Annotated in this window: 103 protein-coding genes and 1 tRNA gene (1 of these 104 running past the window's edge); 23 read left to right on the forward strand and 81 right to left on the reverse strand. The window is 68.8% G+C overall.

Translation table 11 applies throughout. The features are described 5' to 3' along the window. A protein-coding gene (locus tag O9Y01_RS01265) for an NAD(+) synthase (protein WP_269629669.1) crosses the window boundary here: on the reverse strand, window positions 1–453 show its 5' end (the start). The gene continues 1,581 nt to the left of window position 1, outside the view; only the first 453 of its 2,034 coding nucleotides appear in the window; its start codon is at window positions 451–453; its stop codon lies beyond the left edge, outside the window. A gap of 85 nt (window positions 454–538) precedes the next feature. On the opposite strand from O9Y01_RS01265, the gene O9Y01_RS01270 reads away from it, so the two are divergent. Beyond that, the gene (locus O9Y01_RS01270) at window positions 539–1,714 is read left to right on the forward strand and encodes a GNAT family N-acetyltransferase (protein ID WP_269629670.1); all 1,176 of its coding nucleotides are present in this window, start codon (window positions 539–541) and stop codon (window positions 1,712–1,714) included. Window positions 1,715–1,825: 111 nt separating this feature from the next. Here O9Y01_RS01270 and ppa read toward each other — a convergent pair whose 3' ends face one another. Further along, entirely contained in the window at window positions 1,826–2,365 is a 540-nt protein-coding gene (ppa, locus tag O9Y01_RS01275; protein WP_269629671.1) for an inorganic diphosphatase, read from the reverse strand. Window positions 2,366–2,635: 270 nt separating this feature from the next. Between ppa and O9Y01_RS01280 the strand changes: the two genes are divergently transcribed. Both O9Y01_RS01280 and O9Y01_RS01285 read left to right on the forward strand, forming a co-directional pair. Continuing rightward, window positions 2,636–4,855: a sodium-translocating pyrophosphatase gene (locus tag O9Y01_RS01280; protein WP_269629672.1), complete on the forward strand. Its 2,220-nt coding sequence runs from the start codon at window positions 2,636–2,638 to the stop codon at window positions 4,853–4,855. A 162-nt stretch (window positions 4,856–5,017) separates the two neighbouring features. Further along, the gene (locus tag O9Y01_RS01285; protein WP_269629673.1) at window positions 5,018–5,869 is read left to right on the forward strand and encodes a J domain-containing protein; all 852 of its coding nucleotides are present in this window, start codon (window positions 5,018–5,020) and stop codon (window positions 5,867–5,869) included. A 139-nt stretch (window positions 5,870–6,008) separates the two neighbouring features. Here O9Y01_RS01285 and O9Y01_RS01290 read toward each other — a convergent pair whose 3' ends face one another. From O9Y01_RS01290 to O9Y01_RS01330, 9 genes are all read right to left on the reverse strand, one after another. Next, the gene (locus tag O9Y01_RS01290) at window positions 6,009–7,607 is read right to left on the reverse strand and encodes a cytochrome D1 domain-containing protein (protein ID WP_442952692.1); all 1,599 of its coding nucleotides are present in this window, start codon (window positions 7,605–7,607) and stop codon (window positions 6,009–6,011) included. Next, a complete protein-coding gene (nirJ, locus tag O9Y01_RS01295; protein WP_269629674.1) occupies window positions 7,604–8,851 on the reverse strand; it encodes a heme d1 biosynthesis radical SAM protein NirJ in 1,248 nt (415 codons plus the stop codon). The genes O9Y01_RS01290 and nirJ overlap by 4 nt, the downstream gene beginning before the upstream one ends. Before the next feature lie 2 nt (window positions 8,852–8,853). Further along, window positions 8,854–9,378: a siroheme decarboxylase subunit beta gene (ahbB, locus tag O9Y01_RS01300; RefSeq protein WP_269629675.1), complete on the reverse strand. Its 525-nt coding sequence runs from the start codon at window positions 9,376–9,378 to the stop codon at window positions 8,854–8,856. After that, window positions 9,375–9,881 carry an AsnC family transcriptional regulator gene (locus tag O9Y01_RS01305; protein WP_269629676.1) on the reverse strand — a complete coding sequence of 169 codons (507 nt, stop codon included), beginning with the start codon at window positions 9,879–9,881 and terminating at the stop codon, window positions 9,375–9,377. Before O9Y01_RS01305 ends, ahbB (O9Y01_RS01300) begins: the two co-directional genes overlap by 4 nt. Beyond that, window positions 9,874–10,929, reverse strand: a complete 1,056-nt coding sequence (gene ahbB, locus O9Y01_RS01310; RefSeq protein WP_269629677.1) for a siroheme decarboxylase subunit beta — start codon at window positions 10,927–10,929, stop codon at window positions 9,874–9,876. Before ahbB (O9Y01_RS01310) ends, O9Y01_RS01305 begins: the two co-directional genes overlap by 8 nt. Beyond that, window positions 10,926–12,134, reverse strand: a complete 1,209-nt coding sequence (locus tag O9Y01_RS01315) for a cytochrome D1 domain-containing protein (RefSeq protein ID WP_442952693.1) — start codon at window positions 12,132–12,134, stop codon at window positions 10,926–10,928. The genes ahbB (O9Y01_RS01310) and O9Y01_RS01315 overlap by 4 nt, the downstream gene beginning before the upstream one ends. Continuing rightward, window positions 12,131–12,487 (reverse strand): c-type cytochrome, encoded by a 357-nt coding sequence (locus O9Y01_RS01320; protein ID WP_269629678.1) that lies wholly within the window; start codon window positions 12,485–12,487, stop codon window positions 12,131–12,133. The genes O9Y01_RS01315 and O9Y01_RS01320 overlap by 4 nt, the downstream gene beginning before the upstream one ends. Window positions 12,488–12,493: 6 nt before the next feature. After that, window positions 12,494–12,799 (reverse strand): c-type cytochrome, encoded by a 306-nt coding sequence (locus O9Y01_RS01325; RefSeq protein WP_269629679.1) that lies wholly within the window; start codon window positions 12,797–12,799, stop codon window positions 12,494–12,496. A 78-nt stretch (window positions 12,800–12,877) separates the two neighbouring features. Next, the gene (locus O9Y01_RS01330) at window positions 12,878–14,611 is read right to left on the reverse strand and encodes a nitrite reductase (RefSeq protein WP_269629680.1); all 1,734 of its coding nucleotides are present in this window, start codon (window positions 14,609–14,611) and stop codon (window positions 12,878–12,880) included. 216 nt (window positions 14,612–14,827) lie between these two features. Here O9Y01_RS01330 and cobA point away from each other — a divergent pair, with 216 nt between their 5' ends. After that, window positions 14,828–15,661 (forward strand): uroporphyrinogen-III C-methyltransferase, encoded by an 834-nt coding sequence (gene cobA, locus O9Y01_RS01335; RefSeq protein ID WP_269629681.1) that lies wholly within the window; start codon window positions 14,828–14,830, stop codon window positions 15,659–15,661. Here cobA and O9Y01_RS01340 read toward each other — a convergent pair. From O9Y01_RS01340 to O9Y01_RS01465, 26 genes are all read right to left on the reverse strand, one after another. Continuing rightward, entirely contained in the window at window positions 15,646–16,341 is a 696-nt protein-coding gene (locus O9Y01_RS01340; RefSeq protein ID WP_269629682.1) for a Crp/Fnr family transcriptional regulator, read from the reverse strand. The two genes, cobA and O9Y01_RS01340, sit on opposite strands and share 16 nt — an antisense overlap. Window positions 16,342–16,510: 169 nt before the next feature. After that, entirely contained in the window at window positions 16,511–18,361 is a 1,851-nt protein-coding gene (locus O9Y01_RS01345; protein WP_269629683.1) for a nitric oxide reductase activation protein NorD, read from the reverse strand. After that, complete coding sequence (locus O9Y01_RS01350) at window positions 18,361–19,434, reverse strand: 4Fe-4S binding protein (protein WP_269629684.1); 1,074 nt, start codon at window positions 19,432–19,434, stop codon at window positions 18,361–18,363. Before O9Y01_RS01350 ends, O9Y01_RS01345 begins: the two co-directional genes overlap by 1 nt. 1 nt (window position 19,435) lies before the next feature. Then, complete coding sequence (locus O9Y01_RS01355) at window positions 19,436–20,248, reverse strand: CbbQ/NirQ/NorQ/GpvN family protein (protein WP_269629685.1); 813 nt, start codon at window positions 20,246–20,248, stop codon at window positions 19,436–19,438. A 25-nt stretch (window positions 20,249–20,273) separates the two neighbouring features. Next, window positions 20,274–21,725 carry a cbb3-type cytochrome c oxidase subunit I gene (locus tag O9Y01_RS01360; RefSeq protein ID WP_269629686.1) on the reverse strand — a complete coding sequence of 484 codons (1,452 nt, stop codon included), beginning with the start codon at window positions 21,723–21,725 and terminating at the stop codon, window positions 20,274–20,276. A 15-nt stretch (window positions 21,726–21,740) separates the two neighbouring features. After that, window positions 21,741–22,172: a c-type cytochrome gene (locus O9Y01_RS01365; protein WP_183104760.1), complete on the reverse strand. Its 432-nt coding sequence runs from the start codon at window positions 22,170–22,172 to the stop codon at window positions 21,741–21,743. A 168-nt stretch (window positions 22,173–22,340) separates the two neighbouring features. Beyond that, window positions 22,341–22,745, reverse strand: coding sequence for a 50S ribosome-binding protein YggL (locus O9Y01_RS01370; RefSeq protein WP_269629687.1), 405 nt, complete (start codon window positions 22,743–22,745; stop codon window positions 22,341–22,343). A 35-nt stretch (window positions 22,746–22,780) separates the two neighbouring features. After that, window positions 22,781–23,905 carry a DUF5694 domain-containing protein gene (locus O9Y01_RS01375; RefSeq protein ID WP_269629689.1) on the reverse strand — a complete coding sequence of 375 codons (1,125 nt, stop codon included), beginning with the start codon at window positions 23,903–23,905 and terminating at the stop codon, window positions 22,781–22,783. 298 nt (window positions 23,906–24,203) lie between these two features. Beyond that, the gene (locus O9Y01_RS01380) at window positions 24,204–24,383 is read right to left on the reverse strand and encodes a hypothetical protein (RefSeq protein WP_269629690.1); all 180 of its coding nucleotides are present in this window, start codon (window positions 24,381–24,383) and stop codon (window positions 24,204–24,206) included. Between the two features lie 111 nt (window positions 24,384–24,494). Further along, window positions 24,495–24,571, reverse strand: a tRNA-Pro gene (locus O9Y01_RS01385). 29 nt (window positions 24,572–24,600) lie between these two features. Then, window positions 24,601–25,077 (reverse strand): MerR family transcriptional regulator, encoded by a 477-nt coding sequence (locus tag O9Y01_RS01390; protein WP_269629691.1) that lies wholly within the window; start codon window positions 25,075–25,077, stop codon window positions 24,601–24,603. A 34-nt stretch (window positions 25,078–25,111) separates the two neighbouring features. Beyond that, window positions 25,112–25,480, reverse strand: coding sequence for an integration host factor subunit alpha (locus O9Y01_RS01395; protein WP_269629692.1), 369 nt, complete (start codon window positions 25,478–25,480; stop codon window positions 25,112–25,114). Between the two features lie 14 nt (window positions 25,481–25,494). Next, entirely contained in the window at window positions 25,495–27,930 is a 2,436-nt protein-coding gene (gene pheT, locus O9Y01_RS01400; RefSeq protein WP_269629693.1) for a phenylalanine--tRNA ligase subunit beta, read from the reverse strand. A gap of 62 nt (window positions 27,931–27,992) precedes the next feature. Beyond that, entirely contained in the window at window positions 27,993–29,036 is a 1,044-nt protein-coding gene (pheS, locus tag O9Y01_RS01405; RefSeq protein ID WP_269629694.1) for a phenylalanine--tRNA ligase subunit alpha, read from the reverse strand. A gap of 131 nt (window positions 29,037–29,167) precedes the next feature. Further along, window positions 29,168–29,524: a 50S ribosomal protein L20 gene (gene rplT / locus O9Y01_RS01410; RefSeq protein WP_058934277.1), complete on the reverse strand. Its 357-nt coding sequence runs from the start codon at window positions 29,522–29,524 to the stop codon at window positions 29,168–29,170. 24 nt (window positions 29,525–29,548) lie between these two features. Next, window positions 29,549–29,752, reverse strand: coding sequence for a 50S ribosomal protein L35 (rpmI, locus tag O9Y01_RS01415; RefSeq protein WP_183104755.1), 204 nt, complete (start codon window positions 29,750–29,752; stop codon window positions 29,549–29,551). Between the two features lie 313 nt (window positions 29,753–30,065). Then, entirely contained in the window at window positions 30,066–30,611 is a 546-nt protein-coding gene (infC, locus tag O9Y01_RS01420) for a translation initiation factor IF-3 (RefSeq protein ID WP_269630523.1), read from the reverse strand. Window positions 30,612–30,682: 71 nt separating this feature from the next. Beyond that, window positions 30,683–32,590 (reverse strand): threonine--tRNA ligase, encoded by a 1,908-nt coding sequence (thrS, locus tag O9Y01_RS01425; protein ID WP_269629696.1) that lies wholly within the window; start codon window positions 32,588–32,590, stop codon window positions 30,683–30,685. A 269-nt stretch (window positions 32,591–32,859) separates the two neighbouring features. Beyond that, the gene (locus O9Y01_RS01430; RefSeq protein WP_269629697.1) at window positions 32,860–33,417 is read right to left on the reverse strand and encodes a glycine zipper 2TM domain-containing protein; all 558 of its coding nucleotides are present in this window, start codon (window positions 33,415–33,417) and stop codon (window positions 32,860–32,862) included. 94 nt (window positions 33,418–33,511) lie between these two features. Further along, the gene (locus O9Y01_RS01435; protein WP_269629698.1) at window positions 33,512–34,597 is read right to left on the reverse strand and encodes a patatin-like phospholipase family protein; all 1,086 of its coding nucleotides are present in this window, start codon (window positions 34,595–34,597) and stop codon (window positions 33,512–33,514) included. A gap of 37 nt (window positions 34,598–34,634) precedes the next feature. After that, the gene (locus O9Y01_RS01440; protein ID WP_269629699.1) at window positions 34,635–36,833 is read right to left on the reverse strand and encodes a TonB-dependent receptor plug domain-containing protein; all 2,199 of its coding nucleotides are present in this window, start codon (window positions 36,831–36,833) and stop codon (window positions 34,635–34,637) included. Between the two features lie 148 nt (window positions 36,834–36,981). After that, window positions 36,982–39,312, reverse strand: coding sequence for a Tex family protein (locus O9Y01_RS01445; RefSeq protein ID WP_269629700.1), 2,331 nt, complete (start codon window positions 39,310–39,312; stop codon window positions 36,982–36,984). A gap of 84 nt (window positions 39,313–39,396) precedes the next feature. Continuing rightward, a complete protein-coding gene (locus O9Y01_RS01450) occupies window positions 39,397–40,677 on the reverse strand; it encodes an NAD(P)/FAD-dependent oxidoreductase (protein WP_269629701.1) in 1,281 nt (426 codons plus the stop codon). Between the two features lie 68 nt (window positions 40,678–40,745). Further along, window positions 40,746–41,642, reverse strand: a complete 897-nt coding sequence (locus tag O9Y01_RS01455) for an SDR family oxidoreductase (protein ID WP_269629702.1) — start codon at window positions 41,640–41,642, stop codon at window positions 40,746–40,748. A gap of 4 nt (window positions 41,643–41,646) precedes the next feature. After that, entirely contained in the window at window positions 41,647–42,123 is a 477-nt protein-coding gene (locus O9Y01_RS01460) for a GNAT family N-acetyltransferase (RefSeq protein WP_269629703.1), read from the reverse strand. Beyond that, window positions 42,123–43,139: an NADP-dependent oxidoreductase gene (locus tag O9Y01_RS01465; RefSeq protein WP_269629704.1), complete on the reverse strand. Its 1,017-nt coding sequence runs from the start codon at window positions 43,137–43,139 to the stop codon at window positions 42,123–42,125. The genes O9Y01_RS01460 and O9Y01_RS01465 overlap by 1 nt, the downstream gene beginning before the upstream one ends. 242 nt (window positions 43,140–43,381) lie before the next feature. On the opposite strand from O9Y01_RS01465, the gene O9Y01_RS01470 reads away from it, so the two are divergent. The 3 genes from O9Y01_RS01470 (at window position 43,382) to O9Y01_RS01480 (ending at window position 47,861) form a co-directional block, all read left to right on the forward strand. Further along, window positions 43,382–44,977, forward strand: a complete 1,596-nt coding sequence (locus O9Y01_RS01470; RefSeq protein ID WP_269629705.1) for a methyl-accepting chemotaxis protein — start codon at window positions 43,382–43,384, stop codon at window positions 44,975–44,977. 290 nt (window positions 44,978–45,267) lie between these two features. After that, window positions 45,268–46,839, forward strand: a complete 1,572-nt coding sequence (locus O9Y01_RS01475) for a methyl-accepting chemotaxis protein (protein ID WP_269629706.1) — start codon at window positions 45,268–45,270, stop codon at window positions 46,837–46,839. A gap of 164 nt (window positions 46,840–47,003) precedes the next feature. After that, window positions 47,004–47,861 carry a substrate-binding periplasmic protein gene (locus tag O9Y01_RS01480; protein ID WP_269629707.1) on the forward strand — a complete coding sequence of 286 codons (858 nt, stop codon included), beginning with the start codon at window positions 47,004–47,006 and terminating at the stop codon, window positions 47,859–47,861. 42 nt (window positions 47,862–47,903) lie between these two features. Here O9Y01_RS01480 and O9Y01_RS01485 read toward each other — a convergent pair whose 3' ends face one another. From O9Y01_RS01485 to O9Y01_RS01545, 13 genes are all read right to left on the reverse strand, one after another. Continuing rightward, window positions 47,904–48,365 (reverse strand): PaaI family thioesterase, encoded by a 462-nt coding sequence (locus tag O9Y01_RS01485; protein WP_269629708.1) that lies wholly within the window; start codon window positions 48,363–48,365, stop codon window positions 47,904–47,906. Window positions 48,366–48,382: 17 nt separating this feature from the next. Further along, window positions 48,383–49,174, reverse strand: coding sequence for an SDR family oxidoreductase (locus O9Y01_RS01490; RefSeq protein ID WP_269629709.1), 792 nt, complete (start codon window positions 49,172–49,174; stop codon window positions 48,383–48,385). A 28-nt stretch (window positions 49,175–49,202) separates the two neighbouring features. Further along, complete coding sequence (locus O9Y01_RS01495) at window positions 49,203–51,023, reverse strand: acyl-CoA dehydrogenase (protein WP_442952694.1); 1,821 nt, start codon at window positions 51,021–51,023, stop codon at window positions 49,203–49,205. Window positions 51,024–51,054: 31 nt separating this feature from the next. After that, entirely contained in the window at window positions 51,055–51,471 is a 417-nt protein-coding gene (locus O9Y01_RS01500; protein ID WP_269629710.1) for a PaaI family thioesterase, read from the reverse strand. A gap of 84 nt (window positions 51,472–51,555) precedes the next feature. Continuing rightward, window positions 51,556–52,731: an acetyl-CoA C-acyltransferase gene (locus O9Y01_RS01505; RefSeq protein ID WP_269629711.1), complete on the reverse strand. Its 1,176-nt coding sequence runs from the start codon at window positions 52,729–52,731 to the stop codon at window positions 51,556–51,558. A gap of 16 nt (window positions 52,732–52,747) precedes the next feature. Further along, window positions 52,748–54,856, reverse strand: a complete 2,109-nt coding sequence (locus O9Y01_RS01510) for a 3-hydroxyacyl-CoA dehydrogenase NAD-binding domain-containing protein (protein ID WP_269629712.1) — start codon at window positions 54,854–54,856, stop codon at window positions 52,748–52,750. A 213-nt stretch (window positions 54,857–55,069) separates the two neighbouring features. After that, window positions 55,070–55,408, reverse strand: a complete 339-nt coding sequence (locus tag O9Y01_RS01515) for a hypothetical protein (protein WP_269629714.1) — start codon at window positions 55,406–55,408, stop codon at window positions 55,070–55,072. Window positions 55,409–55,628: 220 nt separating this feature from the next. Further along, window positions 55,629–56,348 (reverse strand): ABC transporter ATP-binding protein, encoded by a 720-nt coding sequence (locus O9Y01_RS01520; RefSeq protein WP_269629715.1) that lies wholly within the window; start codon window positions 56,346–56,348, stop codon window positions 55,629–55,631. Then, the gene (locus O9Y01_RS01525; RefSeq protein WP_442952695.1) at window positions 56,345–57,202 is read right to left on the reverse strand and encodes an ABC transporter ATP-binding protein; all 858 of its coding nucleotides are present in this window, start codon (window positions 57,200–57,202) and stop codon (window positions 56,345–56,347) included. Before O9Y01_RS01525 ends, O9Y01_RS01520 begins: the two co-directional genes overlap by 4 nt. Next, window positions 57,145–58,461 carry a branched-chain amino acid ABC transporter permease gene (locus O9Y01_RS01530; RefSeq protein ID WP_269629717.1) on the reverse strand — a complete coding sequence of 439 codons (1,317 nt, stop codon included), beginning with the start codon at window positions 58,459–58,461 and terminating at the stop codon, window positions 57,145–57,147. The genes O9Y01_RS01525 and O9Y01_RS01530 overlap by 58 nt, the downstream gene beginning before the upstream one ends. A 12-nt stretch (window positions 58,462–58,473) precedes the next feature. Then, window positions 58,474–59,490 (reverse strand): branched-chain amino acid ABC transporter permease, encoded by a 1,017-nt coding sequence (locus tag O9Y01_RS01535; protein WP_269629718.1) that lies wholly within the window; start codon window positions 59,488–59,490, stop codon window positions 58,474–58,476. Window positions 59,491–59,692: 202 nt separating this feature from the next. Then, a complete protein-coding gene (locus O9Y01_RS01540; RefSeq protein ID WP_269629719.1) occupies window positions 59,693–60,937 on the reverse strand; it encodes a branched-chain amino acid ABC transporter substrate-binding protein in 1,245 nt (414 codons plus the stop codon). Between the two features lie 111 nt (window positions 60,938–61,048). After that, the gene (locus O9Y01_RS01545; RefSeq protein ID WP_269629720.1) at window positions 61,049–62,707 is read right to left on the reverse strand and encodes a 3-(methylthio)propionyl-CoA ligase; all 1,659 of its coding nucleotides are present in this window, start codon (window positions 62,705–62,707) and stop codon (window positions 61,049–61,051) included. 185 nt (window positions 62,708–62,892) lie between these two features. Here O9Y01_RS01545 and O9Y01_RS01550 point away from each other — a divergent pair, with 185 nt between their 5' ends. The 6 genes from O9Y01_RS01550 (at window position 62,893) to O9Y01_RS01575 (ending at window position 67,358) form a co-directional block, all read left to right on the forward strand. Continuing rightward, on the forward strand, window positions 62,893–64,383 hold the full coding sequence (locus tag O9Y01_RS01550; protein ID WP_269629721.1) for a protein adenylyltransferase SelO: 1,491 nt from the start codon (window positions 62,893–62,895) through the stop codon (window positions 64,381–64,383). Then, entirely contained in the window at window positions 64,380–64,787 is a 408-nt protein-coding gene (gene msrB / locus O9Y01_RS01555; RefSeq protein ID WP_269629722.1) for a peptide-methionine (R)-S-oxide reductase MsrB, read from the forward strand. The genes O9Y01_RS01550 and msrB overlap by 4 nt, the downstream gene beginning before the upstream one ends. 23 nt (window positions 64,788–64,810) lie before the next feature. Continuing rightward, window positions 64,811–65,470, forward strand: coding sequence for a septation protein A (locus tag O9Y01_RS01560; protein ID WP_269629723.1), 660 nt, complete (start codon window positions 64,811–64,813; stop codon window positions 65,468–65,470). Beyond that, on the forward strand, window positions 65,467–65,757 hold the full coding sequence (locus tag O9Y01_RS01565; protein ID WP_269629724.1) for a BolA family protein: 291 nt from the start codon (window positions 65,467–65,469) through the stop codon (window positions 65,755–65,757). Before O9Y01_RS01560 ends, O9Y01_RS01565 begins: the two co-directional genes overlap by 4 nt. Before the next feature lie 138 nt (window positions 65,758–65,895). Further along, window positions 65,896–66,696 (forward strand): peptidylprolyl isomerase, encoded by an 801-nt coding sequence (locus O9Y01_RS01570; RefSeq protein ID WP_269629725.1) that lies wholly within the window; start codon window positions 65,896–65,898, stop codon window positions 66,694–66,696. A gap of 128 nt (window positions 66,697–66,824) precedes the next feature. After that, complete coding sequence (locus O9Y01_RS01575) at window positions 66,825–67,358, forward strand: hypothetical protein (protein WP_269629726.1); 534 nt, start codon at window positions 66,825–66,827, stop codon at window positions 67,356–67,358. Between the two features lie 13 nt (window positions 67,359–67,371). On the opposite strand, the gene O9Y01_RS01580 is transcribed toward O9Y01_RS01575, so the two are convergent. Beyond that, entirely contained in the window at window positions 67,372–68,040 is a 669-nt protein-coding gene (locus O9Y01_RS01580; RefSeq protein ID WP_269629727.1) for an ABC transporter ATP-binding protein, read from the reverse strand. Between the two features lie 28 nt (window positions 68,041–68,068). Between O9Y01_RS01580 and O9Y01_RS01585 the strand changes: the two genes are divergently transcribed. Beyond that, window positions 68,069–68,683, forward strand: coding sequence for an arylesterase (locus O9Y01_RS01585; RefSeq protein ID WP_269629728.1), 615 nt, complete (start codon window positions 68,069–68,071; stop codon window positions 68,681–68,683). Between the two features lie 21 nt (window positions 68,684–68,704). On the opposite strand, the gene O9Y01_RS01590 is transcribed toward O9Y01_RS01585, so the two are convergent. Then, window positions 68,705–70,750: a DUF6600 domain-containing protein gene (locus tag O9Y01_RS01590; protein WP_269629729.1), complete on the reverse strand. Its 2,046-nt coding sequence runs from the start codon at window positions 70,748–70,750 to the stop codon at window positions 68,705–68,707. 102 nt (window positions 70,751–70,852) lie between these two features. Continuing rightward, window positions 70,853–71,389 carry a peptide deformylase gene (gene def, locus O9Y01_RS01595; protein WP_269629730.1) on the reverse strand — a complete coding sequence of 179 codons (537 nt, stop codon included), beginning with the start codon at window positions 71,387–71,389 and terminating at the stop codon, window positions 70,853–70,855. A 52-nt stretch (window positions 71,390–71,441) separates the two neighbouring features. Between def and O9Y01_RS01600 the strand changes: the two genes are divergently transcribed. After that, entirely contained in the window at window positions 71,442–72,401 is a 960-nt protein-coding gene (locus tag O9Y01_RS01600) for an MBL fold metallo-hydrolase (RefSeq protein ID WP_269629731.1), read from the forward strand. 6 nt (window positions 72,402–72,407) lie between these two features. Here the strand turns inward: O9Y01_RS01600 and ntrC are convergent, their stop codons facing one another. The 10 genes from ntrC to O9Y01_RS01650 form a co-directional block, all read right to left on the reverse strand. Next, window positions 72,408–73,880, reverse strand: coding sequence for a nitrogen regulation protein NR(I) (gene ntrC, locus O9Y01_RS01605; RefSeq protein WP_269629732.1), 1,473 nt, complete (start codon window positions 73,878–73,880; stop codon window positions 72,408–72,410). Window positions 73,881–73,910: 30 nt separating this feature from the next. Further along, a complete protein-coding gene (gene glnL / locus O9Y01_RS01610) occupies window positions 73,911–75,002 on the reverse strand; it encodes a nitrogen regulation protein NR(II) (RefSeq protein ID WP_269629733.1) in 1,092 nt (363 codons plus the stop codon). Between the two features lie 26 nt (window positions 75,003–75,028). Further along, a complete protein-coding gene (locus O9Y01_RS01615) occupies window positions 75,029–75,574 on the reverse strand; it encodes a hypothetical protein (protein WP_269629734.1) in 546 nt (181 codons plus the stop codon). Window positions 75,575–75,736: 162 nt separating this feature from the next. Next, the gene (gene glnA / locus O9Y01_RS01620) at window positions 75,737–77,152 is read right to left on the reverse strand and encodes a type I glutamate--ammonia ligase (protein WP_269629735.1); all 1,416 of its coding nucleotides are present in this window, start codon (window positions 77,150–77,152) and stop codon (window positions 75,737–75,739) included. A gap of 276 nt (window positions 77,153–77,428) precedes the next feature. Next, window positions 77,429–78,223, reverse strand: coding sequence for a competence/damage-inducible protein A (locus O9Y01_RS01625; protein WP_269629737.1), 795 nt, complete (start codon window positions 78,221–78,223; stop codon window positions 77,429–77,431). 13 nt (window positions 78,224–78,236) lie between these two features. Further along, the gene (locus tag O9Y01_RS01630; protein ID WP_269629738.1) at window positions 78,237–79,139 is read right to left on the reverse strand and encodes an EI24 domain-containing protein; all 903 of its coding nucleotides are present in this window, start codon (window positions 79,137–79,139) and stop codon (window positions 78,237–78,239) included. A 103-nt stretch (window positions 79,140–79,242) separates the two neighbouring features. After that, window positions 79,243–80,226 carry a sterol desaturase family protein gene (locus O9Y01_RS01635; protein ID WP_269629739.1) on the reverse strand — a complete coding sequence of 328 codons (984 nt, stop codon included), beginning with the start codon at window positions 80,224–80,226 and terminating at the stop codon, window positions 79,243–79,245. 38 nt (window positions 80,227–80,264) lie between these two features. Beyond that, on the reverse strand, window positions 80,265–81,071 hold the full coding sequence (locus tag O9Y01_RS01640) for a polysaccharide deacetylase family protein (RefSeq protein ID WP_269629740.1): 807 nt from the start codon (window positions 81,069–81,071) through the stop codon (window positions 80,265–80,267). Further along, the gene (locus O9Y01_RS01645; protein WP_269629741.1) at window positions 81,071–82,066 is read right to left on the reverse strand and encodes a YncE family protein; all 996 of its coding nucleotides are present in this window, start codon (window positions 82,064–82,066) and stop codon (window positions 81,071–81,073) included. Before O9Y01_RS01645 ends, O9Y01_RS01640 begins: the two co-directional genes overlap by 1 nt. A 138-nt stretch (window positions 82,067–82,204) precedes the next feature. Further along, on the reverse strand, window positions 82,205–83,017 hold the full coding sequence (locus O9Y01_RS01650) for a TIGR00266 family protein (protein WP_269629742.1): 813 nt from the start codon (window positions 83,015–83,017) through the stop codon (window positions 82,205–82,207). Window positions 83,018–83,104: 87 nt separating this feature from the next. Between O9Y01_RS01650 and O9Y01_RS01655 the strand changes: the two genes are divergently transcribed. Further along, window positions 83,105–83,911, forward strand: a complete 807-nt coding sequence (locus tag O9Y01_RS01655) for an IclR family transcriptional regulator domain-containing protein (protein ID WP_269629743.1) — start codon at window positions 83,105–83,107, stop codon at window positions 83,909–83,911. 331 nt (window positions 83,912–84,242) lie between these two features. Here O9Y01_RS01655 and phbB read toward each other — a convergent pair whose 3' ends face one another. The 3 genes from phbB to phaC all read right to left on the reverse strand — a co-directional run bounded on the left by phbB (window position 84,243) and on the right by phaC (window position 88,158). After that, window positions 84,243–84,986 (reverse strand): acetoacetyl-CoA reductase, encoded by a 744-nt coding sequence (gene phbB, locus O9Y01_RS01660; protein ID WP_269629744.1) that lies wholly within the window; start codon window positions 84,984–84,986, stop codon window positions 84,243–84,245. Between the two features lie 180 nt (window positions 84,987–85,166). Further along, on the reverse strand, window positions 85,167–86,348 hold the full coding sequence (locus O9Y01_RS01665; protein WP_269629745.1) for an acetyl-CoA C-acetyltransferase: 1,182 nt from the start codon (window positions 86,346–86,348) through the stop codon (window positions 85,167–85,169). A gap of 64 nt (window positions 86,349–86,412) precedes the next feature. After that, window positions 86,413–88,158 (reverse strand): class I poly(R)-hydroxyalkanoic acid synthase, encoded by a 1,746-nt coding sequence (gene phaC / locus O9Y01_RS01670; protein ID WP_442952696.1) that lies wholly within the window; start codon window positions 88,156–88,158, stop codon window positions 86,413–86,415. A 239-nt stretch (window positions 88,159–88,397) separates the two neighbouring features. Here phaC and O9Y01_RS01675 point away from each other — a divergent pair, with 239 nt between their 5' ends. Next, window positions 88,398–88,712, forward strand: coding sequence for a hypothetical protein (locus O9Y01_RS01675; RefSeq protein ID WP_269629746.1), 315 nt, complete (start codon window positions 88,398–88,400; stop codon window positions 88,710–88,712). On the opposite strand, the gene pgeF is transcribed toward O9Y01_RS01675, so the two are convergent. Beyond that, on the reverse strand, window positions 88,644–89,429 hold the full coding sequence (gene pgeF / locus O9Y01_RS01680; RefSeq protein ID WP_269629747.1) for a peptidoglycan editing factor PgeF: 786 nt from the start codon (window positions 89,427–89,429) through the stop codon (window positions 88,644–88,646). The two genes, O9Y01_RS01675 and pgeF, sit on opposite strands and share 69 nt — an antisense overlap. Then, entirely contained in the window at window positions 89,426–90,064 is a 639-nt protein-coding gene (gene maiA / locus O9Y01_RS01685; protein ID WP_269629748.1) for a maleylacetoacetate isomerase, read from the reverse strand. Before maiA ends, pgeF begins: the two co-directional genes overlap by 4 nt. 93 nt (window positions 90,065–90,157) lie before the next feature. Here maiA and O9Y01_RS01690 point away from each other — a divergent pair, with 93 nt between their 5' ends. Next, the gene (locus tag O9Y01_RS01690; protein WP_269629749.1) at window positions 90,158–90,706 is read left to right on the forward strand and encodes an NUDIX hydrolase; all 549 of its coding nucleotides are present in this window, start codon (window positions 90,158–90,160) and stop codon (window positions 90,704–90,706) included. 27 nt (window positions 90,707–90,733) lie between these two features. Here the strand turns inward: O9Y01_RS01690 and O9Y01_RS01695 are convergent, their stop codons facing one another. Next, on the reverse strand, window positions 90,734–92,647 hold the full coding sequence (locus O9Y01_RS01695) for a bifunctional diguanylate cyclase/phosphodiesterase (RefSeq protein WP_269629750.1): 1,914 nt from the start codon (window positions 92,645–92,647) through the stop codon (window positions 90,734–90,736). Window positions 92,648–92,684: 37 nt separating this feature from the next. After that, window positions 92,685–93,299, reverse strand: coding sequence for a transglutaminase-like cysteine peptidase (locus O9Y01_RS01700; protein ID WP_269629751.1), 615 nt, complete (start codon window positions 93,297–93,299; stop codon window positions 92,685–92,687). A 330-nt stretch (window positions 93,300–93,629) separates the two neighbouring features. On the opposite strand from O9Y01_RS01700, the gene O9Y01_RS01705 reads away from it, so the two are divergent. Further along, window positions 93,630–94,493 (forward strand): HDOD domain-containing protein, encoded by an 864-nt coding sequence (locus tag O9Y01_RS01705; protein ID WP_269629752.1) that lies wholly within the window; start codon window positions 93,630–93,632, stop codon window positions 94,491–94,493. A gap of 916 nt (window positions 94,494–95,409) precedes the next feature. On the opposite strand, the gene O9Y01_RS01710 is transcribed toward O9Y01_RS01705, so the two are convergent. Both O9Y01_RS01710 and O9Y01_RS01715 read right to left on the reverse strand, forming a co-directional pair. After that, the gene (locus O9Y01_RS01710; protein ID WP_269629753.1) at window positions 95,410–96,456 is read right to left on the reverse strand and encodes a M35 family metallo-endopeptidase; all 1,047 of its coding nucleotides are present in this window, start codon (window positions 96,454–96,456) and stop codon (window positions 95,410–95,412) included. 226 nt (window positions 96,457–96,682) lie between these two features. Then, window positions 96,683–97,855 carry a rhodanese-like domain-containing protein gene (locus O9Y01_RS01715; RefSeq protein ID WP_269629754.1) on the reverse strand — a complete coding sequence of 391 codons (1,173 nt, stop codon included), beginning with the start codon at window positions 97,853–97,855 and terminating at the stop codon, window positions 96,683–96,685. A gap of 189 nt (window positions 97,856–98,044) precedes the next feature. Between O9Y01_RS01715 and sorT the strand changes: the two genes are divergently transcribed. The 4 genes from sorT (at window position 98,045) to O9Y01_RS01735 (ending at window position 101,140) form a co-directional block, all read left to right on the forward strand. Beyond that, window positions 98,045–99,259: a SorT family sulfite dehydrogenase catalytic subunit gene (sorT, locus tag O9Y01_RS01720; protein WP_269629755.1), complete on the forward strand. Its 1,215-nt coding sequence runs from the start codon at window positions 98,045–98,047 to the stop codon at window positions 99,257–99,259. Further along, complete coding sequence (sorU, locus tag O9Y01_RS01725; RefSeq protein ID WP_269629756.1) at window positions 99,259–99,627, forward strand: SorU family sulfite dehydrogenase c-type cytochrome subunit; 369 nt, start codon at window positions 99,259–99,261, stop codon at window positions 99,625–99,627. The genes sorT and sorU overlap by 1 nt, the downstream gene beginning before the upstream one ends. 124 nt (window positions 99,628–99,751) lie before the next feature. Beyond that, window positions 99,752–100,504, forward strand: coding sequence for a hypothetical protein (locus O9Y01_RS01730; RefSeq protein WP_269629757.1), 753 nt, complete (start codon window positions 99,752–99,754; stop codon window positions 100,502–100,504). 51 nt (window positions 100,505–100,555) lie between these two features. Then, window positions 100,556–101,140: a hypothetical protein gene (locus tag O9Y01_RS01735; RefSeq protein ID WP_269629758.1), complete on the forward strand. Its 585-nt coding sequence runs from the start codon at window positions 100,556–100,558 to the stop codon at window positions 101,138–101,140. Between the two features lie 33 nt (window positions 101,141–101,173). Here O9Y01_RS01735 and O9Y01_RS01740 read toward each other — a convergent pair whose 3' ends face one another. From O9Y01_RS01740 to aceE, 9 genes are all read right to left on the reverse strand, one after another. Further along, window positions 101,174–101,890: a LiaF transmembrane domain-containing protein gene (locus O9Y01_RS01740; protein ID WP_269629759.1), complete on the reverse strand. Its 717-nt coding sequence runs from the start codon at window positions 101,888–101,890 to the stop codon at window positions 101,174–101,176. After that, entirely contained in the window at window positions 101,887–102,276 is a 390-nt protein-coding gene (locus O9Y01_RS01745) for a LiaF transmembrane domain-containing protein (protein ID WP_269629760.1), read from the reverse strand. The genes O9Y01_RS01740 and O9Y01_RS01745 overlap by 4 nt, the downstream gene beginning before the upstream one ends. 189 nt (window positions 102,277–102,465) lie before the next feature. After that, complete coding sequence (locus O9Y01_RS01750) at window positions 102,466–103,431, reverse strand: J domain-containing protein (RefSeq protein WP_269629761.1); 966 nt, start codon at window positions 103,429–103,431, stop codon at window positions 102,466–102,468. Window positions 103,432–103,436: 5 nt separating this feature from the next. Further along, window positions 103,437–103,793, reverse strand: a complete 357-nt coding sequence (locus tag O9Y01_RS01755; protein WP_269629762.1) for a hypothetical protein — start codon at window positions 103,791–103,793, stop codon at window positions 103,437–103,439. Then, window positions 103,790–104,698: a J domain-containing protein gene (locus O9Y01_RS01760; protein ID WP_269629763.1), complete on the reverse strand. Its 909-nt coding sequence runs from the start codon at window positions 104,696–104,698 to the stop codon at window positions 103,790–103,792. Before O9Y01_RS01760 ends, O9Y01_RS01755 begins: the two co-directional genes overlap by 4 nt. 212 nt (window positions 104,699–104,910) lie before the next feature. After that, the gene (locus O9Y01_RS01765) at window positions 104,911–105,690 is read right to left on the reverse strand and encodes a hypothetical protein (protein ID WP_269629764.1); all 780 of its coding nucleotides are present in this window, start codon (window positions 105,688–105,690) and stop codon (window positions 104,911–104,913) included. A gap of 152 nt (window positions 105,691–105,842) precedes the next feature. After that, entirely contained in the window at window positions 105,843–107,657 is a 1,815-nt protein-coding gene (gene lpdA / locus O9Y01_RS01770) for a dihydrolipoyl dehydrogenase (protein WP_269629765.1), read from the reverse strand. Between the two features lie 80 nt (window positions 107,658–107,737). After that, window positions 107,738–109,408 carry a dihydrolipoyllysine-residue acetyltransferase gene (gene aceF, locus O9Y01_RS01775; protein WP_269629767.1) on the reverse strand — a complete coding sequence of 557 codons (1,671 nt, stop codon included), beginning with the start codon at window positions 109,406–109,408 and terminating at the stop codon, window positions 107,738–107,740. A 41-nt stretch (window positions 109,409–109,449) separates the two neighbouring features. Continuing rightward, entirely contained in the window at window positions 109,450–112,161 is a 2,712-nt protein-coding gene (gene aceE / locus O9Y01_RS01780) for a pyruvate dehydrogenase (acetyl-transferring), homodimeric type (RefSeq protein WP_269629768.1), read from the reverse strand. Window positions 112,162–112,395: the final 234 nt, after the last annotated feature.

The following is a 112,395-nucleotide window of genomic DNA, read 5'->3' on the forward strand; positions in this document are numbered from 1 at the left end:
GCCCAGCAGCTCGATCTCACGGCTCAGCAGCTCGTCGGCCGCATTGAACTGGCGGGCCTCGTAGAACTCGGCATAGTTGGGCAGATAGGTCTTGGGCCACACCGCCAGCAGGCGGCCCCGGTGCAGGGCCACCGCGCAATTGAAGAGCCGGTGCTCCAGGCGCAGCGGCAGGCCGACGATGGCGATGGGCGTCAGCGCCAGCGAGTGCTGCAGCAGCTCGGCCAGGGCCTCCTCGCAGGCGTCCAGCAGGGCGCGCTGATGGAAGAGGTCGTCGCAGCTGTAGGCCGAGAGACCCAGCTCCGGGAAGGCCACCACGGCCGCGCCGGCCTCGTGGGCCTGCTGCATCAGCGCTGCCGTCTGCAGGGCATTGAAGGACGGGTCGGCGATACGGCACTGCGGCACGCCCACGGCAATGCGTGCCAGCTGATGGTTGTAGAGGTTGTGGAATTCCATGGCCTGCATCCTGCCATCATTTGCACGGGGTCCAAATCCCTCCGCAATGGCTGGCTGCGCCCCTCGCCCTAAGATCCCGCCCACGATGAGCCCTCGACCGCCCCTGGAGGTCCGGATCGACGACGATCCCGGCCAGCTGCCCGCCCCCGCCTGGAATGCCCTGCTGGCCGCCAGCCCGCAGCCCACGCCCTTCATGCGCCTGGAGTACCTGCAGGCCCTGCACGATTCGCAATCGGCCGTCGAGCACAGCGGCTGGACGCCCCAGTTCTTCAGCGTCTGGGAGGGCCCCGTGCTCGTGGCCGCCTGCCCGGCCTACCTCAAGACGCATTCCTACGGCGAGTACGTGTTCGACTGGGCCTGGGCCGATGCCTACGCGCGGCACGGCCTGGCCTACTACCCCAAGCTGCTGGTGGCCGTGCCCTTCACGCCCGTGCCCGGCAGCCGGCTGCTGGCACGCGACGAGGCCGCACGCCGCGTCCTGATCGAGGCCCTGCGTGCGCATGCCGAAGCCTTGAAGCTCTCCTCCGTCCATGTGCTGTTTCCGACGGCCGCGGAGCAGCAGGCGCTGGTCGACGCCGGCTGGCTGGGCCGCAGCGGCGTGCAGTTCCACTGGGAGGCCGGGGCGGCTCCACCGGCGAGCTTCGAGGCCTTCCTCGCCAGCCTGCAGCGGGACAAGCGCAAGAAGATCCAGCAGGAGCAGCGCCGCGTGCGCGAGGCGGGCGTGCGCTACCGGGCGCTGCTGGGCAAGGAGATCCGCGAGCAGGACTGGGACTTCTTCCACCGCTGCTACCGCCAGACCTACACCGAGCACCGCAGCACGCCCTACCTCAGCCGCGACTTCTTCCGCCGCATGGGGGCCGCCATGGCGCGGCACTGGCTGCTCTTCATCGCCGAGCTGGACGGCGAGCCCGTCGCCAGCTCCCTGATCGCCCTGGACCCCGAGCAGGGCGTGGCCTACGGCCGCTACTGGGGCAGCCTGGTCGACATCTCCTGTCTGCATTTCGACGCCTGCTACTACCAGCCCCTGGCTTGGTGCATGGCCCAGGGTTATCGGCGCTTCGAGGGCGGCGCCCAGGGCGAGCACAAGCTGGCGCGCGGCCTGATGCCGGTCGGCACGCAGTCGGCCCACTGGCTGGCCCATCCGGACTTCCGCGAGGCGGTGGCCGATTACCTGGACCGTGAAGGACCGGCCATCGCGAGCTATGCCGAGGACCTGCGGGCCCACCAGCCCTTCAAGCACGCGCCTGCAGGCGAAGCCTAGATGCATGAAAAACGCCGCCGGGGCCTGGGCCATCGGCGGCGTCATCCGGGGGCGTCTTCCGGAGGGGGGGAGCCGACCGGGGGTCAGCTCTTGCCCTGCTCGGTTCCCGGCTTACTTCTGCTGGGCCTTGGCGTAGTTTTCCATGCCGGTCACGATCTCGGCCTTGGCGGACTCGGGGCCTTCCCAGCCCTGCACCTTGACCCACTTGCCGGCTTCCAGGTCCTTGTAGTGCTCGAAGAAGTGCTGGATGGCCTTCAGGCGCATCGGGTTGATGTCCTCGGGCTTGTTCCAGTGGTCGTAGATCGGCAGGATCTTGCTGGTGGGCACGGCCAGCAGCTTGGCGTCACCACCCGCTTCGTCGTCCATCTTCAGGACGCCGATGGGGCGGCAGGTCACCACCACGCCCGGGGTCAGGGCGAAGGGGGTGATCACCAGCACGTCCACGGGGTCGCCGTCATCCGACAGCGTCTGGGGGATGTAGCCGTAGTTGCACGGGTAGTGCATGGCCGTGGTCATGAAGCGGTCCACGAACAGGGCACCGCTTTCCTTGTCGACCTCGTACTTGATCGGGTCGGCGTTCATCGGGATCTCGATGATCACGTTGAATTGCTCAGGCGCCTTGGGGCCGGGGGTCACGTTGTGCAGGCTCATGGTCTTATGGGTAGTCAACGAAAGGGGTCCGCGCTCGCGTCACGGGGAAACCCGGATTCTAGCGGCGCCCCTGATCTCAGCCTGACACAGGCCCCTGCCTGCCCCTGTTTGAGCGTCAAGGGAATTCTGGCAACCACTGGTAAACGATCAATCTTTCGGCACTTCCGCTCGCATAGCATGGCCCGACGGACCTGTTGAACGGCGTGCAGGACTGACGTTGAGAAGCAGGCGTCTTTTTCAAACGGCAGAGACAACGAAGGAGACATGTACATGTCGACGAGTGTGGCGCTGTATTTCGCGCTGGCCTGCGGCCTGGCCGCGGTTCTGTATGGTTTCATTCAACGCAGCTGGATCCTGAGTCAGGACGCCGGCAATGCCCGGATGCAGGAGATCGCTGCGGCGATCCAGCAAGGTGCGGCGGCCTATCTGGGGCGGCAGTACCGCACCATTGCCATCGTCGGGGTCGTGCTGGCCATCGCGATCGCGGTGGTGCCGGGCCTGGGGCTGCAGACGGCCGTGGGCTTCGTGATCGGGGCCGTGCTGTCGGGCATCTGCGGCTTCATCGGCATGAACATCTCGGTGCGTGCCAATGTGCGCACCGCGCAGGCCGCCACCAAGGGCATGGGCCCGGCGCTCAACGTGGCCTTCAAGGGCGGCGCCATCACCGGCATGCTGGTCGTGGGCCTGGGCCTGATCGGCGTGGGCGGTTTCTACTACGCCATCACCGGCGGAACGGGCGCCACCAGCGAGGCTCTGAAGCCCATGCTGGGCCTGGCCTTCGGTTCCTCGCTGATCTCCATCTTCGCCCGCCTGGGTGGTGGCATCTTCACCAAGGGCGCTGACGTCGGCGCCGACCTGGTGGGCAAGGTCGAGGCCGGCATCCCCGAAGACGACCCGCGCAACCCCGCCGTGATCGCCGACAACGTCGGTGACAACGTCGGCGACTGCGCCGGCATGGCCGCCGACCTCTTCGAGACCTATGCCGTGACCCTGATCGCGGCGATGGCCCTGGGCGCGCTGATGGTGGGCGGCTCCGCCACCCATGCCGGCGTGGTCTACCCGCTGGCGCTGGGCGGCGTGTCCATCATCGCCTCCATCATCGGCTGCGGCTTCGTCAAGGCCAGCGAGGGCATGAAGAACGTGATGCCGGCGCTGTACAAGGGCCTGATCGTGGCCGGCGTGCTGAGCCTCATCGCCTTCTACTTTGTCACGACGGCCATGTTCCCCGGCGAGATCGAGCTGGCCGGCGGCCTCAAGGCCAACGCCATGTCCCTGTTCGGCGCCTGCGCCGTGGGCCTGGTGCTGACCGCCGCGATGGTCTGGATCACCGAGTACTACACCGGCACGCAGTACGCCCCGGTGCAGCACGTCGCGCAGGCCTCCACCACCGGCCATGGCACCAACATCATCGCCGGGCTGGGCGTCTCGATGAAGTCCACGGGCTGGCCCGTGATCTTCGTGTGTGCAGCCATCTACACCGCCTTCCACCTGGCCGGGCTGTACGGCATCGCGGTGGCGGCCACCTCCATGCTGTCCATGGCCGGCATCATCGTGGCCCTGGACGCCTACGGCCCCATCACCGACAACGCCGGCGGCATCGCCGAGATGAGCGACCTGCCTGACAGCGTGCGCGACATCACCGACCCGCTGGACGCCGTGGGCAACACCACCAAGGCGGTGACCAAGGGCTATGCCATCGGCTCCGCCGGCCTGGCCGCCCTGGTGCTGTTCGCCGACTACACCCACGCACTCGAAGCCCGGGGCATGCACCTGAGCTTCGATCTCTCCGACCACAAAGTCATCGTGGGCCTGTTCATCGGCGGCCTGATCCCCTACCTCTTCGGTGCGATGGCCATGGAGGCCGTCGGTCGCGCCGCGGGCTCAGTGGTGGTCGAGGTGCGCCGGCAGTTCAAGGAGATCCCCGGCATCATGGAAGGCACGGCCAAGCCGGACTACAGCGCGGCCGTGGACATGCTGACCTCGGCGGCCATCAAGGAGATGATCATCCCCTCGCTGCTGCCGGTGATCGCCCCCATCGTGGTGGGCATGACGCTGGGCCCGGCCGCCCTGGGCGGCGTGCTGATGGGCACCATCGTGACCGGCCTCTTCGTGGGCATCTCCATGTGCACCGGCGGTGGCGCCTGGGACAACGCCAAGAAGCTGATCGAGGAAGGCTTCACTGACGACAAGGGCGTCGTGCACCGCAAGGGCTCCGAGGCGCACAAGGCCGCCGTCACCGGCGACACCGTGGGCGATCCCTACAAGGACACCGCCGGCCCGGCCGTGAACCCCTTGATCAAGATCATCAACATCGTGGCCCTGCTGATCGTGCCCATCCTGCCCATGACGCAGGGCACGGCCAAGCCGGTGGAGGCCAGCCCGGCGCCCGTCAGCGCCCCGGCCCCGGCGGCCTCCGAGCCGGCAGGCGCTGCCTCGATGCCCGCCCTGGCGGCCCCCGCGGTGGATGGCGCTTCCGCCGCCAAGCCCTAGCCTCGGAAGACCTGAGCCGCCCGGCGGCTCAGGAATACCCGAATCTGGGCAAAAGAGCTCGCATCCGCGGGCTCTTTTTCATTGGCGGCCGCCAGCGGCAGGCCACAATAGTGCCCAGTATGTTTGCGAGCCGTGAGACCTGACGCCTTCCCTGGATTTGCCATGCGCCGCCCTGTCCTCACTCGCCACGAATTCGAACGCCGCCGCCAGCAGATGGCGGACCTGCAGCGCTATGTCGCCGAGCAGGAGCAGAGCTTCCACCTGCTGCACACCGCGCTTCAGGCCTTCGTGGACCGCTACACCGCCCTGCTGGGCCCGCTCTACCTGGAACTGGACGCGCTGGAATCCCAGCTGCACGCCGCCAGCGTGTACCTGGCCGAGGCCCTGCGCCGCAACGGCCTGGAAGCGCCTCTGCCCACCCCGCCCCGCGCCACCGCCCTGCCCCAGGTCCCGCGCCTGCCGGAGTCGGCGCCGCTGCCGCAGCAGCCCGAGGGTGGCGGCGTGGTCGAGATCGAACCGCCTTCGCTGAAGCAGCTGTACCGCCGTGCCGCCATGCGCCTGCACCCGGACCTGGCGCCCAGCGAGGCCCAGCGCCGCCAGCGCGAGCAGGCCATGATGGACGCCAACAGGGCTTATGCCGAGGGCAACCGCTTCCTGCTGGAACGCCTGCTGCTGGAGGCCGGCGAGGACCCCTTGAAGGTCACCGGCAGCAACGGCGACGCCGTGCTGGAATGGCTGCGCCGCAGCGAGCTGGCCGTGCAGGGCCGCCTGCGCGTGGTGCAGGCCCACCTGATCTCGCTGCAGGCCCATCCCATGCACCAGCTGATGCAGGCCATCGAGGGCGCCGAGGGCCGCGGCCTGGCCCCCTTCGAGATCATGCAGAGCCGCCTGCGCGCCCAGATCAGCCAGCGCCGCCAGGAGCTCTACATCGGCCAGCGCCTGCAGCCGGAGTCCGAGCTGGCGGTGGCCTTCCTCACCCAGCGCGTGGAGCGCCTGGGCGCTGCGGCCTGCTGAGCACGTCCGCGACCCTTCACAAGAATCCCAGGACGCGCCAGGACGGCGCTGGCGGCACGATCGCTGCCGTGCTGCTCGCCACCACCCTCGCCTCGTTCCAGCGCGCCGCATGACCTGCCTGGCGCTCCGGGCGTCGCCGTCAGTGCGAGGTCCCCTCCTCCCGGCTGATCTTGTTCCAGACGTTGTACTTGCCCACCGGCTTGCTCATGGGCAGGCGCTTGAGTTCCTTGAAGGTCCGGGCGTCATACACGATCAGCGCGCCGTCCATCTCCCACAGGCTGGCCAGCACATAGCGGCCGTCCTTGGTGAACTCGACGTGGGCCAGCGTCTTGCCCGGCTCGCGCACCTGGGCGACGACCTCCAGGCGCTGCTTGTCGATGATGCTCAGCGTGTCCTTGGCCGTGGGGCTCATCATGGAGTCGGTCCAGGCGTAGGGGCTCTGGGCATGGCTGCGCATGAAGAAGCCAGGACCAGGGGTGACGATCTCCCTGACCAGCTGCCAGCTCTTGAGGTCAACCACGCTGATGCGGCCGTCCTTGAGGTTGGGGCTGGCCAGCAGGCGCCGGCCTTCGCGGGTGAAGCTGATGCCCGAACCCAGGTGCGGCAGGCCCGGGATGGGCAGCTCGGCGATCTTCTTGCGCACGTCCAGGTTGACCACCTGCCCCAGGCTGCCGCCGCCCTCGCGGGGCCGGGCCGAGCCCAGCACATGGGCGTAGCTGTCGTCGAAGAAGAAGTCGTCCAGCGGCTCCTCCAGCAGGGTGCGGCGGATGTTCTGGTAGCCCGGCGTGGGCAGGGCCTCGCCCATCTTGTAGTCGTGCACATAGCCCTCGTGGATGGGCTCGGCCTTGGGGTCGTAGCTGATCTCCCAGAGCTCGGGCAGGTCCTTGAGGGCCACGACGAAGCTCCTGCGCGGCGTGGCGTCGTACACCGCCGAGACCCGCGAGCTCTGCGCCCCGTCGCGGCTCTGGGCCGGGTAGCTGCGCACCAGCTGCAGGTCTGCGTCGAAGAGCACGGCCGTGCGCGGCAGGTAGTTGGCCGCCATCACCCAGCGCCCATCGGCGCTGACGGCCACATTGCGCATGTTCAGCCCGGCGCGCACCTCGGCGACCAGCTTCAGGTTCCAGAGGTCGTACTTGCTGATCCAGCCGTCACGCGAGCCGAAGAAGACGTAGCGGCCGTCCGGCGTGAATTTGGGCCCGCCATGCAAGGCGAAGCGGGTGGCGAAGCGGTGCAGGACCTCGAAGCGGTCGCCGTCCACCAGGCTCACGTGGTGATCCCCGCCCTCCACCACCACGAAGAGGTTCATGGGGTCGGCCTTCCACTGGGGCTTTGAGGGCCAGCGGGCGCTGTCGGGCTCGAAGCTGCGGGAGGCCTGGATGTCGGCATCGCTCCAGCGCGGCACGGGCAGCTGGGGCGCGTAGACGAAGGCCTGCAGCGCCTGGATCTCGGTCTCGCTGAGCTGGGCGCCGAAGGCCGGCATCTGCGTGGCCGCACGCCCGCTGCGGATCACCGCCAGGGCCTCGGGCTTGCGCAGGCGCTCCAGGCTTTCGGGCAGCAGGGCCGGGCCCATGCCGCCGGTGCGCTCGGCGCCGTGGCAGCTGGCGCAGTGCTGCTGGTACAACGCCGCGCCGGACAGGGGCTTGGGGGCCTCGTCTGCCGCGCGGGCGTAGTCCAGGCCCACCATCACGAGGCCCAGGGCCAGCAGCAGCTTGCAGAAGGACTTGAAGGATTCGTTCATGCCGACAGCACCTCGATGACGCGGCGCTTGCCGCTGAAGGGCGTGAGCGCCACCCGCGCCAACCGGCTCGCGGCCTCGGGCGAAAGGCCGATCTCGTTGTCGTCCAGGTAGCAGCCTGGATCCTCGGCCCAGTAGTCACCGGTCAGCTGGTGGGCACGGACCCGCGTGTTGCCGCCGCACAGCGCGAAGTGCTGGCACTCGGCGCAGCGGCCCTTGACGGGGCGCGGATGCATCTTGAGGCCGTCCATCAGCGGGTCGCTGCGGTCGCTCCAGATGGCAGAGAACGGACGCTCCCGCACATTGCCGAGCTGGTGGTGCCCCCACATGGTGTCGGGGTGGACCTCGCCCTGGCTGTCGATATTGGCCACGCCCACGCCCGACGCATTGCCGCCCCAGGCCACCAGGCGCGCCCGGAGCGGGGCCTGCCACTGGGGCCAGCGCCGGCCCACCCAGGCGAGCAGGTAGGCGGCATCGGCGTCGTTGTTGCCGGTGACGTAGTCGCGGCTGCTGCCGGCCTCGGCATCAGCCCAGGCGGTCTCGAAGAGCAGGTCCAGGGCCTGGCGCGTGGCTTCGAAGTGGGCGTCGCGGCCGCGATGGATGTTGCCGCGGCCGGCGTAGTTGAGGTGCGAGAAGTAGAACTTGTCCACGCCCTCGTCCTTCATCAGCTGCAGCAGGAAGGGAAAGTCCTGGCCGTTGAGGTCGGTGAAGGTGTAGCGCAGGCCGGTCTTCACGCCGCGCTCGTGCAGCAGGCGGATACCGGCCATGGACTCGTCATAGGCCCCGACCTTGCGGCGGAAGCGGTCGTGGGTGTCACGGCTGCCGTCGATGCTGACGCCCACGTAGTCGAAGTGCTGGGCCGCGATGCGGTCCGCCATCGCGGCGTCGATCATCGTGCCGTTGCTGGAGAGCGCCGTGTAGAAGCCCATCCCCTGCGCGCGGCTGGCGATCTCGAAGAGCTGCGGGTGCAGCAGGGGCTCGCCGCCAGAGAGGATCAGCACCGGCACGCCATAGGCGCGCAGGTCGTCCATCACAGCGCAGATCTCCTCATGGCTCAGCTCACCGGGATAGTGGTGATCGGCCGAGAGCGCGTAGCAGTGCTTGCAGGTGAGGTTGCAGCGGCGGGTCAGGTTCCAGATCACGACAGGGCGCGTCTCGCCGCCCGACTGCGCACGGCGCGGGCTCGGGTACACGCCTTCGCGCTCGGCGGTGGCGATCTCGCGCAGGTATTGGCTGATGCGAAGCATGTTCAGTCCTCCAGGGCTGCCGGACGCGCTGACAGGCGCAGGCCGGTCTTCTTCAGGATGGCGCTGCTGTAGAGGATGTCGTTGGCGCGGCAGGCGTCGCCCAGCAGCTGGCGGATCTGCTGCGCCTGCGCCTCCACCTCCTCGCGGCTGCGGCCGTGCAGCATGGCGAAGAGGTTGTAGGGCCACTGCGGCAGGTGGCGCGGGCGGCGGTAGCAATGGCTGACGCAGGCCAGGCTGCCGATGCGCTCGCCGATCTCGTCGACCAGGGCGTCGTCCACGTCCCACACCGTCATGCCATTGGCCAGGTAGCCCAGGCGGTAGTGGTTGGGCACGGCACCGATGCGGCGGATCAGGCCGCGGTCCTGCATGTCCTGCATCAGGTGCAGGACCTCGGTCTCGCTGATGCCCAGCAGCGCGCCGAGGGCCTCGTAGGGCTTGGCCACCAGGGGCATGCCTTGCTGGGTGGCGGCAATGAGGTGGCGCTCCAGCGCGCTGAGCGGCGCGGAGGCCTGCAATGCGGCGCTCATGGGCGAGCCTCCATCGTGGCGCGGGCCGGCAGGTGCAGGCCCACGAAATACTCGCGCTCCTTGGGGAAGGCCCAGACCTTGAGGCCGGTCTCGGCCTCGATGGCCTGGACCACGCGCGTGATGTCCGATTCCTGCTCGGTGGCCAGCACGAACCACATGTTCAGCAGATGCTCGCGGCGGTAGTTGTGGGCGACCTCGGGATGCGCGTTCACCAGGGCCGTGACGGCCTCGTAGCGTTCCAGGGGCACCTGCAGCGCGGCCAGCACGAAGCGGCCGCCGGCGCGCTCGATCTGGAACAGCGGGCCGAAGCGGGTCAGCGTGCCCTCCCCCAGCAGGCGGTGCAGGCGCTCCAGCAGCTCGGCCTCGCTGCAGCCCAGCTCCTCGGCAACGGCGGCAAAGGGCCGGGGCACCAGGGGCAGCGCGCCCTGCAGGCGGTTGATCAACGCCGCATCGAGGGCGTCGAGGCGCGCCAGGCTGCGGCGCGCGGCGGAAGGCTCATGCATGGGCACACTCCTGGGCCGACGGGCTGGCGGCCGGGGCCGGCAGCGCATCAACGAAATAGCCCGAGCCGCACTGCTTGAAGCGCCGGCGGCTGAACAGCTGGGCCTGGGGAAAGGCATGTAGGCCGGCGGCCTCGCGGGCGACGTCCAGCGCCGCGCGCACGGCGTCGCGCTCGCGGCCATGGATCATGCAGAAAAGATTGAAGGGCCAGCCCTGACCGCGCTCGCGGCGGTAGCACAAGGTGACGCCGGGCTGCTGCGCGAGCACGCGTGCGTGGGCGTCGACCTCGTCGTCCGGCACGTCGAAGACGCACATCGCATTGCTGGCGATGCCCAGCTCATGGTGGCGCACGATGACGCCCAGGCGCCGCAGCACGCCCTCGTCCAGCCAGGCCTGGAGCGTCGAAAGCACCTGGGCCTCGGTCCAGCCCAGGGCCGCCGCCCAGGCAGCGAAGGGCCGGGGCTGCAGAGGCAGTCCCTGCTCCAGCAAGGCCGCCAGCGGCCGCTGCGCCGGTGTGATCGCCCGCACGCGCGCGGGCTGGGCCGCACCCGCCGGCACGGGCGCCGGGCCGCGGGCGCGCAGGTCGAAGCCCAGGTTGATGCGATACGGCCGCACCATGGGCAGGCGCAGGGCCTGCAGGCCGCAGCGCTGCTCCAGCGCCCGCAGACGCTGCTCGATCCAGTCCCGCGAGGGCCCGGTGATCACGAACCACAGCGAGTACGCATGCTCGCGCTCGTAGTTGTGGTTGACGCCTGGCACCGCGTTGACCAGGGCCGCCACCGCCTCCAGGCGTTCCGGCGGCACGGCCAGCGCGCACAACAGCCCCGCACCGCCCGAGCCCGGCGCGAACACGCCGCCCAGGCGCGAGACCGAGCCCTGGCTCAGCGCCTGAGCCAGCTGCTCGATCACCACCGCTTCGCTGCAGCCGTAGCGCCGCCCCATGGCCTCGAAGGGCTGGGCCACCAGCGGCAGGCGCTGCTGCCAGTCGTTGAGCAGGGCTTCACGCAGCGGCGCGGGGCCGGCGCTGGGGTCGAAGGTCCGTGCGTTCACAGGCCCACCTTGCCGGCCCTGCTGGTGAAGAAGATGCCGCTGGGCGAGGTCGAGTCCAGCGTGGCCAGCGTGGCGAAGCTGGCGGTGTCGATCACCGAGACGCGATTCGCGTCACGCGAGGAGATCCACACGGCCTCGCCGCGCGGCGTGAACTCCATGTGCAGGACGGCCTTGCCGGGGCTCAGGGTCTGCACGATCTGGCGGGTCTGGGTGTCGATGACCTGCACGCGGTCGTAGTCGGGCACGGCGAAGTTGACCCAGACCTGGCGACCGTCCGGCCTGGCCATCACGAAGACAGGCTGGCCCTGCACCGGGATGCGGGCGACCTCGCGCCAGGTCTCGGTGTCCACCACCAGCACTTCGTGCCGGCCGATGGCGGGCAGGTAGGCGTGGCGGCCGGCCACGGCCCAGCCGCGCAGGTGCGGCATCTTGAAGACGGGCAGCGGCTCCTGGCCACGGCCGTAGCCCCCCAGGATGCGCTCGACACGCGGCTCGGCGGCCCAGAGATCGATCTTGGCCAGGCCGTCCTCGCCGAAGAGGCCGGCGATGTAGTGGCGGCCATCGGGCGTCACCAGCGCGTCATAGGGCTGGCGGCCGATGTTGCGGAACTTCTGCAGCTTCGGAACCCGGGGGTCGGCCAGATCGGCGACCCAGATCTCGTCGGCATCGAACAGCGCGTAGATGAAGCGCTGGCCGGGCAGGTCCGCCAGGCCCACCACGCGCGAGAACTTCCCTGGCGCGTATTCGGCGGGGATGTCGGCCAGGGGCTGCAGGGTCTGGGCGTCAAAGACCTTGATGCCGCCGGGCTGGTAGTTCTGGGCCACGACCAGGCGGCCATCCTGCGAGATCGCTCCGCCGATCGAGTTGCCGGCCTGCTGCACGCGGGCCACGATGCGGCGCTCGCCCAGGTTCACCTTGCTGAGGGCGCCGTCGCGGCCAAAGACATAGGCATGCAGGCCGTCCCGCGCATAGACGATGGAGGCATGGGACAGGTCGCCCAGCCCCTCGATGCGGCCCAGCACGCTGCGGCTGCTGGTGTTGACCACCTGCAGGCGGCCGTCGGCACGCTCGACCACGAGGCCGAGGTCGCCGGTGCCCATCCAGCGCTCGGCTGGGGGCGCAGAAGCGCAGGCGCCCAGCAGGCCCAGCATCAACGCGGACGCGGCCAGCCACAGGGCCCGCAGGCCCACGCGATTCTTGTTCATGGTTGTCTCCTCGGCACCGCCTCCACAGGCGTCAGGCCACTCGGCGGCGGGCTCAGCAGCTGCAGCGCCAGCCAGTCGGCTTCGTCGCTGCTCAGCATGCTCTTCCAGGGCGGCATGGGCGTGCCGGGCCGGCCGTGGAAGATGGTGGCGCTGAGGCTCTGCCAGGGCTTGCCCTGCAGCGCATCGGCCGTGAGGGCCGGCCCCAGGCCACCGGTGAGCCGCATGCCGTGGCAGGACCCGCAGTCCTGCCTGAGCATGCGCAGCAGCTCGGCCTGGCGCTCGGGCGCCGGCGCGGCCGAGCCGGAGACCGGCCAGGCCAGGGCCAGCAGGAGCAGGCAGACCGCGCTGCGCATGGGCGCTCAGCTCTTCAGGATCTGCTCGACGGCGGCCTTGAGGTCGCCATCGCTGATCTTGTCCGGGCCGACCGGCGCCATCGGGATCGGGCCGAAGGTGCCGGAGCCGCCCTTGCGGACCTTCTCCATCAGCTTGGCCGTGACGTCCTGGCCCCTGTACTTGGCCGCGATGTCCTTGAAGGCCGGGCCCACCACCTTCTTGTCCTTGCTGTGGCAGGCCATGCAGCCGGCCTTGTTCATGGCCTCATCCACGTCGGCATGCGCCGAGAGGGCGGCGAGGCCCAGGCTCAGGGTGATCAACAAAGGTTTCATGTGTGCTCCTTGCTTGCTGTCTTGGAGACCGCCCCGGCCCTCGGTCGAGGGCTGGGGTCAGGTCTTGCCAGCGCTCGATCAATAGACGTCGTGCTGGGTGTTGTAGACGTTGAAGTGGCCCGTCGGCGTGATCAGGCGCGGGTCCTTGATCACGGCCTTGAGCTTCAGCGTCTTGTCGTCCACGACCACCAGGGCGGACTGCTTGTCCTTGGCGGACCAGACGGCGAACCACACCTCGTCACCGGCCTTGTTGAACTCGGGCTGCACGACGCGCTGGGCGCCGCCGTCCGTGATGCCGGCCCATTCGGCGATGGGCAGCACGGTGTAGCCCTTGTCCAGGTTCTTGATGTCGAACACGGCGACCGACTGCGAGAGCTTGGGATCCGGGTTCAGCGGCGTGTCGACGTACAAGTGCTGGCTCTTGGGGTGGCTCTTCAGGAACAGCGAACCGCCGCCCTGCCCCTTGAGCACGGCCACCTGCTTGAAGGCGTACTGCTTGTGGCCCTTGGGATCGGTGGCGATCAGCGAGATGCTGTCACCGCCCAGGTGGCCGGTGGACCACACGGGGCCGAACTTCGGATGGATGAAGTTGGCGCCACGACCCGGGTGCGGGATCTTGTCCACGTCGATCAGCGCGGCCAGCTTGCCTTCCTTGGCGTCCACCGCGGCAATCTTGTTGCTCTGGTTGGCCGCGACCATGAAGTAGCGCTTGCTGGAGTCCCAGCCGCCGTCATGCAGGAAGCGGGCGGTGCCGATCTCGGTGGTCTTCAGGGCGTTGAGGTCGGAGTAGTCGACCATCAGCGTCTTGCCGGTCTCCTTGACGTTCACCACGAACTCGGGCTTGAAGTGCGAGGCCACGATGGAGGCCACGCGTGGCTCGGGGTGGTACTCCTGCTTGTCCACCGTCATGCCGCGGGTGGCGACGATCTTCAGCGGCTCCAGCGTGTCGCCCTTCATGATCACGAACTGCGGCGGCCAGTAGCTGCCGGCGATGGCGAGCTTGTCCTCGTAGCCCTTGTACTTGGAGGTGTCGACCGAGCGGGCTTCCAGGCCCACGCGGATCTCGGCCACGTTGTCGGGCTTCTCCATCCACAGGTCGATCATGTTGACCTTGGCATCGCGGCCGATCACGAAGAGGTAGCGGCCCGAGGCGGAGGTGCGCGAGATGTGCACCGCATAGCCGGTCTTGACGATGTTGATGATCTGCTTGGTGTCGCCATCGATCAGCGCGACCTCGCCGGTGTCACGCAGCGTGGTCGAGAAGATGTTGTCGATGTTGTAGCTGTTCATCTTCTTGGTCGGCCGCTTGGAGGGGTCGATCAAGAGCTTCCAGGTGGCCTTCATCTGCTCCATCCCGAACTCGGGCGGGGTGGGAGGGTCCTGCTGGATGTAGCGGGCCATCAGATCGACTTCCTTGTCGTTCATCTCGCCCGAGGTCAGCCAGTTGGGCATGCCGGCGGCCGAGCCATAGGCGATGAAGACCTTGAGGTAGTCCGTGCCCTTGGCCAGCGTGATGTCCGGCGTCAGCGGCTTGCCGGTGGCGCCCTTGCGCAGCACGCCGTGGCAGCCAGCGCAGCGTTCGAAATAGATCTTGCGACCCAGGTCGAACTCCGCCTGCGTCATGGGTGGCGCCTTGGGATTGCTGCTCTGGTACATGGGCTCGCTGGCCAGGGGCGATGAGCCGGCCTGGTAGTTCACCTCCGCGGGGGTCACGCTCTTCTTGGCATCCTGGGCCTGAGCGTGCAGGCTGGCCAGCAGGGCCAGGGCGGCCACGCTGATCACGGCGAACCGGGGACTTTGCGGTGTCTTCATCACTCCACTCCGACAGGGACGGGGCCCGGCAAACCAATGCAATGGGCGGCGCCCCAGAGGCAGCACGTCGTCCAGACTCTGCTGGGCTCGGCAGGGGCTGCTTGTGCCTGGTCCGAGCGAAGCCATCGTCCCGCCGCCAGCTCCCGGCGTCCTTGAACTGGTTCAAGGACGCCACAAGAGCCCCTTTCCACAATGGGCTCATCCAAGGAGAGCCCCATGAGCCGACTCGACGAGCCGCTGTATTTCTCGACCCACACCAGCGCCAGCGCAGCCCAGCCCGCGCCGGTCACGCTGGTTGGCGCAGGCCCTGGCGACCCCGACCTGCTGACGGTCAAGGCCGCACGCGCCCTCGGCCAGGCCACGCTGGTGCTCTACGACCACCTGGTGTCCAAGGACGTGCTCAAGCTGATCCGCGACGATGCGGACTTGATCTATGTCGGCAAGGAATCCGGCCATCACACGCTCACGCAGGAAGGCATCATCGAGCTGATGATCCGCCTGGCCCGCAGCGGCCGCGCGGTGCTGAGGCTCAAGGGCGGCGACCCCTACATCTTCGGCCGCGGCGGCGAGGAGGCGCAGGCCCTGGCCGCCGCCGGCATTCCCTTCGAGACGATCCCCGGCATCAGCGCTGCGCAGGCCGCGGGCGCGCTGGCGGGCATCCCGCTGACGCACCGGGACCACGCCTGCTCGCTGGTCTTCGCCACGGGCCATCTGCGCGAGGCGGTCGACGGCGAGCCGCGCTCGGTGGACCTGGACTGGGACATGCTCGCCCGGCCGCGCCAGACGGTGGTGATCTACATGGGCCTGGGCAGCCTGGCCATCATCAGCGAGCAGCTGATCGGCCACGGCCTGTCGCCGGACACGCCGGCCGCGCTGGTGGAGAAGGCCAGCACCCCGCAGCAGCGCTGCCTGCGCGGCAGCCTTCAGACCCTGCCCATGCTGGCCAAGCTGCACGGCGTGAAGCCACCGGCCCTGCTGATCATCGGCGAGGTCGCCGCGCTGCACGAGCAGCTGTTTCCGGCCATGAAGGCCACTCACTGCAAGGGGTAGGAAGCCAGGCCGCGGGTGTTGAGGATGCGGATGTCGCGGCGGTCGATCTGGATCAGGCCCTCCGCCTCCAGCTCATGCAGCACGCGCGAGAAGTACTCCGGCGTCAGAGACAGCCGCGACGCGATCGTGGCCTTGCTGACGGGCAGCGAGACGGTCAGCGTGTCACCGTCCTCGTAATCCTCCTCCTGCTCGCTGAGCAGGAAGCCGATCACGCGCTGGATGCCGCTGTGCAGGCAGTAGGACTCCACGTCGCGGATCAGGCCGTGCAGACGGCGCGACACGCCGGCCAGCATGCGCAGCGCGAAGCGCGGGTCGCGCGCGATCTCCTCCATCATCGTGGCCTTGCTGATGGACAGCAGCAGGCACTCCGACAGCGTCTGCGCATTCACGATATGCGGCCGGTCGGTGAACATGAGGGCCTCGCCAAAGCTGTTGCCCGGCCCCACCAGCTCGATCACCTTCTCAGCCCCGCTGGGCGAAATCGCATAGAGCTTGACCTGCCCCGTCACCACCACGTGGAAGGCTTCGCAGGCCTGCCCCACGCGGAACACGGTCTCGCCCCGGCCCATGCGGTGCAGCTGGCAGCCTTGCTCGGCCAGGGCCTGCAGCTCGGCGGGCTGCATGTCGCCGAACAGCGGCAGGACGGACAGGTAGCGGGGGAGATCGAAGGTGGCTGGCATGGGGGCTCCCGGGAATGGCTGGCGACCTTTGCAGGCCTGACGAGCGCGATTCTGTGGAGCCCGCCGAGCGCGGATTTGAGTTGGATCAAGCGTGCCCGGCACCTAGTTCTTCCGAACGATGGTGCCCCTGTGGCGCCCTAGTTCCTCGGTCGTACTGTGTTTGTGTGGCTCAGGCGGCCAGGCGTGCATAAAGGCGCGGGAGGCTGCTGACGAGCTCCTGCGGCCGCCGCAGGTGCACAAAGCCCTGCTGGCCGAACAGATAGGGCAGGTACTCGGCCGGCCCCTCGTCGATGCTGATGCACACGGGGCTCAGGCCCGCCTGGCGTGCTGCCAGCACCGCCTGGCGCGTGTCCTCCAGGCCCCAGCGCCCTTCGTAGTGATCCAGGTCATTGGGCTTGCCATCGGTCAGCAGCAGCAGCAGGCGCTGGCGCTCCGGCCGCTCGGCCAGCCGCTCGGTGGCATGGCGAAGGGCCGCGCCCATGCGGGTGTAGAAGCCCGGCTTGATCGCACCCACGCGGTGGCGGGACATCGCCCCCCAGCGCTCGTCAAAGCCCTTGAGCTGCTGGATGCGCACCTGCTGGCGCTTGACCGAGGAGAAGCCCAGCATCTCGAAGGGATCGCCCAGGCCAGCCAGGGCCTCGCCGAAGACGTAGAGCGCGTCGCGGATGACGTCGATCACCCGCATCTCGCCCTGCACGCAGGCGTCGGTGGACAGGCTCAGGTCCGCCATCAGCAGGCAGGCCAGGCTGCGGTCCTGGCGCTGCGTCTGCTGGAAGACGGGCGGCGACTCCGCCGAGCGGCGTCCACCGGTCAGCCGGGTCTCGCTGGCATGGCGCACCCAGGCGTCCAGGTCCAGCTCGTCGCCCTGGGGCAGGCCCTTCTGCCAGCGCGGCGCGGCGCGCAGCACCTCCAGGCGGCGGCGCATGCGGTGACCCAGCAGACGCAGGGCCGGTGGCGGCTGCCAGGGGTCAGGTCTTGCCGCGACGAAGCGCTGCAGGCCGCAGTAGTCCTCGCGCAGCTGCTGGGCCTTCCAGTCCCACTCGGGCAGGCGCTCAGGCAGGCCCACGGGGGCATCGTCCGCGGCGGCACTGGGCAGGTCCAGGTCGAAGCGCACCCGCGAGGCCAGGGTCTCGCCGCCCTCGGCCACGTCCAGCTGGCGCATGTCATTGGCCACGGCAGCGCCGTCGCTGTCGGGGTCGTCATCGCCGGCCCGGTTGACCTTGACGAACTCGGACCAGGACAGCACTGACTCCGCGCGGAACATCAGGATCAGGCCCTGCTTGCTGCTGCTGTCCTCGTTGCGGCGGGCGCTGCGGCGCTGGCGGTCCTGGGCGGTCTTGCTGCCGGCGGTGGGCGCGGCCCCTTCCTTGCGGGCGGCCATGGGCGCCATCGCGGGCGCCGGCTGCAGCCACAGCCACACGGCGGCCAGGGCCTCGGGCTGCAGCGAATGTGCAGCGGCGGGCAGGCCATCCAGCCGGCCTCGGGCCTGCAGGGCCTGGCGCAGCAGGCGCTCCGGGCCGGCGTCCGCGCCCATGGTGTCCGGGTCGGGCCGCTGGCGCAGGTGGGCGTCCAGCAGGCGTTCATGAAGCTGAGACAGGCCGGGGAAGCGCTCCAGCGCCCGAGCCGTGGCCCGAACATTGGCAGCGAGCCAGCCGCCCTGCCCTGCTCCGTCGGCGTCCCAGCACGAGGACAAGGCCGCCAGCCAGAGGTAGAGACCCCGGTTCAGGGCCGGATCGGGAAACACGTCGAGCCGTGCCGGGAGCGCCAGCACCTCGGGGCCCAGCTGGGCCTGGGCCGCGCGCTGCTCGCTGCCGGCCAGGCGCTGCAGCCAGCCGCGCGGACCACCGTGGCGCAGGGCCTGTGCCTCGGCCAGGCGCAGGGCATGCGAGCCACCGCCGGCGCGGAACAGCAGGCCCAGGGCGCGCTGCACCTGGGCCAGCTCCACCGCGGCCTGCGGGTGCCCCTGCTCGGCGGCGCGGGTGACCCAGCGGTGCCAGGTCTTGCCAACCCACTCTTCCATCAGGCGGCCTCCCGGTCCGGGCGGCTGTCGTTCGTGGCGGGTCCGTCGTTCTCGCGCGGCGTCGTCAACGGGTGGGTCTGCGACTGCTGCAGGGCTTCCAGCTTCTTCTGGCGCAGGGTCTCACGCACAGCCTCGATGCCGACCTGCCACTCCAGCAGCGGCGCCTTCTCGCGCCGGCCCTGCGAGCTTTCGCAGGCGTCCAGGCACTGCCCGCACTGCACGCAGGAGAACATCATGCGCTTGATGTTGCGCGGGTTCAGGCGCATGGGGCAGGCGGTGTCGCAGGCCGAGCCGGCAAGGCCGGGGGCGATGTCGCAGGACTTGCAGTCGCGGGCCTGCTCGCGCTTGAAGGCCACCACCATGCCCTTGGGGTTGGCCATCCACATGAGGCTCTGGAACAGGCCCACGGCGCAGCCGAAGCGGCAGAACAGATGGCGGGCGAAGGCGAACTCGGCGCTGAACACCAGGGTGCCGATGCCGATGAAGCGGGCCTGGTTGGGCGTCAATGTGCCGTTCCACAGGCCGCTCCACAGCTCTCTGGGCGGCAGCAGATAGCTGGCCAGCGTGATGGCCCAGACGAAGCCCATCAGCACGCAGGCCAGGCCGAACACCGGCCACCAGCGGCTGTCCGGGCTGCGGCCGGCTCGCTTCACGGGCAGACGGTCCCACAGCGAGAGCTTGCCAATGGCGCGGTGCAGCAGCTCGTTGAGCAGCTCCACGATGGAGAAGTGCGGGCACAGCCAGCCGCAGTAGAGCCGGCCGTAGCGCCAGGCCACGAAGAGAAAGCTGCCGACGACCAGCGCGATGGGCAGCAGGGCCTTCAGCAGCAGGTTCAGCGCGGCATCGGCACCGCTGGCCCGGCCGTGCTGGACAGCGTCCAGCCCCAGGTGCCAGGGCTGGCCAAAGAGCCACAGCTGCGTCTCGTGCAGGTCGAAGCGCAGCAGGTCCAGCAGCGGCGCCGAGATAAAAAGGAGGAAGAAGCCCAGCTGCAGGCTGCGGCGCAGGCGCTGCGAAGGCGCCGAACGGCCGCTGCCGCCGGCGGGCTTCAGCAGGACAGAAGGAGGGCGGTCCATGTCAGAGTACCGCGCCCACCACCTCGGCCAGGGCGGCGGCCGTGTCGGCCTCATCGGTCAGCGCATCCACGATGGCGGTCTGCACGGCCAGGCGCAGCGGCAGGCCGGCCACGGCCAGGCGGGCTGCGGCCACCAGCAGCCGGGTGCTGACGGTCTCTTCGAGGTCGTGCTCACCCAGGCGGCGCAGCGCACAGGCCAGGCGCACCAGCTGCTGGGACAGCCGTTCGTCGCAGGCCGATTCGGTCTGCACGATGCGCTGTTCCACCTCAGGCGCCGGATAGCCCATCTGCAGCGCGACGAAGCGTTGCCGCGTGCTGGGCTTCAGGCTCTTGAGCAGGTTCTGGTAGCCGGGGTTGTAGGAGATCACCAGCATGAAGCCGGGCGCCGCGGCGATCTGCTCGCCGGTGCGCTCGATGGGCAGCATGCGGCGGTCGTCCGCCAGCGGGTGCAGCACCACCGTGGTGTCTCGGCGCGCCTCCACCACCTCGTCGAGGTAGCAGACGGCGCCCTGGCGGACGGCCCGCGTCAGCGGCCCGTCGCTCCAGACGGTGGCGCCGTCCTGGATCAGGAAACGGCCCACCAGGTCGGCTGCCGTGAGGTCGTCATGGCAGCTGACCGTGATGAGGGGGCGGCCCAGGCGGGCCGCCATGTGCTCGACAAAGCGCGTCTTGCCGCAGCCCGTCGGCCCCTTGATCAGCAGGGGCAGGCGCTGGGCATGCGCGTGAGCGAAGACCCGGCATTCCTCTCCCTGCTCCGCATAGAAAGGCAGTTCGCCTTGCCCCAGCTGGGCGGCGGGTACCTGGAGTCTGTCCACCGGGTTCTCCTCGTTCACAGGTCCATCACAGATCACGCACGCGCTGGGCGGGCTGGCCGCGCAGCAGGCCGCCGCCGCGGGAGTCGGCATCCGCCTGCGTCACCGGCTCGCCGCCGATGAAGAAGCTCGACAGATAGGTCAACAGCCCCAGCAGGAAGCCCACGCCGCCGGCCAGACGCACCCAGTAGAAGAAGCGCAGCTGGTCCTGGGTGGCCATGAAGCCCATGGCGCCTTCGGTGGGCATGCGCTGCAGCCAGACCTGCAGGATGCCGGCGCCGGTCAGGGCCAGCACCATCACGCCCATCCCGATGGTCATGATCCAGAAGCTCCACATCTCCACGTTCTGCGCACGCTGGCTGTTGGCGATGCGGCCGCGCAGGATGGGCATGGCATAGCTGATCAGCGTGATCACCACCAGCACATAGGCACCGTAGAAGGCCAGGTGGCCGTGGGCCGCGGTGACCTGGGTGCCGTGGGTGTAGTAGTTGACCGGCGACAGCGTGTGGATGAAGCCCCAGAGGCCCGCGCCCAGGAAGCCCATCACCGAAGTGCCCACCGCCCACAGCACGGCGGCCTGGTTCGGATGTTCACGGCGGCGACGCTGCACCATGTTGAAGGCGAAGACCGTCATCATGAAGAAGGGGATGGGTTCCAGCGCCGAGAAGATGCTGCCGATCCAGGTCCAGTAGCCGGGCAGGCCGATGAAGTAGAAGTGGTGGCCGGTGCCCAGGATGCCCGTCATCAGCGCGAAGGCGATGATCACGTACAGCCACTTGTCGATCACCTCGCGGTCCACGCCGGTGGTCTTGATCAGCACATAGGCCAGCAGCGAACCCAGGATCAGCTCCCAGACGCCTTCCACCCAGAGGTGGACCACGAACCACCAGTACATCTTGTCCCGCACCAGGTTGTGCGGATTGACGAAGCTGAACAGGAACATCAGCGCCAGGCCCCACAAGCCCATCAGCAGGACCAGGGAGATGGCCGTCTTGCGGCCCTTCAGCACGGTCATGCTGATGTTGTAGAGGAAGCCCAGGGCCACGACCACGATGCCCAGCTTGGTCGGCAGCGGCTGCTCCAGGAACTCGCGCCCCATGGTCTGCAGCAGGTCATTGCCGGTCAGCTCGGCCAGCTTGGCATACGGCACGGCCAGGTAGCCCACGATGGTGAGCGCGCCGGCCACGAGGAAGATCCAGAACAGCGCCAGCGCCAGCTTGGGGCTGTGCAGCTCGGTCTCGGACTCCTCCGGCACCATGTAGTAGGCCGCCCCCATGAAGCCGAACAGCAGCCACACGATCAGCAGGTTGGTGTGCACCATCCGTGCCTGGTTGAAAGGGATGTAGGGGAACAGGAAGTCCCCGACGAGGTACTGCAGGCCCAGCCCCAGGCCGAAGAGGATCTGGCCGGTGAAGAGGGCCAGGGCGGCGATGAAGTAGTACTTCGCCACCGCCTGGGATTTGTACTTGAGGGTGATCATGATGGGTGCGCCTCCTCAGCCTTCGATATTGGGGGGCCACTGCTCGGTATTGATCTCGCCGGTCCACTTGAGGAACTCGACCAGGTCATTGAGCTGCTGCTCGTCCAGGTTGAACTGGGGCATCTGGCGGCGGCCTTCGGCGTGGGTGGGCTGGGCCTTCATCCAGGCCTTGATGAACTCGCCGCCACGGCGCTTGTAGACGTTGCCCAGCTCAGGCGCGAAATAGGCGCCCTCGCCCAGGAGCGTGTGGCAACCGATGCAGTTGCGCGTCTCCCAGATCTTCTTTCCCGCCACCACCGCAGGCGTGATGGCCTGGGCATTGGAGCGCTGCGGGATGCGCTGCTCCGTATGAAACACGATGGCTGCAAACAGGAGGGCGAAAAATACAGAACCGCCCCAGAACATGTTTCGTGCCATCTGCTTGGTGAAACCGCTGCCCTGACTCATGGGGCCTCCTTGCGTGGATCAAACAGATGGGCGCAAGACTAGGCGCCAGGAGGGCAAGAATCCTTGAACCGGTTCAAGAACCTGCCAATTCCGAAAGATATAGGAAAGATATAACTATTGACAAACAAAAAAGCCGCCCGGAGGCGGCTTCTCACAAGCTTGGCAGGTTCAGGCGTCCTGCATCTGCAGCTCTTCTTCGCGGGGATACCAGGCATCCACCCAGCGGCTCACCCGCACCTGCGCCACGGCCGGATAGGCCTTGAGCCAGGCCGCGGCGGCGTCGCGCTGGGCTTCGCTGACCGAGCCGCGGCCCAGGGTGCCGACGAAGCCGTCGGTCTCGGCCAGGGGCAGCCAGCCACCCAGGCCACCGATCTGCAGGCCCTGGGCCGCCAGGGCGGGATAGACGGCGTCGCAGAAGGCATCGAGGGCGGCATCGTCCAGGGCGGACTTGAATTTCAGCTCCACCCAGAAACCCAGCTCCTGGAATTCTCCGACGCGCAGCTTCTTGCGCTGGCGACGGTTCAGGCGGGACAGGCGGCGCTTGGACAGCGAGGGGACGGTGGTTTGAGTCATGGGCGGCATTCTACGGATGCGGGGTCAGGCCTTGCTCAATCCTTCAGCACCGACATCGGGTCCACCAGCGTCACGTCATGCATCTGCTGAAGATAGGCCTCGTAATAGCCCTTGTGGGAAGCGCCGACGATGCTGAGCATCCGCATGCCCCGGTGCTGGCCCAGGACCTCGCGCATATTGGCCACCATGCGGAGGTTGCGGGTCTCCCAGTAGCCCAGGTATTCACGCCCGTAGGCCTTGGGCGAGGGCTCCACCAGGGTCGCCCCGAAGTCGGAAGCGTAGACCAGCGCCGGCGCCTCGGGTGCGTTGTAGGCCCTGTACAGCCTCAGCAAGCCCCCTGGCTCCTTCAGACCGGCCTGCAAGGCCTTGTCCTGCGCCATCCGGGTCCGGGTGGCCTCGTTGTCCCAGGCCTTCTGGATGGCCTCTCCTTGTGCCTTTCTTTCGGCGGGGTCGGCGGGGTCCGGCGTATCGGCGCTGTGGTCGTCGACGGCGTACAGGCGCTCCAGGCCCAGCTCGGCGGCCAGGGTCGCGGCGATCCAGGTGATTTCGCTGGGGGGCCCCGCCCATCGCTCCAGCTGGCTCAAGGTTTCAGCGTTCATGCCGTCACCGGCCCGGCGCTCCGCTGAAGGCAGGCGCAGCCACTGAACCCATGCCGATGCGGGCTCGCCCGCGGCCATGAGCAGGGCCGCCAGGCGCCGACGCTGCGCTGGCGTCGGCGCTGCAGGCCAGGCCGCCAGCTGCCGCTCCACTTCCACGTTGGCGGCTGGCACATCAAGCCCGGTGGCGCTGGCGGCCGGCGCCACGTCGAAGCAGTAGGTCGCCACGGTGTCGGCATAGCGGCCGGGCTGGCGCCGCAGGCTGTCGCACTGCAGACCGGACAGGCGCTCGATGGCGATGCCGGTCGGCCGCCACTGCGCCAGCCTTTTCATCAGGGGCGAAAGCATGCCCTGCTGGATCACGCCCTTCATGCCTGACAGATGCGGCGTGCCCAGCACCAGCACCTCGTTGGCCGCACCCGCGGGCGGGCCCTTGTGCAGGCTGGGTTTGAAAGCTGGCTCATAGGGCATGCCGGGCGATGGCTGCGCCTGGGCAAACTGCGAAGCGATCACCCACGACAAGGCGGCCAGCGCGGGCAGGAGTCGGGATTTCTGGGGCGTCACGGCAGGACCTCTCGATGTGCTCTGGACAACGCCCGGGAGCCCCGCCAGCAGCAGGCCCCGAGCGGGCGGTGCAGCGGTCCGGCCTGCTGGCAAGCCGCATCGACAGCGGGGCAGCCGGCATCGGAGGGAGAAGGATCAGCCGCCCTGCCCTCGCTGCAGTGCCGCCATGGCGTCCGAATGACCTGGATGACGCGAAGCGGCTTGAGACGAGCTGCCGCAGGTGGTGACTCAGCCGTCGCCGCAGTGGCATGAGCGAAACAGGCACCCAGAGCATCAAGAGGCTCCCGGGGAAACGGGGTCAGGTCTTGCCTCCCCGCCAAGAAGGCGGCCCACCGCCCTTGGCACGCATTGCTGCGCCGGCCAGGCGCTCGGCTAACAGCTCGGCCAGACGTTCTGCCAGACGTTCTGCCAGACGTTCTGCCAGACGTTCTGCCAGACGTTCTGCCAGACGTTCGGCCAAAAAACTCGGCCGGTCCATGGCACTTGATGCCACTCCCAAGGACAGGCGCGAGGGCAAGGGCAAGCAGACCAGCGGCGCGCAGATAGCAAAAAGCCCGGTACCTTTCGGTACCGGGCTCGTGCTTATCTTTGGTCGGGGTGGCGGGATTCGAACTCGCGACCCCTTGCACCCCATGCAAGTGCGCTACCAGGCTGCGCTACACCCCGACGAAGAAGAAAGATTATAGAACGATTTTTTAGAGTTGTGCAAGTAGTGTGGAGCGAATTGCCAATAATTCTTCTCGCACCTGCTCCAGGCTCAGTTTTTCCACGCTGACGCTCAGGCGGGCGGACTCATGCTTGTCGGCAGCCATGGCCATGGCCTGCACGTGCGAGGCCTCGAGGGCATGCAGTTCCTGGGCCAGGGCCTCGGCGGCCACGGCTTCATCATGGAAGCTGGCGGCCGTCTCCGGACGCGCCAGGCCATCCGCCAGCTGGTTGCGGGCGCCGCTGATGGTGAAGCCCTGGTCATAGAGCAGATCGCGGATGCGGCGGATCAGCAGCACCTCGTGGTGCTGGTAATAGCGCCGGTTGCCGCGCCGCTTCATGGGCTTGAGCTGCGTGAACTCCTGCTCCCAGTAGCGCAGCACATAAGGCTTCACGCCGCACAGTTCGCTCACCTCACCAATGGTGAAGTAGCGTTTGGCGGGAATGGCGGGAAGCGCTTTGTCCATTGAAATCAAGGGCTTCAGGTGGGGAGGTCAGACTCTACTCGAAGTCCTCGTCGCCGGGAACATCCCCCTGCACCACCCCCTTGAGTTTGTGGCTCGCGTGGAAGGTCACGACATTGCGAGCCTTGATGGGGATGGACTCGCCGGTGCGCGGGTTGCGCCCGGGGCGCGGTGCCTTGCGGCGGATGTTGAAGTTGCCGAAGCCCGAGAGCTTCACCTCGCGCCCCTGCACCAAGCTGCCATGGATGATGTCGAAGAAGGCCTCGACCATGTCCTTGGACTCGCGCTTGTTGAGGCCCAGCTTGTCGAACAGCAGTTCGGCCAGCTCGGCCTTGGTCAGCGTGGGCGTCTCCAGGCTGGGCAGCAGCAGCGGGCCGCCCGCTGGCTTCATCTCGTCCGTGCTCATGCGAAAGCTCCTCCTCAGGCGCGCAGACGCGCGCCCAGCTTTTCACCCAGGGCCGACAGCACCGTGGCCACGGCCTGCTCGATGCGTTCGTCCGTCAGCGTGGCTTCTTCGTCCAGCAGCTCCAGCCGGATGGCCATGCTGCGTTCGCCTTCCTTCAGCTCGCCACTGGGCTGGGCAGGCTTGAAGATATCGAACAGACGCGCCGAGCGTACCAGGGCATCCCCGGCCGTGCCGATGGTTTGCATCAAGGATTCGTGTGTGACGGTATCCGAGACGATCACCGCGATGTCGCGCAGCACCGCCTGCTGGCGCGGCACGCCCTGCCCCACCGGCAAGCTGCGGGCCAGCACGGCGTCCAGCTCCAGCTCGAAGAGCACCGGCGCGCCCGCGCCCTGGGGCAATTCGTAGGCCTGGCGCCACTTGGGATGCAGCTCGCCGATCACGCCGATGGGCTGGCCATCCAGCTCCACACGGGCGCTGCGGCCCGGGTGCAGGGCCGGGTGCCCAGCCGCCACGAAGCGCAACTGGCGAGGGGCGAACAGGGCTTCCAGATCGCCCTTGACGTCGAAGAAGTCCACGGCGCGATCGCGCTGGCTCCATTGCTGCTGGTCCGCCGGGCCGAAGGCCAGGCCACCCAGGCGCATGGGCTGGGCGATGCCGGCCACGCTGGCGGCACCGGTCTGCACCGAGGCGTCGCGCAGGAAGACGCGGCCGATCTCGAACACGCGCACGCGGCTGGCCTTGCGGGCCAGGTTGTGGCGCAGCACATTGAGCAGGCTGCCCATCAGGCTGGTGCGCATCACCGAGAGCTGGCTGGTGATGGGGTTGAGCAGGCGGATGGGGTTCTCCTCACCGGCCAGCTCACGCTCCCAGCGCTCCTCCACGAAGCTGAAGTTGATGGTCTCGAAGTAGTCGCGCGCGGCCACGGCATGGCGCAAGGCATGCACGCCGCGGCGCGATTCCGAGCGCGTCTTGGCCACCACGGGCGCCAGCGGCGGCGTGGCCGGCAGCTTGCCGTAGCCCAGCACGCGGATGACTTCCTCGATCAGGTCTTCCTCGATGCTGATGTCGAAGCGCCAGCTGGGCGGCGTCACCGTCAGGGTGCCTTCACCTTCGCTGAAAGGCAGGCCCAGGCGGCGGAACACGCCCGCACATTCGTCCTGCGTCACGGGCATGCCGATCACCTTGGCGGCACGGGCCACGCGCAGGGTCACGGGCTTCGGCGCGGGCATGTTGACGCGCTGGTCCACCAGCGGGCCGGCCTCGCCGCCGCAGATCTCCAGCACCAGCTGGGTGATGCGCTCGATGTGCTCGGCAATGCTCTCAGGGTCCACGCCGCGCTCGAAGCGGTGGCCGGCGTCCGTGCTGAAGTTGTAGCGGCGGCCGCGGCCCATGACGGCCTCGGGCCACCAGAAGGCGGCCTCGATGTAGACGTTGCGGGTGTCGTCGGAGACGGCGGTGTGGTCACCGCCCATGATGCCGGCCAGGGACTCGACCTGGCTGGCGTCGGCGATCACGCCCACCTTCTCGTCCAGCTCGACGGTGTTGCCGTTCAGCAGCTTCAGCTGCTCACCCGCCTTGGCCCAGCGCACGATGAGCTCGCGGTCGATCTTGTCGAGGTCGAAGATGTGCGAGGGGCGGCCCAGCTCGAACATCACGTAGTTGGAGATGTCAACCAGGGCCGAGACGGAGCGCTGGCCGCAGCGGGCCAGGCGCTGGACCATCCAGGCCGGCGTCTGGGCCTTGTGGTTGACGTTGCGCACCACGCGGCCGGCGAAGCGGCCGCAGAGATCCGGCGCTTCCACGCGCACGGGCACGGTCTGGTCGACCACCGGCTTCACCGGCGTGATGGCCGGCAGGGTCAGCGGTGCGCCGGTCAGCGCAGCCACCTCGCGGGCCACGCCCAGCACCGAGAGGCCGTGGCCGAGATTGGGCGTGAGCTTCAGCGTGAAGAGGGTGTCGTCCAGGTTCAGGAACTCGCGGATGTTCTGGCCCACGGGCGCATCCAGCGGCAGCTCCAGCAGGCCGCCGTGGTCCTCGCTGAGCTTGAGCTCGCGGGCGGAGCACAGCATGCCGAAGCTCTCGACGCCGCGCAGCTTGCCCACCTTGATCAGGAAGGGCTTGCCGTCCTCACCCGGGGGCAGCTCGGCGCCCACGGTGGCCAGGGGCACCTTGATGCCGGCGCGCGCATTGGGCGCGCCGCAGACGATCTGCAGCGGCTCGCCGTTGTTGAAGGCCGGGCCGGCATTGACCTTGCAGACGCGCAACTTGTCAGCGTTAGGGTGCTGCTCGGCCTCCAGGATCTCGGCGACCACGATCCCGCTGAAGGGCGGCGCGGCCGGGCTCAGCTCTTCGACTTCCATGCCGGACATGGTCAGCAGCGAAGCCAGCTCTTGGGTGTTCAGGGGCGGATTGCAGAAGGCCCGCAGCCAGGACTCAGGGAATTGCATGGGATTCTCGTCAGCGTGTTCGGTGGTGTTCTTGCGATGCTCGCGATCAGGGCAAGCGGGGCTTACTTGAACTGGCTCAGGAAGCGCAGGTCGCCCTCGAAGAACAGGCGCAGGTCATTGACGCCGTAGCGCAGCATGGCCAGGCGGTCGATGCCGGAGCCGAAGGCGAAGCCGATGTAGCGTTCCGGGTCCAGGCCCATGTTGCGGATCACCTGCGGATGCACCTGGCCGGCGCCGGAGACCTCCAGCCAGCGGCCCTTGAGCGGGCCGGTCTCGAACATGATGTCGATCTCGGCGCTGGGCTCGGTGAAGGGGAAGTAGCTGGGACGGAAGCGCAGCTGCAGCGCATCCGTCTCGAAGAAGGCGGTGATGAAGTTCAGGTAGACCGACTTCAGATCCTTGAAGCTGATGTTCTCGCCGACCCACAGGCCTTCGACCTGGTGGAACATGGGCGAGTGCGTGGCGTCGCTGTCCACGCGGTAGGTGCGGCCCGGGGCGATCACGCGGATTTCCGGCATGGTGTCCTGGCCGGCATAGCGCTTGGCATGGGCCTGCGCGTAGCGGATCTGCATGGGGCTGGTGTGCGGGCGCAGGTTGAACCAGCGGCCGCCCTCGTCCTTCATGTCCACGTAGAAGGTGTCCTGCATGGAGCGCGCAGGATGGTTCTCGGGATTGTTCAGCGAGGAGAAGCTGAACCAGTCGGTCTCGATCTCGGGGCCGTCGGCCACGTCGAAGCCCATGGAGCCGAAGATGGCCTCGATGCGCTCCATCGCACGCGTGATGGGATGCAGGCCACCGGTGCCGCGCTGGCGGCCGGGCAGGCTGACGTCCAGGGCTTCGGCCTTGAGCTGCTTCTCGAGCTCGGCGTCGGCGAGCGCCTGGCGGCGGGCGTTCAGCGCCGCCTCGATGCCCTGCTTGAGCTGGTTGATCTCGGCGCCGCGGGTCTTCTTCTCCTCGACCGGCAGCGCGGCCAGGCCCTTCATCAGCTCGGTCACCTGGCCGGACTTGCCCAGGAATCGCGCCTTGGCGTTCTCCAGGTCGGCAGGGGTGGAGGCCTGGGCAAATTCAGCCTGGGCGCTTTGCAGCAATTGGGCGAGATCGTTCATCGCAGCGGCGGACTCGTAAGCAGGAAAGCAATAAGAAAAGGCCGAACACCAGGGTGTCGGCCTTCAAGGGGTGCGCACCCCGGCCTTGCAGCCGGGGCCGCCCTGATGCGGCTTGCACCGCATCGGGACATTTAGGCGAGAGCGGCCTTCACCTTGGCGAAGATGCTGGCAAAGCCAGCCGGATCGTTGACGGCCAGATCAGCCAGGACCTTGCGGTCGATGTCGATCTGGGCCTTCTTCAGGCCAGCCACGAACTTGCTGTAGCTCAGACCCAGGCCACGGCTTGCTGCGTTGATACGAGCAATCCACAGCTGGCGGAACACGCGCTTCTTGGCACGGCGGTCACGGTAGGCGTACTGGCCTGCCTTCATCACCGCCTGCTTGGCGATGCGGAAGACATTCTTACGACGACCACGGAAGCCCTTGGCCAGAGCCAGGACCTTCTTGTGACGAGCACGTGCGGTAACACCACGTTTGACGCGAGGCATGTTGTATCTCCTTAAATCGTGGGATTACAGACCGGCATAGGGCAGCATCGCAGCGATGTGACCCATGTTGGTTTCATGCACGTTCACGGCACCGCGGAGCTGGCGCTTGTTCTTCGTGGTCTTCTTGGTCAGGATGTGGCGCTTGTAGGCCTGACCGCGCTTGACGGTACCACCCGGACGGACGCGGAAACGCTTCTTCGCGCCGCTCTTGGTCTTCATTTTGGGCATGACTGCTCCTTTTAAATGCGTCCCCTGGGGCGGTTGCGGGACTCGCAACACTTGCCAGCCTCAGGGAGACTAATAAGCCCGCCGACGACCAGATCGACGGGCCTGAACCAGTTGTCGGCAAAGCACCGACCACGATGTCGCCCAGAGGGCGACCAAAACCTTCGACAGCGCAGCCTTTCGGGCCGTCCGCCGGGCCGCCCCCAAGGACGGCCTCTTGCAATCAAAACCGGGCCAGCGCCCGGTTTTGATTGCACCCCCGAATTTTCAAACTTCAGGGGGTGGGCCCGCGTACCCGCGGGCCCGGGGGCAAACATCAGCGCTTCTTCGGAGCAAGCACCATGATCATCTGCCGCCCTTCCAGCTTGGGCATGTGCTCGACGACCGCCACATCCGCCAGCTCGTCACGGATGCGCTCCAGCAGCCGCATGCCGATGTCCTGGTGGGTGATTTCGCGACCGCGATAGCGCAGCGTCACCTTGCCCTTGTCACCATCCTCAGCGATGAAGCGGCGCAGATTGCGCATCTTGATCTGGTAGTCGCCTTCGTCCGTGCCCGGGCGGAACTTGACTTCCTTGACCTCGATGACCTTCTGCTTGGCCTTGGCCTCGGCCGCGCGCTTCTGCTCCAGATACTTGAACTTGCCGTAGTCCATCAGCCGGCAGACCGGCGGATTGGCAGTGGCGGAGATCTCGACGAGATCCACATCCATGTCGCCCGCCATACGCAGGGCTTCCTGGATGCTCACGACACCGATGGGTTCGTTCTCCGGGCCGTTCAGACGGACCTCGGGAGCAAGGATTTCGCGGTTCAGCCGATGCTTACGCTCGGGAATCGCACGACGGTCAGCAAAAGTAGCGATGGTGCCACCCTTTCAATGAGCCCAAGGCATGGGGCCCGGCAATAAGCAAAAGCGCGCCCAACTCCAACCACTCAGGCCTTGTTGGTGATGTCCGCCGCCAGCCTCTCACTGAAGCTGGCCAGCGACATCACACCCAGATCCTGGTTGCCACGGGCGCGCACCGCAACGGCTCCGTTTGCCTTCTCCTTGTCACCGACGACAAGGATGTACGGAACCTTCTGCAAGGAATGCTCGCGGATTTTATACGTGATCTTTTCGTTGCGCAAATCTGCGGCCACCCTAAGCCCTTGTTTTTGCAGCGATTTCACGATATCAGCCACGTAATCGGCCTGGGCGTCCGTGATATTGGCCACCACGACCTGGGTCGGGGCCAGCCAGACGGGCAGCGCGCCGGCGTGCTGCTCGATGAGAATGCCGATGAATCGCTCCAGGCTGCCCACGATGGCCCGGTGCAGCATGATGGGGCGCTGGCGGCTGCCGTCCTCGGCCACGAACTCGGCGTCCAGGCGCTCGGGCATGTTGGGATCGACCTGGATGGTGCCGCACTGCCACTGGCGGCCCAGGGCGTCCTTGAGCGTGTACTCGATCTTGGGGCCGTAGAAGGCGCCCTCGCCAGGCAGGTACTCGAACTCGCAGCCCGAGGCGCGCAGGCCCTCGGCCAGGGCGGCCTCGGCCTTGTCCCAGCTCTCTTCCGTGCCGATGCGCTGCTCGGGGCGCGTGGACAGCTTGTAGAGGATTTCCGTGAAGCCGAAGTCCTTGTAGACCTTCTGCAGCAGGGTCGTGAAGGCCGTGACCTCGGCCTGGATCATGTCTTCCGTGCAGAAGATGTGGCCGTCATCCTGCGTGAAGCCGCGCACGCGCATGATGCCGTGCAGGCCGCCCGTGGGCTCGTTGCGGTGGCACTGGCCAAACTCGCCAAAGCGCAGCGGCAGGTCGCGGTAGCTCTTGATGCCCTGCTTGAAGATCAGGATGTGGCCGGGGCAGTTCATCGGCTTGAGCGCGTAGTCGCGCTTCTCCGATTCCGTCGTGAACATGTTCTCGCGGTACTTGTCCCAGTGGCCGGTCTTCTCCCACAGCGACTTGTCGATGATCTGCGGGCCCTTGACCTCCAGGTAGCCGTTCTCGCGGTAGACGCGGCGCATGTACTGCTCCACCTCCTGCCAGACCGTCCAGCCCTTGGGATGCCAGAAGACCACGCCAGGAGCGTGCTCGTCGATGTGGAAGAGGTCCAGGTCCTTGCCCAGGCGGCGGTGGTCGCGCTTCTCGGCTTCCTCCAGCAGGGTGAGGTACTTCTGCAGGTCGTCCTTGGAGGCCCAGGCCGTTCCGTAGATGCGCTGCAGCTGCTCGTTGCGGTGGTCGCCGCGCCAGTAGGCACCTGCCACCTTCATCAGCTTGAAGTGCTTGAGCTTGCCCGTGGAGGGCACGTGCGGGCCGCGGCAGAGGTCGGTGAACGCGCCCTCGGCGTAGAGGGACACGTCCTCGCCCTGCGGGATCGATTCGATGATCTCGGCCTTGTAGGCCTCGCCGATGCTCTTGAAGTAGGACACCGCCTCGTCGCGCGGCAGCACCGAGCGCGTGACCTTCTCGTCCTTCTTCGCCAGCTCGTTCATCTTGGACTCGATGGCCGCCAGATCCTCGGGCGTGAAGGGACGCTTGTAGCTGAAGTCGTAGTAGAAGCCGTTCTCGATGACCGGGCCGATGGTGACCTGCGCCTCGGGGAAGAGCTCCTTGACCGCGTAGGCCAGCAGGTGGGCCGTGGAATGGCGGATGACCTCCAGGCCATCGGCGTCCTTGTCGGTGACGATGGCCAGCTGGGCGTCGGCCTCGATCAGGTGACTGGTGTCGACCAGCTTGCCATCGACCTTGCCGGCCAGCGCGGCCTTGGCCAGGCCGGCGCCGATGGAAGCGGCCACCTCGGCCACAGTGACGGCCTGCGGGAATTCGCGCTTGGAACCGTCAGGCAGTTGGATGGAAATCATGGGGTGCTCCGAATCGCAAGGGCCTCGCCGTTCGTGCGCCATGGCAGCTGGAACGAAGCCCGGAAATGAAAAAGCGCGGCCTGGTGCCGCGCTTTGTTCGGGAGGCATCACCGGATCAGGGTGACGGGGGTGATGCCCAAAGACGAGACGTGCCGCGGCCGACTATGCTCCGGTGGAGGTCGTAGTTCGCGGTGTCATAACCATCTCGCCTTTCTCAGCCCTTGTTGGTCAAAGAGGCCCCGATTGTAGCCACAACGCCTGGCAGAGGCTCAATAGCGCTGCAGCCGGCCGTCGACGATGCGCACGCGGTCACCGCTGCACAGGCCGTCCAGGCGCTCGAAATCGAAGGCCTGCTCGCCTCCGCGTTCCAGGCGCACCCAGACTCGGTAGCGCGAGCCGCCGCCCCGGTTGCCGTCACGCTCGATCTCATTGCCGATCACGGCCCCCACGACCGCGCCGATGGCCGTGCCCACGCCGCGGTCGCGGCGGTCGCTCATCTCATGACCGATGACGCCGCCGATGACACCCCCCGCCACGGCACCCGCACCGGAGCTGCCGCGATCGCCGCCACGGCCGTAGGCCTCGATGCGCCCCACGGTCCCGTACAGCACCCGGTCGCTGCCGTAGCGGCTGGGCGGCGGGGTGTAGCGGCGGTCGTCGTAACGGCGGCCCTCGTAGCGTCCGGCGTCGTAGCCGCGGTTGTCGCCGTAGACCTGCCCATCGTCCCAGTCGCGACGGCGCTCATGGGCGCAGCCGGCGAGCGTCAGCACGGACATAGCCGACAGCGCCAGCGAGAGTGACCAGGAACGGGCCTTGGAGGACAGCATGGGCGTACCCATCGTGAAGTCAGGACAGCCCTCCAACGCATGAGACCCGCCTTTGGTTGATCGGCGCGGAAGGCTCATGCGCTTTGTTACACGCTCACAGCGGCAGCGCCTGGATCGTGTCCTGCCGGCAGGCCTCGGCGAATGCGTCCCGCAGGCGCTGGCTTTCGTCGATGGCGCGGCGCCACGCGGCAGCGCGAGCGGCCACATCGTCCCCATAGCGCTGGAAATCGGCCCGGTCGGGCAATTTGCTGTTGGGCAGGGTGCGCACCCAGTCGGGGTGCGGGGCCAGCAGCACCACGTTGTCCAGGAAGGCGGTGGGGCGGTGGCGGTGCTTGAGTGCCTTGTCCAGCCAGCCCGGCACCACCTCGCGCTGGAAGTGCGGGTACAGCACAACGCCCTCCCCCACCATCGCGGCGTAGTTGAGGTGCAGGTGGTAGTCGGTGATGCCGCCGTCCCAGTAGGCGCCAGCCGGCGCCCCGGCGATGTCGTGCACCGCCTGCAGCCAGAAGGGGATCGAGCAGCTGGCCAGCAGCGCCGCCTGCAGATTGCGGGCGTTCAGGCCGACCTGGCGGCTGCGGTAGTCGCGCAGGTCCATGGGCAGGGGCGAGCGCAGGTCCGAGAACACCACACGCTCCAGCCAGCGGCCCATGGCTCGGCGCGACAGCGCATTGGCTGCAAAGGCCGCGGCATAGCCCACCGGCGTGCGCCAGCGGTGCTCGCGCGCGAGCAGGCCCTGCCCGCGCGAGGTGAAGAGATGCAGACGCCAGCGGGGGTGGCTCAGCACCTGAGCCTCCCGGCCGCCGAAGACCTCGTGCAGCTTCTGCCCGAATCCCCGCGAGACCACCGCCGCCGTGGGGGACTTGCCCGGCGCGCTTTCGTACTGCTGGTGGATGTATTCCTCGGCCAGGCGCTGGAACTCCGGCACGGCCTCCGCGGGCCGGTGCGCCAGGCAGGCCGTCGCCATGCGCCAGGCGCCGATGGAGGCGCCCAGCAGGTGCACCTCCTGGCGGCTGGCGGCCAGCCAGTCGCCGAAGATGTACTGGTCCAGCGGGTTGAGGATCAGCCCCTTGGGACCGCCCGCCGCCGCCGGGATGACCTGGACATCCTCCGGCCGCAGCCCCTGCTGCGCCAAACGGGCGCGGGCCCGAGGGCCCGCGAAGATCTGCAATGCTTTCGTCATGGTCGCGATTAGAACCGCTGACGAAAACCCGAGCGGATCAGAGCTTCATTTCGAGACCGACGTTGAAGTTGGTCCGGCCCTGCCGATCGCTGCGGCTGCCGTAGCCGCTGCTGAGCGTCGTGCTGTTCCAACTGTCGACCGGCACGAAGTTGTTGGCCGCAATGCGCAGCGAGGTCGTGCGGTTGAAGGCCCACTGCGCGAACACGTCCAGCGAGCGGCTGCGGGACTGCTCCACGCCCTGGCTGGCCGTCTGCCGCGTGGCGTAGCCGGGCGTGTAGGCCAGGCTGGCACCGGTGGTCAGCGGCAGGCTGCTGAAGCGGTAGTCGAAGCCCAGGTTGGCGGACCAGGGCTGCTGGCCTTCCAGGCGGTTGTTGGGCCCTTCGACGGCCTCGACCTTGGAGCGGTAGATGTTCAGCGCACTGCGCAGGTTCAGCGGCAGCTTGGCGTCGAACAGGGCCGGCAGCAGCTCGCCGGCACGACCCTTGAGCTCCAGCTCCAGGCCGCTGCTCTGGGCCTTGGAGATGTTCACGGGCTGCGAGATCCAGCGCGGCACACCGGCCCAGCTGACGGACTGCAGCGAGACGACGTTGCGGATCAGGTCCTTCACCTCGCGGTGGAAGACACCGATGCTCAGCATGCCGCCGCCGGTGAAGTACTTCTCGTAGGCCAGGTCCAGGCCGGTGGCCAGCTCAGGCTTGAGCAGCGGGTTGCCCAGGCGGTCCGGCGAGAGCTCGGTGTTGGGCTTGCTGACGTCCGGGAACAGCCCGCTGATGCCCGGGCGGGCCAGCATGGCGTTGAGCTCGGGCGCCTTGTAGCTGCGGGTCAGGCTGGCGCGGATGAGGTCGCGCCCCTTGGGGTCCAGCTTGTAGTTGAGATGCCAGAGGGGCGTCAGCACCGAGCTGCTGTTGCGGATGGTCTCGGCCAGGCCGCGACTCTCGGTGACGATGCGCTCGTTGCGCAGCCCCAGGTAGGTGGACCACTGCGGCGACAGCTCCCATTCGTCCTGGATGAACAGGGCCTGGCGCTGGATGCGGGCGCCGAAGGGCTGGCCGTCGAAGTCGGGCAGCTGCGGGTGGCCCAGCTCGACGACGGTGCGCTCCTCGTCACGGCGGCGCCATTCCAGGTCCCAGCCCAGGGTCAGGCTGTGGGCATCGCCGATCAGCTGGCCGAACTTGCCGGCCTGCGTCACGCTGCGGTCCTCGTTGGAGCCGGTGGTGAGGCGGCGCTCGGCGTTGTCGCGGTAGGTCTGGCTGCGGAAGGTGCCGCCGGAGTCCCCGCCACCCAGCTTGAGCTCCAGCTTCTGCGTGTCATTGAAACGGCGCGACCACTGCGAGTTCAGGCGGATGTTGTGCCAGGTGCCCTTGTTCAGCGCGTCGTCGTCCAGCACCGCATTGGCCGTGGCCGATTCAGTGATGAAGGTCTGGCGGTTGTTCCAGAACCCCTTCTGGATGAAGGCCTGCAGGCTGGCGTTCTCCTCATCGGAGATCTTCCAGTTGATGCGCGGCGCGGTGTTGAAGCCATGGCCCCAGAAGGCCTGCTCGTTGTCCTGCAGCGAGTCCGAGCTGAGGCCGTCGGCACCGGGCATGTGGCGCGCATTGCGGGCATCGTTCTGGCCGCGCCACTCGAAGAGCGACACCGGCAGCGAATACGCAAAGCCGCCCTGGCGCGAGCCATACGTGAAGTTGGCGCCCGGCGTGGGGCGCACGGCGCTGTAGCCGAAGCCCACGCGCAGGTCCTTTTGCGTGACCTTGGGGGCTTCCTTCAGGATGATGTTGATGGCGCCGGCCACGGCCTGCGCGCTCTGGTCGGCGGTGGGGCCCTTGGTGACCTCGATGCGCTCCACCTGGGCCGGATTCAGCTGGGTGAAGTCGAAGCCCGGGGGCGCGGGATCGCCATTGATCAGGATGAGCGTGTAGCCCGCACCCAGGCCGCGCATGCGGGGACCGCCGCCCTGCATGTCCACGCCGGGCAGGCGCTTGAGGACGTCGGCGAGGTTGTTGTCCCCGTACTTGTCCATCTCCTCGCGGCCGTAGATCTGCTTGGCCACAGGCGCGCGGCGACGCAGCTCGGTGTCACTTTGCGGGCGGGCGGTGATCTCGACCCGCTCCAGCTTGTTGCCCTGCTGGGGGCGACCCTGGGGATCGGCTCCCTGGGGCATCTCCTGGGCCAGCGCGGGCAGGGTCGCCAGGGAGACAAGGGCAAGCGCCGCAGCGGCGGCAATGGGGTGAAGGCGCACGGAAACTCCTGAACTTCGTCCTGTTCTTCGGACTGGGGCGCACGATAGCGGCAGCGGCGCGCGCTGTCAGCACCGCTGCGACCAGCGGCGGTTTCAGCGTCGCCACTGGTCAGTGCCTGCGCCGAACTGCAGGATCCGGCGCCTGGCGTCAGCGCTTGCCCTGCAGCTTGGCGAAGGCGGCCGCCATGGCGTTGCCGGCCGGTGCGGCGGGCGTGGCTGCGCGGCCGGGGCGCTCGTTGCGCGCGGCGGGGCGGAAGCTGTTGTCCGCCTTGGCTGCGCCGCGTGGCGCCGCGGCGTCCAGCTTCATCGTCAGGGAGATGCGCTTGCGGGCCAGGTCGACCTCCAGCACCTTGACCTTGACGATGTCGCCCGTCTTGACCACCTCGCGGGCGTCGTTGACGAACTTGTTGGACAGCTGGCTCACGTGCACCAGGCCGTCCTGGTGCACGCCCAGGTCCACGAAGGCGCCGAACTGCGCCACGTTGGAGACCGTGCCCTCGAGGATCATGCCCTCGGCCAGGTCCTTGATGTCCTCGACGCCCTCGTTGAAGCGGGCCACCTTGAAGTCGGGGCGCGGATCGCGTCCCGGCTTCTCCAGCTCGGCCAGGATGTCCTTGACCGTGATGGCGCCGAAGCGCTCGTCGGCAAAGGCCTCGGGCTTCAGGCTGCGGATCACGTCGGCCTTGCCCATGACTTCCGTGATGGGGCGACCGACCTGGCCCAGGATGCGCTGCACCACCGGGTAGGTCTCGGGGTGGACGCCGGAGAGGTCCAGCGGGTTTTCGCCATCGCGGATGCGCAGGAAGCCCGCGGCCTGCTCGAAGGTCTTGGGCCCGAGGCCCGTGACGTCCAGCAGCTGCTGACGGTTGCGGAAGGCCCCGTTGGCGTCACGCCAGCGCACGATGGAACCCGCCACCGTGGCCGACAGGCCCGACACGCGCGACAGCAGCGGCGCCGAGGCCGTGTTGAGGTCCACGCCCACGGAGTTCACGCAGTCCTCGACGACCGCGTCCAGCGTGCGCGCCAGCTCGCTCTGGTTGACGTCGTGCTGGTACTGGCCCACGCCGATGCTCTTGGGGTCGATCTTCACCAGCTCGGCCAGCGGATCCTGCAGGCGGCGGGCAATGGACACCGCGCCGCGCAGGCTCACGTCCAGCTCCGGCAATTCCTTGGAGGCGAACTCGGAGGCCGAGTAGACCGAGGCGCCGGCCTCGCTCACCACGACCTTCTCGATGTGGGTGCCGGGGGCCAGCTGCTGGATGCGCTTGATGAGGTCGGCGGCCAGCTTGTCGGTCTCGCGCGAGGCCGTGCCGTTGCCGATGGCGATCAGGTTCACACCGTGCGTCGCGCACAGGCGGCCCAGGGTGTGGATGGAGCCTTCCCAGTCCTTGCGCGGCTCGTGCGGGTAGACGGTGGAGGTGTCCAGCACGCGGCCGGTGTCACTCACCACGGCCACCTTCACGCCGGTGCGGATGCCCGGGTCCAGGCCCATCACCACGCGCTTGCCGGCCGGCGCGGCCAGCAGGAGGTCGCGCAGGTTCTCGGCGAAGACCTTGATGGCCACGCGCTCGGCCTCCTCGCGCAGGCGGGAGAAGAGGTCGCGCTCCAGGCTCATGGAGAGCTTGACCTTCCAGGTCCAGGCCACGGTCTTGCGGATCAGCTCGTCAGACGCACGTTTGCCATGGCTCCAGCCCAGGTGGCGGGCGATGCGGCCCTCGGCCAGCGAGGGCTGGCCCGGCAGGATCTCTTCGTCGAGCACCAGCTTGGCATCGAGGAACTCCTGCGTGCGACCGCGGAACACGGCCAGCGCGCGGTGCGAGGGCACGGTCTTGATGGGCTCGGCGTAGTCGAAGTAGTCGCGGAACTTGGCGACGTCGGCGTTGTTCTCGTCCTTGCCGTCCATCAGCTTCGACTTGAACAGGCCCTCCTCCCACAGCCACTCGCGCAGCTTGCCGATCAGCACGGCGTCCTCGGCCCAGCGCTCGGAGAGCAGGTCCCGCACGCCGTCCAGCACCGCGTAGGCGTCGGCAAAGCCGGCGTCGGGGTTGAGGAAGGCCTGCGCCTCGGCCTGCGGGTCCAGGGAGGGATCGGCGAAGAGCTTGTCGGCCAGAGGCTCGAGGCCGGCCTCGCGGGCGATCATGCCCTTGGTGCGGCGCTTCTGCTTGTAGGGCAGGTAGAGGTCTTCCAGCTCCTGCTTGGTCGGGGCGGCCTCGATGGCAGCGCGCAGCTCTGGGCTGAGCTTGCCCTGCTCCTCGATGCTCTTGAGCACCGCGGCGCGGCGGTCCGCCAGCTCGCGCAGATAGCCCAGGCGGGACTCCAGCTCGCGCAGCTGGGTGTCGTCCAGCCCGTCGGTGACTTCCTTGCGGTAGCGGGCGATGAAGGGCACGGTGGCCCCGCCATCAAGCAGCTCCACGGCCGCGTTGACCTGGGCCGGGCGCACATTCAGCTCGGCGGCAATCTGAAGCAGGATCTTGTCCAAGACGTCTGGAGAGGGAAATGCTGAAAGCGCGCGAGTGTGCCACAGGCCCCGCGCGGGCGCGTTTCCGCTGGTTTCAGTGCCGCGTCAGGCCTGGCGCTTCGCGTAGGCTGCCGCGCCCTCGCCCGCCACCCAGCCGCTGGCCATGCTGGCCGTCAGCAGGTAGCCGCCGGTGGGCGCCTCCCAGTCCAGCATTTCGCCTGCGCAGAAGATGCCGGGGCGCTGGCGCAGCATCAGGTGCTCGTCCAGGCATTCCAGGCGCACGCCGCCGGCCGTGCTGATGGCCTCGGCCACGGGGCGCGCAGCGGCCAGGCGCAGCGGCAGGCGCTTGAGGGTGCGGGCCAGGCGCTCGGCGTCCTGGACCTCGGCCTTGTCCAGCACCTCGTACAGCAGCGCCGCCTTGAGACCCTCGATGCCCAGGCGGCTCTTGAGGTGCGTGGAAAGCGAGCGCGGGCCGCGCGGCCGGCGCACCTCGGCCAGCACCTGGGCCTCGTCATGGTTGGGCAGCAGGTCCAGGTGCAGCAGGGCCTCGCCGAACTCGGCGATCTCGTCGCGCAGCAGGGCCGAAGCCGCGTAGACCAGGGAGCCCTCGATGCCGCGGGCCGTGACCACGAATTCACCCTGGCGCTCGAAGCGGCGGCCGCTGCGGCCCTCGAAGACGAGCCGCACCGGCTTGACCGGCTGACCCGCCCAGCGCTCGACGAAGAAGGCGGACCAGCCCGCCTCGGCCACACCCTCGCGGCGCGGGCCCAGGTCGAAGCCGCAGTTGGCGGCGCGCAGCGGGGCGATCTCGGCCCCCGCCTCGGCCAGCGGGCCCTGCCAGGCCCCGTTGGAGCCCAGCTGCGGCCAGGACGCGCCGCCCAGAGCCAGCACCAGCGCCGCGGGCGCTGGCACGGTGTGCTCGCCCTCGGGCGCGGCAAAGCGCAGCGCGCCGTCCGCCGCCCAGCCCAGCCAGCGATGGCGCATGTGGAAGCGCACGCCTGCGGCGCGCAGGCGCTGCAGCCAGGCGCGCAGCAGGGGCGCGGCCTTCATGTCGGTCGGGAAGACGCGGCCCGAGCTGCCCACGAAGGTCTCGATGCCCAGGCCCGCGGCCCACTGGCGCAGGCCCGGTCCGTCGAGGCGGTCCAGCCAGGGCCGCAGGGCCTGCGCGCGCTCGGCGAAGCGCTGCTCGAAGGCCTCGCGCCCCTCGGAGTGCGTGAGGTTGAGCCCGCCCTTGCCGGCCAGCAGGAACTTGCGGCCCACGGAGGGCATGGCGTCGTAGAGGTCGACACGCAGGCCCGCCGCGGCCAGGCGCTCGGCCGCCATCAGGCCCGCGGGACCTCCGCCGATGACCAGGGCTTGTGCAGGGAGGGAGGCGTTGGACGACATGGCAGGACTTCAGCGGGCGGGGCCGGCAGTGTGCCAGAAGTGGCCAGGCACCCCACTCCCGCCCTGCTTCAGGCCTTGCGCAGGGCCGCCACCAGCTGCTCGCGCAGCGCCGGCTTGTCCGCGAAGGGGTCGGTGGGATTGCGCTGCTGCAGCACGTCTTCCAGGCGCGTCTGCACCCCGCCCAGCACCTGCGGGTGGCTGAAGACGTAGAAGCGGCTCTCGTCCATGGCCTGGAAGACCAGGGCCGCCACGTCGGCCGCGGTGATCTTGCCGGCGTTCACCGCCTTGTCGGTCATGGCCTGGGAGACCAGCTGGCTCTTGCTGGGCTTGTCCATGGGATGGTCCGGCGTGCGGTTGCGGTGGCTCTGGGAGATGCCGGTGGGCACGAAGTAGGGGCACAGCACCGAGCAGCGGATCTGGTCGGTGACGAGGGTCAGGTCTTGATAGAGCGTCTCGCTGAGGCTCACCACCGCGTGCTTGCTGACGTTGTAGACACCCATGTTCGGCGGGTTGAGCATGCCAGCCATGGAGGCGGTGTTGACGATGTGGCCTTCCCACGATGGGTCGGCCTCGGCCGCGGCCAGCATCATGGGCGTGAACAGGCGCACGCCATGCACGACGCCCATCAGGTTGACGCCCAGCACCCATTCCCAGTCGGAGAGGCTGTTCTCCCAGATCAGCCCGCCCGAGCCCACGCCGGCGTTGTTGAAGACGAAGTGCGGGGCGCCAAAGCGCGCCTTCACGGCTTCGGCCAGGGCCTCCATCTGGTCCGCCTTGGCCACGTCCACCTGGCGCAGCAGCAGCGGATGGGCGCCGAACTCCTCCTGGAGCCGGGCCTTGGCGTCGGCCTGCACATCGCAGAGCACGAGGTTCATGCCGCGCTGCGCGGCCAGGCGGGCGACCTCCAGGCCGAAGCCCGAGGCGGCGCCGGTGATCACGGCCGTGCGGCCCTGGAACTGCTTCATCGTTTCACTCCGCGGGTGCCGGGTCGCGGCACATGTCGATATGGGGAATGCCGTCTTCGTCATAGACCGGGGAGACGGCGCGGAAGCCCAGGCTGGCGTAGAAGTCCTGCAGATGGGCCTGGGCGCTGAGCTCCTGCCCGACGCCCGGCCAGCGCTGCTCGCACTCGCGCAGGGCCTGGCGCACCAGCGGCCGGCCCTGCCCCTGGCCGCGCAGGGCCGGCGAGGTCAGCACACGGCCGATGGCGGCGCGCTGCTGCTGCGGCCCCTTCAGCCCCGGCGGCAGCAGGCGGGCGTAGGCCAGCAGGCGCCCGGTGGCGTCCCGGCCCATGACGTGCAGGCAGTCGCGGTCGCGGCCGTCGGTGTCCTGGTAGAGGCAGCGCTGCTCGACGACGAAGACCTCGTTGCGCAGCGCCAGCATCTCGTACACACCCTCGGCGTCCAGGGCCTGCAGGGGCAGGCAGGACCAGAAGAGCGGGCCCATCAGACGAGCTTCACCAGCTGCTTGCCGAAGTTGCGGCCCTTGAGCAGGCCCAGGAAGGCCTCGGGCGCGGCAGCCAGGCCGTCGGCAATGGATTCCCGGTACTTGAGCTTGCCGGTGGCGACCATCATGCCCAGCTCCTTCAGGGCCTCGGGCCACAGCTGCATGTGCTCGGAGACGATGAAGCCCTCGATCTTCATGCGGTTCACCAGGATCAGCTGGGGCGCCATCATCGGGATGGGTTCGCCGTTGTAGCCGGAAATCATGCCGCACATGGCGATGCGGCTGAAGGCGTTGGCGCGCATCATCACGGCGTCCAGGATCATGCCGCCCACGTTCTCGAAGTGGCCGTCGATGCCTTGCGGGCAGGCCTGCTTGAGGGCCGCCAGGAGCGACTTCAGCTCGCGGTGCTCCTTGTAGTCGATGCAGGCGTCGAAGCCCAGTTCCTCGACGACATAGCGGCACTTGTCCGGGCCGCCGGCAATGCCCACGGCGCGCGCACCACGGGCCTTGGCCAGCTGGCCCACGGCGCCACCCACGGCGCCGCTGGCGGCGCTCACCACCACGGTCTCGCCGGCCTTGGGATTGATGATCTGGGTCAGGCCGTACCAGGCCGTCACGCCGGGCATGCCCACGGCGCCCAGGTAGGCGGCCAGCGGAATGTGGGTGGTGTCGACCTTCTGCAGCACGCCGCGCTGGCTGGCGTCGACCAGCTGGTACTCCTGCCAGCCGCCCATGCCCACGACCTGGTCCCCCGCCTTGAAGGCCGGGTTGCGGGACTCCACCACCTCGCCCACGGTGCCGCCCATCATGACCTGGTCCAGGGGCTGCGGGTCGGCGTAGCTCTTGGCGTCGCTCATGCGGCCGCGCATATAGGGGTCGAGGCTCAGGTAGTGGTTGCGGACCAGCACCTGGCCGTCCTGCACGGCGGGCAGCGAGGCCTCGACCAGGCGGAAGTTGTCGACCGTCGGCTCGCCCGTGGGACGGGACACCAGATGGATTTGGCGGTTGATGCTCATGGCTTCCTCTTTGCAGCTAGCGGTGTCGGTTGGACGGGCCCGGTTCAGGCCCTCATGACAGAGATTGAATCATGGCCCATTCGTGACACTCGTCTCAGTGGCGACAAAAACGAACGGTCGTTCGCCTCTATTCGCAGGAAGCTTGCTTGCAATGGATTCCAGCCATCAGGGAAAGTACTGAGAGAACAAAGCGCCGGGCCCATGCGACAGGGGTCGCACGGGGCGTCAGCGCTGGAGAGACCATGCAATTCACGAATTTCAAGATCGGCACCCGCCTTCTGGGTGCCATGCTGGCCATGGCCCTGCTCGCCGTGGTGGTGGGCCTCGTCGGGCTGCGCGCCCTGGGCACGGTGGCCGAGAACGGCCGGACCATGTACACGCAGGAGCTGATGGCCATCTCCAGCATCAAGGACGCCAACAAGGACCTGGTCCTGCTCGCCCGGGACGTGCGCAACGTGCTGCTGGCCCCCACGCCCGAGAAGCGCGAGGCGGCCCGCCAGACGGTGAAGGCCAACGTCCGGGCCATGAAGGCCGACCTCGACAAGGCGCTGCCGCATTACGTCACCGAGCGCGGCCAGGCCGAGATCGCCCGGCTGAAGGCCCTGATGCAGCCCTGGGAGGCCGCCCTGGCCACCCTGGAAGGCAAGCTGGCCGAGGGTGCGGATCCGGAAGCGGCCCAGCAGTACCTGTACGAGACCTATGTGCCCACCTTCAACGCCGTCGACGACCAGCTCAAGCTGCTCAGCCGTCTCAAGGAGGACTACGCCGACCAGCTGGCCCGGCAGGGCATGGCCGACTATGCCCGCAGCCGCAACATCATCGCCGTGCTGATCGTCCTGAGCCTGGGCGGTGCCGTGCTGCTGGCCCTCCTGCTGGCCGGCCAGGTGAGCCGCGGGCTGCAGCGGGCGGTGGTCGCGGCCCGTGCCATGAGCGAGGGCGACATGACCGTGCGCCTGGACGCCCAGGGCCGGGACGAGGTCGCCCAGCTCACCGCGGCCCTGGAGGACATGCGCAGCAAGCTGCTGGGCGTCGTGCATACCGTGCGAGCCAACGCCGAGAGCGTGGCCACCGGCAGCTCCCAGATCGCCTCGGGCAACTCCGACCTCAGCCAGCGCACCGAAGAACAGGCCAGCGCCCTGCAGCAGACGGCCGCCACCATGGACCAGCTCGGCTCCACCGTGCGCCTCAACGCCGACAGCGCGCAGCAGGCCAACCAGCTGGCCGTCAATGCCTCCGAGGTGGCGCAGCGGGGCGGCGGCGTGGTGTCCGAGGTGGTGGAGACCATGAAGGGCATCCACGAGAGCTCGCGCCGCATCGCCGACATCATCGGCGTGATCGACGGCATCGCCTTCCAGACCAACATCCTCGCCCTGAACGCGGCGGTGGAGGCCGCCCGGGCCGGCGAGCAGGGCCGCGGCTTCGCGGTGGTGGCGGGCGAGGTGCGCACCCTGGCCCAGCGCAGCGCCGAGGCGGCGCGGGAGATCAAGTCCCTGATCACGACCAGCGTGGAGCGCGTCGAGCACGGCACGCAGCTGGTGGACCACGCCGGATCGACCATGGGCGAGGTGGTCCAGGCCATCAGCCGCGTCACCGACATCGTGGGCGAAATCAGTGCCGCCAGCCGCGAGCAGAGCACGGGCATCAGCCAGGTCAGCGAGGCGGTGACGCAGATGGACCGGGTCACCCAGCAGAACGCGGCCCTGGTCGAGCAGAGCGCCGCGGCCGCGGAGAGCCTGCGCGGCCAGTCGGCCCAGCTGCTGGACGTGGTGGCCTTCTTCCGGCTGCAGGCCGGCGGTGCCGGAACGCGGGCCGCGAGCCACCGGGCCGCTCACGAATGAACGGGGGCGCTTCGGCACGGGCCTCCCCACGCAACGTCCCCGCCCTCGGGCGGGCCGCGCAGGCCCGCCCGAGGGGGATTTGAATCGTGAACAAGTCCCTCTTCCGCGGCTGAATCAGGCCCGGCCGGGGGGTTTGCCTGCCTCGAAACGTGTCACATTTGCTTGCACGTTCGATTCAAATTGATAACGATTGCAGTCTCCTGGAATGCCTGGGGGCAACGCCCGGCCGCCTTGCCGGTCGCGACCGTCCACTGCATTCCTCCTGCCCTGCCAGTCCAGAAGGAAGCCCCATGTCGCTGACCGGAAACCCTCGCCTTGGTCTGATCGGCCGCCTGCTGATCATGGCCGCAGCCCTGGCCCTGATCCTCATCGGCGCCGCCGTGCACACGTCTCGGCAGCTGGTCTCCCTGGAGGAGGCCGCGCACGCTGCCGAGTCTTCCAGGTTTCCGCAGCTGCAGCGCATGGCCCAGGCCCAGCTGGAAGTGACGCGCCTGTCCCTCCAGCTGCGTCACGCCATGCTGTCCCGCACGCCGCAGGAGCGTGACACGGCGCTGCAGGACATCAAGCGGCTCAAGGAGGCCATCACGGAGCAGCTGGGCGCCTACGAGAAAGCCCTGCATACCGAGACCGGGCGCCAACGCTTCCGCCCCGTTCAACAGAAGGTCCAGGCCTTCGCGGAGGTCGAGCAGAAGAACCTCGCGCTGATCGAGGCCGGACAGATGAGCGAGGCCTTTGCCTTCCTGGTGGACCAGACCATTCCGGCACGCAACGCCCTGCTCCATGAGATCGCCGAGAACGTCAAGTACCAGGAGTCGCGCCTGCAGGACGAGCTGCAGCTGGTGAAGAGTCAGGCCGGCAATGCCCGGCTCGAGTTCGGCTTCGTGGCGGTGGCAGCGGTCCTGGCCCTGATGGCCACGACCGCCTACCTGGCCCGCGCCCTTCGGCAGCGCGTCCATGCCCTCAATGCCGTCGCCAACCGCCTGCGCGACGGCGACTTCACCCAGCCCGTGCAAGACACGCAAGCGGATGAGTTCTCCGCGGTGATGCGCTCCATGCAGCACATGCAGGACGCCCTGGCCGGCATCGTCCATACCGTGCGATCCAACGCGGAGAGCGTGGCCACAGGCAGCGAGCAGATCGCCCATGGCAATGCAGACCTGAGCCAGCGCACCGAGGAGCAGGCCAGCGCCCTGCAGCAGACCGCCGCCACCATGGACCAGCTGGGCTCCACCGTGCGCAACAACGCCGACAACGCGCAGCAGGCCAATCAGATGGCCCTGCAGGCCTCGGAGGTGGCGCGGCGCGGCGGGGGTGTCGTGGCCGAAGTCGTCGAGACCATGAGGAGCATCAACGAGGGCTCGCGCCGCATTGCCGACATCACCGGCGTCATCGACAGCATTGCCTTCCAGACCAACATCCTCGCCCTGAACGCGGCCGTCGAGGCGGCTCGCGCCGGCGAGCAGGGCCGCGGCTTCGCCGTGGTGGCGGGCGAGGTCCGCATCCTGGCCCAGCGCAGCGCCGAGGCGGCCAAGGAGATCAAGTCGCTGATCGGCGACAGCGCGGCGCGCGTCGAGCAGGGCACCCAGCTGGTCGACCGGGCCGGCAGCACCATGGACGAAGTGGTGAAGGCGATCCACCGCGTGACTGACATCGTGGGCGAGATCAGCGCCGCCAGCCGTGAGCAGAGCACCGGCATCGGGCAGGTCGGCGAGGCCGTGAGCGCCATGGACCGGGTCACCCAGCAGAACGCGGCGCTCGTCGAGGAAAGCGCCGCCGCTGCCGAGAGCCTGCGCAACCAGTCGGCCCGGCTGCTGGAGGTGGTCGCCTTCTTCCGCCTCCAGCCGGGAGCCGCACCGCGCTGAGGTGACCTGCGATGGCACGGCCCCCACCGGCCCTGGACGGGGCTGGCGCGTCCTGCAGACACGGCCCCGGGCGCGGCATTGGTCACGAATGGGCTGGGCCTTTAGTGCAATGCAATCGGTTCCCAAACCGGCAGGAGCCGCGGCCCTGGCATAGACTGCCGGCCGTGTTGCTCCCTGCCCTGACTCGGTGCCGCCTCCTGCGTCAGGGGCTGGCCTTGCTGCTGGGCCTGGCCCTCTTGCAGGCCCAGGCCCAGCAGCTGCGCCTGTGCCAGACCGAGTCGCCCCGCTACGACTACCGGCTCGCCCTGACGCGACTCCTGCTGGAGAAGACCGCGCAGCGCGGCGAGTCCTTCACCCTCATCCGCCATGGCCAGGGGGCAGATCCCTCGCAGGAGCGCTGCCTGGAGCTGCTGCGCAGCGGCGAGGTGGACCTGGTCTATCTGCCGCCCAGCCCGGCGCGGCTGGCGGAGTTTGCCGTCCTGCCCATCGACCTGCACGCCGGCCGCCTGGGCTACCGCCTGCTGCTGATCCGCAAGGAGGACGCGCCGCGCTTCGCCCGCATCCAGACCCTGGCGCAGCTGGGCAAGCTGACGGGCGGCTTTGGCCGCCAGTGGGCCGACCTGGCCGTGTTCGAGGCCAACGGCCTGCCCGTGGTCGCCGGCCCGGGCACCGAGGCCCTGCTGGCCATGCTGCGCGCCCGGCGCTTTGACTACCTGCAGCGCGGCGTCTCCGAGGCCTACGCTGAGCTGGCCAGCTTCGGCGGCAATGACGAGCTCATGGTGGAGCCGCACCTGGCCCTGCACTACGCCTGGCCCGTCTACTTCATGGCGCGCCGTGACCGGCAGCCCCTGCTGCAGCGCCTGCAACGCGGGTTGCAGCTCGCCCAGCAGGACGGCAGCTTCCGCCGGCTGCTGGACCAGCACCAGGGCCGGGACTGGACCCGCGCAGCCATCGAGCGCCGCCGCGTGCTGGCCCTGAAATCGCCCTGGCCGGACATGGCCCTGCCCACGCCGGAGCGTTGACGGCCGCCGCGCGCCGGGCCCTGCGTGGACCCGCTCCCTCTCTCAGTCCGCCTCGCGGCGCTGCAGGGACTTGAGCTGGCGCCCCTGCCCCGGCAAGGCCCGCAGGTACTTGAAGGTGGCGGTGGCGTGAGCACAGAGCCGGCCGTCCTCACCCAGCACCCGCCCCTCGCAGAAGGCCATGGTGGCGGTGTGATGCAGCAGCTCGCCCTGGGCACGCAGCTCGCCCTCGGCGGGTCGCATGAAGCTGGTCTTCATCTCGATGGTGACCACGCCAGGCCCCATGCCCTCCTGGTGCATGTGGATGCTGCGGGCGGCATGGGCCATGGCCACGTCCAGCAGGCTCATCAGTACGCCGCCATGGGCCACCTCCCAGGAGTTGAGATGGCTCTCGCGGATGTCCACCCGCAGCTCCGCGCGGCCGTCGCCCAGGCTGTGCAGCTCGAAGCCCAGCTGCTCGACGAAGGGGATGCGGACAGGGAAGGACAGGGGCGGCGTGCGTTTCATGGCGTCAGTCTAGGGCCTCAGGCACCGTGGATCGCTGACACACCGCCGTCCACCGCCAGCACCTGGCCCGTGATGTGCTTGCCGGCACGCGACGCGAACAGCAGGGCCGCGCCCTTGAGGTCGTCCTCGTCGCCCAGGCGGCGCAAGGGCGCGGCCTCGGCGATCTTGTCCTCGCCCATGGCCGCGAGCAGGCCCTGCGTCATCTTGCTGGGGAAGAAGCCCGGCGCCAGCGCGTTCACGGTGATGCCGTAGCGGCCCCACTCGCCGGCCAGCGCGCGGGTGAAGTTCACGGCCGCGCCCTTGCTGGTGTTGTAGGCGATGGTCTTCATCATCGCCGGGTTGCCGCCCAGGCCGGCGATGGAGGCCACATTGATGATGCGGCCGTGGCGCCGCGGGATCATGCTCGCCTGCGCCGCGGCCTGGCTCATCACGAAGAGGCTGCGGATGTTGAGGTTCATCACCTTGTCCCAGGCCTCCAGCGGATGGTCCTCGGCCGGTGCGCCCCAGGTGGCGCCGGCGTTGTTGACGAGGATGTCGATCTGGCCGAGGCGTTCCATCGTCTGCTCGACGATGCCGCGGGCCTGGGCTTCATCCGCGGCATCGGCAGCGATCCAGCGGGCATCGATGCCCCGCGCCTGCAGCTGGGCCACGGCCTCTTCCAGGTCAGCGGCCTTGCGCGAGCTGAGCATGATCTTCGCGCCCGCCTCGCCCAGGCTTTCGGCGATCTGCAACCCCAGGCCGCGCGAGCCGCCGGTGACCAGGGCCACCTGGCCGCTGAGGTCGAACAAGTCCTGCACCTTGGTGCTCATGGGAGTCTCCTTTGAATTTCCTGAGAGGTCAGAACCAGGCGTCCTGCATCTCGCGACACAGCGCTTCACGGCGCTGCACCACGGGCAGCCAGGCGGCAATGCGTGGCAGCTCGTAGGCGAAGAAATAGGCCTGGGCGGCCCGCTTGCCCTGGGCGAAGTCACGGGTGTCGTCCGGTGCCAGGGCCAGCACCACGTCCAGCCAGATCCAGGCCAGGACCGTGTGGCCAAAGGCCTGCAGATAGGGCGTGGCATTGGCCAGCGCCGTCTCGGGCTCGCCGGTGGCCCACGCCGCCTTGGTCGCGGCGCCCACCTGCGCCAGAGCCTGGGCCAGCTGATTGGCGGCCTCGGCAAGACCTGGCACCTGGCCCGCCGCGCTGATCGTCTCGTTGATGCGCCGGGCCAGCGCCATCAGCGCCGCGCCGCCTTCCATCACCACCTTGCGGCCGAGCAGGTCCAGAGCCTGGATGCCGTGCGTGCCCTCGTGGATCATGTTGAGGCGGTTGTCGCGCCAGTGCTGCTCGACGGGGAAGTCCCGCGTATAGCCATAGCCGCCCAGCACCTGGATGGCCAGGGAGTTGGCCTCCAGGCACCACTCGCTGGGCCAGCTCTTGGCGATGGGGATCAGCACCTCCAGCAGCAGGCGCGCACGGCCCGCGGCCTCGGCCTCGGCCGTGTGCTGCTCATCGACCAGGCGGGCGCAGAACAGCTCCAGGGCCAGCGCCCCTTCCACATAGCTCTTCTGCGCCAGCAGCATGCGCTTGACGTCGGCATGCTCGATGATGGGCCGCTGGGGCGAGGCGGCGTCCTTGCCCGCGGCCGTCAGCGGCCGGCCCTGCGGCCGCTGGCGGGCATAGGCCAGGCTGGCCTCGTAGCCCGCATAGCCCAGCATGGTGGCGCCCAGGCCCACGCCGATGCGGGCCTCGTTCATCATGTGGAACATGGCCTTGAGCCCCTCGCCGGGCGCGCCCACGCGATAGCCGATGGCCCCGCCCTGCCCGCCCGGCTGATGCCGGCCCTCGCCGAAGTTCAGCAGGCAGTTGGTGGTGCCGCGGTAGCCCAGCTTGTGGTTGAGGCCGGCCAGCACCACGTCGTTGCGTTCCCCCGTGAGCTGCCCCTCGGCGTCCACCAGCCATTTGGGCACGATGAACAGCGAGATGCCGCGCACGCCGGGCACCGGCTTGCCATCCGGGCCGGGGATCTTGGCCAGCACCAGGTGGACAATGTTCTCGCGCAGTTCGTGCTCGCCGGCGGAGATCCACATCTTGTGGCCACGCAGGCGGTAGCGCGGGCCCAGGGGGTCGTTCTCAGAATCGGCGCCGTCTGGCTCGGCCCGCGTGGCCACGTCGGACAGCGAGGAGCCCGCCTGCGGTTCGGAGAGGCACATGGTGCCGAACCAGCGCCCTTCGAACTCGGCCCGGGCGAAGACCTCGCGCTGCCGCGGCGTGCCGTGCGCCATCAGCAGATTGGCATTGCCGTTGGTGAGCATGGCGTAGCCGCCCAGCGCGATGCAGGCCTTGCTGAAGAAGGCATTGGCCGCCATCTCCACCGTGCAGGGCAGCTGCATGCCGCCGTTCCCGTAGTCCTGGGCGGCGCTGAGCATGCCCGACTCCACGTAGGCATCCAGCGCCTCGCGCGTGGCCTGGGGCAGGTGCACGCGCTCGCCGTCGAAGTGCGGCTCCTGGGTGTCGAGCAGGCGGTTGACGGGCGCGAACTTCTCGCGGGCGATGCGCTCGCAGGTGTCCAGCACGGCGTCGAAGGTCTCGCGGCTGTGGTCGGCAAAGCGCTCGCGCTGGTTCAGCGATTCGGATTGGAGCCAGTCGTAGAGCAGGAAGTCGAGGGTGTCGCGCATGGCGATCTCCAGCAGTCGATGGGGCCCGCGCTCAGGCGGGCGTGAGTGCCATGGTGGCCGAGGCCTTCATCACCAGCGTGCGGGTCGTGCCGTCCACGGCATGGACCTCGGCCTCGGTGAAGGTGAGCGTGCGCCCGGCCTTGAGGACCCAGGCCTCGCACTCCAGCTGCTGGCCGCGGGCGCCGCGCAGCAGGCTGGTCTTGAGCTCGGCCGTGAGAATCCACTGCCCGGGCGGCGCCTGCGTCTGGGCGGCCGAGCCCATGCTGTGGTCGGCCAGCGAGGCCAGCACGCCCGCATGCACCAGGCCCGTGTGCTGGCGCAGGCCTTCGCGGATGGCCAGGCGCGTGCGCACACGGCCGGGCTCCACGGCCACGGCCTGCACGCCCAGCTCGACCATGAAGGGGGAACGGGCGATGAAGCCCTGCAGCGTGGCGAGGTCCAGTTCCATGGCGTCTCCTGCTGCAGGCTGGGCCGCAGCGCGGTCAGGTCAATGAAGGGCGGCACCGGCACGGCGCCGCCCTCAGGGCTCGGCTCAGAGGACTTCGAACACGCCGGCCGCGCCCATGCCACCGCCGATGCACATCGTCACGCACACCCGCTTGGCGCCGCGGCGGCGGCCTTCCAGCAGTGCGTGGCCCGTCAGGCGCTGGCCCGACATGCCGTAGGGATGGCCCACGGCAATGGCGCCGCCGTTGACGTTCAGGCGGTCCATGGGGATGCCCAGGGTGTCGGCGCAGTAGAGCACCTGCACGGCGAAGGCCTCGTTGAGCTCCCAGAGGTCGATGTCGCCAACGCCCAGGCCCAGGCGCTTGAGCACCTTGGGGATGGCGAAGACGGGGCCGATGCCCATTTCATCGGGCTCGCAGCCGGCCACCGCAAAGCCGAGGAAGCGACCCAGGGGCTTCAACCCTTGCTGCTGGGCATAGCGCTCGCTGACGAGCACGCAGGCGCCGGCACCGTCGGAGAACTGGCTGGCATTGCCCGCGCTCACCACGCCGCCGGGCAGCGCGCTGCGCAGGTCCTTGATGCCCTCGTAGGTGGTGCCCTCGCGCAGGCCTTCGTCCACGCTGACGCTCACCTCGCGGGTGACCAGGCCCTGGACCTTGTCCACCACGCCCGCGGTGACGGTGATGGGCGCGATCTCCTCGGCGAACAGGCCGGCTGCCTGCGCGGCGCAGGCCTTCTGCTGGCTGGCGGCGCCGTAGTGGTCCTGGCGCTCGCGCGAGATGCCGTAGCGCTGGGCCACGTTCTCGGCGGTCTGCAGCATGGTCCAGTAGATCTCGGGCTTGTGCTTCATCAGCCAGCTCTCCGTGATCATGTGCTTGTTCATCTCCTGCTGCACGCAGGAGATGCTCTCCACGCCGCCGGCCACGTAGGCATCGCCCTCGCCGGCCATGATGCGCTGCGCGGCCATGGCGATGGTCTGCAGGCCGCTGGAGCAGAAGCGGTTGACGGTCATGCCCGCCACGCTGACCGGCAGGCCGGCACGCAGGGCGATCTGGCGCGCGATGTTGTTGCCCGTGCCGCCTTCGGGGAAGGCGCAGCCCATCAGCACGTCCTCGATGGCGTCCGGCGCAATGCCGGCACGCTCGACGGCGGCCTTGACCACGTGCCCGCCCAGGGTGGCGCCATGGGTCATGTTGAAGGCACCCTTCCAGCTCTTGGAGAGCGGGGTGCGGGCGGTGGAAACAATCAGTGCTTGGCTCATGTCGGTACTCCCTCGCTCAATCGGTGAAGCTCTTGCCTTCGGCAACCAGGCGCTGGATCAGCGGCGCGGGCTGCCAGAAGCTGGCGTCGTCGAGCGGGTTGCGGGCGAAGCGCTTCATGGCCTCGACCACGTTGTAGAGGCCCACCGTGTCGGCATAGCACATGGGGCCGCCGCGCCACAGCGGGAAGCCGTAGCCGGTGAGGTAGACCATGTCGATGTCCGAGGCGCGCAGGGCGATGCCCTCTTCCAGGATGTGGGCGGCTTCGTTGACCAGCGAGAAGACGAGGCGCTGCACGATCTCCTCGTCGCTGATCTTGCGAGGCGTGATGCCTTGCGCAGCACGGTGCTTCTCGATCATCTCGACCACGACGGCCGAGGGGATGGCATCGCGCTTGCCAGCGGCATAGTCATACCAGCCGGCGCCCGTCTTCTGGCCGAAGCGGCCCATCTCGCAGAGCAGGTCGGCCGTCTTCGAGTAGCGCAGATGCGGCTTCTCCTGGTAGCGGCGCTTGCGGATGTACCAGCCGACGTCGTTGCCGGCGAGGTCGCCCATGCGGAAGGGGCCCATGGCGAAGCCGAACTTCTCGACCGCCTTGTCCACCTGCTGCGGCGTGCAGCCCTCCTCCAGCAGGAAGCCGGCCTGGCGGCTGTACTGCTCGATCATGCGATTACCGATGAAGCCGTCGCACACGCCCGAGACCACGCAGGTCTTGCGGATGGTCTTGCCCAGGGCCATCACCGTGGCCAGCACGTCCTTGGCCGTCTCCCTGCCACGCACGACCTCCAGCAGCTTCATCACGTTGGCCGGGCTGAAGAAGTGCATGCCGATCACGTCCTGCGGGCGCTTCGTGAAGGCGGCAATCCTGTTCAGGTCCAGCGTCGAGGTGTTGGAGGCCAGGATCGCGCCCGGCTTCATCACGGCATCCAGCTGCTCGAAGACCTGCTGCTTGACGCCCAGGTCCTCGAAGACGGCCTCGATGACGAGGTCGGCGTCGCCGATGTCGGCATAGCTCAGCGTGGTGCTCAGCAGGGCCATGCGCTGCTGGTACTTGTCTTCCTTGAGCTTGCCCTTCTTGACCTGCCCCTCGTAGTTCTTGCGGATGGTGGCCAGGCCGCGGTCCAGGGCTTCCTGCTTCATCTCCAGGATGACCACCGGGATGCCGGCGTTGAGGAAGTTCATGCTGATGCCGCCGCCCATGGTGCCGGCACCGATCACCGCGACCTTGCGGATCTCGCGCCGGGGCGTGTCCTCGGGCACATCGGGGATCTTGCTGGTGGCGCGCTCGGCGAAGAAGGCATGGCGCAGGGCCTTGCTCTCGGGCGTCATCATCAGGGCCACAAAGCCCTCGCGCTCGGCCTTGATGCCTTCATCGAAAGGCTTGTAGACCGAGGCGGCCACGGCTTCCAGGCAGCGCAGCGGTGCGGGGAAGTGCTTTGCCTGGGCCGCGACCATGTTGCGGGCGAACTGGAAGTAGGCGTCGGGCTCGGCATGGCGGGCCTTGAGGTCGCGCACGCGGGGCAGCGGGCTGCCGTCGGCATGCCTGGCGATGACGGTCGCGGCAAAGTCCAGGGCCTCGCTCATCAGCTCGCCGCTGATGATCTTGTCGAAGAGCTTCTGGCCGGGGACCATGGCCAGCAGCTGGCTCTCCACCGCCTCGCCGCTGACGATCATGTTCAGCGCCGGCTCCACGCCCAGGGCGCGCGGCAGGCGCTGCGTGCCGCCCGCGCCGGGCAGCAGGCCGATCTTGACCTCGGGCAGTGCGATCTTGGCGCCCGGCGCCGCCACGCGGTAGTGGCAGCCCAGGGACAGCTCCAGCCCGCCGCCCATGCACACGGTGTGGATGGCCGCGATGACGGGCTTGCTGCAGGCCTCGACCTTGGCGATCAGCGAATGCAGATTGGGCTCGGCCAGGGCCTTGGGGCTGCCGAACTCGCGGATGTCCGCGCCGCCGGAGAAGGCCTTGCCGGCCCCGGTGATGACGACGGCCTTGACCGCGGCATCGGCCTCGGCCCGGTCGATCCCCTCGGCCACCGCTTTGCGGGTGGCGTAACCCAGGCCGTTGACCGGCGGGTTGTTCAGGGTGATCACGGCAACGGCGCCGTGAAGCTCGTAGCTGGCACTCATGGGCGGGCTTCCTTCCTTGTGCAGTGGAGGGCTGCGGCCACCCTGAAGCGTGTCATGTGTGCCGCAGAAATAGAACGATCGTTCGATTCTAGGCAGGCCCCGCGTCCCGGTCCTGTCCCAGCGGCGACAAACGGGGGAGAACCCTGAGCGTGCCGCGCACGAAAGACCGGCGGCGCTGCCGCCCGGGTCCCGTGCCGCAGGGCGCGGCCGGACTCAGCCGCGGTTCAGCAGCTGCGTCGGCGCAAAGCCGTCGTTGGGGCGTTCGGGCTCGTCTTCGGGCAGGAGCTCGGGCGTGACGCTGTCCCCGCTCTGCGGCAGGGGCTCGTGGTGCACGACCCGGTGGTGGGCGCGTTCGTCGGCCAGGCGGATGTCGGACAGCTCCTTCTGGAGCTGCTCGATCTGGCGGCGGGCGGCCGTGTTCTGCTGGCCGAGCTGGTTGCGTGCGGCATCCAGCTGGGCCATGCGATGCTGCAAGGCTTTCTGCCGTTGCCAGGCCCACAACCAGGTTGCCAGGACCCCGAACAGCAGGCCGCCCAGTGCAGCCATCAACATCGACATCGTTGCTTGATTCCCCATCATTCCCCCTGCGCCGGTGGTGAACGGAGGCAACCGGTGAGTGCCGCCCCACCGGGCTGGAAAGAATGTAACTCTGCCTCGGGACCCCGACCATCCTCAAGGTAGGGGCAAGCAAGACCTGGCCCCCGCACCAGGGGGGGCCGCTGATTCCTTCACGCGGGCGCTGTGGTGTGGAAGCCGCAGTTCCGCGCCGGGCCTACACCTCCAGCCACTCCTTGCGGATGTAGGCATTGGCCCGCAGCGCGGCCGGACTGCCCTCGAAGACCATGCGGCCGTGGCCCATCACATAGCAGCGCTCGGCGATGTCCAGCGCGATGGCCAGCTTCTGCTCGATCAGCAGCACGGCAATGCCGCGGCGCTTGAGCTCCTTGAGGTACTCGGCCACCAGCTCCACGATCATGGGCGCCAGGCCCTCGGTGGGCTCGTCGATGAGGATGAGGTCCGGATCGCCCATCAGCGTGCGGCACAGGGTCAGCATCTGCTGCTCGCCGCCCGAGAGCACGCCGGCCTCGGTGTGCTGGCGCTCCAGCAGGCGGGGGAACATGCGGTACATGTCCTCGAAGCTCCACCGCGGCGCCTTCTGCCCGCGCTTCTGGCCCAGCAGCAGGTTCTGGTGCACGGTGAGGCGCGGGAAGATGTCGCGGTTCTCGGGCACGTAGCCGATGCCCGCATGCGCGATCTCGAAGGCCTTGCGGCCCAGCAGCTCCTGTTCGCCGAAGCGCACCGAGCCCGTGCCGTCGACCAGGCCCATGATGGTCTTGGCCGTGGTGGAGCGGCCCGAGCCGTTGCGACCCAGCAGGGCGACGATCTCGCCGGGCTCCACCACCATGTCCACGCCGTGCAGCACATGGCTCTTGCCGTAGAAGGCATGGACCTTGTCGAGCACCAGGCGGCGCCCTGTCTTTTCCGATGTCATGCCGTCGCTCCCGCTGCGGCCTGCTCGGCCAGGACGGAACCCAGGTAGGCCTGCTGCACGCGGGCGTCCGCGCGCACGGCCTCGGGCGTGTCGAAGGCGATGACCTCGCCGTAGACCAGCACCGCGATGCGGTCCGCCAGGCCGAAGACCACGCCCATGTCATGCTCCACGGTCAGCAGAGTGCGCCCCTCGGTGACCTGGCGGATCAGCTGGATGAAGCGCTGCGTCTCGCTCTTGCTCATGCCCGCGGTGGGCTCGTCCAGCAGAATCACCGAGGCCCCGCTGGCGATGGTCATGCCGATCTCCAGCGCGCGGGCCTCGGCATAGGTCAGGTTCATGGCCAGCACGTCGCGGCGCCTGTCCAGCTGAATCTGCTCCAGCAGCTCCTCCACCCGGTCGTTGAGCCCGTCCAGCCCTGCCAGGAAGTGCCAGAAGCTGTAGCGGTAGCCCATGGACCACAGCAGGGCGCAGCGGATGTTCTCGAACACCGACAACCGCGAGAACAGGTTGGAGACCTGAAAGCTGCGCGCCAGGCCCTGGCGGTTGATCTTGTAGGGCGGCAGGCCGTCGATGCGCCGGCCGTGCAGGCGCACCTCGCCGCTCGTGGGCGGGAAGCGGCCGCTGATGAGGTTGAAGAGCGTGGACTTGCCGGCGCCGTTGGGGCCGATCAGCGCCACGCGCTCGCCCGCCCTCACCTGCAGCTGCGCGCCGCGGATGATCTCGCTGCGGCCGAAGCGCTTGCGCAGGTCCAGCAGCTCCAGTGCATAGGGCGTCCCGGTGTCAGAAGGGGCTTGGCTCACAGGCTCTCCCGGCGCTTGATGTCCTGCTCGATCTCTTCCTGGGTCTGGTCCCATTCGGCCCGGAAGCGCCGCCGCGCCAGCTCGAAGAGGCCCAGCCCGACGACCATGGCCAGCACCGCGCCGAACCAGGCATCGACCGAGTTGCTGCGGATGCGCGCGCCCATGAAGCCCAGCTCCGGCCCCATCGCGGCGTTGAGCTGCAGGTGGTAGAGCATCTCCACGATGCAGCTGGCGCCCAGCAGCACGGTCAGCCCGGTGCCGGCCAGCGCCAGGTAGGCCGTCCACAGGCGCGAGAGCTTGCCGAAGGCCGCCACGCGCAGGTTCATCATGATCAGCGCGGCAATGCCGCCCGGCGCATACATCACCATGAAGAGGAACACGAGGCCCAGGTAGAGCAGCCAGGCCTGCGTCAGCTCGGACAGCAGCACGCCGGCCAGCACCATCAGCACTGCGCCGATGATGGGCCCGAAGAAGAAGGTCGCGCCGCCCAGGAAAGTGAAGAGCAGGTAGGCACCCGAGCGCGCGGCGCCCACCACCTCGGCGGTGACGATCTCGAAGTTCAGCGCCCCCAGGCCGCCCGCGATGCCCGCGAAGAAGCCCGAGATCAGGAAGGCCAGGAAGCGCACCCAGCGGGTGTCATAGCCGATGAACTCGACACGCTCGGGGTTGTCGCGCACGGCATTGAGCATGCGGCCCAGCGGCGTGCGGGTCAGCGCGAAGAGGGCCGCGGTGCTGAAGAAGCAGTACAGCGCGATCAGGTAGTAGACCTGGATCTGCGGCCCGAAGCTGATGCCCAGCACCGGCGCGCCCACCACGCGGTTGCCCGAGACGCCGCCCTCCCCGCCGAAGAACTCCGGCAGCATCAGGGACATGGACCAGATCAGCTCGCCCAGCCCCAGGGTGATCATCGCGAAAGGCGTGCCGGACTTCTTGGTCGACACATAGCCGAACAGGGCCGCAAAGACGAGCCCCGCCAGCCCGCCCGCCAGCGGCACCAGGCTCACCGGCAAGGCGAGCTGCCCGGCCGAGACCTGGTTGAGCGTGTGCATGGCGAGGAAGCCGCCCAGGCCGCTGTAGACCGCATGGCCGAAGCTGAGCATGCCGCCCTGGCCCAGCAGCAGGTTGTAGGCCAGGCAGGCGATGATGCCGATGCCCATCTGCGACAGCATGGTGTGGGCCAGGCTGCTGGTCCACAGCAGCGGCGCCACGCCCAGCGCCAGGGCATAGAAGCCCCACACCAGCCAGCGGCCGACGTTCCAGGGCTTGAAGTGGAAATGCGCCGCGCTGGCGCGCACAGAGTGCACGGGGTTCATCGACCGGTTCCCTCAGTCATCGCGCGTGCCGAACAGGCCCTTGGGCCGGAAGATCAGGATCAGCACCATCAGCAGGTAAGGCAGGATGGGCGCGACCTGGGCCAGCGAGAGCTTCAGCAGTGGATAGCCCGGCGTGGCCGGCGTGACCGCCAGCCCCGCGCGCTGCGCCAGCGTCGCCAGCGAGGCGTCCACCGTCAGCGGCAGGGTCTGGATCAGGCCGATCAGCAGCGAGGCCACGAAGGCCCCGGCCAGCGAGCCCACGCCGCCCACCACCACGACCACGAAGATGATGGAGCCCACGATGGCCGCCATGGCCGGCTCGGTCACGAAGGTGATGCCGCCGATCACGCCCGCCAGCGCCGCCAGCGCGCAGCCGCTGCCGAAGACCAGCATCAGCACCCGCGGCACGTTGTGGCCCAGGGCCTCGGCCATCTCGGGGTGGGTGAGTGCCGCCTGGATCACGAGGCCGATGCGGCTGCGCGTCAACAGGGCCCACAAGCCCACCAGCATTGCCAGGGCCACCACCATCATGAAGGCCCGGGTCAGCGGGAACTTGGAGCAGGCCGCTGCCGCGCACTGTGCCGGCGTGGCGTCGCCCCACACGAGGGTCAGGCCTTGCGCGGCGCTCTGCATCAGCGTGAAGGCCGAGCCCTGCAGGGCCGGCGGCGGGCCGAAGGGCACCGAGGTGCGACCGAAGACCAGCTGCACCAGCTCCAGGATCACATAGGACAGGCCGAAGGTGATCAGCAGCTCCGGCACATGGCCGAACTTGTGCACCCGGCGCAGCGCCGTGCGCTCGAACAGCGCGCCGAGAAGCCCCACCGCCAGCGGCGCCAGCAGCAGCGCCGGCCAGAAACCCAGCCAGCCCGCCAGCACATAGGCCGCGTAGGCGCCCAGCATGTAGAAGCTGGCATGCGCGAAGTTCAGCACGCCCATCATGCTGAAGATCAGCGTCAGACCCGCGCTGAGCATGAACAGCAGCAGCCCCGAGGCCAGGCCGTTGAGCAGGTTGATCAGAATCTGGTCCACATCACCTCGTGAAACGTCAGAACATGAGGCGACTCCGCCATTGCCACAGGCATCGAGGCAGGCCGGCGCCACAGCGCCGAATCGGGTATGCAGCTGCGGCAGCGAGCGGGTCGAGGTGGCGCTGAGGAGCACAGCCGTACAGGCGTACGGCGAGCACCGCAGGAGCCAGATCGGCCCGCGCAGCCCGCATATGCAGCCCGATTCAGCGCTTCATTTGGCAGGAGGTGGGGGTGGAGGAGACGTACGAGTCGTACATCTTCAGCGGCACCAGCGTGTAGCCCGTGTTCTCAGGGCTGTACGGATACTTGGCATCCGCCTTGTTCCACACCGAGATGAACAGCGGCTGCTGCAGCTGGTGGTCGGTCTTGCGCACCTGCACCTCGCCGTTGAAGCTCTTCACCGTGAGCCCTTCCAGCGCGGCGGCCACCTTGACCGGGTCCGTGCTCTTGGCCTTGGCCATGGCCTCGCCCAGCAGGCTGTAGATGTGGATCACGCTGCCGGTGTAGAAGTCGTCGTTGAAGCGCTTCTTGTACTCGTCCATCCACTTGCCCATCTGCCCACCGAGGTTGTAGTGGTTGTAGGACACCTGGAACACGCGCCCCGCCGAGGCCGCGCCCAGCGCCGTGGGCGTGCCGCTCACGCCGGCGTAGTAGGTGAAGAACTTGCCCGTGTAGCCGGCCTCGTTGGCGGCCTTGACCAGCAGGGTCAGGTCTGAACCCCAGTTGCCGGTGATGACGGTGTCGGCGCCGCTGGCCTTGATCTTGGCCACATAGGGCGCGAAGTCGCGCACCTGGGCCAGCGGGTGCAGGTCTTCGCCCACCACCTGGATGTCCGGCCGCTTGCGGGCCAGCATCTCCTTGGCGTACTTGGCCACCTGCTGGCCGTGGGCGTAGTTCTGGTTGAGCAGGAAGACCTTCTTGACGTCGGCCTGGTCCTTCATGAAGGTGGTGATGGCCTCCATCTTCATGGAGGTATCGGCGTCCATGCGGAAGTGCCAGTAGCTGCACTTGCTGTTGGTGAGGTCCGGGTCCACGGCCGAGTGGTTGAGGTACAGCACCTCCTTGCCCGGGTTGCGCTCGTTGTGCTTGTTGATCGCGTCGATCAGCGCCAGCGCCGCGCCCGAGCCATTGCCCTGGGTGACGTAGCGCACGCCCTGGTCGATGGCGGACTTCAGCGCATTGAGCGTCTCGGCCGGGCTCAGCTTGTTGTCGATGGCGATGATCTCGAACTTCACGCCGGCCGGGTTGGTGGCGTTGAACTTCTCGGCGAAGAACTGGAAGCTCTTGACCTGGTTCTGGCCCACCGGGCCCATGAGGCCGGACAGCGGGTCGATCCAGGCGATCTTCACCGTCTCGCCCTTCTGCGCCTGGGCCCCGAGGCTCAGGCCGGCAAGAAGCAGGGACGCTGCGAGGTGCCGCAGCCTGAACTCACGCGATGCAGTCAACATGGATGTCTCCTTCTGGCCCTTTGGCGGGCCTGTTCTCGGTCTCAACATGTCTTGCAGGTCCCGACCCGCCGGCCGGGCCTGCTTCAGCGAACGCGGTCAGCCCGCCCCGGCTCAGGCGCCGGGCAGGCGGTGCTCGGCAAACTGCTGGCGCAGCTTGAGCTTCTGGATCTTGCCGGTGGCCGTGTGCGGGATCTCGTCGACGAAGACCACGTCGTCCGGGATCTGCCACTTGGCGATGCGGCCCTCGTAGAAGGCCAGCATCTCCTCGCGGCTCAGGCTGGCGCCGGGCTTGCGCACCACCACCAGCAGCGGGCGCTCGTCCCACTTCGGGTGCCGGCAGGCGATGGCCGCGGCCTCGGCCACGGCCGGGTGGGCCATGGCGATGTTCTCGAGGTCGATGGAGGAGATCCACTCGCCGCCGGACTTGATCACGTCCTTGCTGCGGTCGGTGATCTGCATGAAGCCGTCGGCGTCGATGGTGGCCACGTCGCCGGTGGGGAACCACAGGCCCGCATCGACGCCCTGCTCCTTCACCGGCACCAGGGCCGACTCGTTCTGGCCGAAGTAGCTGTTGATCACCCAGTGGCCTCGCACGACCAGGTTGCCGCTGCTGGCGCCGTCCCAGGGCTGGGCGTCGCCGGCGTCGTCGATCACGGCCATGTCGATACCGTAGATCACCTTGCCCTGCTTCTCCAGGATGCGGCGCTGCTCCTCCTGCGGCAGCTTGAGCTGGCGCGCGGTGAGCTTGGACAGCGTGCCCAGCGGCGAGAGCTCGGTCATGCCCCAGGCGTGGATGACCTCGACGCCGTAGTCGTCCATCAGCGTGCGCAGCATGGCCGGGGGGCAGGCCGAGCCGCCGATCACCGTGCGCTTGAAGCTGCTGAACTGCAGCTGGTTGGCGCCCACGTAATTGAGCAGGCCCAGCCACACGGTGGGCACGCCGGCACTGAAGGTCACCTGCTCCGATTCGAAGAGCTCGAAGAGCGACTTGCCGTCCAGGTGCGGCCCCGGGAACACCAGCTTGGCGCCCACGATGGCGCTGCTGTACGGCAGGCCCCAGGCGTTGACGTGGAACATGGGCACCACGGGCAGGATCACGTCCTTGGAGGAGCAGTCCATGCCGTCGGGCAGCGCGGAGGCGAAGGCGTGCAGCACGCTGGAGCGGTGGCTGTACACGGCGCCCTTGGGATGGCCCGTGGTGCCGGAGGTGTAGCAGATGCTGGAGGCCGCGTTCTCGTCGAAGCTGGGCCAGGTGTAGCGGCCGTCCTCGGCCTCCACCAGTTCCTCGTAGCACAGCAGGCCCTGCAGGCTGGTCTGGGCGGGCATGTGGGCGCGGTCCGTCATCAGCACGTAGTGGCGGATGTGCGGCAGCTGCGGCGCCAGCTTCTCGACCAGGGGCAGGAAGTTGAGGTCGAAGCAGAGGGTCAGGTCTTGCGCGTCATTCGCGATCCAGGCGATCTGCTCGGGGAAGAGGCGCGGATTGATCGTGTGGCAGACCAGCTGAGAGCCCGAGCTGCCGTAGTAGATCTCGAGGTGCCGGTAGCCGTTCCAGGCCAGGGTGCCGACGCGGTCTCCCGCCTTGAGGCCCAGCCTGGCCAGCGCCTGGGCCAGCTTGCGGGAGCGCAGCTCGCACTCGCGCCAGTTGTAGCGGTGCAGGTCACCCTCGACCCGCTTGCTGACGATCTCGGTGTCACCCGAATGCCGGGCCGCGTGCTGGATCAGCGAAGAGATCAGCAGCGGCATGGACATCATCTGTCCCATCAAGCCCATCAATGTCTCCTTGGTTCCTGCCCTGCGTGGGGCTGAACTCGACCGAATCGGGCCATGTTAACCCTGCGCCGTGTGGCGACTTAGTCACCCTCGTTACACTGGATCTCATGGTTTTCGACAAGGGCACGCCCCCCTCTTCAGACCCGGGCAGTGACGCCCTTGCCACTCCCTCCACGGGTCGCGCGATGGATTGGCAGGAGCAGCTGGCCCAGGTCCCCGCCAGGCATCCCGCCAGCTTCACCCGCCTGGGTGACGGCTTCCTGACACGTCTCCCGCCCGAGCCGCTCCCCGCCCCGCACTGGGTGGCGTACAGCGAGCCCTGCGCGCAGCGCCTGGGCCTGCCGCCCGACTGGCGCAGCGAGGAGGCCCTGCAGGTCCTCAGCGGCAATGCGCTGTGGGAGGGCATGGATCCCTGGGCCAGCGTCTACAGCGGGCATCAGTTCGGCGTCTGGGCCGGCCAGTTGGGCGACGGGCGTGCGCTGCACCTTGGCGAGCTGCTGCACGAAGGCCAGCGCTGGGAAGTCCAGCTCAAGGGGGCCGGGCGCACGCCCTACTCTCGCCGAGGCGATGGCCGGGCAGTGCTGCGCTCCTCCATCCGCGAGTTCCTGTGCTCTGAAGCGATGGCCGCGCTGGGCATCCCGACGACCCGCGCGCTGTGCATCACCGGCTCGCCGCAGGGCGTGCAGCGCGAGACGGTGGAAACAGCGGCCGTGGTGACCCGCGTGGCGCCCAGCTTCCTGCGCTTCGGCCACCTGGAGCATTTCGCGCACCACGGGCAGCACGAGGCGCTGAGGCAGCTGATGGCTCATGTCCTGAGCCACCATGCGCCGGAGTGCCTGGACGCGCCGGTGCCGCCGGTGGCCTTCCTCGAGAAGGTCGCCCGCCAGACCGCCGAGCTGCTGGCCGCCTGGCAGTGCGTAGGCTTCTGCCATGGGGTGATGAACACCGACAACATGTCCCTGCTGGGCCTGACCCTGGACTACGGCCCCTTCGGCTTCCTGGACGGCTTCGACCCCGTCCATGTCTGCAACCACTCCGACCACCAGGGCCGCTATGCCTACGCCCGCCAGCCGCAGGTCGCCTTCTGGAACCTGCATGCCCTCGCCCAGGCCCTGATGCCACTGATCAGCGGCGAGGAGGAGGCCGTGGCCGAGCTGCTGGGCGAGGCCCTGGATCCCTACCGCCAGGTCTTCCAGCAGGCCATGCTCACGCGCATGCGGGCCAAGCTGGGACTGGCGCGGGCCGAGCCCGAGGACCAGGGCCTGGTCGACGACTGGCTGCGCCTGCTGGCCCTGCACCGCACGGACTACACCATCGCGCACCGGCGCCTGTCCCGCTGGCCGGCCTTGGCCGAGCCCGAGGGCGGGCCGCTGCGTGATCTCTTTCTGGACCGCGAGCGCTTCTACCTCTGGGCCCTGCGCTACCGCGAGCGCCTCACCCGCGAAGGCAGCGTGGACGCCGAGCGCCTGCCCCGCATGAAGGCCGTCAACCCGGCCGTGGTGCTGCGCAACCACCTGGCCGAGACCGCCATCCGCCAGGCCCAGGCCGGCGATTTCAACGAAATCGAGCGCCTGCTGAAAGTTCTGCAGCGCCCGTTCGACGAACCGGTTCAAGCGTCCGATGCGGACTTCCCGCCCGACTGGGCCTCCCATCTCGAGGTGTCCTGTTCATCATGAGCGACAAGCCCTACCCCATCCAGAAGAGCGACGCCGACTGGCGCGCCCAGCTCGACGACATGCAGTACCAGGTGACCCGCCACGCGGCCACGGAGCGCGCCTTCACCGGCCAGTACTGGGACCACTGGGAGCGCGGCCACTACGACTGCGTCTGCTGCGGCACGCGGCTCTTCGAGGCGCAGACCAAGTTCGACGCCGGCTGCGGCTGGCCCAGCTACTGGGCCCCGGTGAACGCCGACGTGATCGAGCGCATCGAGGACCGCAGCCACGGCATGGTGCGGGTGGAGGTGCGCTGCCAGCAGTGCGGCGCGCACCTGGGCCATGTCTTCCCGGATGGCCCGGCCCCGACGGGCGAGCGCTTCTGCATCAACTCGGCCGCGATAGACTTCGCGCCCGATGCCTGAGCTCAGGCGCTGACACACCCTTCATGAAGCTCCTGCTCGATTTCCTGCCGCTGATCCTCTTCTTCGGCACCTTCAAGATCGCCGAGTCGCACAAGGCAGCCGCCGCGGCCTTCGCGTCCTCGCACTTCGGCTTCATGGTGTCGGGCGGTACCGTCGGCCCTGAAGAGGCGCCTGTGCTGTTGGCCACGCTGGTGGTGATGGCCGCCACGCTGGCGCAGGCCCTGATCACCAAGCTGCGCGGCCACAAGATCGACCTGATGCTGTGGATCAGCCTGGGCCTGGTCGTGGTCCTGGGCGGCCTGACCGTCTGGCTGCACGATGAGACCTTCATCAAGTGGAAGCCCACCGGCCTCTACTGGGGCATGGCCGCCGTCTTCCTGCTGAGCGACCTGCTGTTCGGCAAGAACCTGCTGCGCGGCATGATGGAAAAGGACGTGAAGCTGCCTGCCTTCGCCTGGCGGCGCATGAACTGGGGCTCGGTGCTGTTCTTCATCGCCCTGGGTTTTCTGAACCTTTACGTAGCTTTTCACTACCCCACCGCCACCTGGGCCAACTTCAAGGTCTTCGGCGTGACGGGCCTCTTCGTGCTTTTCACGCTGGGCCAGGGGGTCTACATGAGCCGCCACATCATCGAGTCCGCGCCCGCTGAAGACGGCCCGGCCGACAAGGAAGTCCTCCCATGAACAGCCCCCAGCACGCCCTGCCCCGCGCCTCGCTGGCCGTGATCGAACAGCGCCTGCGCGAAGGCCTGCAGCCTGAGCGGCTGGAGATCGAGGACGACAGCGCGAAGCATGCCGGCCACGCCGGCGCGCGCGAAGGCGGGCACTACACGGTGCGCGTGGTCAGCGAGCGCTTCAGGGGTCTCACGAGGGTCGCGCGCCACCGGCTCGTATATGATTTGATGGCTGAGCTGATGCGTCAGGGCATCCATGCCCTGGCCATCGATGCGAAGGCTCCGGGAGAACCCTGAGCCGCACCGAATGGCGCCCCGAACCGGCAGGTTCTGTGGGCGTCTGTTTTTATTCAAACCTCGCCGCGTAACGCGGTGTATCACTGATAGAACCGGTGGCGTGTTCGCCGGTGGAGTCTGTTGAAAGGCCCAATGTCCATGAAGAAGATTGTGCTCGCCGCCTCGATCGCGGCCCTGACCGCAGCGCTGGCTCCCCTGTCCGCCAGTGCCCAGAACATCGCGACGGTGAACGGCAAGGCCGTGCCCAAGGCCCGCGCCGACCAACTGATCGAACAGGTCACCAAGAACGGCCAGCCCCGCAGCCCCGAGCTGGAAACGCAGGTCAAGGACGAAGTGGTCCGCCGCGAGATCTTCATCCAGGAAGCCGAGAAGCGCGGCATCCCGGCCAGCGCCGACTACAAGAGCCAGATGGAACTGGCTCGCCAGATGATCCTGATCCGCAGCCTGATGGAAGACTTCAAGAAGAAGAACCCCGTCACCGACGCGGAAGCCATGAAGGAGTACGAGCAGTTCAAGGCGGCCAACAGCGGCATGGAATACCGTGCCCGCCACATCCTGGTCGAGAAGGAAGACGAGGCCAAGGCCCTGATCAAGCAGCTCAACGGCGGCGCCAAGTTCGAGGACCTCGCCTCCAAGAACTCCAAGGACACCGGCTCGGCTGCCAACGGTGGCGACCTGGACTTCGCCAACCCCAACAACTTCGTGCCCGAGTTCTCCAAGGCCATGACCGCCCTGAAGAAGGGTGAGATGACCCAGGAGCCGGTGAAGTCGCAATTCGGCTATCACATCATCAAGCTGGAAGACACCCGCGAAGCCACCTTCCCGGCCTTCGACGACGTCAAGGGCCAGATCAAGCAGCGCATCGAACAGCAGAAGATGGGCGAGTTCCAGCGCGAGCTGGTGAGCAAGGCCAAGACCGACTACAAATTCGCCCAGTGAGCTTGAGTGCCCAGACGAGCCACGCCGTGGCTCCCTGAAGAACCCGGCCTGGTGCCGGGTTTTTTCATGGGCTCGGCCGCCGCGCGCCTGCCATGTGCCGGCTTCATGTCGACTAGCACGAGCACAGATTGAACACGTTATCCATCAAGCAGTTCGGCGCCCCTTCCCTCTTCGCCATCGACTGCGTCCATGAGCCCATCCCCAATGAGAACGGGTGGGTCTTCGGGCGAATGTGCCTGTGGGTCGGCGGTTTGAGGCTTGGAAACTTCGATGAACCCGCCTGCATGCTCAACGTCACCGCCGGCCAACTGCAGGATGTGATGGATCGACTCCCGGACCTGCAGGCGCCAGCGTTCGAGCGCCTGACCGATGCCGAGCTGCACAGGCTGCTCAGGCAGGTACTCTACGGCCCATGCGACGGTCCCCATGCCGAGGTACTTGCCGATGCACAGCAGTACCGCAGGTTCGAATTCTTCACCAACGGTGGCGAATCGTTTGACCGATTCACGTCCTTCATTGCCCTGTCGAACGGTCAGGTCCGGATACTGTTCACGGAGTTGGCGTCCGAGCCCATTGGTGCGCACGTGGACGCGACCACCTTCGTCGCCGTCGTCGCAGCGTTTCTTGAATGGATGAGAGCGGAAGCAGTACTGACCCACTAGCCAGCAGAGGAGGTCACGCCAGCCGGCCTGCTTCGATTCGAAGCTGCCGCTCGCAGCGCTCCGCAATCGCCAGGTCATGCGTGACCATCACCAGCGTCGTCCCCGCCTCGCGGTTGAGCTCGAACATCAGCGCCATCACCTGGGCGCCGGTGGCGAAGTCCAGGCTGCCGGTGGGCTCGTCGGCGAGCAGCAGGGCCGGGCGCTGCACGAAGGCGCGGGCCAGGGCCACGCGCTGCTGCTCGCCGCCCGAGAGCACGCGGGGATAGTGGTAGAGCCGCTGCCCCAGGCCGACGCGCTCCAGCATGGCCTGCGCCTGGGCGCGGGCCTCGCGGTCACCGCGCAGCTCCAGCGGCAGCATGACGTTCTCCAGGGCCGTCAGGTTGGACAGCAGCTGGAAGTTCTGGAACACGAAACCCACATGGGCCGCGCGCAGGGCGGCGCGGGCGTCTTCATCGAGTGCATAGAGGTCCTGCCCCTGCAGGCGCACGGTGCCGTGGCTGGGGGTGTCCAGGCCGGCCAGCAGGGCCAGCAGCGTGCTCTTGCCCGACCCCGAAGCCCCCACAATGGCCACGGACTCCCGCGCCTGCAGGGTGAAGCTGATGTCATGCAGAATCGTCAGCTCGCCGGTGGCATCACGGACCGTCTTGCCCAGGTGTTCGACTTCGAGGATGGATACAGACATGAGGAGAGCGATGCAACGCCGGATGTGGATGACCCACTGTAGCCTGAGCCTGAGCCTGCTGCTGGCACCCGCCCTGGCAAGCGCGACGAAACGCAAGATCCTGGTGCTGGGCGACAGCCTGTCTGCCGAGTACGGCCTCGCCCGCGGCAGCGGCTGGGTGGCCTTGCTGGAGGCGCGGCTGAAGTCGCAGCAGCGCGAGCTCGAGGTGGTCAATGCCAGCATCAGCGGCGAGACCACCTCCGGCGGCCGTTCCCGCCTGCCGGCCCTGCTGAGCAAGGAGCAGCCCAGCCTCGTGATCATCGAGCTGGGCGGCAACGACGCCCTGCGCGGCCTGCCCGTAGGCATGACCCGCGACAACCTGCGCGCCATGGTCCAGGTCTGCAAGAAGGCCGGCGCCCGCGTGCTGCTGGTGGGCATGGAGATGCCCCCCAACTACGGCGCCGCCTACGGCCGGGACTTCGCCGACAGCTTCGAGACGGTCGCCCGGGAGGAGAAGGTCGGCCTGGTGCCCTTCCTGCTGGCCGGCGTGGCCGACCGCCCCGATGCGGAGGCCTGGTTCCAGGCTGATCGCATCCACCCGCTGGCCAAGGCCCATCCGCTGATGCTGGAGCATGTCTGGAAAGGCCTCGCCCCCCTGCTCTGACCGGCGCCCGGCCTTCGCCGCTCAGCGCTGCTCGTCCTGCCGGCCCTTGCGCGGCACGTTGTCCTGCTGCGGGGATGGGCGCGACGGGCGTGCCTCTTCCTGACGCTGGGGCGGGGCCACGCGAGGCGGCTCGGGGGCACGCACGGGTTCACGCGCGCGCTCGGGCTGGATCTGCCGCAGGGGCACCTCGCGTTGCTGTTCGCGCTGGTGCTGCTGCATCTGCTCGCGCTGCTGCTGTTCACGCTGCATCTGCTCGCGTTGCTGTTGCTGCTCGAAGCGCTGCTGCCGCTCCTGGCGCTCGACGCGATCCTGGCGGTCCTGTCGCTCCTGACGGTCCCGCTCGGCCATGCGTTCGCGCTCCTGGCGATCACGCTCCAGGCGGTCCTGAAGGCTGCGGTCCGGCACGGCCTGCGGCTGGACGGCCTCGCGGCTGTCCTGGCGTGGCGGCTGCTCGGGCAGGCGGCGCAGCGGCGGGCCATCCTCACGACCGCGAGACGGGGTGGGCAGCACGGCCGGCGGTGCCACCACCGGTGCCGCGGGCTGGATGACCGGGGGCATGGCCGCGGGCGGATTCACGGCCGGCTGGGGCAGCGCACGCAGCGGCACGCCACTGTCCTCCCGCTCGCCGCGCTGGCGGGGATTGTCGCGTCGCACCGGATCCTGCACGACCGGATGGCCCGGCATCGGCGGCACGGCCTGGACCGGTGCGCCCTGGGGGGGCAGACCGCGCAGCGGCACACCGGCATCGCCCCGCCCCTCTTGCGGACGCCATTCCTGGCGGCTGGGCGCCTGCGGCAGCGGGCGCAGGGGCACATTGGCATCGGTATTGGCCACGACGCGCGCGGCGCTTTCACTCCAGATGCTCACGGCACCACGCACCTCGCGATTGCTGCGCGGCGGCGGCAGGGCCGAGCCGCGGTTCACCACCGTCACCGGGTCATGCTCGCGGTTGATGCGCTGCCCGTAATGCGGGCTGTGGTGATAGCTGGGCACATAGACCTCGCGCGGGGCCAGCGGATACCAGCCATAGCGCGGCGGCGGCGGCCGCGAGCCGATGCTGATGCCCACGCTCACCACCGGTCCACCCACCCAGGCGACCAGGGCCGGTGCGTAGGCCGGGCGGGGCACGTAGCGGCCAGGCACCCAGCACCAGCGCTCGCGCACCATGACCCAGCGGCCATAGTGGAAGGGCGCGAAGCCCCAGGGCGCGTCATCCACCCACGACCAGCCCCAGTGACGGGTCCAGACCCAGCGGCCATAGCGGTACGGCGCCCAGTCCGGCGCCACCTGCTGCGGGATCCAGACGGTGCCGTACTCCTCGGCCTGCTCCCAGCGGCCGTAGCGGTCGAGGTCTTCGGCGCCCGTCATTTCGGGCGAGACATAGCGGTAGGCCGGCAGATCACCCTCGCTGCGGCTCATGCCCAGCAGCCAGTCGGCGAAGCGATCGCGCTCCAGCACCATGCGCTCGACGCGCGGACCGTCGCCCCACCAGAACTCGGCCTGTTCATTGGGCTGCAGCCACACGGCCGGCGTACCCGGCGCGCGTGCCTCGAAGCGCAGCTCGCCCTCCCAGTTGAAGGCGCGGCTGCCGCGGTCCAGCTGGTCCACGCGGTACAGGCCCTTGCGATCGAAGAAGAAACGGCCCTCGCGGGTGCGCACCTGGGCCTCGCGCGCCGCCTCGGCATTGCGCAGGCGCAGGCCCAGCTGGCCGCGGGCCAGCACCAGCTCGAGGTGGTCTTCGTCGAGACGGCTCAGCTCCAGGTCGGCCGAATCATCCAGCCACAGGCTGGTGGAGCCCACGCGCAGGGCCAGGCGGCCGTCGCGTTCGGTGCGGATGCGGTCCCCTTCGCCCAGGGTCTGGTTGGGGCTGAGGCGCTGCCAGTCCTTGGTCTCGGCGTCGAAGACCCAGGCCGTGCCCTGTGTATCCGCCACGCGGGCGGCGCGTGTGGGCGGGTCCTCCGCCTGGGCAGGCAGGGCCCAGAGGCTGGCGGCCAGCAGCAGGGCGCTGGCAAAGGCCCGGGTCAGGGGGCGCAGCAGGGACGCACCCTGCAGGTGTCTCAAGGTCATGGAGGCTCTCCTCGGCTGTCGGCCCAACGCAGCAAGGGGCCCGCCCGATGACGGGCGGGATGTAACAAGTGGGCGATGACCGCCCCGCGCCATGCCAGCGCTTCAGTCGTCGGCGTTGGGGTCCAGGCCCGGGAACAGCACCGAGGTGTAGCCGAAGCGGCTGAAATCACGGATGCGCGAGGGGTAGAGCCGGCCGATCAGGTGGTCGCACTCATGCTGCACCACGCGGGCATGGAAGCCTTCGGCTTCGCGCTCGATGGGCTGGCCCTGGGGATCGACGCCGCTGTAGCGGATGCGCTTGAAGCGCGGCACGACGCCGCGCAGGCCCGGCACCGAGAGGCAGCCTTCCCAGCCCTCCTCCTCCTCTTCGCCGAGCGGGACGATGACAGGGTTGAGCAGCACCGTCAGCGGCACGGGCGGGGCCTCCGGATAGCGCTCGTTGCGCTCGAAGCCGAAGATCACCAGCTGCAGGTCCACGCCGATCTGCGGCGCGGCCAGGCCGGCGCCGTTGGCGGCCTTCATGGTGTCCAGCATGTCCTGGACCAGGGCCTCCAGCGCCGGCGTGCCGAACTCGTGCACCGGCTGTGCCTGGCGCAGCAGGCGCTCGTCGCCCATCTTCAGCAATTCCCTCACGGCCATGGGTGAGCCCTCGTGCATCAGTTATCGTTGCAGGCCATTCTAGGGAGCCTGCATGCCACCGTATCTGCTGTCCTTGGGTCCAGGCCTGTACCGCATCGACACCGCCTTCCAGCGTGACGACTTCGATGCCGCCTACCTGCTGGTGGACCAGGGCCGCGCGGCCTTCATCGACACCGGCACCAACCACGCCGTGCCACGCCTGCTGGGCGCCCTCGCCCACCTGGGCCTGGCGCCCGAGGCCGTAGACTGGGTGATCCCCACCCATGTGCACCTCGATCACGCCGGCGGCGTGGGCCTGCTGATGCAGGCCCTGCCCCAGGCCCGCCTGCTCGCCCACCCGCGCGGTCTGCGCCACCTCGTGGACCCGCGTGCGCTGTGGGCTGGCGCGCTGGCCGTCTACGGCGAGGAGGAGATGCAGCGCTCCTACGGCCAGCTGCAGGCCGTGCCCGCCGAGCGCGCCGAGGCCAGCGAGGACAGCCAGCGCCTGCGCGTGGGCGGCCGCGAACTGCTGCTGATCGACACCCCCGGCCACGCCCGCCACCACCACTGCCTCTTCGACGCGCAGAGCGGCTGCTGGTTCACCGGCGATACCTTCGGCCTCTCCTACCGCGAGTTCGACGTGGACGGCCGCCCCTGGCTCTTCCCCACCAGCACGCCCGTGCAGTTCGACCCGCCCGCGCTGAAGCAGTCCATGCAGCGCATGCTGGACCAACGCCCGCAAGGCATGCTGCTGACCCACTTCGGCCGCATCGGCCACAGCGAAGCGGAGGTGCGCGAGCTGCACCAGCGCCTGCTGGTCCTGCTGGACGAGACGGTGACGCTGAGCCTGGCGCTGCGCGAGGCCGAGGACCGCCACGAGGCGCTGAAGCAGGCGCTGTCAGCCCTCTACCTGCGCTCGCTGGCGGCGCACGGCTGCAGGCTGCCCCCCGAGCGCCAGCTCGCGCTGCTGGCCATGGACATCGAGCTCAATGCCCAGGGCATCGGCGTCTGGCTGGACAAGCCCGCCGCCTGAGCAGCATCAGACGTCCAGGCCCAGCTCCTGGATCTTGCGCGTGATGGTGTTGCGGCCGATGCCCAGCTTCTGGGCGGCCTCGATGCGGCGGCCGCGGGTCATGTCCAGGGCCGTCATGATCAGACTGGCCTCGAAGCGGCGGCAGAGCTGGTCCCAGACCTCGGGCTCGCCCGCGGCCAGCAGGCGCCGGGCCTCACGGGCCATCTCGGCCACCCAGGCATCGGGGCCACCGCCGAAGCTCGGCAGGGCCGGGCCGCTGCTGACGAAGGACGGCGCCGCAGGCGCGGGCGCCTCACCGGCCACCGCCTGCTCGGCGGGGCGCTCGGCCTGCAGCAGCTCCTGCGGCAGGTCCTTGGCCTCCACCTGCTGCGAGGGCGCCATCACGCTGAGCCAGTGGCAGATGTTCTCCAGCTGCCGCACATTGCCCGGGAAGTCGAAGGCGCACAGCGAGGCCAGCGCCGCCTCGGACAGGCGCTTGGGCTCCACGCCCAGCTCGGTGGCGCTGCGCTGCAGGAAGAAGCGGGCCAGCACGGGCACGTCCTCGCGGCGCTCGCGCAGGGGCGGCAGGCGCAGGCGGATCACGTTGAGGCGGTGGAACAGGTCCTCGCGGAAGGCGCCCTGGCGCACGCGCTCCTCCAGGTTCTGGTGGGTGGCTGCGATCACCCGAACATTGCTGCGCAAGGGGCTGTGGCCGCCCACGCGGTAGTACTGCCCATCCGACAGCACGCGCAGCAGCCGGGTCTGCAGGTCCAGGGGCATGTCGCCGATTTCGTCGAGGAACAGCGTGCCGCCTTCGGCCTGCTCGAAGCGGCCGCGCCGTGTGGCCTGGGCGCCGGTGAAGGCGCCGCGCTCATGACCGAAGAGCTCGGACTCCAGCAGGTCCTTGGGGATGGCCGCGGTGTTGATGGCCACGAAGGGCCCCTCGCCCCGCGGGCTGTGCTTGTGCAGGGCGCGCGCGACCAATTCCTTGCCCGAGCCCGACTCGCCGGTGATCAGCACCGTGACATTGCTCTGAGACAGCCGCCCGATGGCGCGGAACACGTCCTGCATGGCCGGCGCCTGGCCCAGCATCTCGGGCAGCTGCGCGGCGGACTCCTGCTCCACCGCGGCTTCGCGCAGGCTCTCCTCCTGGGCGCGGCGGATCAGCTCCACGGCGCGCGAGAGGTCGAAGGGCTTGGGCAGGTACTCGAAGGCCCCGCCCTGGAAGGCGGAGACGGCGCTGTCGAGGTCCGAGTAGGCCGTCATGATGATGACCGGCAGGCCGGGGTGCTTCTCCTTGACCTTGGCCAGCAGGTCCAGGCCCGAGCCGCCGGGCATGCGGATGTCGGAGACCAGCACCTGGGGGCTGTCCTCCTCCAGGGCAGCCAGCAGCTCGCGCGTGTTCGAGAAGCAGCGCACCGGCAGCCCCTCGCGCGTCAAGGCCTTCTCGAGCACAAAGCGGATCGAGTGGTCGTCATCAACAATCCAGATGGATTTCATGCAGCTCTCCCCTTCGCCACAAGTACTCCCTCAGGGCAAAGGCAGGGTGATTCGGAAGTCCGTCCGTCCAGGCTCGCTGTCGCAGTCGATCATGCCCTGGTGCTGTTGCGCGATCGTCTGCGAGAGTGTCAATCCGAGGCCCGAGCCGCCTTCACGCCCTGAGACCAGGGGATAGAAGATGCGGTCGCGGATCTCGGGCGGCACGCCCGGCCCGTTGTCCTCGATATGCAATTCCAATGCCAGGCGCCAGCGCTGCTTGCCCAGGGTGACCTGGCGGGCCACGCGGGTGCGCAGCACGATCTCGGCGTCCCCGGCGGCAATGCGCGGCGCCAGGGCCTGGGCCGCGTTCTGAACGATGTTGAGCACGGCCTGGATCAGCTGCTCGCGGTCGCCGCGGAAGTCGGGCAGCGAGGTGTCGTAATCGCGCCGTACCTTGAGTCCCCGGGGGTACTCGACCAGGATCAGCGAACGCACCCGCTCGCACACCTCGTGGATGTTGACGTCCCCCACCACCTGGGCCCGCCGGTGCGGTGCCAGCAGGCGGTCGACCAGGGATTGCAGGCGGTCGGCCTCGTGGATGATGACGTCGGTGTACTCGGCCAGCTCGGGGCCCAGGGCCGTGGGCTGCAGCTCCAGGGCCAGCAGCTGGGCCGCGCCGCGGATGCCACCCAGCGGGTTCTTGATCTCGTGGGCCAGGTTGCGGATCAGCTCCTTGGTGGCCTGCACCTGGTCCAGGGTGCGCTCCTCGCGGTCCTGGCGCGATTGCTGGGCGTTCTCGATCAGCTCCAGCAGGAGCAGGTCCGGCATGTCCGTCTGGCTGACGATCACCTGCACCGGCAGCGGCTCCTCGTGAGGGCGCAGGCCGCGGCGCAGCTGGGTCTCGAAGCGGCTGCTGGAGTAGGCATTGCGCGAGACACCCTCCATGGCCTCGCGCAGCCGCGCGGTGTCCTCGAGCCAGTCCTGTGCATGGCCTCGCGCCAGCACCCGGCGCGAGAGCTGCATCTGGGTCTCGAACGCCGCATTGACATGCACGCAGGCACCATCGGGGTGCACCAGGGCCACCATGGTGGCCAGCATGTCCAGGGCGCGCAGGCCCTCGGGGTCTTGATCAATGGCAGTCATGTCGGAGTCCAGCCCCGGCATGCAGCTCAGGGCAGTTTGGCAATTTCCCGCTTGATGGCCGCGATGTCGGCCTCCTGGCGCGAGATGCTGGCCTTGAGATCGGCCACGCGGTCCAGGTACTTCTGGTAGTTGCGTTCGTCGCCGCGGCGCTCGGGCTGGCCGTTGGCGTATTCCTTCTGCAACTCGCCGAGCTTGGCCTCGGCCTCGCGCAACTCACGCTCCAGCACGCCGCGGCGGTCGGAGTCACGGGCCTTCTGGAGGGCCGGGTCCACCTTGGCGCTTGGCGGCCCCTCGGACACCACCTGCCCCGAGGCAGCGGCACGCGGCTTGGGAACGGACACCACGGACACCGGCGTGCCCTCGATCGTGCGGCAGCCCTTCTCCTGCGCTTCCTTGGGGGAAAGGGCATCGGTATAGAGCACCGGCGGTCCTGGGCAGCGGTAGACCTGGGAGGCCTGAGCCCCATGGGGGGCCGGCGTCTGGGCTGTGGCACCGAAGGCCAGCAGTCCGCACAGGGCGAGCAGGCCGGTCACGACAGGGCCGCGGGACAGGGAGGAAGGTTTGCTTTGCATGCAGCAGGGCGCGATCGAAGCCATGAAGAGCCATTGTGGCGCATTCGCGCCCGATCTTTGCGCGGGATCGCCCCTCGCAAACACCCGGCAACAAAAGAAAAAGGGACGGCCCGGGCCGTCCCTTTTGTTGCGAGGTTCGTGCAGAGACCCCGCGCATCGCCATCACAGGGCGTAGTACATGTCGTACTCGACCGGGTGGGTGGCCATGCGGAAGCGGGTCACTTCCTGCATCTTCAGATCGATGTAGGCATCGATGAAGGCATCGGTGAACACGCCGCCCTTGGTCAGGAAGGCACGGTCCTTGTCCAGGTACTCGAGGGCCTGGTCCAGGCTGTGGCAGACGGTCGGGATCTTCGCGTCTTCTTCCGGGGGCAGGTGGTACAGGTCCTTGGTGGCGGCTTCGCCCGGATGGATCTTGTTCTCCACGCCGTCCAGACCGGCCATCAGCAGGGCTGCGAAGCACAGGTAGGGGTTGGCGCTGGGATCCGGGAAGCGGGCTTCCACGCGACGGCCCTTGGGGTTGGCCACGTAGGGGATGCGGATCGAGGCCGAGCGGTTCTTGGCCGAGTAGGCCAGCTTCACCGGGGCTTCGAAGCCGGGCACCAGGCGCTTGTAGCTGTTGGTGCCGGGGTTGGTGATGGCGTTCAGGGCACGGGCGTGCTTGATGATGCCGCCGATGTAGTACAGGGCGAAATCGCTCAGGCCGGCGTAGCCGTCACCGGCGAACAGGTTCTTGCCGTCCTTCCAGACGGACTGGTGAACGTGCATGCCGCTGCCGTTGTCGCCCACGATGGGCTTGGGCATGAAGGTGGCGGTCTTGCCGTAGGCATGGGCCACGTTCTGGATCACGTACTTCTGCAGCTGGGTCCAGTCGGCGCGCTCGACCAGGGAGCTGAACTTCGTGCCGATTTCCATCTGGCCGGCGTTGGCCACTTCGTGGTGGTGCACTTCGACGGGGATGCCCAGCGATTCGAGGATCAGGCACATCTCCGAGCGCATGTCCTGGCCGCTGTCGACCGGGGGCACGGGGAAGTAGCCGCCCTTGACGGTGGGACGGTAGCCGCTGTTGCCGTGCTCGTATTCCTTGCCGGTGTTCCAGGCGGCTTCTTCGGATTCGATCTTGAAGAAGCAGCCGGACATGTCATTGGCCCAGCGCACGGAGTCGAAGATGAAGAACTCGGGCTCGGGACCGAAGAAGGCGGCGTCGCCCAGGCCGGAGGCCTTCAGATAGGCTTCGGCGCGCTTGGCCAGGGAGCGGGGATCGCGCTCATAGGCCTTGCCGTCGGCCGGATCGATGACGTCGCAGGTCAGGATCAGGGTCGGCTCTTCGAAGAAGGGGTCGATGTTGGCCGTGTTGGGATCCGGCATCAGCAGCATGTCGGAGGCTTCGATGCCCTTCCAGCCGGCGATCGACGAACCGTCGAAGGCATGGCCCGACGTGAACTTGTCTTCATCGAAGTGAGACACAGGCACGGACACGTGCTGTTCCTTGCCACGGGTATCGGTGAAACGGAAGTCGACGAACTTGACTTCGTTCTCCTTCACCATCTTCATCACATCAGCGACGGTCTTGGCCATCAATCACTCCTAGCGGGTAGCAGGTATGGGGGTCTCGGAATTCGGCGGGCGCTGCGGCAGATCGGAAGCCGGCGGCGCATGCACCAAAAGCAGAGCAGGTTTCGTGCCAAAGTCTTGCAGGCGGCTTCCACCCCACGGGGCGGCGGCCCAGCACGGTGCACAGGCCCTGGCGACGCGGGATTATGCGTCGCCCGCCCTGCAGCGCCCTGACGCCGATCTACAAGAGAGGATTCATCTTCCGGGGAGCTGCACCATTGTGGTTCGCATCGCAGGGCATCATCGCACCAATTCAGTGCCAATGGATGCACCAAGTTGGAATAGCCCGGTCTTCATGGCCTCGAAAGCAGCCTCCAGCGAGGCCGGCTCGCCCTTGACCCCCAGTTCCACATGCCGCCCCCAGCGAGGGTGGTCGACGCTGGGCAGGCTGAAGACCTTCACGCCGGGGAAGCGCGCCTCGATCTCCAGCATCAGCGGCGTGAGCGCCGCTTCCAGCGCGCCGGGCAGGATCAGCGAGCGCTCCAGCACACGCCGGGCGCGGTGCAGCTGCGGATAGCGGGTGTCCAGCACCCACTCCATCATCGGGTGGGCCATCACCGGGAAGCCGGGCACGAAATGCACATCGCCCACGAAGAAGCCGGGGATGCGGTTGTAGGGATTGGGGATGAGGCCGGCGCCCTCCGGGAACTCGCCCATCTGGAAGCGGCGCAGGGTGCCCTCGGAGTGCTCGTCCGCCACGGTGCCCTGCTCCTGCGCCATCTCCTGGATGCGCTGCCAGATGAGGGCGCGTGCCTCGGGGTGCAGGCGCAGCGGCCGGCCCAGGGCGGCGGCGGCGGCCTGGCGGCTGTGGTCGTCCGGCGTGGCGCCGATGCCGCCACAGCTGAAGACCAGGTCCCCGCTGGCGAAGGCCTCCCGGAAGGCCGCGGTCTGGGCCTCCCGGTCGTCGCCGATGTAGCGGGCCCAGGCCAGGCCCATGCCGCGCGCGCCGAGCCGCTCGATACAGGCGGTCAGGTGCTTGTCCTGGCGCTTGCCCGACAGAATTTCGTCCCCCACGATGATCAGTCCGACCCGCATGGCAGCCCTCCCCTCACTGCGGCGGCAGTTCCGGCACGACCTCCAGCGCCGGCGGCGGCGTCTGGCCCGGCGGCAGGGGATCCAGCAGATCACCCGGCGCCTCCGCGGCACGCGACTGCCTCAGCTCATGCAGGGCCTGCAGGCAGTAGTGGGCGAACCACAGCGAGCTGAAGGCGAAGACGAGGGTGTAGAGGAAGACCGAGCCCAGGATCAGGAAAGGCGCTAGGGCCAGGCTCAGCACGCCGAAGGCCCAGATCGCCGTGGGCGCGGCGCCCAGGAAGCCGGTCAGCAGGCCCAGGCCCAGCAGGGGCAGCTTGTGCTCGCTGAGGATGCGCCGCCGCTCGATGCGCGAGGCATGCTCGGCGAGCACGTCGAAGGCGAAGACGCGGTAGCCCAGCCAGCCCCAGATCAGCGGCGGCAGGAACAGGGCCAGGGGCGGAATCAGCCAGAAGGGCATGCTCAGCAGCAGGGCCAGCAGGGCCAGCAGCGTGTGCCCGAGGGACCAGGCCACGCTCAGCCAGAAGGGCGCGCCCTTCTTGCGCTCCAGGCCGGGAAAGCGGCGCTGGGCGACCAGATTGCTCATGGCCGGCGTCATGAAGACGGCCACCAGCAGCAGGCTGAAGACCAGCAGCGCCGGTACGGCCATGGACAGCAGCACCAGCGGCGCGATGGCCGTGCGCAGGCCCTGCAGGCCGACGTGGTCCAGCCAGGTCAGCACCGTCTCGATCAGGCGCCAGGACTCCAGGCTGGCCCGCACGCTGTCCAGCGCAGGCTCCCAGAAGAAGTACATGAGCCCCCAGGCCAGCGGTCCGGCGATCAGCAGGGGCAGCAGGGACAGGCCGATGACGCGCGGATGCAGGCAGTAGGCCGCGGCACGCCAGAAGGCATCGGCCACGCGGGACAGGGTGCTGAGCATGGATCTCCTAGAAGAGGCAGGGCCCGGCCAGGTGCCGGGTCCGCTGGGGTGCTCAGCATAGCAAGGCCGCCGGCGCCCTCGCCGTGCCGACGGTCAGGGGTGCTCAGCCCTGGCGTCGAGCCGGGCGCAGCGCCGCCGCGAGGCGCTTCAGGCCCAGCCACTGCTGCGCCCAGAAGCCGCGGCCGTAATCCCGGCCGCCCTCCTGCTCGAGCTGGTCGCGCACGCCGGTGGGGTCGTAGCGCAGCTCGAAGTTGGCGGTGCCGAACAACACGTCCCAGACCGGGAAGAGCACGGCGAAGTTGTGGCCGCCCAGCGTGCCCTTGCCGCCCGATTCATGGCCGATGCCGATGGAATGGTGCAGGCGGTGGAAGCGCGGGCTCACGAAGACCCGCTCCAGCACCGGCCCGAACCACAGGCGCACATTGGCGTGCTGCAGGTTCTCCATCAGCTGCGAGAAGGCCACCACGGCCACGAACTGCCCCGGCTCCACGCCGATGAAGCGGGCCAGCAGCACGAAGAAGACATCGCGCAGGATGTCGTCCAGCAAGTGGTTGCGGTTGTCGCTCCACATGCTCATCGAGCGCTGGCTGTGGTGCAGGGAATGCAGGGCCCACCACCACTCGAACTGGTGCTGGGCGCGGTGCAGCCAGTAGTTGAAGAAGTCGAAGACCAGCAGGTACAGCAGGAAGCTGACCCAGGGCACATCGCTGACACCCGGCCACAGCGCGTCCAGCTGCCAGGTGGGCAGGCCGGCCAGGCGCATCTCGCCCGAGACCATGTCCAGCAGCGGATCCAGGCTGAAGAACATGGCCAGGCGGAACAGGCCCAGGCGGTGGATCAGCGTGTAGAGCACGTCGACGCGGACGGCGCTGCGGTCCTGCTGCGGCTCCACGGGCCGCCAGCGCTCCAGGCCGCGGATCAGCACCAGCATCAGCAGCACCTGGATCAGGCCGACCAGCAGCCAGCCCGTGCCGTCATAGGCCTCCTCCAGGCGATTGCCCAGGCCCAGGGCAAAGCCCAGGGGCTGGACGACAAGCTCGAACAGCCACTGCTGGGCCTGCGCGAAGAGATCAGAGAACCAGTCCATGCCTGTTGATCGGTGCGGGTCGGTGCGGAATCGTGGGGTCAGGGCTTGCGCGCGGCCAGCGGACGCTCGGCGCTGCCGCCGCGCATCAGGCCGGCATAGCGCGGATGCTCGCGCAGGGGCGCGAAGCAGTAGCCCTTGTCCTTGAGGCCCTTCATCAACGGCTCCAGCACGGCCGGCGCCCAGGCATCCTGGCGGGACCAGATGCCCAGGTGGGCCATCAGGATGTCGCCTGGCTTGACGTTCTTCAGGGCACGGCTGAGCAGCTGCTCGTTCGGGTAGCGTTCCGAGGGCAGCTCATCGCCGAGGAAGCCGGCCGGGCTCCAGCCCACGTGGCTGTAGCCACAGGCCTTGGCGGCGGCCAACAGGGAAGGCGAGGTCTTGCCGGCCGGCGCACGGAAGATGGGATCCAGCCGGCGCCCGGTCATCTCGGTGAAGCGCTGGGCGGTCTTGTTGAGCTCCTCGCAGTACTCGGCCGCGCTGAGATCGCGCATCTTCGGCGGCTCGACGCCGGCCTGCACCTTCATGCGGAAGCGCCCGTCGGGCAGGTCCTCCATCCAGATGTCGTGCGACCAGGTGTGGGAGCCGAAGTCATGGCCTTCCGCCGCGCGGGCCCGCCACCAGGGCGCCCACTCCTCGTCCAGCGTGCGACCGTCCGACAGCGTCGGCTCGTTGGCCAGGAAGAAGGTGGCCTGCGCGTCGTAGCGCTTCAGCAGGTCCGCCACCAGGGGCGCAACGCCCATATGGCCGGTGTCGAAGCTCAGGAAGACCGGCTTCTCATCGGGTTTGCAGGCGGCCTGGGCCGCCAGGGCGACGGCCAGGGCCGACGCCACGATCCACTGCTTCATCACTGCCTCGACACATGGTCCAGGGTCCAGACCCCGTGCGGCGACTTGCCCACGTTGACCTGTTTGACGACCTTCCTGGTCTGCAGGTCGATCATGGTCAGCTTGCGGGCCCAGCGCGAGGTCACGAGCAGGGTCTTGCCGTCGGGCAGGATCTCCATGTCATCGGGGCCGCCCGGCGCCTTGAAGGTCTCGACCACGGTGAAGCCCTGCAGGTCGATCTTGCTGATGGTGTTGTTGGCTCGGTTGCTGACCAGCACATGGCGCTTGTCGCCCATGGAGCGGAAGCTGTGGGCGCCCTCGCCCGTCAGCAGGCGCTTGACCAGCTTGGGCGCGGGGCCGCTGACGTCATAGACCTCCACATGGCTGTCGCCGGTGAGGGCCACCAGCAGGTGCTTGTCGTCCTGGGTCAGGAAGATGTCGGCCGGCATCTTGCCCACGGGCACCTTCCAGCGCGGGGCCTGGGTGGTGAGGTCGATGGCGGTGATCTCGTCCGAGTCCTGCAGGCTCGCGTAGACCACGCTGCTCTTGCTGTCCACGTACAAGTGGCTGGGCGTCTTGGGCGCCGGGATGCGCTTGACCAGCTGCAGCGGCTCCTTGGCGTTCTGCGGCTGCCAGCGGTACAGGGCGATGTGGTCCAGGCGGTTGCCCGCGGTGATGAACCACTTCATGTCCGGGGAGAAGCGCAGGTGGTAGGGGTCGGTGATGCCGTGCAGCACGCGCTGCACCTGGGCCGTGACCGGGTCGATGAAGGTCAGCGAATCGCCCAGGGCATTGGCGACGATCATGGACTTGTCGTCGGGCGACAAATACAGGTGATGCGGCTCCTTGCCGGTCGGGATGCGACGCAGCTGGGTGAAGCTCACCGGGTCGATGACGCTGATGTCGGCGTCCAGGGAGTTGAGAACGAACAGCGGGTGCGGGGCGGCCTGGGCCGGGGCCAGAGCCGCACCAGCCAGAAGCGCCAGGGCCAGCAGCGGCCGGCAGAAACGGGACATGAGAATTCCTTGAACCGGGGGGCGGCAATCGTCACCGCCATCACCCTCAAGTGTATTCGCCCGCCTGCACGCCCTGCGGTCCGCGGGCCTGCGCTGGATCAAGCCGGAGGCGGCCCTGGCACCGGCCGCCTCCCTTGTTCACTCGTCGTCGCCGCCCAGGATGGAGCCCAGCACGCCGCCGGCGCCGAAGCCGCCCAGCAGGGAGCCCTCTTCCTTGCGGCCGCCGTTTTGCGGCGCCGCGGCGAAGATGCGCGAGGCCAGGCGCGAGAAGGGCAGGCTTTGCAGCCAGACCTCGCCGGGGCCGGTCAGCTTGGCCAGGAACAGGCCCTCGCCGCCGAACAGCGCCGTCTTGATCTTGCCGACGTACTGGATCTCGAAATTGACGCTCGGGGTGTAGGCCACCACGCAGCCGGTGTCGACCAGCAGGGTCTGGCCCGGCTGCAGGGTGCGGCGCACCACGGTGCCGCCGGCATGCACGAAGGCCAGGCCGTCGCCGTCCAGCTTCTGCATGATGAAGCCCTCGCCACCGAAGAAGCCGGTGCTGAGCTTCTGCTGCACGGCGATGCCCAGGGACACGCCGCGCGCCGCGCACAGGAAGGCGTCCTTCTGGCAGATCAGCGTGCCGCCGAGCTGGCGCAGGTCCATGGGCAGGATCTTGCCCGGGTAGGGCGCCGCAAAGGCCACGCGCTGCTTGCCGCTGCCGTTGTTGGTGTAGACGGTGGTGAAGAGCGACTCGCCCGTGATCAGCCGCTTGCCTGCGCCCAGCAGCTTGCCGAAGAAGCCGCCCTGATTGGCGCCGCCGTCGCCGAAGACGGTGTCCATGGCGATGCCGGCATCCATGAACATCATGCTGCCTGCCTCGCCGATCGCTGCCTCGCCGGGGTCCAGCTCGACCTCGACGAATTGCATTTCCGCGCCCTTGATCTCGTAGTCCACGACATCCATTGCCATTGCCAGTCCTCCTCATAAAAACCTTGGCCCGGCGATGTTAACGAATGCAAACCCCTTTGCTGCGGACCACTGCCTATACTGCGCCGCATGGACGAGTCGACGACGCAGCCCCGGGGGGAGCCCGTACTGAAACCGGGGGACAGCTATGTGCAGTCCTTCGCGCGCGGCCTTTCCGTCATCAGGGCTTTCAGCGCCGAGGCCTCTGCACAGACGCTCACCGAGGTCGCGCGCCGCTGCGGCCTGACCCGTGCCGGCGCGCGCCGCATCCTGCTGACCCTGGAGACCCTGGGCTATGTGCGCACCGAGGGCCGGCTCTTCTCCCTGACTCCCAAGATTCTGGACCTGGGCTTCGCCTACCTGTCCTCGCAGCCCCTGTGGCAGTTCGCCGAGCCGGTGATGCAGGTGCTGGCCAGCGACCTGAAGGAAAGCTGCTCGGCCGCGGTGCTGGAGGGTCAGGACATCGTCTACGTGCTGCGCGTGCCCGCCCGCAAGATCATGAGCGTGAACCTGGGCGTGGGCAGCCGCCTGCCTGCCTGGTGCACCTCCATGGGCCGCGTGCTGCTGGCCGGCCAGCCCGATGCCCAGCTGGACCAGCACCTGTCCCAGGTGAAGTGGCAGCCCTACACCCAGCGCACCGCGATGAGCCTCGACGAGGTCCGCACCCGCATCCTGCAGGCGCGCGAGCAGGGCTGGTGCCTGGTCAACCAGGAACTGGAAGACGGCCTCGTGTCCCTGGCCGCCCCCATCGTCGACCGCCAGGGCCAGACCATCGCCGCGCTCAATATCGGCGCCCAGGTCAACCGCACCCCACCCGAAGCCCTGCTGGAAAACGCCCTGCCCCGCCTCCTGGATTCGGCACGCAGCATTTCCCGGCTCCTCCAGATCAAGACCTGACCCCCCCCTACCGGCTTCGCCGGCCCCCCCCAGGGGGGCGAGCTTGAGGGCCCGGCAAAGCCGGATCCCCAAGCTCCGTGCCTGAAAAACAAAACGGGACTCGATGGTCCCGTTTTGTTTTGTCTCTAGCGTCCGATGCGAAGCGGTCATGCCGCCTTCGTTATGGCTGAGCAGCGACATCCAGGACCGAAGCGCGTGCCCTGACAAACAAAACGGGACCCAACGCGGGTCCCGTTTTGTTTCCCCAGCGGAGCTTGGGGATCCGGCTTTGCCGGGCCCTCAAGCTCGCCCCCCTGGGGGGGCCGGCGAAGCCGGTAGGGGGGGGGATTGTTCACCCCATATGCAATCCACCATTGCAGGAGAAGTCGGCACCGGTGGTGAAGCCAGAGTCCTCGCCAGCCAGCCAGGCCACGATGGAGCCGATCTCGTCGGGCGTGCCCAGGCGCTTCACGGGGATGGTGGCGACGATCTTCTCCAGCACCTCGGGCTTGATGGCACGGACCATGTCGGTGCCGATGTAGCCGGGGCTCACGGTGTTGACCGTCACGCCCTTGGCCGCCAGCTCCTGGGCCAGCGCCATGGTGAAGCCGTGCATGCCGGCCTTGGCAGCCGAGTAGTTGGTCTGGCCGGCCTGACCCTTTTCGCCATTGACCGAGCTGATCTGGATGATGCGGCCCCAGCCCTTCTCCACCATGCCCGGCACGACCTGCTTGGTCACGTTGAACATGGAATTGAGGTTGGTGTCGATCACGGCCTTCCAGTCGTCCGGCGTCATCTTCAGGAACATGCGGTCCCGGGTGATGCCGGCGTTGTTGACCAGCACGTCGATGGGGCCATGCTCGGCGATGGCATTGCTGAAGGCGGCGACCGTCGAGTCCCAGTCGGCCACATTGCCGACGGAGGCGTAGAAGGTGTAGCCATCGGCCTTCTGCTCGTCGAGCCACTTCTGGAAGTCACGGCTGGGGCCGCAGCCCGCGATGACCTTGTGGCCGGCCTTGTGCAGCTTGCGGCAGATGGCGGTACCGATGCCGCCCATGCCGCCGGTGACGTATGCAACTTTCTGTGTTTGAGTCATGTGAATCTCCTTCGCCTCCATGGCTGTTCAGGGGAGCCCGGTGTCGGCGCCGCGTCCTACGCGCCATCCGGGCTGCTGTTGTCATTCGAAGAAGACGCGCATTGCCGGAACCCCAGGCTCGCCCAGCCCCCGGGAGGGGTCAAGCGGGTTCGCCCTGAGAGTCCCCGAAATCCCTCCGGCTCAGCGCTCCACGCAGAGCGCCACGCCCATGCCGCCGCCGATGCACAGCGAGGCGATGCCCTTCTTCGCATCACGACGCTGCATCTCGTGCAGCAGGGTCACGAGGATGCGCGCGCCCGAGGCCCCGATGGGATGGCCCAGGGCGATCGCACCGCCGTTGACATTCACCTTGGCCAGATCCCAGCCCATCTCCTGATGGACCGCGCAGGCCTGGGCCGCGAAGGCCTCGTTGATCTCCAGCAGGTCCAGGTCCTGCGGCGTCCAGCCGGCGCGCTGCAGGGCCTTGCGGGCGGCCGGCACCGGGCCCATGCCCATGGTGGCCGGATCCAGGCCCGCGCTGGCATAGGAAGCGATGCGTGCCAGCGGCGTCAGGCCCAGGGCCTTGGCCTTGTCGGCGCTCATCAGCAGCAGGCCGGCGGCACCGTCGTTGAGGCCGGAGGCATTGCCCGCGGTCACCGAGCCGGCCTTGTCGAAGGCGGGACGCAGGCCGGCCAGGGCCTCGGCATTGGTCTTGCGGTTGATGAACTCGTCCGTGTCGAAGACGATGGGGTCGCCCTTCTTCTGCGGCAGGCTCACCGGCACGATTTCGTCCTTGAAGCGGCCGGCGTCCTGGGCCGCGGCGGCCTTCTGCTGCGAGCCCAGCGCCAGGGCGTCCTGGGCTTCGCGGCTGATGGCGTACTGCTTCGCCACGTTCTCGGCCGTGATGCCCATGTGGTACTGGTTGTAGACGTCCCAGAGGCCGTCCACGATCATGGTGTCCACGAGCTTCCAGTCGCCCATGCGCTGGCCCTCGCGCGAGCCGGGCAGCACGTGGGGCGCCAGGCTCATGTTCTCCTGGCCGCCGGCGATGATGATCTCGGAGTCACCGTCGCGGATGGCCTGGGCCGCCAGCATCACCGCCTTCAGGCCGGAACCGCAGACCTTGTTGATGGTCATGGCCGGCACGGCATGCGGCAGGCCGGCTTTGATCACAGTCTGGCGCGCCGGGTTCTGGCCCGAGCCGGCGGTCAGCACCTGGCCCAGGATGACTTCGCCGATCTGTTCGGGTGCGACACCCGAGCGGCGCAGCAGCTCGCGCACCACGGTGGCGCCCAGCTCCGGGGCGGCGGTCCTGGACAGGCTGCCGCCGAACTTGCCAATGGCGGTACGTGCCGCGGCGACGATGACGATCTCGGTGCTCATGCGGAAATCTCCGAAAAGGGGAATGAGGCAGGCGGCGCACCAGGCTCCGCCTGCGATGCGGGGGTCAGGCCTTGTGCTTCACGTAGCGGCCCGGCGCGGGCTCGATGGCCTTGTGCTGGCGATTGCCTGGCGTCTTGGGCGCAGGCTTCATCGCGCCGGCATGGCCAGCCAGCCAGTGCGACCAGTCGGTCCACCAGGAGCCGGGATGCTCGACGGCGGTCTCCAGCCACTGGCCGGCCTCGGCAGGCAGGGCCGCGGTCTTGCCGGTCCAGAAGCTGCGCTTCTTCTTGGCCGGCGGGTTGATCACGCCGGCGATATGGCCGGAGGCGCCCAGCACAAAGCGCTTGCGGCCCTTGAAGACCTGGGTGCTGCGGTAGGCGGCGTCCCAGGGCACGATGTGGTCCTCGCGCGAACCGTAGATGTAGACCGGGGCCTCGATGGCGCCAAGGTCCAGGCGCTCGCCGCAGACGGTCAGCGCGCCGGGCTTCTTCAGCTCGTTCTGCAGATAGGTGTGCCGCAGGTACCAGCAGTACATGGGGCCGGGCAGATTGGTCGAGTCGCCGTTCCAGTAGAGCAGGTCGAAGGCCGGCGGCGCCTCGCCCTTGAGGTAGTTGCCCACCACGTAGTTCCAGACCAGATCGTTGGGCCGCAGGAAGCTGAAGGTGGTGGCCAGCTCCTGCCCCTTGAGCAGGCCGGGGCCCTTGGGCGCATCGGGGCCGATGCTCATCTCGCGCAGGCGCACCGAGCCCTCGTCGACGAAGAGGTCCAGCACGCCGTTGCTGGCGAAGTCGATGAGGGTGGTCAGCAGGGTCACGCTGGCCGCGGGCTGCTCGCCGCGCGCGGCCAGCACGGCCAGGGCGGTGGCGAGAATGGTGCCGCCCACGCAGAAGCCCAGGGCGTTGATCTTCTTGCTGCCGCTGATGGCCTGCACCGTGCGGATGGCCTGGATGGCGGCCTGCTCGATGTAGTCGTCCCAGGTCCAGCCCGCGCAGGATTCATCGGGATTGCGCCAGCTCACGACGAAGGTGCGGTGCCCCTGCTCCACGGCATAGCGGATCAGGGAGTTGTCCGGCTGCAGGTCGAGGATGTAGTACTTGTTGATGCAGGGCGGCACCATCAGGAAGGGCAGCTCGTGCACCTCCTTGGTCAGGGGCTTGTACTCGATCAGCTGGAAGAAGTCGTTCTCGAAGACGACGTCGCCGGCGGTGGTGGCCACGTTGCGCCCCACCTCGAAGGCGGACTCGTCCGTCTGCGAGACATGGCCGCGCTGCATGTCCGCCCACAGCAGCTGCATGCCGCGGGCGATGCTCTCGCCCTGGGTCCTGAGCGCCAGCTGCTGGGCCTCGGGATTGAGGGCCAGGAAGTTGCTGGGCGCCGAGGCATCGACAAACTGCTGCACCGCGAACTTGATGCGGGCACGCGTCTTGTCATCCCCCTCCACCTGCTCGGCCATGCGCTGCAGGGTCTGGGCATTGAGCAGGTAGAGCTGGGCCGTGAAGGCCGCGACCGGATTGCTGCCCCAGGCCTCGCTGGCGAAGCGCCGGTCCGGCAGCTTGGCGGGATGGCCGGCAGAGGCAGTAACGGCCTGGTTCCACAGCCCGCTGGCCTGGCTGAGGTAATCCTTCTGCAGGGCTGCCCAGGCATCCACGGGCACCTTCAGGCCTGCGAAGGTCTTCATCGCCTCGCCCATGCCGGCCTGGAAATCGGCGGCCATGTGCTCAGCCATCTTGCCGGCGGCCTCTGCGGCAGCGCCCAGGGAGAAGGGATCGGTGGCGGATGCGGCACCCGCATCCTTGCTCTTGGAATTCATGTGTCTCCTCGCGGAAGGAACGGCCGCCGGGGCAGCGCCGTTCATGACAGTCTCGCACCAGGGTCCGGGACCTCGGTCCGGGCCGCATCGCCGGGGGCTCATCTCATGAGCCAGCCCTGCAAGCATACCCAGGCAAGAAGCTTGCCACAGTCCTTGTTGTACGCTTGAAAACTTACCTTCTTATGACGCTCGCGATTCGAGGATCGCGAGGCAAGCCTCCCGCCTCTCTTCCGTCGTCCATGTACCTCATCGCGATCGCCTGGCTCTACGTTGCCCTCATGATGGCCCTGGCCGAAGCCAGCAGTCCGCAGGGCAGCGTCTTCGGTGCCCTCATCACCTTCTTGCTCTATGGCGTGGCGCCGATGGCGCTGGTGCTGTACCTCGTCGGCACACCGGCGAGGCGCCGGGCGCGGCACCTGGCCGAGGCCCAGGCCGCGGCATCGGCCCGTGCGCAGGCTCAGCCCGTGAGCGAGCCCGCCGCCGATTCAGGCCAGGGTGATGGCGGCGACCATGCGCCCGCTGAGCCGCTCCCGCCGGTAGGAAAAGAACCGTGAGGGATCGCTGAAGGTGCACCAGCGGCCACCGCCCTGGCGCGTGACGCCGGCCGCCCGCAGGCGCAGCGCCGCCAGCGCCGCCAGGTTGGCCCGCCAGCGCGGCTCGCCCGCCGCATTGGGCTGGTAGCGGAAAAGCTGGCCCTGGGCTGCGCCCAGGTCGGCGCTCGGCTCGACGCCGAAGGCCTCCAGCACGTCCGCCCCCACCTCGAAGGCCTCGGGGCCGATACAGGCACCGAGCCAGGCCTGGATCTCGCCCGGCTCGCAGCCCGAGGCCTCACACAGGGCCTGCACGGTGTTCTCGAGCACGCCGCCGGCCAGGCCGCGCCAGCCGGCATGCGCGCCGCCGACCGCCTTTGGTGCAGCGAAGAGCACCGGCAGGCAATCCGCCACCTGAATGGCGCAGCCCAGCCCCGGGATGGTGCTGATGCAGGCATCGGCCTTGGGCACACGCGCCTCCGGACGCGCCCACTCGGGCTTGAGCGTCAGCACCTTGCTGCCATGCACCTGGGGCAGAAAGACCAGCTGCGCGCCCAGCGCCTCAGCCACGCGCCGCCGGTTCTCCTCGACGGCCGCGGGCTCGTCCTGCACCGCCGAGCCCACATTGAGGCTGGCATAGGGACCGGTGCTGACGCCGCCGGCGCGCGTGCTCATGAAGGCGCGCACCTGGGGGGCCTCCCAGTCGGGCCGGATCCAGTCAGGGTGGATCGCCAAGCTCATTCAGCGTCCGGGCAGGCCGAGGGCTGGGTCTTGGCGAAGGCGTCCAGCTTCATGCAGGCCTCGTGGATGCGCATCACCGTGTGCACGTGGTCCAGGCGAGCATGGAAGCGCTGGGCATTGAAGACCTGGGGCACGAGCAGGCAGTCGGCCATGCCGGGGGCGTCGCCGAAGCAGAAGGCGCCTGCACGGCCTTCGCCCACCAGGCGGCGCTCGACCACCTCCAGGCCGGTCTCCACCCAGTGGCGGTACCAGCGGTCCTTGTTCTCCTCGCTGACGCCCATCTCCTGCGTCAGGTAGCGCAGCACGCGCAGGTTGTTGAGCGGATGGATCTCGCAGGCGATGTCCTGGGACAGCGCCCGGACGTAGGCCCGGTCCAGGGCCTCGCGGGGCAGCAGCGGCGGCTCGGGATGGGTCTCGTCCAGGTACTCGATGATGGCCATGGACTGGGTGACGCTGGCTTCGCCGTCGCGCAGCAGGGGCACCAGGCGCGAGGCGGAGACCGCGGCGTAGGACTCCTTGAACTGCTCGTTCTTCGCCAGGTGCACGCTGCGGTAGTCGTAGTCCAGGCCCTTGAGCGCCAGGGCGATGCGCACGCGGAAGGAGGCGGAGGAGCGGAAGTAGTTGAAGAGTTCCATGATCGTTCGGATGACGGGTGATGGGGCCCCAGTGCCGGAGTGCTGCCAGGGGCCGATCCCGGTATGTTGCCACGGGCCCGCTACACTGGATCGATGTTCCTCACCCGACGCTTCAAGCATTGCCCCAGCTGCGGCAGCCAGGTCGCCTACCAGGTGCCGGCCGACGACAACCGCGAGCGGGCCACCTGCACCGTCTGCGCGGCCATCCACTACGAGAACCCGCTCAATGTGGTGGGCACCCTGCCCGTGTGGGAAGACCAGGTCCTGCTGTGCAAGCGCGCCATCGAGCCGCGCTATGGCAAGTGGACCCTGCCGGCCGGCTTCATGGAGCTGGGCGAGACCACCGCCGAGGGCGCGCTGCGCGAAACCGACGAGGAAGCCGGCGCCCGCATCGAGCTGCAAGGGCTCTACTGCGTGCACAACGTGGTGCAGGCCGGCCAGGTCCACCTCTTCTACCGGGCCCAGCTGCTGTCCCCCGCGTTCAACCCCGGCCCCGAGACGCTGGAGGCCCGCCTCTTCCGCGAGGACGAGATCCCCTGGGACGAACTGGCCTTCCGCACCGTGCGCGAGACCCTCCTCTGCTTCTTCGAGGACCGCCGCCGCGGCCAGGGCTACGGCCTGCACAGCGCGGACATCCGCTGAAGCCCGCGCGGCCTGCCGCCCTGAGGCTCAGGGCTTGATCATCTGCCCCGTCGCCCAGGGGCCGGTGATGCCGTCGATCTCGATGTCCCACAGCGCCTGGGCATCCAGGCCGTCGTTGACGCCCTCTGCGTAGACCTTCAGCGCCAGGCTGCGCAGCATGATGACCAGGCCGCGCACGAAGGCGGCCCGCGAGGCATCGCCAGAGATGCCGGACACCACCGCGGCATCCAGCTTCACGTAGTCCAGCCCGGCCTGGTAGAGCCGGTCGACCTGGGCCAGGCCCGCGCCGGCATGCTCCAGCCCCAGCGCCACGCCCAGCGGGCGGATCTGCCGGCCCAGCTCATGCAGCAGCTCGAAATGCAGCTGCGCGGCGGACTCTCCCAGCTCCAGGCCCAGGCGGCGCGCGGACTGCGGCGACTGGAAGACCAGCTCGCGCAGCCGCGCCACGAAGCCCCCCTCCTGCAGGGATGCCGGCGCCAGGTTCACGCAGCGGGGCTGGCCGTCCTCGGCGATCGCCGTCAGCGCCAGCTGCACGGCGCGCAGGTCAGTCTCGGCACTGAGCTTGCTGCGCAGCGCCAGGGGCAGCCAGCGCGCCGCCTGGAGGAACTCGCCCTGAGGCAGCAGCTGCAGCTGCAGCGGGCATTCCCAGTGCAGCAGCAGGCCCTGGCGGTCCATCACCGGGAAGGGCTGCAGGCGGGCACGGCCGGCGTCCAGACAGTCGCTGATCTGCTGGCGCCAGACGCGTTCGCCCTGGGCCGGCTGGTCTTCGTCCGCCACGCGCTGGAAGGCCACGCAGACGCCCGTGCCCTGCTCGGCGCGGGCCAGCACGGCATCGGCCTCGGCAAACCACTGGGACATCGGCCGGCTGCGCCCCATGTCGACGGCCGCCACGGCCAGGTGCACGCCGCCTTCGCCGCCGTGCAGCCCCGAGCGCAGGGCCTCGGCCAGGGCCTGGGCCGTGTCCTCGGCGACGTCGGGCGCGGGCAGCCACAGGGCGAGGTCTGCACCGTTGAGCCGCCCGGCGAGGCAGCCGCGCACCCGGTCGGGGTAGGCCTTGACCGCGCGGGCGATGGCCTGGATCAGCTGGTCAACCTGCTGATGGCCCTGGCGCTGGTTGAGCTCGGCCAGCGAGCACAGGCGCAGCAGGATGAAGCCGCCGCGCACCGGGCCGTCATCCCTGTTGAGCGCGGACTCGAACTCGGCCAGGAACTGCTTGCGCACCGTCAGGCCGGTCAGCCCGTCGCAATAGGCCTGACGCTGCAGCACCTGCAGCTGCTCGGCCTGCGCCTCGAACAGGGAGCGGACCTTGGCCACCATGGTGTTGAGTGCGCCGGTCAGGCGGGCGAGCTCGGGAACGCGCGCCTCCTCGATGGTCATGAACTGCCCCTGGACCAGGGCATTGGCCTGCTGCACCGCGGCATCCAGGGGTTCGCGGATGCGGCGCAGGCCCAGGGCCGCCAGGCCCGCGGCCACGACGCCCACGCCGGCCAGCCAGGCAGCGATGCGCAGAAAGCTCTGCCACAGGGTCTCGTGGGCATAGGCGCTCTGGCTGCGCACCTCCACGCTGCCCAGGGCCTTCCAGCCGTCCGAGACCTGGGCCACGCCGGGGTGCACGTCCAGCGGCAGCCAGGCGATGAACCATGCGGGCGCGCCGCCCTGGCTGCCTCGGGCGGTCTTCTCGAAGGCGACCGTGCCGTCTGCCCGCTTCCAGCGCAGGGACTGGTAGGCACCGGTGTCGAACTGCGCCGAGATCAGCAGGCTCATGAGGCTCTCGTCGCCCTGCTGCTGGGACAGGGCCAGGGCCAGGGCGCCGGCGTTGTCCTCGTTCTTCAGTTGCAGCTGGGTCTGCAGCACCTCGCGCACCGAGCTGGCCGACACCGCGACGCTGGCCATCAGGGCCAGCAGCAGCACGGCGAGCAGCAAGACCGCGACTTGACGCATCAAAGACATGGTGAGTGGTTCCCCTCGGCACTGTTCATTAGAAGCCCTCCGCCCTGGCCTTGCCCAGCGCGTCGCGCCATTGCGACAGGCGGGCCGTGGGATTCCCCGCCGGCGCTCCGGCCACGCCGCTCCACAGTCCCTCGCTGTTGAAGCTGAAGACCGGTGACAGGTCCGTGCGGGCCGACGCCGGCCGCACCTGGGTCTGCAGGTTGTCCAGGATCAAGGGCTCGGATTGTGGCTGCGCATAGTAGGCCAGCACCATATGCGCCTGCGGCCGGCCATCCAGCATCGCGCGGACGTAGACCAGGCGCAGCTGGGCCGGTTCCAGCCCCAGGGCCAGGAGGCTGAAGTACTTGGCGATGGCGTAGTCCTCGCAATCGCCCCGGCCCTTCTCCAGGGTCTCCAGCGGGCTGGCCCAGTAGTCCACCACGCCCCAGACCTCCTGGTCGTCACGGAACTGGATGCGGCGGTTGTAGAAGTCGTTGACCGCGGCGAGGCGGCCCTCCTCGTCCAGCCCCTGAGCCTTCTCGAGCATCTGCGTGAGGGCCCGCGCGCCGGCCAGGGCCTTGGCCGAACGGCCGGCGGCGACCTCCAGCAGGCGGCCGCTGTCCAGCGCCTGGCTCCACAGGCACAGGCCGGTCAGCAAGGCCATCAGCAGCAGCTGCCGCCCACGCCGCAACGCCGGCCAGGGCCACGCCTGCAGCAGGCATGCGGCACGGCAGCTCGCAGGGGCTGGGTGAGCGGTCAGCGACAGCAAGGGATGCCTGGGTTTCTCTGCAACGGGGAGGTCGCGGGATGCATGGACCGGGCCAGTATCGCTCGCCCGTCCGCTCCCCCGCGGTGAATCGAGAAGGCGGCCGCCGCCTGACTTCAGCAAGTCTCCCAGAGCGGGGAATTTCCACAGTTTGCGTCAGGTCCCGGTACGGGCCGCCCCCGATAATCGGGCGCACCGAGGCCCCCTCTTTGCCGGCCCCCGTCCTTCATGAAGTCTCAAGCCATTCGCCAGGAACTGGACCAGGCCCGCGCCACCGGTCCCCTGCGCCAGATCGTCATCCCCCCCTGCCCCGAGATGCTGCAGCGCCTGCAGCAGGCCATGCAGGGACCCGAACCGGATCTCACCGAGGTGGCCCGCATCGCGGCCAGTGACGTGGCCATGTCCGCCACCCTGCTGCGCATCGCCAACAGCCCGCTGCACCTCGCCGACGGCATGCCCTGCAGCGCGGTGGGCCAGGCGATGACGCGCCTGGGACTGGACGAGACCGCGGCCATCCTGACCAGCTTTGCGCTGCGCAATGCCATCCCCGTCAACAGCCCGCACCTCACGCGCTTCTGGCAGCGTGCGGCCAAGCGCGCTCATGCGATGCGCTACATCGCCCGCCAGCTGCCGGGCCTCTCGCCCGACCTGGCCCATACCTACGGTCTCTTCTGCCATGTGGGCATCCCGGTGCTGCTGCAGAGCGTGCGCGGCTATGGCGCGACCATGGTGGAGGCCGGCGCCCGCATCGACCGCCCCTACATCGCCACCGAGAACGCCAACCACAAGACGGATCACGCCGTGGTGGGTGCCCTGCTGGCCCGCGCCTGGAACCTCGCCCCTTCGCTGATGGCGGCGATCCGCCTGCACCATGATTTCGAGTCACTGGGCGACGCCGACATCGAGCCCGAGATCCACACCCTCGTCGCCGCCGGCCTGATCGCCGAGCACCTCATGCGCCGCCACGAAGGACTGCCCGAAGACGCCGACTGGGCCAGCCACCACCGCCGCGCCATGGACTGGCTGCACATCGACGACGAGGAGCTCGACGTCTGGAACGAAGCCGTCCAGGACCTCCTCGCCGAGGAATAGGCGCCACGGAAATGAAGAAAGGCAGGCCAAGCGCCTGCCTTTCGCATTCCGGGCCGGCCCCGGGCCGCTCCCAAGCCGGCCCACTTGGCATTGAGGGCGGCTCGGGGGCCCGACCAGCTTCGCCCGCGTCCAGCGAGGCGAACTGAGCGAGGGACCGCATCCAGGGGCCGGCGCCGGGCCGCCCCAAGCCGGCCCACCTGGCATTGAGGGCGGCTCCACGCCGCCCTCAATGCCGTCCCCTCGGGGGACCGACCAGCTTCGCCCGCGTTCAGCAGGGCGAAACTGGGCGAGGGGCCCCATCCAAGGGGCCGCATCCAGGGGCCGGCGCCGGGCCGCCCCAAGCCGGCCCACCTGGCATTGAGGGCGGCTCCACGCCGCCCTCAATGCCGTCCCCTCGGGGGACCGACCAGCTTCGCCCGCGTTCAGCGGAGCGAACCTGGGCGAGGGGCCCCATCCAAGGGGCCGCATCCAGGGGCCGGCGCCGGGCCGCCCCAAGCCGGCCCACCTGGCGTTGAGGGCGGCTCCACGCCGCCCTCAATGCCGTCCCCTCGGGGGACCGACCAGCTTCGCCCGCGTTCAGCAGGGCGAAACTGGGCGAGGGGCCCCATCCAGGGGCCGCATCCAGGGGCCGGCGCCGGGCCGCCCCAAGCCGGCCCACCTGGCATTGAGGGCAGCTCCACGCCGCCCTCAATGCCGTCCCCTCGGGGGACCGACCAGCTTCGCCCGCGTTCAGCAGGGCGAAACTGGGCGAGGGGCCGCATCCAGGGGCCGCATCCAGGGGTCGGCGCCGGGCCGCCCCAAGCCGGCCCACCTGGCATTGAGGGCAGCTCCACGCCGCCCTCAATGCCGTCCCCTCGGGGGACCGACCAGCTTCGCCCGCGTTCAGCAGGGCGAAACTGGGCGAGGGGTCAACAGCTCACGGCAGACTTGGCGTGTTCTCGGCGAAGTACTCGTGACTGTCTGCGTTGTCCAGCGCCTTCGTCGGATTGGACAGCGCCAGGGACTTGGCCGCGCTCTGGCCATAGGCCCAGTCGTCGGTGCCGGCGACCACGGTGAAGTGGGTCATCTCATGCACCAGGGTGCCGCCCTTGGAGTCCGTGCCCGTCATCGGGGCCGACCAGAAGGCGCCGCAGACATAGATCTTGTAGGGCTGGTTGGGATAGACGTAGGCATAGGTGCCCGAGTCCTTGCAGCTGCAGTCCAGCACCAGGGCCTTGGTCTTGAAGGCGTCCAGGGTCTTGGAATAGTGCGACTTGGCCGTGTTCCAGCCCGTGGTGCTGAAGGCACCGAACCAGGTCTTGTAGCGCGTGGTCGCCGAGGGCGTGGCGCTCAGGTAGGTGTAGGCGGACTGCGAGTAGTTCGTCGCCGCGTTCACGGCGCTGGCCAGCGTGCTCTTCTGCGTGGCCGTGCAGTTGCCCGTGTAGGAGATGGAGGCGGCCAGCGAGGGGGCCAGCGCGGCCTGCGCCTCGGGCTGCTGGGTGCGGCCCTCCAGCCACAGGTAGACCGGGGCGCTGCCGGCATCCGGCGCCAGCAGGGCGGTCTGGCCCGACTGCTGCTTGGCCAGGCCCACGTACTCGATGGCATAGCGGCCGTTCTGGCTCAGGTCGTAGGCACCCGTCAGCTCCACCTGGAAGCTCATGGAAGCACCCGGCGCCAGGCGCACGACTTCATGCTCGGCAGCGGCGGTGCGCTTCACCAGGCGGCCGGTGTAGGCCACGGGCTCGCCGTCACGCGTGATGCGGAACAGCGCGGATTCATGCACCTCGCCCGGCAGCTGCGTTTTGGGCAGGAACAGAGGGGTGCGCGAGGTGTTGGTGAGCGTGAGGGTGACGTGGACGTCCACATCGCCCTTCACGACCGGGCTGGCCACTTCCAGACGGACGGACAGACCTGCGGCCTGCGCCGAGACCGCTGCGGTGGCAGCGCCGGCCAGGATTGCCCACTTGACCATGGTTTGGTTCATCGGTGACTCCATCGAGTTAGAGGGGTGCCTGCCCATCACCCCCGTGGTGATGTGCAGGCTGCCGGCGACTCTAGGGAGGCACCTCCGGGGCGCCAACTGTCAGGACCTACAGTCAACGCTGCAGGGGACAGGCATGGAGGGAAAACGATGAGGCAGGCGCGCGGGCTTTCATGACATCTTCGCCCGCCCTGCCCTGCTGGGCGACGCGCCCCGGCGCACCGCGGCCTCAGCTGCCTGCGGCCTCCACGGGCAGGCCTTCGGCCTCCCACTCGGGCAGGCCGCCGCGCAGCCAGTACACCGTCTTGAACCCCTTGGACTGCGCCATCTTGGCGGCCTTGTAGGACTTCCAGCACTCGGCGCCGTTGCAGGCAAAGATCACCGCCTGCGAGGGCTTGAGCTTGTCGGTCTTGTCCAGGGCGCTGAAGTCGTCGAGGGCGGCGTTGAAGGCCACGTCCTTGAGGCTCTTCTCCACATAGGGCAGCCACAGGGCGCCGCGGATGTGGCGGGCCTGGTATTCCTTCTCGATGCGGGTGTCCACCAGCACGGCGCCCTTGGCCTGCAGCTGCTGGGCCTCGCGGGCACTCACGCGGGTCACGCCGGGCAGCTGGATGGGCGTGAAGTGGCCGAGGTCGGCCACGCGCTTGTACTCCTGCATCTCCGGCTTGAAGCGGGCCTGGCTCAGGCCGGTGCTGGCCGGCACCGCGGCGAACCACTGGGCCAGGCGCATGCGGGCCTCGGGCGGCATGTCCTTCTTGACGACCACGCTGAAGCCGCCGGGCACGGGCTCGGAGCTGGCCAGCACCTTGGCCGACTGGCCGTACTGGCCCTGGAATTCCTTCCATTCGCTCTGGCGCACCACGGTCGCGTCGGCGCTGCCCACCAGCAGCGCAGCGAGGCCGGCCTGGGGATAGCGCTCATGCGCCACGCGCAAGTCCTGCATGGACAGCCCGCCCTGCGTCAGCAGGCCGCGCGCCATGTAGGTGTAGACGGAATCCTGCTGCGGCAGGTACAGGCGCTTGCCGCGCAGGGCGCCGAGGTCCGCCATGTCGGCACGGGCCACCAGCACGAAGGGCTCGGAGCCCTGGGTCGCCCCGAGGAGTTCATAGCCGCGGCTCAGCGCGGAAGCGGCGATCTGCGCCGGGCCGATGAAGAGCTCGTAGCCGCCGCTGCGGGTGGCCCGCATCATGTCGGTGAGGTCTTCGCTGGTGCCCAGGCTGACGGGCTGACCCAGCACCTTGCCCAGGCCGGCCTCCACGCCCTGCTGGGAGACGGTCAGGCCCGCCTTGCGCGCTGTGGGCTCCACCACCACCATGGCGTTGACGCCCGCCTGCGCCTGCCCAGCCAGCTGCAGGCCCAGCAAGACCGCACCCACCACCTGCATGCCTTTTTTATTGCTCATGAACATCCCCAACTGTTTTGATAGGCGCTCAGCGTAGTGGGACATTCGCACACACACTGTCGAATGACGGTGAGTTTTGTTTCAGATCGTCACAGCTGCGTCCTCTGGAACCGGGTCGTGTGCAATCCGTCAACCCCCACAATGCGCGCTGCGCCCTCCGGGCCACGACCATGACGATAAGGAGCCAAGATGAGCCATGACGATCTGATTGCCCGCCGCCGTGTACTGGGGGGTGCTGCCACCGCACTGGGCGCCCTGGGCCTCAGCAGCTGGGCCCAGGCCCAGGGGGCATCCCCCGCCGCCCTGCCGCCCGCCAAGCCCCTGCCCGCCTATGCTGCGTGGAAGAACCCGGCCGCCCTGGTGGTGCACAGCGGCACCACCATCGAGACCCGCCGCAGTGCCTTCGGCAGCAGCGTGATCACGCCGGCCCAGCAGCTCTACATCCGCAACAACCTGCCCGCGCCGGACGCCAGCATCCTGGACAAGCGCGACGAATGGACCCTGGAAGTCAGCGGCGTGAAGCAGCCGCGCAGCCTCAGCCTGGCCGAACTCAAGACCCTGGGCCTGGAGACCGTCGCCACCGTGCTGCAGTGCTCGGGCAACGGCCGCGGCTTCTTCCCCAGCAAGCCCAGCGGCACGCCCTGGACCGTGGGTGCTGCGGGCTGCGTGCTGTGGAGCGGCGTGCCGGTGCGCACCGTCGTCGCCGCGCTGGGCGGCCTGGCCGAGGGCGCTGTCTTCCTGACCGGCACCGGTGGCGAGAAGCTGCCCGAGGGCGTGGACCCGCTGAGCGTGGTCGTCGAGCGCTCCGTGCCCATCAAGGCCCTGGAGGACTGCCTGCTGGCCTGGGAGATGAACGGCGAGCCGCTGTCCCTGGCCCACGGCGGCCCCCTGCGCCTGATCGTGCCGGGCTACCAGGGCGTCAACAACATCAAGTACATCAAGCGCCTGTCCTTTGGCGCCAGCGAGTCCAAGGCCAAGATCATGGCTCACGGCTACCGCATGACCCCGCCGGGCGCGCAGACCAGCCCGGACCAGGCCTCGGTCTGGGAGATGAACGTCAAGTCCTGGATCAACGGCCCGACGGCCGACGCCGGCCCGGTGAAGGCCGGCCGCGTCCAGATCCATGGCGTGGCCTTCGCCGGCACCAAGGCCATCGAGCGGGTCGAGGTGAGCGTGGATGGCGGCGACAGCTGGCACACGGCCCGCCTGGTCGGCCCCGACCTCGGCCGCTTCGCCTGGCGCCAGTTCGCGCTGTCCGTGCAGCTGCCGGCAGGCACTTACCAGCTGGCCAGCCGCGCGGTGGACACCGCCGGCAACGTACAGCCCGCTGACCGCGTCGAGAACGCCCATGGCTACAACAACAACAGCTGGCGCGACCACGCCGTCAAGCTGGTGGTGGCCTGATGGCAAGACCTGACCCCGGCATGCGCCCGTCGCCTGCAGGCCTGCGGCTGACCCTGCTCGCCCTGCTGGCAGCGGGCCTTTCTCCGGCGGCCCAGGCCGCCGAGGATGCCCAGCTGCAGCGTGGCCGCGAGCTCTTCACGGCCAAGGCCACCCCGGCTTGCGCGGTCTGCCACACCCTGGCCGCTGCGGGCAGCAGCGGCGAGATCGGTCCGGTGCTGGACGAACTCAAGCCGGACGCCGCCCGCGTGCGGCGGGTGCTGCAAAGCGGGCTGGGCGTCATGCCCAGCTACGCCGGCAAGCTGGATGCGGCTGACATGGAAGCCCTGGCCCAGTTCGTGTCGCGCTCGGCGGGCAGCGTCAAGCCCTGACCCCGGGGGCCGGGCGCCGTGCCGCACGAGCGTTCGTGCAGTAGTGCACGGCGCTGCGGTCAAACCCTGTGCAGGCACGCCACCCCCTCTCCCTACGATGCGCGCACTCAGGGAGAGGAATGTCATGTCACGTCGCTGGCGCCTGGGGCTGTTCCTGGCCCTGCTGGCCGGATTGGCTGGCCTGAGCTGCTACCAGTACCTGCAGCTCCAGTCCGCATTGCCGCCGCCGCTGCAGGCCGACCCGCGCCTGGCAGAGTACCAGGCCGTGCGGCAGCTGGCCGTTGAACTGGCGCGCCCGATGCGCCGGCCCGGCGCCCAGAACGATGAAGTGATCGCCTTCCGCGCCCGCCAGGAGACCCTGGCCGTGCTGCGCGCCTATGCGCTCAACACCCCCTTCCGTTCGGAGCTGCTGCTGGTGGCCGACACCCCCGCATGGACCGAGGCCTGGCAAGGCGGTCCGCAGGCGCGCCGCGTGCACGACGGGCTCTCGGGCCCGGCCACCTGGATTCTTCCGGTCAACAACGGCCAGCGCTGGTCCCTGCAGGTCCGGCGCCTGGAGGACGCCAACCCGACGCCGGACACCCTCGCGCTGAACCGCCATCTGGCGGGCCTGATCGCCAGCAGCGCCGCGCTGGCCCTGGTCCTGGGCATCGCCTGGGGCCGGCAGCTGAGCCGTGCGCGCCGCGGGCGCGAGCCCACGGGCGTGCAGCCTGCGTGGGACACCGTGCGCACCGACCTCGGTGCACTGGACGAGGCGGTCAGCGACCACATGCGCCTGCGTGGCGAGCTGGCCCGCCAGAGCGAGGAGCTGGCCGCCGTCACCGAGGCCGTGCGCCAGCGCCGCGAGCAGCGCCGCCGCGAAGGGCAGCCCGCCTGACGTCGCGAGGGCTGGACGCCGGGCGTCCGCCAGCGGCCCGACAATCGCGCCATGCCCGTCGCACTGAACTACCTCTCGCACCGCGAGCGCCAGCACCGCATGGCCGCCCTGGTCATCGCCCTGCTCTTCGCGCCGCTGGGGTGGAAGCTCTTCGGCCCGCGCGGTGAGTGGGTCACCATCCAGACCCTGCGCTGGCAGCGCGACATCGAGGTCGAGCGCCTGGTCCAGGTCAATGATTCCAGCTGGTGCGACGAGATGCCGCCCGGCGTGCAGGAGATCCAGCGCAAGGTGATGGAGGACCCCAGCGGCCAGCGCGCCGAGCCCAGCCCGCACTGCCGCTACACCGGCCTGCAATGGCGCACGCTGCGCGCCGTGCGCACGCAGGGCGCGCACCCCGAGCCGCCGTACTGGGGCTCGCCGGTGCTGGCGCCCCTGCGGCCGGACGAGGCCGGCGCCGAGCGCATTGCCCGGTACAAGGGCATCTACGAGGTGCTCATGGTCGACGCCAAGGAGCGCGACTGGACCTGCCGCGTGAGCCTGCAGCAATGGCAGGCGCTCAAGCCGGGCCAGCAGTTCCGGCTGTTCGTGGACCGCTTCGGCGTGGCCAACTGCAGCACGGTGCCCGGCCCGCGCTGAGCGGACCGGCCGGCAGGTGCCGGCCTGGCGCCGTCAATGGCGGACGGTGATGCCGCCCAGCACCAGAGAGCCCCGCAGCTCCAGCTCGCGGCTGGCCTGGGGCAGGGGCAGGGTCTTGTCCTCGATCTGGCCCAGCACCGAGGAGGCCGTGACACGCAGCCGGCAATCCGCCGGCAGGCGCAGCTCCAGGCCGGCCATCAGCACGGAGACCTCCAGCACCGCGCGCTGGAAGCCGGCCTGGCTGAGGTCCAGCTCGACGCCCGCCAGCGCAGCCTGCAGCTGGCCTCCGACGAAGTCCTGAGACTGCACGCGGATCTGCTGGCCGCTGAGCACGGCCTTCACGTCGAGCTGGCGGTCGAGGCTGTCCTGGCTGACGCTGCCGAAGGCCTTGCCGAAGACACCGGCCTGGCCTGGCCGCCGCGTCATCACCAGCACGCCCGCGCCGATCAGCACCAGCGGCCAGAAGTCGCGCCATTCCATGTGCAGCCAGCCCAGGCGGCGCAGCAGCAGCAGGCTGCCCACGCCCAGCAGCAGGCCGCCGATGAGCTGCTCGCCCTTGTCGCCCGGCGCGGCCGTCAGCAGGCGCGCGGCCCCCAGGGCCACCAGCAGCACCGGCCAGAAGGGCAGGATGCGTCGCAGTTCGAGGAAGTGCAGGTTGTCCAGCAGGAAGGCCCCGCCGGCGAGGACCAGGGTCAGGCCCAGCCACAGCTGGTGGCGGGCGGCGCGTGTCGGTGTGTTGCCGGTGTTCATGTGCTGCCCTCCCCTCGCTCCAGCAGGTAATGAAGAATCTTGGCCACGCCCAGTGCGATCAGCAGCCAGGGCCAGGACTGCTGGAAGCCGAAGCCCTGCCAGCCCGTCTCGCAGGCATAGAACCAGGCGGCGACAGCGCCCAGGAACAGGGCCCGTGTGAGCCCGCGTGCCGAGCGTGCCAGCAGCAGGCTCAGGGCGGCGATCGCTGCGATCACCACGGACCAGGGCGCCTCGAACTGGAACCAGCTGGGCCAGCCATTGCGCTGCACCAGCAGCACCAGGCCGGCCAGGATCAGGAAGAGCCCGAAGCCGCTGCGCCCTTCGCCGCGGTGGCGCCTGCGCCCGCAGCGGCGTCGTGCCCGCCAACTCTGCTGTTCGATCTCCATGGGGTCCTCCAAGCAACGCCGGGCATCCCTTGCCCTGTTCCAGCCCGGACCATAGCCCCTGGCCTTGCCGCTGTCTTCAGGAATGTCGTGAACCGGCCGCAGGGCGTGACGAAACGCAGGGGCGAACGACGAACGGCAAGCCGCGCCGGTCCGCCCTGGGGCCGCCCACGCGGCGCCTCAGGTAGGGCCTCAGGTGGGGCCCGCCCCGTAGGCCTTGAAGCTGTAGCGCCCGGGCAGCTGCACGGCCACCACGCCATAGCGCCCGGGAGACTCGAACCAGGTGGACGGGTAGGACTCCTGCGGCTGCGTGCCCAGGGCGGTCGTCAGGGTGTCCTGGATCATGGACTGCAGGTTGTGCTCGGCGTCCGGTCCCAGGAGGAGCTCGGGCTTCGCGGCATTGAGCGCACGGCTGAGCTCGCGGACCAGGGTCTCGCGGTTCTTCAGGATGTAGCTGCGCAGGGCCGGGCCGTCGAAGGTGCCCAGCACCAGCTGCACGCGGGGGATGGTCATGGCGCCGGTGCCCAGGTAGATCTCCAGCGGCTGGTCCAGCAGGTCCAGGCTGCGGGCCTCGCGGTCGCGGGCGGCCTCCTGGGCCTCGCGCTCACGCAGGGCGGGCTGGCGCTGCAGCAGAGCTTCCTTGCGGCGCAGCAGGGCCTGCAGTTCCTCTTCCGTGTGTCCCGGGGCGGAGAAGCTCTGGCGCAGGCTGGCCCAGTCGTCTTCCCGGGCGGCATGGCGGGGCCAGAGCCAGGTCGCCAGGCCGACCCCGAACGCGAGCACCAGCAGGCCCAGCACCCAGCGCCCGCTCGAGCCCGCGGGCGCAGGCCGGGCAGTGCCACGCGTGCCTGCCGTGCCTGCCGTCCGTACACGCGCCGCGCCACCCGTGGCCGCCGAGGCGGCCGCCGCTGCAGGCGACGGGCCCGCGGCCCGGGGTGCCGCCGGGGCCTGCTGGGCCGCCAGCCAGTCGTCGTAGGCCGCGCGCCGGACGGGGTCCGACAGCACGTCATAGGCCTCGGTGATGGCCGCCGCGCGTGCGGCGGCCTCAGGATCATCGGGACGGCGATCCGGGTGGAAGCGCTGGATCAGGCTGCGGTAGGCCGCACGCAGCACTTCGGGGCTGGCCCGGGCGCTGACTTCAAGGGTGTCGTAGTGATTCACGGCGCTCAGTCCAGCCTGTCAAAGGTCGTCTTGCTGCCATCCCGCTCGGCCAGGACAAAGCGCCGCGGCTCCGCGGACAGGACGGTGTTGGCATCGTGCGTCACCTGGCCATTGGCATCGCGGACGGTCCAGATCAGGCGCTGCCCGTCCAGGCGCCAGACACCGTACTGAAGCACGCCGTCATCGGTGCCGCGGATCTCCCAGTCGCCGTTCTCGCGCATCAGCAGCGGCGTGCTCAGTCGCGAGGACTTCCAGGTGCCGACGAACTGAGAAGCCTCGAGCTTCTTCTGGCAGGCCGTGAGGGAGGCGCCGGCAAGCGCCACCACCACCAGGCTGCCGAGGATGCGCAGACGCAGCCTCATTCGTCCTTCATCCGTTCCTTCAACTGGCGCAGGCGCAGCTGCAGGCGCTTGCGGTCCACGTCGTTGTTGCTCAGCGAGATCTCCAGCGCGATCTGCTCGGCCTCGAACTTGAGGCGCTGCTGTTCCTCGCGGGAGGCCTCCATGGCGGCCTGCACATTGCGGGTGGCCTCTTCGCCTCGGCGCCGGGATTCCTCCTCCCAGCGGCGCTGCTCTTCCTCGACGCGGCGGTTCTCGGTGGCGGCCTGGCGCTCGGCGTTCTCCTTGCGACGGCGCTCGGCCTCCATGAGCTCCATCTCGGCGCGGTTGGCGGGCCGCACGCCGTAGGTCTGGTAGTAGTCCTGCAGCACGGCCTGCTCCGCCGCGCGGCGCTCCTGGGCCTCGCGCAGCTCGATCTGGTCGCGCGCGCTCTTGGTCGTGCAACGGGAGACGCCGACCACCACACCCAGCACCACCAGCAGCAGCACGGCGGAGCTCACCAGGCGACGCAGGGCCGGCGACCAGTCGCTGAACAGGCCGTCGCCCTGCAGGCTGGACGGGGCGATGTCGGCGCGCACCATCAGGGCGTCGGCCCGCAGGGCGAGGGCGTCGGCGCGCAGGCCCAGGGCGTCGGCCCGGGCACCGGAGACCGAGGGCGTGGTGGCCAGGGCGCCGCCATAGGGCACGGCGGCGGCGGCCTTGGCGGCGGCGTCCAGATCGGCGTCGTAGCCCGCCCGCGAGATCGGGTCATTGAGGGTGGTGAAGGCCACCCGCAGCAGCTGGACCTGGTCATCGAAATCCTGCTTGGCCAGCACCCCGCGCTGGGCCTCCAGGGCATCCAGTGCCAGCCGATAGGCCGTGCGCACCTCCGTGGCGGTGGCCTGAGGCCGCACGCCCAGCAACTCGTACAGTGTTCTGTTGTCCTTCATTCCCTACCCCATTGGTGCCATCCGGCACGACTTCGTCGCCCCGCGCGCCAAGATGGCAGGCCCTCGGCGTCGGCGTGGCGGGTCGGGGGCAAGTTTAGCGAGGCGCGGGCACCATTCGTGGCGGCCGCCGCACTTTCTGTCGCCGTGGCCGGCCCGATGCTCGGGGTTTTCCAGGAAAAAAGTGGCAGGAACTGCGGGCCTGGCCCCTGCATTCAGGAGCCGGCCGCGCCAGCGCCAGCGGCTTCCAGCTGGCGCAGCCCCTCGTCCACCGTGTCCAGCCAGCGCCGGTCGAGGTCGCGCTGGCACATGAGGTGGCGCGTGGGCGACTCCACCATGCCGGGCAGCATCACCACCTCCAGCGCACGTGCCGCCGTGCCGAGCTCCTTCAGCAGGTGCTCGGCCTCGTCCAGGTCGGTGAACATGAAGTCCGCATGCCCGCGCAGCAGCATGTGGATCTGGCGCGCAGGCGGCGCGCTCACGCGCAGCATGCCCGTCCCGCGCTGGCGCAGCCACAGGTCGAGTTGCGGCCCATAGGAGGCGCCGTCGGTCAGCAGCAGGCGCAGCGAGGGGTCCTCGACCATGGCCTGGGCCGTGGGGTACTTGCGCATGCGAATCGCCGCGGCCCGCGTGGCCAGGAAGACGGAGGGCGACTCCCGGTAGATCGGGCTGGAAAACCAGGCAGCGCCCTCGCGCTCCGCCGTCTTGAACACGCCGACCAGGCAGATGGGCTCGGCGCCCTGCAGGATGTCCTGCAGCGACCGCTTCAGCGGCGCCAGGAGCAGGGGCGGCATGGGCAGCTCCGGGGGCCAGACCTTGCGCAGTCGCTCCACCAGGGTCCCCGCGGCACGGCCCTGGGCGTCCGCGTACATCATGGGCGGGATGTCGAAGTAGTGCAGCTCGCGCGGCACCTGCACCTGCACCTGCGCCTGCACCGCGATCGGCCGGAGCAGGCCGGCGAGCAGCAGCAGCATCGGGGCGAGGAGGCGGTTCACGGCGAGAGGGAGGGGCCAGCAGAGCCTCCAGTTTGCGCCCGGGGGCAGGCTTTGAAAGTCCCATGAATCGGGGCGCAGGACCGAGCCAGGGCCCGCCATGAACAAGGCCCGGGCCGTTGCCGGACCGGGCCTCCTGCCTTCAGCGCTACGGCTTACTTCCGTGCCGGCGGCACATCCGTGCAGCTGCCATGCGCCACCTCGGCGGCCATGCCGATGCTCTCGCCCAGCGTGGGGTGCGGGTGGATGGTCTTGCCGATGTCGACGGCGTCGGCGCCCATCTCGATGGCCAGGGCGATCTCGCCGATCATGTCGCCCGCATGCGTGCCGACGATGCCGCCGCCGACGATGCGATGCGTCTCCTCATCGAAGAGCAGCTTGGTGAAGCCCTCGTCGCGGCCGTTGGCGATGGCGCGGCCGGAGGCGGCCCAGGGGAAGAGGCCCTTTTTGACCTTCAGCCCTTGAGCCTTGGCCTGCTCCTCGGTGAGGCCCACCCAGGCCACTTCCGGGTCGGTGTAGGCCACGCTGGGGATCACGCGGGCGTCGAACTGGCTCTTCTTCAGCTTGTCATCGTTCAGCAGCTCGCCGGCGATGACCTCGGCCGCCACATGCGCCTCATGCACCGCCTTGTGCGCCAGCATGGGCTGGCCGACGATGTCGCCGATGGCGAAGATGTTCGGCACATTGGTGCGCATCTGCACGTCGACGTTGATGAAGCCGCGGTCCGTCACGGCCACGCCGGCCTTGTCGGCGGCGATCTTCCTGCCGTTGGGCGTGCGGCCCACGGCCTGCAGGACGAAGTCGTAGACGCCTTCGCTCTTCGTGCCGTCCAGGCCCTCGAACTGCACCTTGATGCCCTCGGGCGTGGCCTCGGCGCCGACCGTCTTGGTCTTCAACATGATCTTGTCGAAGCGGGGCTTGTTCATCTTCTCCCAGACCTTGACCAGGTCGCGGTCCGCGCCCTGCATCAGGCCGTCCATCATCTCGACCACGTCCAGGCGAGCGCCCAGGGTCGAGTAGACGGTGCCCATCTCCAGGCCGATGATGCCGCCGCCGATGATCAGCATCTTCTTGGGCGTGCCCTTGAGCTGCAGCGCGCCGGTGGAGTCGACGATGCGATCGTCCTGCGGCAGGAAAGGCAGGCGCACGGCCGCGGAACCGGCGGCGATGATGGCCTTCTTGAAACGCACCACCTTGCTCGTGCCCGTCTTGTCCTGGGCCGTGCCGGTGGTCTCTTCCACGCTCAGGTGGTAGGGGTCGATGAAGCTGCCGTAGCCGCGCACGACCGTCACCTTGCGCATCTTGGCCATCTGCGAGAGGCCGCCGGTCAGCTTGCCGATGACCTTTTCCTTGTGGCCGCGCAGCTTGTCAATGTTGACGGTGGGCGCGCCGAAATCGACGCCCAGGTCCGCCATGTGGCTGACCTCGTCCATCACCGCCGCCACGTGCAGCAGGGCCTTGGAGGGGATGCAGCCCACATTGAGGCAGACGCCGCCCAGCGTGGCATAGCGCTCGACCAGCACGACCTTCAGGCCGAGGTCGGCGGCGCGGAAGGCGGCCGAGTAGCCGCCGGGGCCACCGCCCAGCACCAGCACGTCGGCCTCGAGGTCGGCGGCACCGCTGTAGCTGCCCGCGGGCAGCGGCGCCGCGGGTGCTGCAGGGGCGGCTGCCACGGCCGGAGCCGGTGCTGCGGCAGCCGGAGCGGCCACGGCCGGTGCAGGCGCCGCAGCGGCCTCGCTGTCCAGCACCAGGATGGTCGTGCCCTGGTTGACCTTGTCACCCAGGCTCACCTTCAGTTCCTTGACCACGCCGGCGTGCGTCGACGGAATCTCCATCGAGGCCTTGTCGCTTTCCACGGTCAGCAGGCTCTGGTCCACCTTCACCGTGTCGCCGGCCTTGACCAGCAGCTCGATGATGGCCACGTCCTTGAAGTCGCCGATGTCCGGGACCTTCACTTCTAGCAATGCCATGTCTGTCTCCTGGGGCTGCAGGCCGCGCGCTCATGACGCGCAGGCCCGGCCCGGTGGGGTTTCTTTGCGGTGCGGCGAGCTTACAGCGCGATGCGGCGGAAGTCGGCCAGCAGCGACGCGAAGTACACGTTGAAGCGCGCAGCGGCCGCACCATCGATGACACGGTGATCCCAGCTCAGGCTCAACGGCAGCATCAGGCGCGGCTGGAAGGCCTTGCCGTCCCACTTGGGCTCGATCTGGCTCTTGCACACGCCCATGATGGCCACCTCGGGCGCATTGATGATGGGCGTGAAGTAGCGCCCGCCGATGCCGCCCAGGGACGAGATCGTGAAGCAGCCGCCCGTCATGTCCGCCGGGCCCAGCTTGCCGTCGCGCGCCTTCTTGGCCAGCTCGGCCATCTCCTGGCTGATCTGGACGATGCCCTTCTTGTCGGCATCCTTGATCACCGGCACCACGAGGCCGTTGGGCGTGTCCGCCGCGAAGCCGATGTGGAAGTACTGCTTCAGCACGAGCGTGTCGCCATCCAGGCTGGCGTTGAACTCGGGGAACTTCTTGAGCGCGGCCACGGCGGCCTTGATCATGAAGGCCAGCATGGTGACCTTCACGCCGCTCTTCTCGTTCTCCTTGTTCAGGAGCACGCGGAAGGCTTCGAGATCGGTGATGTCGGCATCGTCGTGGTTGGTGACGTGCGGGATCACCACCCAGTTGCGATGCAGGTTGGCACCAGAGATCTTCTTGATGCGGCCCATCTCCTTGCGCTCGATGGGGCCGAACTTGGCGAAGTCCACCTGCGGCCAGGCCAGCAGGCCGGGGAAGGCGCCACCACCGGCGGCAGCCCCCGCCGGAGCGGCGGCCTTCTGCGCGGCGGTTTGCGCGAAGGTCTGAACTTCGCCGGCCATCACGGCCTTGACGAACCCCTGCACGTCGGACTCCAGCACGCGGCCCTTGGGACCGCTGCCCTTGACCTCGTCCAGCGGCACGCCCAGCTCGCGGGCCAGCTTGCGGATGGTGGGCGAGGCGTGCGGCAGGCGGCCCTTGCTGGCGGTCGGGTCATGCGCGGGCAGCGCGGGCAGCGCAGGCACCGAGGCGCTCGCGGGTGCCGGCGCCGCAGCGGCTTGGGCCGGTGCCGGCGCAGGTGCGGCCGGAGCCGGCGCGCTCGCCACCGGGGCAGCGCCGGCGGCGGTCTGCACCACGGCCAGCAGCGTGCCCTTGGCGACCTTGTCACCCAGCTTGACCTTCAGCTCCTTGATCACGCCGGCGTGCGAGGACGGGATCTCCATCGAGGCCTTGTCGCTCTCCACGGTGATCAGGCTCTGCTCGACGCGGATCGTGTCGCCCACCTTGACGAAGACCTCGATCACGCTGACCTCGTCGAAGTCGCCGATGTCCGGCACCACGACGTCCACCAGGCCGCCAGCGGCTGCCGGTGCAGCGGGCGCTGCCACGGGTGCGGCGGCCGGCGCAGGGGCCGGCGCTGCCACCGGAGCCGGTGCGGGAGCCGCTGCCGCAGCACCCGCCCCTTCGACGATCAGCAGCAGGCTGCCCTCGTTGACCTTGTCACCCACGGCGACCTTCACTTCCTTCACGACGCCAGCGTGCGTCGAGGGAATCTCCATGGAGGCCTTGTCGCTCTCCACGGTCACCAGGCTCTGGTCGACCGAGATCGTGTCGCCCACCTTCACCAGCAGCTCGATCACTGCCACGTCCTTGAAGTCCCCGATGTCGGGCACCTTCACTTCAAGCATTGCCATGCGGATGTCTCCGTTGAATACGTTGCGCTGCGCGGGAGCGATCAGGCGTAGAGGGGGTTGATCTTGTCGGCCTTGATGCCGTACTTCGCAATCGCCTCGGCGACCTTGGCCAGCGGCAGCTTGCCTTCATCGGCCAGGCTCTTCAGCGCGGCCACGACGATGTAGTGGCGGTTGATCTCGAAATGCTCGCGCAGCTTGGTGCGGAAGTCCGAGCGGCCGAAGCCGTCGGTGCCCAGCACCTTGTACGAACGGCCGGCCGGCACGTAGGCGCGGATCTGCTCGGCGTAGTTCTTCATGTAGTCCGTCGAGGCAATGACGGGGCCGCTGGTCGTGGACAGCTGCTGCGTCACAAAGGCCGCACGGGGCGCCTCGGTCGGGTGCAGCAGGTTCCAGCGCTCGGCGTCCTGACCGTCGCGGGCCAGCTCGTTGAAGCTGGGGCAGGACCAGACGTGGGCACCGACGCCCCAGTCCTGCTCCAGCAGCGTCTTGGCGGCCATGGACTCGCGCAGGATGGTGCCCGAGCCCAGCAGGTTGACCTGCAGCGCGCTGCCGGCCTTGGCTTCGTCCAGCAGGTACATGCCCTTGAGGATCTGCGCCTCGGTGCCGGCCTTCAGCCCGGGCATCGGGTAGTTCTCGTTGAGCAGGGTGATGTAGAAGAACACGTTCTCCTGGTTCTCCACCATGCGCTTGAGACCGTTGTGCATGATCACGGCGACCTCATGCGCGAAGGTCGGGTCATAGGAGATGCAGTTCGGGATGGTGCCAGCCAGGATGTGGCTGTGGCCGTCCTCGTGCTGCAGGCCCTCGCCGTTGAGCGTGGTCCGGCCCGAGGTGCCGCCCAGCAGGAAGCCGCGGGCCTGCATGTCGCCGGCCGCCCAGGCCAGGTCGCCGATGCGCTGGAAGCCGAACATCGAGTAGTAGACGTAGAACGGGATCATCACCCGGTTGTTCGTCGAGTAGCTCGTGGCCGCCGCGATCCACGAGGCCATGCCGCCGGCCTCGTTGATGCCTTCCTGCAGGATCTGTCCGGCCTTGTCCTCGCGGTAGTACATCACCTGGTCCTTGTCGACCGGGGTGTAGAGCTGACCCTTGGGGTTGTAGATGCCGATCTGGCGGAACAGGCCTTCCATGCCGAAGGTGCGGGCCTCGTCCACGAGGATGGGCACCACGCGCGGGCCGAGTTCCTTGTCGCGCAGCAGCTGGGTCAGGAAGCGGACGTAGGCCTGGGTCGTGGAGATCTCGCGGCCTTCCGCGGTGGGCTCCAGCACGGCCTTGAAGGTGTCCAGGGGCGGCGTGACGAAGCTCTCGTCGGCCTTCACGCGGCGCTTGGGCAGGTAGCCACCCAGGGCCTGGCGGCGCTCGTGCAGGTAGCGCATCTCGGGCGTGTCGTCCGCGGGCTTGTAGTAGGGCAGCTTGGGCAGCTCGCTGTCAGGCACGGGGATGCCGAAGCGGTCGCGGATGTACTTGATGTCCTCGTCCGTCAGCTTCTTGGTCTGGTGGACGGTGTTCTTGCCTTCACCGGCCTTGCCCATGCCATAGCCCTTGACGGTCTTGACCAGCAGCACCGTGGGCTGGCCCGTGCCGTTGTTGTGGGCGGCGTGGAAGGCGGCGTAGACCTTCTCGGGCTGGTGGCCACCGCGGCGCAGCTCGAAGATCTCCTCGTCGCTCATGTGCTCGACGAGCTTGGCGGTCTCGGGGTACTTGCCGAAGAAGTGCTTGCGGACGTAGGCGCCGTCATTGGCCTTCATGGCCTGGTAGTCGCCGTCCAGCGTCTCCATCATCAGCTGCTTGAGCTTGCCGCTCTTGTCGCGTGCCAGCAGCTCGTCCCAGCCCTTGCCCCAGACCAGCTTGATCACGTTCCAGCCACTGCCGCGGAACTCGCCTTCCAGCTCCTGGATGATCTTGCCGTTGCCGCGCACCGGACCATCCAGGCGCTGCAGATTGCAGTTGATCACGAAGATCAGGTTGTCCAGGCCCTCGCGCGCGGCCAGGCCGATGGCGCCCAGGCTTTCGGGCTCGTCCATCTCGCCGTCGCCCATGAAGGCCCAGACCTTGCGGCTGGCGGTGTCGGCGATGCCGCGGGCATGCAGGTACTTCAGGAAGCGGGCCTGGTAGATGGCCATCAGCGGGCCCAGGCCCATGGAGACGGTCGGGAACTGCCAGAAGTCCGGCATCAGCTTGGGGTGCGGGTAGCTGGAGAGGCCCTTGCCATCGACTTCCTGGCGGAAGCTGTCCAGCTGTTCCTCGCTCAGGCGGCCTTCCAGGAAGGCGCGGGCGTAGATGCCGGGGGCGCTGTGGCCCTGGATGTAGAGCAGGTCGCCGCCGTGCTTCTCGCTCTCGGCGTGCCAGAAGTGGTTGAAGCCCGCGCCCAGCATGGAGGCCAGCGAGGCGAAGGAGCCGATGTGGCCGCCGAGGTCACCGCCGTCCGCCGGGTTCAGGCGGTTGGCCCGCACCACCATGGCCATGGCATTCCAGCGCATGTAGGCGCGCAGGCGCTTCTCGATCTCGATATTGCCGGGGCAGCGCGCCTCCTGGTCAGCCGGGATGGTGTTGACGTAGGGCGTGGTGGCCGAGAAGGGCACGTCGATGCCGGACTGGCGGGCGTGATCGATCAGGGTGTTGAGCAGGAAATGGGCCCGCTCACTGCCCTCCTCGCCGATGACGGCGGACAGCGCGTCCAGCCATTCCTTGGTCTCGAGGGCGTCGGTGTCTTGGGCGGCTGCGCCTGGGAGGGACTGGGGCTGCGCGGACATGCTGTCTCCTTGCAAATCTCGGTATTGCGATGGTGATTCGCGGTGTTGATGCCTGGCTTCAAGCCCCGCCGATTGCCGTCACAGACGCAGCAATCCCGGGGCCCGCCAATGTTCCGGCCGGAGTGTCGCACAGCCCGCCCAATTTTTCCAAATCGTGCGATAGCGTTTCACATAATGAAATTCAAAGGGATTGCTCGCTGCCTCTGGCCCAAGCTGGACGGGATAATCCGCCCC

It is taken from the genome of Pelomonas sp. BJYL3, assembly GCF_027257975.1.
Classification (GTDB): domain Bacteria; phylum Pseudomonadota; class Gammaproteobacteria; order Burkholderiales; family Burkholderiaceae_C; genus Roseateles_B; species Roseateles_B flavus.

Coding starts and splice junctions, on each gene's coding strand:
- msrB (WP_269629722.1), top strand. CDS start 64,380: ATGAGCGACAAGCCCTACCCCATCCAGAAGAGCGACGCCGACTGGCGC.
- O9Y01_RS01710 (WP_269629753.1), bottom strand. CDS start 96,456: ATGAACCAAACCATGGTCAAGTGGGCAATCCTGGCCGGCGCTGCCACC.
- O9Y01_RS01665 (WP_269629745.1), bottom strand. CDS start 86,348: ATGAGCACCGAGATCGTCATCGTCGCCGCGGCACGTACCGCCATTGGC.
- O9Y01_RS01580 (WP_269629727.1), bottom strand. CDS start 68,040: ATGTCTGTATCCATCCTCGAAGTCGAACACCTGGGCAAGACGGTCCGT.
- O9Y01_RS01630 (WP_269629738.1), bottom strand. CDS start 79,139: ATGCTCAGCACCCTGTCCCGCGTGGCCGATGCCTTCTGGCGTGCCGCG.
- O9Y01_RS01600 (WP_269629731.1), top strand. CDS start 71,442: ATGCCACCGTATCTGCTGTCCTTGGGTCCAGGCCTGTACCGCATCGAC.
- aceF (WP_269629767.1), bottom strand. CDS start 109,408: ATGGCAATGCTTGAAGTGAAGGTGCCCGACATCGGGGACTTCAAGGAC.
- O9Y01_RS01530 (WP_269629717.1), bottom strand. CDS start 58,461: ATGAACCCCGTGCACTCTGTGCGCGCCAGCGCGGCGCATTTCCACTTC.
- sorU (WP_269629756.1), top strand. CDS start 99,259: ATGGCAAGACCTGACCCCGGCATGCGCCCGTCGCCTGCAGGCCTGCGG.
- O9Y01_RS01340 (WP_269629682.1), bottom strand. CDS start 16,341: ATGCCAGCCACCTTCGATCTCCCCCGCTACCTGTCCGTCCTGCCGCTG.
- O9Y01_RS01345 (WP_269629683.1), bottom strand. CDS start 18,361: ATGGAAGAGTGGGTTGGCAAGACCTGGCACCGCTGGGTCACCCGCGCC.
- O9Y01_RS01645 (WP_269629741.1), bottom strand. CDS start 82,066: ATGTCCCGTTTCTGCCGGCCGCTGCTGGCCCTGGCGCTTCTGGCTGGT.
- O9Y01_RS01455 (WP_269629702.1), bottom strand. CDS start 41,642: ATGAAGCAGTTCCAGGGCCGCACGGCCGTGATCACCGGCGCCGCCTCG.
- sorT (WP_269629755.1), top strand. CDS start 98,045: ATGAGCCATGACGATCTGATTGCCCGCCGCCGTGTACTGGGGGGTGCT.
- ntrC (WP_269629732.1), bottom strand. CDS start 73,880: ATGAAATCCATCTGGATTGTTGATGACGACCACTCGATCCGCTTTGTG.
- O9Y01_RS01280 (WP_269629672.1), top strand. CDS start 2,636: ATGTCGACGAGTGTGGCGCTGTATTTCGCGCTGGCCTGCGGCCTGGCC.
- O9Y01_RS01350 (WP_269629684.1), bottom strand. CDS start 19,434: ATGGACCGCCCTCCTTCTGTCCTGCTGAAGCCCGCCGGCGGCAGCGGC.
- O9Y01_RS01475 (WP_269629706.1), top strand. CDS start 45,268: ATGTCGCTGACCGGAAACCCTCGCCTTGGTCTGATCGGCCGCCTGCTG.
- pgeF (WP_269629747.1), bottom strand. CDS start 89,429: ATGAGCTTGGCGATCCACCCTGACTGGATCCGGCCCGACTGGGAGGCC.
- O9Y01_RS01525 (WP_442952695.1), bottom strand. CDS start 57,202: ATGGGACCAGACCCAGGAAGAGATCGAGCAGGACATCAAGCGCCGGGA.
- O9Y01_RS01325 (WP_269629679.1), bottom strand. CDS start 12,799: ATGAAACCTTTGTTGATCACCCTGAGCCTGGGCCTCGCCGCCCTCTCG.
- O9Y01_RS01740 (WP_269629759.1), bottom strand. CDS start 101,890: ATGAACACCGGCAACACACCGACACGCGCCGCCCGCCACCAGCTGTGG.
- glnA (WP_269629735.1), bottom strand. CDS start 77,152: ATGGCCAAGACCGTCGCTGATGTGATGAAGATGGTGAAGGAGAACGAA.
- O9Y01_RS01540 (WP_269629719.1), bottom strand. CDS start 60,937: ATGTTGACTGCATCGCGTGAGTTCAGGCTGCGGCACCTCGCAGCGTCC.
- O9Y01_RS01390 (WP_269629691.1), bottom strand. CDS start 25,077: ATGGACAAAGCGCTTCCCGCCATTCCCGCCAAACGCTACTTCACCATT.
- pheS (WP_269629694.1), bottom strand. CDS start 29,036: ATGAACGATCTCGCCCAATTGCTGCAAAGCGCCCAGGCTGAATTTGCC.
- O9Y01_RS01485 (WP_269629708.1), bottom strand. CDS start 48,365: ATGAAACGCACGCCGCCCCTGTCCTTCCCTGTCCGCATCCCCTTCGTC.
- O9Y01_RS01690 (WP_269629749.1), top strand. CDS start 90,158: ATGTTCCTCACCCGACGCTTCAAGCATTGCCCCAGCTGCGGCAGCCAG.
- O9Y01_RS01305 (WP_269629676.1), bottom strand. CDS start 9,881: ATGCATGAGCCTTCCGCCGCGCGCCGCAGCCTGGCGCGCCTCGACGCC.
- glnL (WP_269629733.1), bottom strand. CDS start 75,002: ATGACTGCCATTGATCAAGACCCCGAGGGCCTGCGCGCCCTGGACATG.
- O9Y01_RS01570 (WP_269629725.1), top strand. CDS start 65,896: ATGAAGAAGATTGTGCTCGCCGCCTCGATCGCGGCCCTGACCGCAGCG.
- lpdA (WP_269629765.1), bottom strand. CDS start 107,657: ATGGCATTGCTAGAAGTGAAGGTCCCGGACATCGGCGACTTCAAGGAC.
- O9Y01_RS01715 (WP_269629754.1), bottom strand. CDS start 97,855: ATGAGCAATAAAAAAGGCATGCAGGTGGTGGGTGCGGTCTTGCTGGGC.
- O9Y01_RS01650 (WP_269629742.1), bottom strand. CDS start 83,017: ATGGCAATGGATGTCGTGGACTACGAGATCAAGGGCGCGGAAATGCAA.
- O9Y01_RS01675 (WP_269629746.1), top strand. CDS start 88,398: ATGTACCTCATCGCGATCGCCTGGCTCTACGTTGCCCTCATGATGGCC.
- nirJ (WP_269629674.1), bottom strand. CDS start 8,851: ATGCTTCGCATCAGCCAATACCTGCGCGAGATCGCCACCGCCGAGCGC.
- O9Y01_RS01695 (WP_269629750.1), bottom strand. CDS start 92,647: ATGCGTCAAGTCGCGGTCTTGCTGCTCGCCGTGCTGCTGCTGGCCCTG.
- O9Y01_RS01365 (WP_183104760.1), bottom strand. CDS start 22,172: ATGAGTCAGGGCAGCGGTTTCACCAAGCAGATGGCACGAAACATGTTC.
- O9Y01_RS01510 (WP_269629712.1), bottom strand. CDS start 54,856: ATGAGTGCCAGCTACGAGCTTCACGGCGCCGTTGCCGTGATCACCCTG.
- O9Y01_RS01745 (WP_269629760.1), bottom strand. CDS start 102,276: ATGGAGATCGAACAGCAGAGTTGGCGGGCACGACGCCGCTGCGGGCGC.
- O9Y01_RS01360 (WP_269629686.1), bottom strand. CDS start 21,725: ATGATCACCCTCAAGTACAAATCCCAGGCGGTGGCGAAGTACTACTTC.
- O9Y01_RS01285 (WP_269629673.1), top strand. CDS start 5,018: ATGCGCCGCCCTGTCCTCACTCGCCACGAATTCGAACGCCGCCGCCAG.
- O9Y01_RS01495 (WP_442952694.1), bottom strand. CDS start 51,023: ATGCGCGACACCCTCGACTTCCTGCTCTACGACTGGCTCCAATCCGAA.
- O9Y01_RS01655 (WP_269629743.1), top strand. CDS start 83,105: ATGGACGAGTCGACGACGCAGCCCCGGGGGGAGCCCGTACTGAAACCG.
- O9Y01_RS01545 (WP_269629720.1), bottom strand. CDS start 62,707: ATGGGCTTGATGGGACAGATGATGTCCATGCCGCTGCTGATCTCTTCG.
- O9Y01_RS01500 (WP_269629710.1), bottom strand. CDS start 51,471: ATGGAACTGGACCTCGCCACGCTGCAGGGCTTCATCGCCCGTTCCCCC.
- O9Y01_RS01505 (WP_269629711.1), bottom strand. CDS start 52,731: ATGAGCCAAGCACTGATTGTTTCCACCGCCCGCACCCCGCTCTCCAAG.
- O9Y01_RS01585 (WP_269629728.1), top strand. CDS start 68,069: ATGACCCACTGTAGCCTGAGCCTGAGCCTGCTGCTGGCACCCGCCCTG.
- O9Y01_RS01320 (WP_269629678.1), bottom strand. CDS start 12,487: ATGCGCAGCGCGGTCTGCCTGCTCCTGCTGGCCCTGGCCTGGCCGGTC.
- O9Y01_RS01290 (WP_442952692.1), bottom strand. CDS start 7,607: ATGAACGAATCCTTCAAGTCCTTCTGCAAGCTGCTGCTGGCCCTGGGC.
- O9Y01_RS01635 (WP_269629739.1), bottom strand. CDS start 80,226: ATGGACTGGTTCTCTGATCTCTTCGCGCAGGCCCAGCAGTGGCTGTTC.
- O9Y01_RS01520 (WP_269629715.1), bottom strand. CDS start 56,348: ATGACATCGGAAAAGACAGGGCGCCGCCTGGTGCTCGACAAGGTCCAT.
- O9Y01_RS01615 (WP_269629734.1), bottom strand. CDS start 75,574: ATGCAAAGCAAACCTTCCTCCCTGTCCCGCGGCCCTGTCGTGACCGGC.
- aceE (WP_269629768.1), bottom strand. CDS start 112,161: ATGTCCGCGCAGCCCCAGTCCCTCCCAGGCGCAGCCGCCCAAGACACC.
- O9Y01_RS01735 (WP_269629758.1), top strand. CDS start 100,556: ATGCCCGTCGCACTGAACTACCTCTCGCACCGCGAGCGCCAGCACCGC.
- O9Y01_RS01430 (WP_269629697.1), bottom strand. CDS start 33,417: ATGCTGTCCTCCAAGGCCCGTTCCTGGTCACTCTCGCTGGCGCTGTCG.
- O9Y01_RS01460 (WP_269629703.1), bottom strand. CDS start 42,123: ATGGGCCCGCTCTTCTGGTCCTGCCTGCCCCTGCAGGCCCTGGACGCC.
- rpmI (WP_183104755.1), bottom strand. CDS start 29,752: ATGCCCAAAATGAAGACCAAGAGCGGCGCGAAGAAGCGTTTCCGCGTC.
- phbB (WP_269629744.1), bottom strand. CDS start 84,986: ATGACTCAAACACAGAAAGTTGCATACGTCACCGGCGGCATGGGCGGC.
- thrS (WP_269629696.1), bottom strand. CDS start 32,590: ATGATTTCCATCCAACTGCCTGACGGTTCCAAGCGCGAATTCCCGCAG.
- O9Y01_RS01565 (WP_269629724.1), top strand. CDS start 65,467: ATGAACAGCCCCCAGCACGCCCTGCCCCGCGCCTCGCTGGCCGTGATC.
- O9Y01_RS01465 (WP_269629704.1), bottom strand. CDS start 43,139: ATGAGCATCAACCGCCAAATCCATCTGGTGTCCCGTCCCACGGGCGAG.
- O9Y01_RS01330 (WP_269629680.1), bottom strand. CDS start 14,611: ATGAAGACACCGCAAAGTCCCCGGTTCGCCGTGATCAGCGTGGCCGCC.
- O9Y01_RS01700 (WP_269629751.1), bottom strand. CDS start 93,299: ATGGCCTTGCTGACCGGCCTGTGCCTGTGGAGCCAGGCGCTGGACAGC.
- rplT (WP_058934277.1), bottom strand. CDS start 29,524: ATGCCTCGCGTCAAACGTGGTGTTACCGCACGTGCTCGTCACAAGAAG.
- O9Y01_RS01435 (WP_269629698.1), bottom strand. CDS start 34,597: ATGACGAAAGCATTGCAGATCTTCGCGGGCCCTCGGGCCCGCGCCCGT.
- O9Y01_RS01395 (WP_269629692.1), bottom strand. CDS start 25,480: ATGAGCACGGACGAGATGAAGCCAGCGGGCGGCCCGCTGCTGCTGCCC.
- O9Y01_RS01515 (WP_269629714.1), bottom strand. CDS start 55,408: ATGTTGATGGCTGCACTGGGCGGCCTGCTGTTCGGGGTCCTGGCAACC.
- ahbB (WP_269629675.1), bottom strand. CDS start 9,378: ATGAGCGCCGCATTGCAGGCCTCCGCGCCGCTCAGCGCGCTGGAGCGC.
- O9Y01_RS01760 (WP_269629763.1), bottom strand. CDS start 104,698: ATGAAGGACAACAGAACACTGTACGAGTTGCTGGGCGTGCGGCCTCAG.
- maiA (WP_269629748.1), bottom strand. CDS start 90,064: ATGGAACTCTTCAACTACTTCCGCTCCTCCGCCTCCTTCCGCGTGCGC.
- O9Y01_RS01755 (WP_269629762.1), bottom strand. CDS start 103,793: ATGAGGCTGCGTCTGCGCATCCTCGGCAGCCTGGTGGTGGTGGCGCTT.
- O9Y01_RS01490 (WP_269629709.1), bottom strand. CDS start 49,174: ATGAGCACCAAGGTGCAGGACTTGTTCGACCTCAGCGGCCAGGTGGCC.
- O9Y01_RS01705 (WP_269629752.1), top strand. CDS start 93,630: ATGAAGTCTCAAGCCATTCGCCAGGAACTGGACCAGGCCCGCGCCACC.
- O9Y01_RS01270 (WP_269629670.1), top strand. CDS start 539: ATGAGCCCTCGACCGCCCCTGGAGGTCCGGATCGACGACGATCCCGGC.
- O9Y01_RS01470 (WP_269629705.1), top strand. CDS start 43,382: ATGCAATTCACGAATTTCAAGATCGGCACCCGCCTTCTGGGTGCCATG.
- O9Y01_RS01550 (WP_269629721.1), top strand. CDS start 62,893: ATGGATTGGCAGGAGCAGCTGGCCCAGGTCCCCGCCAGGCATCCCGCC.
- O9Y01_RS01640 (WP_269629740.1), bottom strand. CDS start 81,071: ATGAAGCAGTGGATCGTGGCGTCGGCCCTGGCCGTCGCCCTGGCGGCC.
- O9Y01_RS01730 (WP_269629757.1), top strand. CDS start 99,752: ATGTCACGTCGCTGGCGCCTGGGGCTGTTCCTGGCCCTGCTGGCCGGA.
- ppa (WP_269629671.1), bottom strand. CDS start 2,365: ATGAGCCTGCACAACGTGACCCCCGGCCCCAAGGCGCCTGAGCAATTC.
- O9Y01_RS01590 (WP_269629729.1), bottom strand. CDS start 70,750: ATGACCTTGAGACACCTGCAGGGTGCGTCCCTGCTGCGCCCCCTGACC.
- O9Y01_RS01560 (WP_269629723.1), top strand. CDS start 64,811: ATGAAGCTCCTGCTCGATTTCCTGCCGCTGATCCTCTTCTTCGGCACC.
- cobA (WP_269629681.1), top strand. CDS start 14,828: ATGAGCCGACTCGACGAGCCGCTGTATTTCTCGACCCACACCAGCGCC.
- O9Y01_RS01380 (WP_269629690.1), bottom strand. CDS start 24,383: ATGGACCGGCCGAGTTTTTTGGCCGAACGTCTGGCAGAACGTCTGGCA.
- O9Y01_RS01625 (WP_269629737.1), bottom strand. CDS start 78,223: ATGCGGGTCGGACTGATCATCGTGGGGGACGAAATTCTGTCGGGCAAG.
- pheT (WP_269629693.1), bottom strand. CDS start 27,930: ATGCAATTCCCTGAGTCCTGGCTGCGGGCCTTCTGCAATCCGCCCCTG.
- O9Y01_RS01315 (WP_442952693.1), bottom strand. CDS start 12,134: ATGAACAAGAATCGCGTGGGCCTGCGGGCCCTGTGGCTGGCCGCGTCC.
- O9Y01_RS01450 (WP_269629701.1), bottom strand. CDS start 40,677: ATGTCGTCCAACGCCTCCCTCCCTGCACAAGCCCTGGTCATCGGCGGA.
- def (WP_269629730.1), bottom strand. CDS start 71,389: ATGGCCGTGAGGGAATTGCTGAAGATGGGCGACGAGCGCCTGCTGCGC.
- O9Y01_RS01370 (WP_269629687.1), bottom strand. CDS start 22,745: ATGACTCAAACCACCGTCCCCTCGCTGTCCAAGCGCCGCCTGTCCCGC.
- phaC (WP_442952696.1), bottom strand. CDS start 88,158: ATGAATTCCAAGAGCAAGGATGCGGGTGCCGCATCCGCCACCGATCCC.